At 70.3% G+C, this 113036-nt stretch carries 114 protein-coding genes and 1 riboswitch (1 of these 115 running past the window's edge); of the genes, 48 read left to right on the forward strand and 66 right to left on the reverse strand.

Translation table 11 applies throughout. From position 1 onward, the window contains the following. Nucleotides 1-113 precede the first annotated feature (113 nt). Entirely contained in the window at nt 114-1379 is a 1266-nt protein-coding gene (gene purD, locus J4030_RS01920) for a phosphoribosylamine--glycine ligase (protein WP_208047516.1), read from the reverse strand. A 355-nt stretch (nt 1380-1734) separates the two neighbouring features. Between purD and J4030_RS18420 the strand changes: the two genes are divergently transcribed. From J4030_RS18420 to J4030_RS01935, 3 genes are all read left to right on the forward strand, one after another. Further along, entirely contained in the window at nt 1735-2775 is a 1041-nt protein-coding gene (locus J4030_RS18420) for a LuxR C-terminal-related transcriptional regulator (protein WP_208047517.1), read from the forward strand. A gap of 91 nt (nt 2776-2866) precedes the next feature. Continuing rightward, nucleotides 2867-5074 (forward strand): AAA family ATPase, encoded by a 2208-nt coding sequence (locus tag J4030_RS01930; protein ID WP_208047688.1) that lies wholly within the window; start codon nt 2867-2869, stop codon nt 5072-5074. Then, complete coding sequence (locus J4030_RS01935; protein WP_208047518.1) at nt 5067-5396, forward strand: chorismate mutase; 330 nt, start codon at nt 5067-5069, stop codon at nt 5394-5396. Before J4030_RS01930 ends, J4030_RS01935 begins: the two co-directional genes overlap by 8 nt. Before the next feature lie 124 nt (nt 5397-5520). Here J4030_RS01935 and J4030_RS01940 read toward each other — a convergent pair whose 3' ends face one another. Next, nucleotides 5521-7263, reverse strand: coding sequence for a lysine--tRNA ligase (locus J4030_RS01940; protein WP_208047519.1), 1743 nt, complete (start codon nt 7261-7263; stop codon nt 5521-5523). A gap of 144 nt (nt 7264-7407) precedes the next feature. On the opposite strand from J4030_RS01940, the gene J4030_RS01945 reads away from it, so the two are divergent. Then, on the forward strand, nt 7408-8268 hold the full coding sequence (locus J4030_RS01945; RefSeq protein WP_208047520.1) for an NAD(P)-dependent oxidoreductase: 861 nt from the start codon (nt 7408-7410) through the stop codon (nt 8266-8268). Nucleotides 8269-8322: 54 nt separating this feature from the next. Here the strand turns inward: J4030_RS01945 and J4030_RS01950 are convergent, their stop codons facing one another. From J4030_RS01950 to J4030_RS01980, 7 genes are all read right to left on the reverse strand, one after another. Continuing rightward, a complete protein-coding gene (locus J4030_RS01950; protein WP_208047521.1) occupies nt 8323-9474 on the reverse strand; it encodes an MFS transporter in 1152 nt (383 codons plus the stop codon). Between the two features lie 9 nt (nt 9475-9483). After that, nucleotides 9484-9729 (reverse strand): hypothetical protein, encoded by a 246-nt coding sequence (locus J4030_RS01955; protein ID WP_208047522.1) that lies wholly within the window; start codon nt 9727-9729, stop codon nt 9484-9486. Then, nucleotides 9726-11033 carry an adenylosuccinate synthase gene (locus J4030_RS01960; RefSeq protein ID WP_208047523.1) on the reverse strand — a complete coding sequence of 436 codons (1308 nt, stop codon included), beginning with the start codon at nt 11031-11033 and terminating at the stop codon, nt 9726-9728. The genes J4030_RS01955 and J4030_RS01960 overlap by 4 nt, the downstream gene beginning before the upstream one ends. Nucleotides 11034-11193: 160 nt before the next feature. Beyond that, a complete protein-coding gene (locus J4030_RS01965; RefSeq protein WP_208047524.1) occupies nt 11194-12150 on the reverse strand; it encodes a helix-turn-helix domain-containing protein in 957 nt (318 codons plus the stop codon). An 81-nt stretch (nt 12151-12231) separates the two neighbouring features. Then, complete coding sequence (locus J4030_RS01970) at nt 12232-12636, reverse strand: DUF3151 domain-containing protein (RefSeq protein ID WP_208047525.1); 405 nt, start codon at nt 12634-12636, stop codon at nt 12232-12234. 37 nt (nt 12637-12673) lie between these two features. Beyond that, nucleotides 12674-13699, reverse strand: coding sequence for a class II fructose-bisphosphate aldolase (fbaA, locus tag J4030_RS01975; RefSeq protein WP_208047526.1), 1026 nt, complete (start codon nt 13697-13699; stop codon nt 12674-12676). A gap of 123 nt (nt 13700-13822) precedes the next feature. Beyond that, the gene (locus J4030_RS01980; RefSeq protein ID WP_307864520.1) at nt 13823-14476 is read right to left on the reverse strand and encodes a TrmH family RNA methyltransferase; all 654 of its coding nucleotides are present in this window, start codon (nt 14474-14476) and stop codon (nt 13823-13825) included. A 101-nt stretch (nt 14477-14577) separates the two neighbouring features. Here J4030_RS01980 and J4030_RS01985 point away from each other — a divergent pair, with 101 nt between their 5' ends. From J4030_RS01985 to J4030_RS01995, 3 genes are all read left to right on the forward strand, one after another. Continuing rightward, nucleotides 14578-15174, forward strand: a complete 597-nt coding sequence (locus tag J4030_RS01985) for an NINE protein (protein ID WP_208047528.1) — start codon at nt 14578-14580, stop codon at nt 15172-15174. A 55-nt stretch (nt 15175-15229) separates the two neighbouring features. Then, a complete protein-coding gene (locus tag J4030_RS01990) occupies nt 15230-16510 on the forward strand; it encodes a GNAT family N-acetyltransferase (protein WP_208047529.1) in 1281 nt (426 codons plus the stop codon). Between the two features lie 215 nt (nt 16511-16725). Next, the gene (locus J4030_RS01995) at nt 16726-17409 is read left to right on the forward strand and encodes a DedA family protein (RefSeq protein ID WP_208047689.1); all 684 of its coding nucleotides are present in this window, start codon (nt 16726-16728) and stop codon (nt 17407-17409) included. Between the two features lie 46 nt (nt 17410-17455). On the opposite strand, the gene J4030_RS02000 is transcribed toward J4030_RS01995, so the two are convergent. The 7 genes from J4030_RS02000 to J4030_RS02030 form a co-directional block, all read right to left on the reverse strand. Further along, entirely contained in the window at nt 17456-18184 is a 729-nt protein-coding gene (locus J4030_RS02000; protein WP_208047530.1) for a (2Fe-2S)-binding protein, read from the reverse strand. Continuing rightward, nucleotides 18181-19047, reverse strand: a complete 867-nt coding sequence (locus J4030_RS02005) for a CbtA family protein (RefSeq protein WP_208047531.1) — start codon at nt 19045-19047, stop codon at nt 18181-18183. Before J4030_RS02005 ends, J4030_RS02000 begins: the two co-directional genes overlap by 4 nt. A gap of 24 nt (nt 19048-19071) precedes the next feature. Next, entirely contained in the window at nt 19072-19299 is a 228-nt protein-coding gene (locus J4030_RS02010; RefSeq protein ID WP_208047532.1) for a CbtB-domain containing protein, read from the reverse strand. A 39-nt stretch (nt 19300-19338) separates the two neighbouring features. Next, nucleotides 19339-19478: riboswitch (cobalamin riboswitch) on the reverse strand. A gap of 99 nt (nt 19479-19577) precedes the next feature. After that, complete coding sequence (locus J4030_RS02015; protein ID WP_208047533.1) at nt 19578-21440, reverse strand: DUF2339 domain-containing protein; 1863 nt, start codon at nt 21438-21440, stop codon at nt 19578-19580. Nucleotides 21441-21527: 87 nt separating this feature from the next. Beyond that, on the reverse strand, nt 21528-22187 hold the full coding sequence (locus J4030_RS02020; RefSeq protein WP_208047534.1) for a response regulator transcription factor: 660 nt from the start codon (nt 22185-22187) through the stop codon (nt 21528-21530). Continuing rightward, nucleotides 22184-23341 (reverse strand): MacS family sensor histidine kinase, encoded by a 1158-nt coding sequence (macS, locus tag J4030_RS02025; RefSeq protein ID WP_307864521.1) that lies wholly within the window; start codon nt 23339-23341, stop codon nt 22184-22186. The genes J4030_RS02020 and macS overlap by 4 nt, the downstream gene beginning before the upstream one ends. 27 nt (nt 23342-23368) lie before the next feature. Next, the gene (locus J4030_RS02030; RefSeq protein WP_208047535.1) at nt 23369-24625 is read right to left on the reverse strand and encodes an MFS transporter; all 1257 of its coding nucleotides are present in this window, start codon (nt 24623-24625) and stop codon (nt 23369-23371) included. A gap of 46 nt (nt 24626-24671) precedes the next feature. Here J4030_RS02030 and J4030_RS02035 point away from each other — a divergent pair, with 46 nt between their 5' ends. Together J4030_RS02035 and J4030_RS02040 are read left to right on the forward strand one after the other, a co-directional pair. Next, entirely contained in the window at nt 24672-25601 is a 930-nt protein-coding gene (locus J4030_RS02035; RefSeq protein ID WP_208047536.1) for an LLM class F420-dependent oxidoreductase, read from the forward strand. Between the two features lie 3 nt (nt 25602-25604). Next, nucleotides 25605-26165, forward strand: coding sequence for a helix-turn-helix domain-containing protein (locus J4030_RS02040; protein ID WP_208047537.1), 561 nt, complete (start codon nt 25605-25607; stop codon nt 26163-26165). A 48-nt stretch (nt 26166-26213) separates the two neighbouring features. On the opposite strand, the gene J4030_RS02045 is transcribed toward J4030_RS02040, so the two are convergent. The 3 genes from J4030_RS02045 to J4030_RS02055 are packed head-to-tail and all read right to left on the reverse strand — an operon-like array spanning nt 26214 to nt 28321. After that, nucleotides 26214-26939 (reverse strand): sirohydrochlorin chelatase, encoded by a 726-nt coding sequence (locus tag J4030_RS02045; protein ID WP_208047538.1) that lies wholly within the window; start codon nt 26937-26939, stop codon nt 26214-26216. A gap of 17 nt (nt 26940-26956) precedes the next feature. Further along, a complete protein-coding gene (gene pyrE / locus J4030_RS02050; RefSeq protein WP_208047539.1) occupies nt 26957-27517 on the reverse strand; it encodes an orotate phosphoribosyltransferase in 561 nt (186 codons plus the stop codon). 21 nt (nt 27518-27538) lie between these two features. Beyond that, nucleotides 27539-28321, reverse strand: coding sequence for an SDR family oxidoreductase (locus tag J4030_RS02055; protein ID WP_208047540.1), 783 nt, complete (start codon nt 28319-28321; stop codon nt 27539-27541). Between the two features lie 153 nt (nt 28322-28474). Here J4030_RS02055 and J4030_RS02060 point away from each other — a divergent pair, with 153 nt between their 5' ends. Together J4030_RS02060 and J4030_RS02065 are read left to right on the forward strand one after the other, a co-directional pair. Then, nucleotides 28475-30586: a hypothetical protein gene (locus J4030_RS02060; protein WP_208047541.1), complete on the forward strand. Its 2112-nt coding sequence runs from the start codon at nt 28475-28477 to the stop codon at nt 30584-30586. Continuing rightward, the gene (locus J4030_RS02065; protein WP_208047542.1) at nt 30583-31203 is read left to right on the forward strand and encodes a hypothetical protein; all 621 of its coding nucleotides are present in this window, start codon (nt 30583-30585) and stop codon (nt 31201-31203) included. Before J4030_RS02060 ends, J4030_RS02065 begins: the two co-directional genes overlap by 4 nt. Before the next feature lie 86 nt (nt 31204-31289). Here the strand turns inward: J4030_RS02065 and J4030_RS02070 are convergent, their stop codons facing one another. The 3 genes from J4030_RS02070 to J4030_RS02080 form a co-directional block, all read right to left on the reverse strand. Next, nucleotides 31290-31712 carry a hypothetical protein gene (locus tag J4030_RS02070; protein WP_208047543.1) on the reverse strand — a complete coding sequence of 141 codons (423 nt, stop codon included), beginning with the start codon at nt 31710-31712 and terminating at the stop codon, nt 31290-31292. After that, entirely contained in the window at nt 31709-31942 is a 234-nt protein-coding gene (locus tag J4030_RS02075) for a hypothetical protein (protein WP_179483110.1), read from the reverse strand. Before J4030_RS02075 ends, J4030_RS02070 begins: the two co-directional genes overlap by 4 nt. Before the next feature lie 279 nt (nt 31943-32221). Then, nucleotides 32222-33070, reverse strand: a complete 849-nt coding sequence (locus J4030_RS02080; RefSeq protein WP_208047544.1) for an SDR family NAD(P)-dependent oxidoreductase — start codon at nt 33068-33070, stop codon at nt 32222-32224. A gap of 111 nt (nt 33071-33181) precedes the next feature. Between J4030_RS02080 and J4030_RS02085 the strand changes: the two genes are divergently transcribed. The 3 genes from J4030_RS02085 (at nt 33182) to J4030_RS18425 (ending at nt 35574) form a co-directional block, all read left to right on the forward strand. Continuing rightward, entirely contained in the window at nt 33182-34096 is a 915-nt protein-coding gene (locus tag J4030_RS02085; RefSeq protein ID WP_208047545.1) for a LysR family transcriptional regulator, read from the forward strand. Between the two features lie 77 nt (nt 34097-34173). Then, a complete protein-coding gene (locus tag J4030_RS02090) occupies nt 34174-34962 on the forward strand; it encodes an exodeoxyribonuclease III (protein ID WP_208047546.1) in 789 nt (262 codons plus the stop codon). A 75-nt stretch (nt 34963-35037) separates the two neighbouring features. Beyond that, complete coding sequence (locus J4030_RS18425) at nt 35038-35574, forward strand: superinfection immunity protein (RefSeq protein WP_307864522.1); 537 nt, start codon at nt 35038-35040, stop codon at nt 35572-35574. Here the strand turns inward: J4030_RS18425 and J4030_RS02100 are convergent. Further along, the gene (locus J4030_RS02100) at nt 35568-36614 is read right to left on the reverse strand and encodes a DUF2891 family protein (protein WP_208047547.1); all 1047 of its coding nucleotides are present in this window, start codon (nt 36612-36614) and stop codon (nt 35568-35570) included. The two genes, J4030_RS18425 and J4030_RS02100, sit on opposite strands and share 7 nt — an antisense overlap. Nucleotides 36615-36916: 302 nt before the next feature. Here J4030_RS02100 and J4030_RS02105 point away from each other — a divergent pair, with 302 nt between their 5' ends. Next, nucleotides 36917-37360 carry a hypothetical protein gene (locus tag J4030_RS02105; protein WP_208047548.1) on the forward strand — a complete coding sequence of 148 codons (444 nt, stop codon included), beginning with the start codon at nt 36917-36919 and terminating at the stop codon, nt 37358-37360. Nucleotides 37361-37407: 47 nt separating this feature from the next. On the opposite strand, the gene J4030_RS02110 is transcribed toward J4030_RS02105, so the two are convergent. Then, entirely contained in the window at nt 37408-38595 is a 1188-nt protein-coding gene (locus tag J4030_RS02110) for an esterase family protein (protein WP_208047549.1), read from the reverse strand. 125 nt (nt 38596-38720) lie between these two features. On the opposite strand from J4030_RS02110, the gene J4030_RS02115 reads away from it, so the two are divergent. Continuing rightward, nucleotides 38721-40232, forward strand: a complete 1512-nt coding sequence (locus J4030_RS02115) for an NAD(P)/FAD-dependent oxidoreductase (RefSeq protein WP_243762749.1) — start codon at nt 38721-38723, stop codon at nt 40230-40232. On the opposite strand, the gene J4030_RS02120 is transcribed toward J4030_RS02115, so the two are convergent. Together J4030_RS02120 and J4030_RS02125 are read right to left on the reverse strand one after the other, a co-directional pair. Then, nucleotides 40187-41917 (reverse strand): MFS transporter, encoded by a 1731-nt coding sequence (locus tag J4030_RS02120; protein ID WP_208047550.1) that lies wholly within the window; start codon nt 41915-41917, stop codon nt 40187-40189. The two genes, J4030_RS02115 and J4030_RS02120, sit on opposite strands and share 46 nt — an antisense overlap. Beyond that, nucleotides 41898-42626, reverse strand: coding sequence for an LppX_LprAFG lipoprotein (locus J4030_RS02125; RefSeq protein WP_208047551.1), 729 nt, complete (start codon nt 42624-42626; stop codon nt 41898-41900). Before J4030_RS02125 ends, J4030_RS02120 begins: the two co-directional genes overlap by 20 nt. A 154-nt stretch (nt 42627-42780) precedes the next feature. On the opposite strand from J4030_RS02125, the gene J4030_RS02130 reads away from it, so the two are divergent. Further along, nucleotides 42781-43605, forward strand: a complete 825-nt coding sequence (locus J4030_RS02130) for an alpha/beta fold hydrolase (protein ID WP_208047552.1) — start codon at nt 42781-42783, stop codon at nt 43603-43605. 69 nt (nt 43606-43674) lie between these two features. Here the strand turns inward: J4030_RS02130 and clpB are convergent, their stop codons facing one another. Beyond that, a complete protein-coding gene (gene clpB / locus J4030_RS02135) occupies nt 43675-46248 on the reverse strand; it encodes an ATP-dependent chaperone ClpB (RefSeq protein ID WP_208047553.1) in 2574 nt (857 codons plus the stop codon). Nucleotides 46249-46607: 359 nt separating this feature from the next. On the opposite strand from clpB, the gene J4030_RS02140 reads away from it, so the two are divergent. Both J4030_RS02140 and J4030_RS02145 read left to right on the forward strand, forming a co-directional pair. Continuing rightward, nucleotides 46608-48578, forward strand: coding sequence for a primary-amine oxidase (locus J4030_RS02140; protein ID WP_307864523.1), 1971 nt, complete (start codon nt 46608-46610; stop codon nt 48576-48578). Between the two features lie 20 nt (nt 48579-48598). Then, complete coding sequence (locus J4030_RS02145; protein WP_208047555.1) at nt 48599-49729, forward strand: SGNH/GDSL hydrolase family protein; 1131 nt, start codon at nt 48599-48601, stop codon at nt 49727-49729. Between the two features lie 25 nt (nt 49730-49754). Here J4030_RS02145 and J4030_RS02150 read toward each other — a convergent pair whose 3' ends face one another. Both J4030_RS02150 and mraY read right to left on the reverse strand, forming a co-directional pair. After that, a complete protein-coding gene (locus J4030_RS02150; protein ID WP_208047556.1) occupies nt 49755-50183 on the reverse strand; it encodes a nuclear transport factor 2 family protein in 429 nt (142 codons plus the stop codon). 116 nt (nt 50184-50299) lie between these two features. Next, on the reverse strand, nt 50300-51394 hold the full coding sequence (mraY, locus tag J4030_RS02155; RefSeq protein WP_208047557.1) for a phospho-N-acetylmuramoyl-pentapeptide-transferase: 1095 nt from the start codon (nt 51392-51394) through the stop codon (nt 50300-50302). 272 nt (nt 51395-51666) lie between these two features. On the opposite strand from mraY, the gene J4030_RS02160 reads away from it, so the two are divergent. Genes J4030_RS02160 through J4030_RS02170 form a run of 3 tightly spaced genes read left to right on the forward strand, consistent with a single transcriptional unit; the run spans nt 51667 to nt 55045 of the window. Further along, nucleotides 51667-52848: an iron-containing alcohol dehydrogenase gene (locus J4030_RS02160; protein WP_208047558.1), complete on the forward strand. Its 1182-nt coding sequence runs from the start codon at nt 51667-51669 to the stop codon at nt 52846-52848. Continuing rightward, nucleotides 52845-54341 (forward strand): histidine kinase, encoded by a 1497-nt coding sequence (locus J4030_RS02165; protein ID WP_307864524.1) that lies wholly within the window; start codon nt 52845-52847, stop codon nt 54339-54341. Before J4030_RS02160 ends, J4030_RS02165 begins: the two co-directional genes overlap by 4 nt. Next, the gene (locus J4030_RS02170; RefSeq protein WP_208047559.1) at nt 54338-55045 is read left to right on the forward strand and encodes a response regulator transcription factor; all 708 of its coding nucleotides are present in this window, start codon (nt 54338-54340) and stop codon (nt 55043-55045) included. The genes J4030_RS02165 and J4030_RS02170 overlap by 4 nt, the downstream gene beginning before the upstream one ends. 20 nt (nt 55046-55065) lie before the next feature. Here J4030_RS02170 and J4030_RS02175 read toward each other — a convergent pair whose 3' ends face one another. Further along, complete coding sequence (locus J4030_RS02175) at nt 55066-55662, reverse strand: TMEM165/GDT1 family protein (RefSeq protein WP_208047560.1); 597 nt, start codon at nt 55660-55662, stop codon at nt 55066-55068. Between the two features lie 223 nt (nt 55663-55885). After that, complete coding sequence (locus tag J4030_RS02180; protein WP_208047561.1) at nt 55886-56758, reverse strand: ZIP family metal transporter; 873 nt, start codon at nt 56756-56758, stop codon at nt 55886-55888. A 454-nt stretch (nt 56759-57212) separates the two neighbouring features. On the opposite strand from J4030_RS02180, the gene J4030_RS02185 reads away from it, so the two are divergent. Then, nucleotides 57213-57914, forward strand: coding sequence for a TetR/AcrR family transcriptional regulator (locus J4030_RS02185; protein WP_208047562.1), 702 nt, complete (start codon nt 57213-57215; stop codon nt 57912-57914). Continuing rightward, nucleotides 57911-58879: an aldo/keto reductase gene (locus J4030_RS02190; RefSeq protein WP_208047563.1), complete on the forward strand. Its 969-nt coding sequence runs from the start codon at nt 57911-57913 to the stop codon at nt 58877-58879. Before J4030_RS02185 ends, J4030_RS02190 begins: the two co-directional genes overlap by 4 nt. Nucleotides 58880-59220: 341 nt before the next feature. Here the strand turns inward: J4030_RS02190 and mftM are convergent, their stop codons facing one another. The 4 genes from mftM to mdo all read right to left on the reverse strand — a co-directional run bounded on the left by mftM (nt 59221) and on the right by mdo (nt 64280). Then, nucleotides 59221-60138 (reverse strand): mycofactocin oligosaccharide methyltransferase MftM, encoded by a 918-nt coding sequence (mftM, locus tag J4030_RS02195; protein WP_208047564.1) that lies wholly within the window; start codon nt 60136-60138, stop codon nt 59221-59223. Next, nucleotides 60135-61664 (reverse strand): VWA domain-containing protein, encoded by a 1530-nt coding sequence (locus J4030_RS02200; RefSeq protein ID WP_208047565.1) that lies wholly within the window; start codon nt 61662-61664, stop codon nt 60135-60137. The genes mftM and J4030_RS02200 overlap by 4 nt, the downstream gene beginning before the upstream one ends. Before the next feature lie 6 nt (nt 61665-61670). Next, nucleotides 61671-62894, reverse strand: coding sequence for a MoxR family ATPase (locus J4030_RS02205; RefSeq protein WP_208047566.1), 1224 nt, complete (start codon nt 62892-62894; stop codon nt 61671-61673). A 93-nt stretch (nt 62895-62987) separates the two neighbouring features. Then, nucleotides 62988-64280 carry an NDMA-dependent methanol dehydrogenase gene (gene mdo / locus J4030_RS02210; RefSeq protein ID WP_208047567.1) on the reverse strand — a complete coding sequence of 431 codons (1293 nt, stop codon included), beginning with the start codon at nt 64278-64280 and terminating at the stop codon, nt 62988-62990. 325 nt (nt 64281-64605) lie between these two features. Here mdo and mftA point away from each other — a divergent pair, with 325 nt between their 5' ends. The 10 genes from mftA (at nt 64606) to J4030_RS02260 (ending at nt 73097) form a co-directional block, all read left to right on the forward strand. Next, on the forward strand, nt 64606-64734 hold the full coding sequence (mftA, locus tag J4030_RS02215) for a mycofactocin precursor MftA (RefSeq protein ID WP_208047568.1): 129 nt from the start codon (nt 64606-64608) through the stop codon (nt 64732-64734). Beyond that, nucleotides 64734-65003, forward strand: a complete 270-nt coding sequence (gene mftB, locus J4030_RS02220; protein ID WP_208047569.1) for a mycofactocin biosynthesis chaperone MftB — start codon at nt 64734-64736, stop codon at nt 65001-65003. The genes mftA and mftB overlap by 1 nt, the downstream gene beginning before the upstream one ends. Beyond that, nucleotides 65000-66175 carry a mycofactocin radical SAM maturase gene (gene mftC / locus J4030_RS02225; RefSeq protein ID WP_208047570.1) on the forward strand — a complete coding sequence of 392 codons (1176 nt, stop codon included), beginning with the start codon at nt 65000-65002 and terminating at the stop codon, nt 66173-66175. The genes mftB and mftC overlap by 4 nt, the downstream gene beginning before the upstream one ends. Next, the gene (gene mftE, locus J4030_RS02230) at nt 66172-67014 is read left to right on the forward strand and encodes a mycofactocin biosynthesis peptidyl-dipeptidase MftE (protein ID WP_208047571.1); all 843 of its coding nucleotides are present in this window, start codon (nt 66172-66174) and stop codon (nt 67012-67014) included. Before mftC ends, mftE begins: the two co-directional genes overlap by 4 nt. Further along, nucleotides 67011-67796 carry a mycofactocin-coupled SDR family oxidoreductase gene (locus J4030_RS02235; protein WP_208047572.1) on the forward strand — a complete coding sequence of 262 codons (786 nt, stop codon included), beginning with the start codon at nt 67011-67013 and terminating at the stop codon, nt 67794-67796. Before mftE ends, J4030_RS02235 begins: the two co-directional genes overlap by 4 nt. Beyond that, nucleotides 67793-69286 (forward strand): mycofactocin biosynthesis glycosyltransferase MftF, encoded by a 1494-nt coding sequence (mftF, locus tag J4030_RS02240; protein ID WP_208047573.1) that lies wholly within the window; start codon nt 67793-67795, stop codon nt 69284-69286. The genes J4030_RS02235 and mftF overlap by 4 nt, the downstream gene beginning before the upstream one ends. Then, nucleotides 69279-70478, forward strand: coding sequence for a pre-mycofactocin synthase MftD (mftD, locus tag J4030_RS02245; protein ID WP_208047574.1), 1200 nt, complete (start codon nt 69279-69281; stop codon nt 70476-70478). The genes mftF and mftD overlap by 8 nt, the downstream gene beginning before the upstream one ends. 138 nt (nt 70479-70616) lie before the next feature. Further along, the gene (locus J4030_RS02250; RefSeq protein ID WP_208047575.1) at nt 70617-71687 is read left to right on the forward strand and encodes an SGNH/GDSL hydrolase family protein; all 1071 of its coding nucleotides are present in this window, start codon (nt 70617-70619) and stop codon (nt 71685-71687) included. A gap of 55 nt (nt 71688-71742) precedes the next feature. Next, nucleotides 71743-72219, forward strand: coding sequence for an SRPBCC family protein (locus J4030_RS02255; protein ID WP_208047576.1), 477 nt, complete (start codon nt 71743-71745; stop codon nt 72217-72219). 68 nt (nt 72220-72287) lie between these two features. Next, complete coding sequence (locus J4030_RS02260) at nt 72288-73097, forward strand: serine protease (protein ID WP_243762779.1); 810 nt, start codon at nt 72288-72290, stop codon at nt 73095-73097. 9 nt (nt 73098-73106) lie between these two features. On the opposite strand, the gene J4030_RS02265 is transcribed toward J4030_RS02260, so the two are convergent. The 4 genes from J4030_RS02265 to J4030_RS02280 all read right to left on the reverse strand — a co-directional run bounded on the left by J4030_RS02265 (nt 73107) and on the right by J4030_RS02280 (nt 75729). After that, nucleotides 73107-73370, reverse strand: coding sequence for a ribonuclease E inhibitor RraB (locus J4030_RS02265; RefSeq protein ID WP_208047578.1), 264 nt, complete (start codon nt 73368-73370; stop codon nt 73107-73109). A gap of 70 nt (nt 73371-73440) precedes the next feature. Then, complete coding sequence (locus J4030_RS02270; protein WP_208047579.1) at nt 73441-74256, reverse strand: PfkB family carbohydrate kinase; 816 nt, start codon at nt 74254-74256, stop codon at nt 73441-73443. Nucleotides 74257-74305: 49 nt separating this feature from the next. Continuing rightward, nucleotides 74306-75013 (reverse strand): SDR family NAD(P)-dependent oxidoreductase, encoded by a 708-nt coding sequence (locus tag J4030_RS02275; RefSeq protein ID WP_208047580.1) that lies wholly within the window; start codon nt 75011-75013, stop codon nt 74306-74308. Beyond that, nucleotides 75010-75729 (reverse strand): hypothetical protein, encoded by a 720-nt coding sequence (locus J4030_RS02280; protein ID WP_208047581.1) that lies wholly within the window; start codon nt 75727-75729, stop codon nt 75010-75012. Before J4030_RS02280 ends, J4030_RS02275 begins: the two co-directional genes overlap by 4 nt. Before the next feature lie 54 nt (nt 75730-75783). On the opposite strand from J4030_RS02280, the gene J4030_RS02285 reads away from it, so the two are divergent. Beyond that, complete coding sequence (locus J4030_RS02285) at nt 75784-76242, forward strand: MarR family winged helix-turn-helix transcriptional regulator (RefSeq protein ID WP_208047582.1); 459 nt, start codon at nt 75784-75786, stop codon at nt 76240-76242. 4 nt (nt 76243-76246) lie between these two features. Here the strand turns inward: J4030_RS02285 and J4030_RS02290 are convergent, their stop codons facing one another. Beyond that, a complete protein-coding gene (locus J4030_RS02290; RefSeq protein ID WP_208047583.1) occupies nt 76247-76840 on the reverse strand; it encodes a TetR/AcrR family transcriptional regulator in 594 nt (197 codons plus the stop codon). A gap of 92 nt (nt 76841-76932) precedes the next feature. Between J4030_RS02290 and J4030_RS02295 the strand changes: the two genes are divergently transcribed. Next, complete coding sequence (locus tag J4030_RS02295; RefSeq protein WP_208047584.1) at nt 76933-78207, forward strand: MFS transporter; 1275 nt, start codon at nt 76933-76935, stop codon at nt 78205-78207. A 22-nt stretch (nt 78208-78229) separates the two neighbouring features. Here the strand turns inward: J4030_RS02295 and J4030_RS02300 are convergent, their stop codons facing one another. The 7 genes from J4030_RS02300 to J4030_RS02330 form a co-directional block, all read right to left on the reverse strand. Then, on the reverse strand, nt 78230-79081 hold the full coding sequence (locus J4030_RS02300; RefSeq protein WP_208047585.1) for an alpha/beta hydrolase family protein: 852 nt from the start codon (nt 79079-79081) through the stop codon (nt 78230-78232). A gap of 78 nt (nt 79082-79159) precedes the next feature. Then, nucleotides 79160-79594, reverse strand: a complete 435-nt coding sequence (locus J4030_RS02305; RefSeq protein ID WP_208047586.1) for a heat shock protein transcriptional repressor HspR — start codon at nt 79592-79594, stop codon at nt 79160-79162. Between the two features lie 4 nt (nt 79595-79598). After that, the gene (locus J4030_RS02310) at nt 79599-80618 is read right to left on the reverse strand and encodes a DnaJ C-terminal domain-containing protein (protein ID WP_208047587.1); all 1020 of its coding nucleotides are present in this window, start codon (nt 80616-80618) and stop codon (nt 79599-79601) included. Between the two features lie 118 nt (nt 80619-80736). After that, entirely contained in the window at nt 80737-81474 is a 738-nt protein-coding gene (locus J4030_RS18430) for a nucleotide exchange factor GrpE (protein ID WP_307864525.1), read from the reverse strand. Next, nucleotides 81471-83360 carry a molecular chaperone DnaK gene (gene dnaK / locus J4030_RS02320; protein ID WP_208047588.1) on the reverse strand — a complete coding sequence of 630 codons (1890 nt, stop codon included), beginning with the start codon at nt 83358-83360 and terminating at the stop codon, nt 81471-81473. Before dnaK ends, J4030_RS18430 begins: the two co-directional genes overlap by 4 nt. Nucleotides 83361-83601: 241 nt before the next feature. Continuing rightward, nucleotides 83602-84837, reverse strand: a complete 1236-nt coding sequence (locus J4030_RS02325) for a cysteine desulfurase-like protein (RefSeq protein WP_208047589.1) — start codon at nt 84835-84837, stop codon at nt 83602-83604. Nucleotides 84838-84960: 123 nt separating this feature from the next. Then, a complete protein-coding gene (locus J4030_RS02330) occupies nt 84961-85434 on the reverse strand; it encodes an iron chaperone (protein ID WP_208047590.1) in 474 nt (157 codons plus the stop codon). Between the two features lie 230 nt (nt 85435-85664). Here J4030_RS02330 and J4030_RS02335 point away from each other — a divergent pair, with 230 nt between their 5' ends. The 3 genes from J4030_RS02335 to J4030_RS02345 all read left to right on the forward strand — a co-directional run bounded on the left by J4030_RS02335 (nt 85665) and on the right by J4030_RS02345 (nt 87820). After that, nucleotides 85665-86120 (forward strand): DUF4440 domain-containing protein, encoded by a 456-nt coding sequence (locus tag J4030_RS02335; RefSeq protein ID WP_208047591.1) that lies wholly within the window; start codon nt 85665-85667, stop codon nt 86118-86120. Continuing rightward, nucleotides 86117-87307: an epoxide hydrolase family protein gene (locus tag J4030_RS02340; RefSeq protein ID WP_208047592.1), complete on the forward strand. Its 1191-nt coding sequence runs from the start codon at nt 86117-86119 to the stop codon at nt 87305-87307. Before J4030_RS02335 ends, J4030_RS02340 begins: the two co-directional genes overlap by 4 nt. Nucleotides 87308-87385: 78 nt before the next feature. Continuing rightward, on the forward strand, nt 87386-87820 hold the full coding sequence (locus J4030_RS02345) for a VOC family protein (protein WP_208047593.1): 435 nt from the start codon (nt 87386-87388) through the stop codon (nt 87818-87820). A 19-nt stretch (nt 87821-87839) separates the two neighbouring features. Here J4030_RS02345 and J4030_RS02350 read toward each other — a convergent pair whose 3' ends face one another. Both J4030_RS02350 and J4030_RS02355 read right to left on the reverse strand, forming a co-directional pair. Beyond that, nucleotides 87840-89195, reverse strand: a complete 1356-nt coding sequence (locus tag J4030_RS02350) for a hypothetical protein (protein WP_208047594.1) — start codon at nt 89193-89195, stop codon at nt 87840-87842. 84 nt (nt 89196-89279) lie between these two features. Further along, entirely contained in the window at nt 89280-90197 is a 918-nt protein-coding gene (locus J4030_RS02355; RefSeq protein ID WP_208047595.1) for a YsnF/AvaK domain-containing protein, read from the reverse strand. Nucleotides 90198-90358: 161 nt separating this feature from the next. Between J4030_RS02355 and J4030_RS02360 the strand changes: the two genes are divergently transcribed. Further along, nucleotides 90359-91456 carry a hypothetical protein gene (locus J4030_RS02360; protein WP_208047596.1) on the forward strand — a complete coding sequence of 366 codons (1098 nt, stop codon included), beginning with the start codon at nt 90359-90361 and terminating at the stop codon, nt 91454-91456. 15 nt (nt 91457-91471) lie between these two features. Here the strand turns inward: J4030_RS02360 and J4030_RS02365 are convergent, their stop codons facing one another. Further along, nucleotides 91472-92044 (reverse strand): hypothetical protein, encoded by a 573-nt coding sequence (locus tag J4030_RS02365; RefSeq protein WP_208047597.1) that lies wholly within the window; start codon nt 92042-92044, stop codon nt 91472-91474. A gap of 133 nt (nt 92045-92177) precedes the next feature. Here J4030_RS02365 and J4030_RS02370 point away from each other — a divergent pair, with 133 nt between their 5' ends. Then, nucleotides 92178-93743 (forward strand): nucleobase:cation symporter-2 family protein, encoded by a 1566-nt coding sequence (locus J4030_RS02370; protein ID WP_208047598.1) that lies wholly within the window; start codon nt 92178-92180, stop codon nt 93741-93743. Between the two features lie 36 nt (nt 93744-93779). Here the strand turns inward: J4030_RS02370 and J4030_RS02375 are convergent, their stop codons facing one another. The 9 genes from J4030_RS02375 to idi form a co-directional block, all read right to left on the reverse strand. Beyond that, a complete protein-coding gene (locus J4030_RS02375; RefSeq protein WP_208047599.1) occupies nt 93780-94106 on the reverse strand; it encodes a lycopene cyclase domain-containing protein in 327 nt (108 codons plus the stop codon). Further along, nucleotides 94099-94461: a lycopene cyclase domain-containing protein gene (locus J4030_RS02380; RefSeq protein WP_208047600.1), complete on the reverse strand. Its 363-nt coding sequence runs from the start codon at nt 94459-94461 to the stop codon at nt 94099-94101. Before J4030_RS02380 ends, J4030_RS02375 begins: the two co-directional genes overlap by 8 nt. Nucleotides 94462-94552: 91 nt before the next feature. Beyond that, a complete protein-coding gene (locus J4030_RS02385) occupies nt 94553-95431 on the reverse strand; it encodes a phytoene/squalene synthase family protein (protein WP_208047601.1) in 879 nt (292 codons plus the stop codon). Then, nucleotides 95428-96909: a phytoene desaturase family protein gene (gene crtI, locus J4030_RS02390; protein WP_208047602.1), complete on the reverse strand. Its 1482-nt coding sequence runs from the start codon at nt 96907-96909 to the stop codon at nt 95428-95430. The genes J4030_RS02385 and crtI overlap by 4 nt, the downstream gene beginning before the upstream one ends. After that, nucleotides 96906-97595, reverse strand: a complete 690-nt coding sequence (locus tag J4030_RS02395; RefSeq protein ID WP_208047603.1) for a DUF998 domain-containing protein — start codon at nt 97593-97595, stop codon at nt 96906-96908. The genes crtI and J4030_RS02395 overlap by 4 nt, the downstream gene beginning before the upstream one ends. Continuing rightward, nucleotides 97592-98713, reverse strand: coding sequence for a cytochrome P450 (locus tag J4030_RS18435; RefSeq protein ID WP_208047604.1), 1122 nt, complete (start codon nt 98711-98713; stop codon nt 97592-97594). The genes J4030_RS02395 and J4030_RS18435 overlap by 4 nt, the downstream gene beginning before the upstream one ends. Further along, entirely contained in the window at nt 98710-99789 is a 1080-nt protein-coding gene (locus J4030_RS02405; RefSeq protein ID WP_208047605.1) for a glycosyltransferase family 2 protein, read from the reverse strand. Before J4030_RS02405 ends, J4030_RS18435 begins: the two co-directional genes overlap by 4 nt. Next, nucleotides 99786-100448: a 1-acyl-sn-glycerol-3-phosphate acyltransferase gene (locus J4030_RS02410; RefSeq protein ID WP_208047606.1), complete on the reverse strand. Its 663-nt coding sequence runs from the start codon at nt 100446-100448 to the stop codon at nt 99786-99788. The genes J4030_RS02405 and J4030_RS02410 overlap by 4 nt, the downstream gene beginning before the upstream one ends. Continuing rightward, nucleotides 100445-101071, reverse strand: a complete 627-nt coding sequence (idi, locus tag J4030_RS02415) for an isopentenyl-diphosphate Delta-isomerase (RefSeq protein ID WP_208047607.1) — start codon at nt 101069-101071, stop codon at nt 100445-100447. Before idi ends, J4030_RS02410 begins: the two co-directional genes overlap by 4 nt. A 207-nt stretch (nt 101072-101278) precedes the next feature. On the opposite strand from idi, the gene J4030_RS02420 reads away from it, so the two are divergent. Together J4030_RS02420 and J4030_RS02425 are read left to right on the forward strand one after the other, a co-directional pair. Continuing rightward, nucleotides 101279-101758, forward strand: coding sequence for a tetratricopeptide repeat protein (locus J4030_RS02420; RefSeq protein WP_208047608.1), 480 nt, complete (start codon nt 101279-101281; stop codon nt 101756-101758). 176 nt (nt 101759-101934) lie between these two features. After that, nucleotides 101935-102342, forward strand: coding sequence for a hypothetical protein (locus tag J4030_RS02425; protein WP_208047609.1), 408 nt, complete (start codon nt 101935-101937; stop codon nt 102340-102342). Nucleotides 102343-102446: 104 nt separating this feature from the next. On the opposite strand, the gene J4030_RS02430 is transcribed toward J4030_RS02425, so the two are convergent. Then, on the reverse strand, nt 102447-103034 hold the full coding sequence (locus J4030_RS02430; protein WP_208047610.1) for a GNAT family N-acetyltransferase: 588 nt from the start codon (nt 103032-103034) through the stop codon (nt 102447-102449). A gap of 82 nt (nt 103035-103116) precedes the next feature. On the opposite strand from J4030_RS02430, the gene J4030_RS02435 reads away from it, so the two are divergent. Continuing rightward, nucleotides 103117-104271: a DUF3533 domain-containing protein gene (locus tag J4030_RS02435; RefSeq protein WP_208047611.1), complete on the forward strand. Its 1155-nt coding sequence runs from the start codon at nt 103117-103119 to the stop codon at nt 104269-104271. Between the two features lie 4 nt (nt 104272-104275). On the opposite strand, the gene J4030_RS02440 is transcribed toward J4030_RS02435, so the two are convergent. Then, nucleotides 104276-104800 carry a MarR family winged helix-turn-helix transcriptional regulator gene (locus J4030_RS02440; protein WP_208047612.1) on the reverse strand — a complete coding sequence of 175 codons (525 nt, stop codon included), beginning with the start codon at nt 104798-104800 and terminating at the stop codon, nt 104276-104278. A gap of 99 nt (nt 104801-104899) precedes the next feature. On the opposite strand from J4030_RS02440, the gene J4030_RS02445 reads away from it, so the two are divergent. Continuing rightward, complete coding sequence (locus J4030_RS02445) at nt 104900-105448, forward strand: YceI family protein (protein ID WP_208047613.1); 549 nt, start codon at nt 104900-104902, stop codon at nt 105446-105448. Nucleotides 105449-105600: 152 nt separating this feature from the next. Here J4030_RS02445 and J4030_RS02450 read toward each other — a convergent pair whose 3' ends face one another. The 3 genes from J4030_RS02450 to J4030_RS02460 all read right to left on the reverse strand — a co-directional run bounded on the left by J4030_RS02450 (nt 105601) and on the right by J4030_RS02460 (nt 107082). Next, nucleotides 105601-105939: a tetratricopeptide repeat protein gene (locus tag J4030_RS02450; RefSeq protein ID WP_243762751.1), complete on the reverse strand. Its 339-nt coding sequence runs from the start codon at nt 105937-105939 to the stop codon at nt 105601-105603. 46 nt (nt 105940-105985) lie between these two features. After that, nucleotides 105986-106507, reverse strand: a complete 522-nt coding sequence (locus J4030_RS02455; RefSeq protein ID WP_243762752.1) for an OsmC family protein — start codon at nt 106505-106507, stop codon at nt 105986-105988. 62 nt (nt 106508-106569) lie between these two features. Further along, a complete protein-coding gene (locus J4030_RS02460) occupies nt 106570-107082 on the reverse strand; it encodes a MarR family winged helix-turn-helix transcriptional regulator (RefSeq protein WP_208047614.1) in 513 nt (170 codons plus the stop codon). Nucleotides 107083-107133: 51 nt separating this feature from the next. Between J4030_RS02460 and J4030_RS02465 the strand changes: the two genes are divergently transcribed. Beyond that, a complete protein-coding gene (locus tag J4030_RS02465; RefSeq protein ID WP_208047615.1) occupies nt 107134-108006 on the forward strand; it encodes a dioxygenase in 873 nt (290 codons plus the stop codon). A 19-nt stretch (nt 108007-108025) separates the two neighbouring features. Here J4030_RS02465 and J4030_RS02470 read toward each other — a convergent pair whose 3' ends face one another. Continuing rightward, nucleotides 108026-109564 (reverse strand): protease pro-enzyme activation domain-containing protein, encoded by a 1539-nt coding sequence (locus tag J4030_RS02470; protein ID WP_208047616.1) that lies wholly within the window; start codon nt 109562-109564, stop codon nt 108026-108028. A gap of 108 nt (nt 109565-109672) precedes the next feature. After that, on the reverse strand, nt 109673-110476 hold the full coding sequence (locus J4030_RS02475; RefSeq protein ID WP_208047617.1) for a DeoR/GlpR family DNA-binding transcription regulator: 804 nt from the start codon (nt 110474-110476) through the stop codon (nt 109673-109675). A gap of 316 nt (nt 110477-110792) precedes the next feature. Here J4030_RS02475 and J4030_RS02480 point away from each other — a divergent pair, with 316 nt between their 5' ends. Both J4030_RS02480 and J4030_RS02485 read left to right on the forward strand, forming a co-directional pair. After that, nucleotides 110793-111878: an ABC transporter substrate-binding protein gene (locus tag J4030_RS02480; protein WP_208047618.1), complete on the forward strand. Its 1086-nt coding sequence runs from the start codon at nt 110793-110795 to the stop codon at nt 111876-111878. A 70-nt stretch (nt 111879-111948) separates the two neighbouring features. Then, a protein-coding gene (locus J4030_RS02485; RefSeq protein ID WP_208047619.1) for a sugar ABC transporter ATP-binding protein crosses the window boundary here: on the forward strand, nt 111949-113036 show its 5' portion. Its footprint extends 469 nt past the window's final position; 1088 of the gene's 1557 nt are visible here — the first part of the coding sequence; the start codon lies at nt 111949-111951; its stop codon lies beyond the right edge, outside the window.

The following is a 113036-nucleotide window of genomic DNA, read 5'->3' on the forward strand; positions in this document are numbered from 1 at the left end:
CCCCCGACCGCATGCGGTCGGGGGCCTTCGCATGTCCGCCCCCGTGGTGCGACGAGGTCGAGATCCCGATTCGGGAGGGTGACCCGACCCCCACACCCTCCTCGATCGGGATCTCAGGGAGCGTGGACCTCGCCCCGCTCCGCGGCCAGCGCGATGTCGGTGCGGTGCTGGCTGCCGCGCAGGTGGATGCCGTCGACGCATCGGTACGCCGCCGCGCGCGCCTGGGCCAGGGTGTCGGCGAGTGCGACGACCGACAGGACCCGTCCGCCGGAGGACACCAGCGACCCGCCGCGCCGCGACGTCCCCGCATGCAGCACCGCCACCCCGTCGGAGACCTCGATGCCGGTGATCTCGTCGCCGGTGACAGGGCTCGCGGGGTAGCTCTGCGCGGCGATCACGACCGTGACCGCGCTCTGCTCACGCCAGACGAGCGGGAGCTGGTCGGCCAGACTGCTGGTGGCGGCCGCGTACAGCAGCGCTCCGAGCGGGGTGCGCAACCGCGCGAGGACCACCTGGGTCTCGGGGTCGCCGAAGCGCGCGTTGAACTCGATGACCCGCGGTCCTGCGGCCGTGAGCGCCAATCCGACGTAGAGCACGCCGACGAACGGGGTGCCACGACGGCGCATCTCGTCGACGGTGGGCTGTGCGACGCGGCGTACGACGTCCTCGACCAGACCCTCCGGCGTCCAGTCCAGCGGCGAATAGGCCCCCATCCCACCGGTGTTGGGGCCCTGATCACCGTCGAGCGCGCGTTTGAAGTCCTGCGCGGGCGCAAGGGGGCGGACGGTTTCGCCGTCGGTGAGGCAGAAGAGCGACACCTCGGGGCCGGCGAGGAACTCCTCGACCACCACCTCGCTGCCGGCGGCCAGGCAGGCCCGGGCGTGATCGACCGCCGCGGACAGGTCGTCGGTCACCACGACGCCCTTCCCGGCCGCGAGCCCGTCGTCCTTCACGACGTACGGCGCGCCGGTGGCGTCGAGCGCGTCGCGCACCTGCTCCTCGGTGCGGCAGACGTGGCATCGCGCCGTCGGAACGTCGGCCGCGGCCATCACATCCTTGGCGAAGGCCTTGCTGCCCTCGAGTCGGGCAGCCTCGCCCGACGGGCCGAAGACGGCGAACCCGGCGTCCCGCAGGACGTCGGCCACCCCGGCGACGAGCGGCACCTCGGGCCCGATGACGACCAGATCCACGGCACCGTCGTCGGCGATGGCCCGGATCGCCTCGGCGTCGCGGACGTCGGGCAGATCACGGCATGGGGCGAGTTCGGCGATCCCGGGATTGCCCGGCGCGGCCAGCACCTGGGTCACGTCCGGATCGGCGACCAGCCCCCGGACGAGCGCGTGTTCACGGGCACCGGCACCGACCACGAGGACCTTCACGAGCACAGAGCCTAAGGCGACCGGGGCGGATGAGGATCATCGCGACCGATCGAGGGCGAGGGCGCCGCACGGGGGCCTGCTGCGAAGGGGGAAAGGTGGTGGGACCCTCCCGAAAGTCAGGGGGGAGGTCTTTCGGGAGGTTCCCACCGCGAGGAACGGTGGTCTGCCGAGGGGGGTCGGCGACGCTTCCGTGGCTCGCACAGCCCGAGGGCTGCAGGGATAACTATGCGGTCAGAGTCGCAACGATTCAAGTCGGCGGTTGTCGGATATCGTCATTGGCGAAGATCCGCCAACCGGCCGATCCGTTACCGCGCGGTACCCGACCGCGGGACGTCCGTGGAGGAACATTGCTGTCGTGACACCCGACGAGGAGCCCGGCGACACCTTCACCCCCACCGAGGCCGCCGGGGACGGCGCGCTGGAGGATCTGCTGGGCGATACGGACCTGACCGACATCTATCTCGCCGCGCTGGCGAAGCCACTGCTGCGGCGCGAGGACCTGCTGGCCGGCGGCTTCAACGAAGCCGACATCAACGACACCATCCCCCTGCTCGAGGCCCGCGGGATGATCCGTCGCCTCGACCGGTCCAGCTGGCGGGTGCTGCCACCCGACGTGGTGCTTCCGGCGTTTGCCGCCCGCCTGGAGGACCAGGCCCGGGCGGTCCGAGCCTCCGCCGCGGCGATGACGCGTGTCTTCCAGCAGAACCAGGAGCGGTCCCAGGACCGTGACCCGTTCGAAGGCGTGCAGATCATGACGTCGTTCGCGGAGATCTCGCAGGCGCTGACCCGACTGGTCGGCACGGCGCGCCACGAGGTGATGATGGTGTACGCCGACTCGCCGATGTCCCGGATGCTGCTCGCCCAGCCGATGGAGGGCCATCAACGCGACCTGGTGAACAGCGCGGGAGCGCCGATCCACGTGCAGGCCAACTACTCCGACACCCTGCTCGACCACCCGAACTTCCCCGAGATGCTGCGGCTGCGCGCCGCGAAGGGCGACGAGCAACGGATCACCCCGGGCATGCGACTGACCACCCTGGTCAACGACGAGGGGTTCGCGCTGGTCGACCTCGAGGACGACCAGGGCCAACCGCACGGCCTGGTCGTCACCGACAGCGCCTTCTCCACCGCGATCAAGGAGGTCTGCCGTTGGGGGTGGCAGATCGGGGTGCCCTGGCGGATGGGCGCCGACGGCACGAACGCGATGGGCGCCGCCGACCAGGAGCGCACGATCCTGCAGATGATGGCCGCGGGCGCCTCGGACGCCGCCATCGCCCGGCACATGAAACTGTCCCAGCGCACCGTCGAGCGGCGGGTGCGCGCGCTGATGGACCGCCTCAACGCCACCACGCGCTTCCAGGCGGGGGTGCTCGCCGTACGCCGCGACCTGCTCTGACCATCCGCAGCCCCGGTGGCGACGAACCGCTCACCTGGGATGACTAGAGTTGTCCGTCTTTGGCGTCGACGTCTACTGGAGCAACGTGAGCGTGACCCACCGTCCGGCCACCCCGCCGATCCCGCCGCAGGTGGCGGCCGAGATCGCGCACGAACAGGACCATGTCGACCGGGTGTACGTCGAGCTCGGCAAGGCCGGTGAGCGCGCCCGGCTCGTGGAGCTCGAGGGCCTCGGCCGCGGGTTCAGCGACCGCGGAGGAGCGATCCGGGACGACGAGGTGACCGGCCTCTTCCAGCGGGACGCACTGGTCTTCAACGCCGGTCGTCGGCGCCAGGCCCTGGAGACCCAGTACGAAGGTCTGGTCTTCGGCCGTCTGGACCTCGCGGACGAGGTGCGGTACGTCGGCCGGCTGGGCGTGCGCGACGACGAGTACGAGCCGTTGGTCATCGACTGGCGGGCGCCCGCGGCGTCCCCGTTCTACCGCGCCACCCCGGTGGAGCCGCACGGCGTCGTACGCCGCCGGGTGCTGCGGTGCCGCGACGCCCTGGTGCTCGGCGTCGAGGACGACCTGATGGTGCCCGAGGCGCCGGACGGCATGGTCGTGGTCGGCGACGGCGCGCTCATGGCGGCCCTCAGCCGCTCGCGGGGCGGCCGGATGCGCGACATCGTGGCGACCATCCAGCAGCACCAGGACGAGGCCATCCGGGCGAGCGCGCGTGGCGTCACCGAGATCACGGGTGGTCCCGGCACGGGCAAGACGGTCGTGGCCCTGCACCGCGCGGCATACCTGCTCTACTCCAACCGCCGGCGCTTCGAGAGCGGCGGGATCCTGGTCGTCGGCCCCTCCAGCTCCTACACGGCGTACATCGAGCGCGTGCTGCCCTCGCTCGGCGAGGACAGCGTCTCCCTGCGATCGCTCGGCGACGTCGTCGGTGGCGTCACGGCGTCCCGGCTCGACGACCCCGAGGCCGCCCGGGTCAAGGGTTCGCTCGCGATCCGTCAGGTGCTCGCGCGTGCGGCGCGCGACCTGGCGCCCGGCAGTCCCGATCAGCTGCGCACGATGGTCGCGGGGTCGCCCGTGCGCATCGAACGGGCGGCGCTGGACCGGATCCGACGCCAGGTGCTGCGCGGCCACCGGCACAACGCCGGACGCAAGGCGGCGCTGGAGGCGCTGACCGAGGCCGCGTGGGCGCAGGTGCGCACCGGGGAGCGGCCCGAGTTCGTCGAACAGTTCCAGGAGCACCGCGAGGTCGAGCTCTTCCTCGAGCGCTGGTGGGCGCCACTCGACCCGCGCGAGGTGCTGCTGTGGCTGGCCGAGCCCGAACGCCTGCGTCGGTACGCCGGCGACCTGCTGCCGACGTCCGACGTCGAGGTGCTCGGCGCCTCGATGGCCCGCGCCCTCGAGACCGGGCAGTGGTCGGTGGCCGACATCGCGCTGATCGACGACCTGGTGACCCGGCTGGACAGCCCGCCCGAGGCACCACAGGAGGAGCGCGGCTTCTACGAGGTCGAGGAGCTGGACGACGTACGCGGTCACGGCGTCGCCGAGCTCGGCACCGTCGGTGGGCCGGCCGGTGCCCAGCGGACGAGCCGGTCCGAACGGATCGCCGGCGACCCACGAGAGCGCCTGATGCGGGGGCGGATCGGCGAGGCCGACGAGTACGCCCACGTGCTGATCGACGAGGCGCAGGACCTCTCACCGATGCAGTGGCGGATGGTCGGGCGGCGCGGACGCTACGCGTCGTGGACCGTCGTGGGCGACGCGGCGCAGAGCTCCTGGCCGGTGCCGGAGGAGGCCGAGCGCGCCCGTGAGGACGCCTTCGGGACCGCGCCTCGACAGCGCTTCCACATGGACACCAACTACCGCAACGCGCGGGAGATCTTCGACTACGCAGCGTGCGTGGTCCGCGCCCAGGTCCCGGATGCCGACATCCCCGACGCCGTCCGCGAGACCGGCGTGGATCCGCTGGTCCTGCAGTCGGATCCGGCCGGGGTCGCCCCCTTGGTGGTCGACGCCGCGCGCACGTTGCTCAGCGAGGTCGACGGGTTGGTGGCCGTGGTGAGCCCCGCGGCGCACCACGCCGCTCTCTCGGCGGCGCTCACGCCGGACCCCCGCGTCGTCCTGGTCGACCCGATGTCGACGAAGGGTCTGGAGTACGACGCCACGGTGATCGTGGACCCCGCGGAGATCACCCGCGAGTCCCCCGGGGGCGTCCGCGTGCTCTACGTGGCGCTCACCCGTGCCGCGCACCGGATGACCATCGTCGACGTACCCGTGGATGGAGCGACCGATGACTGACGACGACGCCCTGCACGCCTCCACCGAGACGGCGGACGTGGCCTCGGACGGGGTCCTCACGTCGTACCGGCAGTCGATCGACAACATCGACGCGGCGCTGATCCACCTGCTCGCCGAGCGCTTCAAGATCACCCAGGCGGTCGGCCTCTACAAGGCCGAGCACGACCTGCCGCCGGCGGATCCCGCCCGGGAGCAGCGGCAGGTCGCGCGGCTGCGTGGCCTCGCCAGCGCATCGCAGCTCGACCCGGAGTTCAGCGAGAAGTTCCTGCGCTTCGTCATCGACGAGGTCATCCACCACCACGAGCGCCTGCGCGACGAGTAACCCGTACGCCGCATCGCGCCGTCTTCCATCGAGCTGAGGGGTCCCGCGTCGAGTGGACGGGATATAACCCCTCCGCTCCCTCGCGGACCCCTCCGCTCGATGCGAAGAACACGCTCCCTGCCTGTCAGGGGGCGAGCAGTGCGCGGACCCGCTCCGGGCCGATCGCGAGCAGCAGCGTGGGCAGCCGAGGACCGGTGTCCTTGCCGATGAGCAGGTTGTAGAGCAGCGTGAAGAACGCCCGCTGGGCCGCGCCGAGCTCCTTGTCGCCCTTGACGATCTGGTCGGCCGCGAGCCCGCGTTGCACCTTCGGTACGCCGTAGACCTGGTGGGTGAGGGTGTCCAACGACCACCCGTCCTCGAGGCGCCCGAGGTCGGCGCCGTTGCCGTCGAGCAGGATTCGCACCGCGTCGCGTTCCTGGTCGGTCAGGGTGGCGAGGTGGTCCAGGTCCGGTTCGCCGCGTACGACGGTGCGATCGGCCGCCGGCATCTGAGTGGCGACCCAGTGCTCCACGCAGTCGAGCCGCGGGCGCAGATCGTCCAGCGACGTGACCGACTGCGACGGGTCGAGCTGCGCGACGATCCGCAGGGTCTGCTCCTCGTCACCGGTCGTGATGTCCACGATCGAGGCGAGCGTCCGATAGGCGACCGGCACGGGGGTCTGCCTCAGCGTGCCCTCGGCAGTCGAGGTCGCCCGCGTCCACGCCGCCACGTCACCAGGCTGCCCCTTGCCGTCGGCGACCTTGCGGCACAACGCGTCCCACTCGTCGTACATCCGCTGCACATCGGCATCGAAGGCCACACTGAAGGACTGGTTCGGGCGACGCCGGGCATACAGCCAGCGCAGCAGCGCCGGCTCCATGATCTGCATGGCGTCCGAGGGAGTGGGCACGCCGCCACGCGAGGACGACATCTTGGCCATCCCCTTCATCCCGACGAAGGCGTACATCGGGCCGATCGGGCGCTCCCAGCCGAAGACGGGCGCGAGGTCCTTGCCGACGACGTACGACGACCCGGGCGACTGGTGGTCGACACCCGACGGCTCGAAGACGACCTTCTCGTAGGCCCAGCGCATCGGCCAGTCGACCTTCCACACCAGCTTGCCGTGGTGCTCGGTGTGCAGGTCGACGGTGTGCTCGTCGTCGCCGCTCCGGTAGGTCAGGGCGCCGGACGCCTCGTCATACGCGGTGACCGTGGTCTCGTCCGTGCCCGTGGTGGCGCTGTACGGGCGGTAGGGGAAGTACCCGGACCCGCTGGACCCGTCGTCCTCGGCGGCGGCACCGGAACCCGCTTCGGCCTCGGCCACCGCGGCGGCGTCGTCCTCGGAGATCTTCTGCTGGGACGGCTTCGGGTCGTCCTTGGCGGCCAGGGTGCGGTACTGCTCCAGCACCTTGTCGATCTGGTCACGGTGACTCATCGCGAAGAGCACCTGATCGGCGTACGCCCCGCTGGTGTACTGCGCGGTCTGGCTGATGCCCCGGTAGACGATCCCCAGTTGGGCCAGTCCCTCCTCGCACTGGGCGCGGAAGTGCTCGGCCCAGGAGGTGTACGGCGATCCGCTGGGCGGCGGGACCGAGGTCAGGGGCTTGCCGATGTGCTGAGCCCACGAGTCGTCGACACCGGGATAGTTCGGCACCTTGCGGAAGCGGTCGTAGTCGTCCCAGCTGATGATGTGCTCGCACTCGACGCCGCGCCGCTTCACCTCGTCTGCGACCAGGTGAGGGGTCATCACCTCGCGCAGGTTGCCCAGATGGATGGGGCCGGACGGCGACAGACCGGAGGCGCAGACGACCTTGGTGTCGCGTCGTCGTGCCTCCTCGATCACCTCATCGGCGAGGCGGGAGACCCAGTCGTCCAAACGTTCCGTCACGGGAGGCGAGTCTACGGGCGAGCGCCGCACCGGCCCTCCGCGAGTGTCCGCAATTGCGGGCCGACGCCTGCACGATTCTGCGGACACTCATGATGCGGCACCGCGGAAGGGAAGAGCGGCGCCGCCGAGTCGGTTACCCCTGACATGACTCAGGAGACGACACAGCGAGTGGCACTGATCGGTACAGGCGTGATGGGCACGGGGATGGCACACTCCCTGCGGCGCGCAGGGCACGACGTGGTGGTGTGGAACCGCACCCGTTCGAAGGCCGAGGCCGTCGCGACGGACGGCATCTCGGTGGCGGACACGGTCACCGACGCCGTCCGGGACGCCGACGTGGTGGTGACGATCCTCTTCGACGCCGAGGCGGTGATCGAGGTCGCACGCGAGCTGGTGCCCGCGCTGGGGGCTGACGCGGTCTGGCTGCAGAGCACGACGGTCGGCCCGGCGGGCATCGCACGGATCGCGACCGAGAGTGCCAGCGACCGGATCGTCGACGCACCGATGCTCGGCACCAAGGCGCCCGCGGAGCAGGGCAAGCTCGTGGCGCTCCTGTCCGGACCGGAAGCTCTGATCGACGCCGCGCGACCCGCCCTCGACGCGCTGACCGCCCGCACGGTCCTCGCGGGCGACACGCTCGGCAAGGCCAGCGCCCTGAAGCTGGTGTGCAACGCATGGATCGTGTCGATCACCTCGGCCACCGCCCAGTCGGTCGCCCTCGCCGAGAGCCTCGGGGTGGACCCGGCCCTGTTCCTCGCCTCGATCGAGGGAGGCCCGACCGACTCGGCGTACGCGCAGATGAAGGGCACGTCGATGATCGACGCCGACTACAGCCCGTCGTTCGCGCTCGACGGCGCACTGAAGGACGCCGGGCTGATCCGGGACGCCGTCGCCGGAGCGGGGCTGCGCACCGACCTGGTCGATGCGGTCCACGCCCTCTTCACGGAGGCGTCCGACGCCGGGCACGGGGACGACGACATGTCGGCGGTGCGCAAGGCGTTCTGACGTCGCCGGTGACCTGAGGGTTCGGCGGTGTGGCGTCTGCCTAGTGGCGTCGGCCTAGGTGCGCAGCCGGCGAACGCCGACGGTGTAGACGACGAGCGACACCGCCACCAGGATGGCTCCGATCCACCCGAGTGAGGGCACGGCGACCACGCCGAGCAGCCGGGATCCGATGAGTGCTCCGCCCGCGATCCCCAGGTTCGTCGTCGCGTTCACCAGCGAGGATGCGGCATCCGTCGCGTCTCCCGCAGCCCGCAACATGACCGTCTGGGTGAGGGTGGGGAAGGCTCCGAACGCCACCCCCCACACGGCGACGACCACGATGATGCCGCCCGTCGAGCCCACCACGGCCGCAAGCACCAGGCTGAGGCACATCAGCACGATGTCGGCGACCAGTGCCAGGCCAGGACGGCGACTGACCGCCCATCCCGCGGCGACCAACCCGACGACGCCGCCGCACCCGTAACCGAACAGGACGGCACCGACGTCGGGGCGGGTGATCCCGTCGTGCAGCAGCAGCGGGCTCACGTAGGTGTAGAGCGTGAAGTGTCCGAGCGCGAGCAGCGTGATGACCACGGCCATCACCATCACGGCCGGGCGCCGTACGCCGGTCATGACCGGCGTGCGCGCCGTCGCCCGCACGGGGTCGTACGCCGGGAGCACCCGCAGCACGGCGGCGGCGAGCCCAGCCAGCGCGACGGCGATGACCACGAACGCCCACCGCCAGCCGAGCGCCGTACCGAGCACCGTGCCGAGGGGCACTCCGAACACGAGGGCCAGCGCGTTGCCGGCCAACACCACTGCGATGGCCCGGCCAGAGGACGCGCCATCGACGAGGGACACCGCCGCGGCGATCGCCACCGCGAAGAACCCTGCGTGAGCCACACCGCCGATGACCCGAGCCACCATGGCGACGGCATCGCCGGGTGCGGCGGCGAAGATCAGGTTGCTCACCGCGTAGGTGCCGAGGAGGACCGCCAGCACGCGCCGGCGCGGCCACCGCTCCGCGAGCGCGGCGATCGGCACCGACATGATGGCGACGATGACGGCGTACGACGACACCAGGATCCCGGCGGCCGACGCCGAGATCCCGAGGCCCGACGCGATCTGAGGCAGCAGGCCGACCGGCAGCATCTCGGTGCAGATCGCGAAGAACACGCACGTCGCGAGCAGGGCGAGCGGCGCTTTCGGCAGGTCCCTCAATGGCATGAGGACGTCTCAGGTCACCTGGACGGCCCAGTAGAGCAGGAAGAGTCCGAACAGACCGGCGGGCACCCCGCCCACCAGAAGGCAGCCGGCCTGCGCGGCCCGACCCTGCTCGCGCTGCTCCTGCGACAGCGACCGCAGCTTCCAGCTGGCCACCAGGGCTGCCACCGCGATGACCAGGAAGACGACGGTCAGCACCCACAGCGTGATCAGGAAGCCCGTCGGTGGACGGTTGCCACTGACGGTCCTGGTGATCACCTGTTCTCCAGCAGGTCGTGCCGGACGACGACCTCGTCGCGCCCCGGTCCGACCCCGATCACGCTGATGCGGGCGCCGATCCGCGACTCCACGAACTCGACGTACTCCCGGCACGCCTCCGGCAGGTCCTCGTAGCGGCGGGCGTGCGAGATGTCCTCGAACCACCCGGTGAGCTCTTCGTAGATCGGCGTCGCGTGGTGGAAGTCGGACTGGGACACCGGCATCTCGTCGTGGCGAACGCCGTCCACGTCGTACGCCACGCACACCGGCACCCGCTCCAGGCCGGTCAGCACATCGAGCTTGGTCAGCACGAAATCGGTCACGCCGTTGACGCGGGCCGCGTAGCGCCCGATGACGGTGTCGATCCAGCCGCAACGTCGCGGTCGCCCCGTGGTCGTGCCGTACTCGGCACCGGTCTTGCGCAGGAACTCCCCACTGTCGTCGAGCAACTCGGTCGGGAAGGGACCTTCACCCACCCGCGTGGTGTACGCCTTGAGGACCGCGATGACCGAGTCGATCCGGGTCGGCGGGATGCCGGCGCCCGTGCAGGCGCCGGCGGAGATCGCGTTGGACGACGTCACGTAGGGGTAGGTGCCGTGGTCGACGTCGAGCAGCGTCGCCTGACCGGCCTCGCAGAGCACGGTGTCGCCGCGGTCGAGCGCCTGCGCGAGCTCCAGGGAGGTGTCGCGCACCATCGGACGCAGCCGCTCGACGTACTGCAGCAGCTCCTGCACGGTCTCGTCGACCTCGATCGCGCGCCGGTTGTACATCTTGACCAGCAGCTCGTTCTTCACATCGAGCGCGGCCTCGACCTTCTGCCGCAGGATCGACTCGTCGAACAGGTCCTGCACCCGGATGCCGATGCGGCTCATCTTGTCGGCGTACGTCGGTCCGATGCCCCGGCCGGTCGTGCCGATCCGTCGGGAGCCGAGGAAGCGCTCGGTGACCTTGTCGAGAGTCTTGTTGTAGCCCGCGATCACGTGCGCGTTGCTGCTCACGAGGAGGCGGGAGGTGTCGATCCCCCGCGCGTTGAGGCCGTCGATCTCCTCGAAGAGCACCGCCAGGTCGATGACCACGCCGTTGGCGATCACGGGCACCACACCGGGGGTGAGGATCCCGCTGGGGAGCAGATGCAGCGCGTACTTCTCGCGGCTGCCGTCGGGCTGCTCGATGACCACGGTGTGCCCGGCGTTGTTGCCGCCGTTGAACTTCACGACGTAGTCGATCCGGTTGCCCAGCAGGTCGGTGGCCTTGCCCTTGCCCTCGTCGCCCCACTGGGCGCCGACAAGCACGATCGCTGGCATCGCAGATTTCCCGTCCGTGGTCGGTCCTGGCCCTGGCGCCGCCAGGTGGCTGACGCGAGTGTGCGTGCGCCACACCGCAGGATGGCGGCGTGACCCACGCGACACCCGAGCCTAACGGAGCGGTACGACGGGTCCCGAACCGTGCGGGGCACGCACCCGATCAGTCGGCACGACCGCGGCGCTCCGCCAGCCGCAGCGCCAGCTGGAACCTGGTCTCCACGCCGTGTTCGGCCATCAGCGCTGCCACCCGTCGCCGCACGGTCCGCAGGGAGATGCCGAGCACTCGCGCGATCGCCTCGTCCTTCAACCCCTGCCGCATCAACTCGAGCAGCCCCTCGGGTTCATCCGCCCCCTGCTCCATCGCGGCCGAGGCCGACCACAGCCGGTCGAAGAGCTCGACGAACGCCGCGACCACCATCGGGTCGCGCAGCACCACGAAATCCCCGTCGGAGCGGCCCCACTCGGTGCTGCCGAGAGCGACGTCCGTGCCGAACACGGTGAAGTCCGAGGGCAGCGTCCGCGACACCCGCGCAGCCTCGCCGGCCTGCGCCCAGGCGGCACGCCAGGTCGCGCAGCGTTCCACCACGTCCGCGGCGTAGAGGGACCGCAGCTCGCGCCCCTCCACCACCTGATGGCGCAGCGTCGGGTACGCCGCGACGTCCTGACCCGGCGGCGTGCGGGCCGCCTGTCGCACGGTGCCGACGGTCGACGCGGCCAGGTGCTCGGAGACCGCGACCAGCTCGGCACGGTCCACCCGTTCGCGATCGGGCGCGGACGTCGACGACAGCTCGCGGCCGATGCGATGGTCGGCGGCGAACTGGTCGATCGAGTCGCGCACCCGCGCCAGATCCTGCCGCCGGGTGGCGAGCCGTGCCTCCTCGGCGCTCACCAGCCGCTCGAGAGCGGCACGCGGATGGTCGGTGACGAGTTCGCCGCCGGTGCCCACGCGTACGAGGCGCTGGGTCCGCAACTCCAGCAGCGCGGCCTCCCCTTCGGCGTCGGTCCAGCCGAGCCGGCTGCGGTGCGCCGCGAGTTCGAGCCGCGGCATCCGCAGGATGTTGCGGTAGAGCGCCTCGGCCTGATCCCCCACCCCGAGCACGGCCAGTCGCGCAGTCACCCGGCCACCGTATGCCGATCGCCGCGGAGCGTGCCGGGAGAGGTCGCGCGCAGCGGCCTGCCACCACGCGGGTGGCGCGGCCTACAGACCGAGGGCCCGCGCGCCCGTGGCGCTGGAGTCGTGCAGGAAGTCGGCGCACCGGCGCTGCTCGTCGGTCTCACCGATCACGCCGGCCGCTCGGGACAGCGCCGCGAGCGCCCGGAGGAATCCGCGGTTCGGCTCGTGCTCCCAGGGCACCGGACCCTGCCCGCGCCACCCCGACTTGCGCAGCGCGTCCAGTCCGCGGTGGTAGCCGGTGCGGGCGTACGCGTAGGCCTGCACCGGCTCGCCAGCTTCCAGCGCGGCCTCGGCGAGCTCGGCCCACGCCAGCGAAGACGTGGGGTGCTCCCTCGCGACCTGGGTGGGGTCGGCACCGCCGTCGAGCAGGGCGGCGGCGGGGTCGACGGGCAGACGGGTCTCGGGGATGCCGAGCAGGTTGTCACTCACCGGCCCATCATCGCTCAGCCCCGCTCCCGCGGCCCGGTCAGGCGTGCTTGCCCGCGGACCCGAGGCTCTCGCAGGCCTCGACGACCCGGGCGGTCATGCCCGCCTCGCCGGCCTTGCCCCAGGCGCGCGGGTCGTACTTCTTCTTGTCGCCGACCTCGCCGTCGACCTTCAGGACGCCCTCGTAGTTGCCGATCATCCAGCCCGCGACCGGCCGGGTGAACGCGTACTGGGTGTCGGTGTCGACGTTCATCTTCACCACGCCGTACGAGACCGCTTCCTTGATCTCGTCCGCACTCGAACCCGAACCCCCGTGGAAGACCAGGTGGAACGGCTTGTCGGTGTCGGTGTGGAACGCCTCGTGGACGGCGTCCTGGGCCTTCTTCAGCACCTCGGGGCGCAGCTTGACGTTGCCCGGCTTGTAGACGCCGTGCACGTTGCCGAAGGTCAGGGCGGTCATGAAGTAGCCGTTCTCGCCGGTGCCGAGCGCCTTCGCGGTCTCGATCGCGTCGTCGGTGGTGGAGTACAGCTGCTCACCGCCGCCGCCCTCGACGCCGTCCTCCTCGCCGCCCACGACACCCACCTCGATCTCGAGGATGATCTTCGCGGCCTTGCACTTCTCCAACAGGTCCTCGGCGATCTGCAGGTTCTCCTCCAGCGGCACGGCGGACCCGTCCCACATGTGCGACTGGAAGTACGGCAGGCCGCCGCCCTTCACCCGCTCCAGCGACGCCTGCAGGAGGGGCCGGACGAAACCGTCGAGCTTGTCCTTGGGGCAGTGGTCGGTGTGCAGGGCGATGTTCACGTCGTACTTCTTGGCGATCTCGTGCGCGAACGCCGACATCGCCAGGGACCCGGTGACCATCTCCTTGACGCCCTGCCCGGAGAAGTACTCCGCCCCGCCGGTGGACACCTGGATGATGCCGTCGCTGCCCGCGTCGGCGAAGCCCTTGATCGCGGCGTTCAGGGTCTGGCTGCTGGAGACGTTGATCGCCGGGAAGGCGTAGCCGTTCTTCTTCGCACGGTCCAGCATGTCGGCGTAGACCTCGGGCGTTGCGATGGGCATCTGCTCACTCCTTCGTGGGGAACGACGGCGCGTGGTGCGGGCCGCCGCGGTGGGTCCGTTCGTCGAGGGGGACCCGCTGCTGGCACTGTCCGGATTCGAGTGCAGTCTCGCACGCTCGAACGCTCAGGGGGACTGGTCGAAAACGTGCCTGCGGGTCCACGCGTGCATCGAGATCGCGGCCGCGGCACCCGCGTTGATCGACCGGGTCGAGCCGAACTGCTCGATGTGCAGCACCACCTCGCACTCCGTGCGCATCGCGTCACTGAGCCCCGGACCCTCCTGCCCGAAGACGAGCACGCAGGACCGCGGCAGGTCGAAGGTCTCCAGCGGGCGCGAGCCCGGCAGGTTGTCGATGCCGACGAGGGGTATGCCGCCCGTCTCCTGCCGCGCCCAGGTCGCGAGCGCCGCGGCGTCGACGTGGTGGTGCTCGTGCTGGTAGCGGTCGGTGACCATCGCGCCACGCCGGTTCCACCGTCGACGGCCCACGATGTGGAAGGCAGCGGCGTTGAACGCGTTCGCCGTCCGCACCACCGACCCGATGTTGAAGTCGTGGCCCCAGTTCTCGATGGCGACGTGAAAGTCGTGCCGACGGGTGTCCAGGTCGGCGACGATCGCGGCCATCGTCCAGTAGCGGTAGCGGTCCTGCACGTTGCGACGGTCGCCCTCGCGCAGCAGCTCGGCGTCGTACCGCGGATCGACGCCGCCGCCCGGCGCGACCGGCCACGGCCCGGGCCACGGTCCGACGCCGATCTCGTTCGCGGGAATCGGGTCGCTCACGGCACGAAGCGTGCCATGCTTCCCCGCGAAAACCGATGGAATCGTCCGGCCGCGGGATGCATCGGAGCACCGCGTACACGCCATCTCGAGAGGGACACGACATGAGCACGGACGACCCGTACGGCAGCGGCCGATCCCAGCCCGGCGACGGTCCCGACCTCGGCAAGCCCGGCCCCGACTCCGGCCAGGGACCCCAGCAAGGCGGGTGGGCCGGGCCGCGCCCGTCCGGCGGGTACGGCCAAGCTCCGCAGCAGGGTGGGTACGCCGGGCCGGCCGGGCCAGGGCAGTACGGCCAGGCACCCCAGCAGGGTGGTTACGGTTTCGCGCAGCCCGGCCTCGGTGACCAGTTCTTCGCGTTCGTGAACGGCGCGGAGCGGGGCCCGCTGACCCTCGCCGACTGCCAGCGGCTCGCGGCGGACGGCGCGCTGCACGGCGATACCCCGGTGCGCACCACGAGTGGACAGCACATCCTGGCCCGGCAGATCCCCGGTGCCTTCTCCCACCGCGAGTGGCTCACCACGCTGCTGCTGTCGATCTTCATCGGCAGCCTGGGCATCGATCGCTTCTACCTGGGCCAGACCGGTCTCGGCGTGGCCAAGCTGCTCACCTGCGGTGGCTGCGGGATCTGGCACATCATCGACATCATCCTCATCGCCACGCGCAAGCTGCCCGACGTCGACGGCAAGGCCCTCGCCTGACCCTCCCCGCGAATTTCGGTGGCGCTGGCGGGCGTTCGTCCGATGGGATGAGGCGGTGCCCACCCCGCGAACCGCCCGCCCGAAACGTCTGCCCGAACCGCCCCACCTCGCGCAGCCGCGGCTGACGCAGGTCACCGACCGCACCTGGCCCTCCTGGTACGACGCCGTCATGGCCGGGTTCCAGGAGACCGCGGACCCCGAGACCACCGCGCTCAGCCGCGACCTGTTCGGGCCGGCGGGCAGCTTCGGCCTGCGGGTGGGTCGTGACTGGGTGGCGACCGCGTCGAGCACCACGCGTTCCCTGTCGGTGCCCGGTGGCGGCGAGTTGCCGTGCGCGGCGGTCTCGGACGTGACGGTCGCGTCGGCGTACCGGCGCCGCGGTCTGCTGAGCCTGATGATGCGACACCAACTGGAGGACTTGACGAGCCAGGGCCTGCCGATGGCGGCGCTCTGGGCGAGCGAGTCGGGCATCTACGGCCGGTTCGGGTATGGCGTCGCCACCTGGTCGGCGTTGCTCGCCGGCTCGACGCGGGCGACCGCGTTCCTGCCCGAGATCGTCCCGCAGGGCTCGGTGGTCGAGGTCGCCGCCGACCAATGGCTCGCGGCGGCCCGACCGGTGCACGACGCCGTACGCGCCGAGCAGCCGGGGATGTTCGACCGCGCGGGCCGATGGTGGGAGCTGGAGACGATGGACCCGGAACGGTGGCGCGAGGGCCGCTCGGCGCGGCGCTATCTGGTGCACTTCGACACCGGCGGCGCGGTCGACGGCGTCGGCACCTACCGCTTCAAGGACGAGTGGGACCGCAAGGGTCCCGCCGGTCAGGTCAGCGTCGGCCCGATCCTCGCGCGCACGCCCTCGGCGTACGCCGGCCTGTGGCGCTACCTGCTCGACCTCGACCTGGCGCGCACCTTCGCCGCGTCCGGTGCCGCGGTGCAGGAGACCCTGCTGCACCTGCTCGCCGACCCGCGGGCCCTCGACATCCGCCCTGCCGACGGGCTCTACCTGCGGATCCTGGACGTCGTCGAGGCCCTGCGCTCCCGGCGCTACCTGACGGACGCCGAGCTGGTGCTCGACGTCGTCGACCCGGTGCTGGCGAGCGTCGCCGGGTGCTATTCGCTGCAGATCTCCGGTGGCCATGCCGAGGTCGCCCGCACCCGCGCGGCGCCCGACCTGACGCTCGCCGCGCGTGATCTGGCGGCGGTCTACCTGGGCGGCGTCTCGGTCGGCGATCTGCACCGTGCGGGACGGGTGCGTGAACACTCGGCGGGCGCGGTGTCGGCGATGTCCGGCGCGTTCGGATGGACTCGGTCACCGCACTGCGCCGACCACTTCTGAGCGCAACCGCCGACGACACTCGCGGTTTGCGTCGGTGGCCAGTGCTGCAGCCCTGGCCAGCGACGCAAACCGTCACCCAACCCAGCCCCGGCGCCCTTCGCGCACATCCGCGCACCGTCGTACGCGCGTCGCGGGTTGTCGCGGGTGGTCGCATTGGCCGCCCCGGCGGTTGGCACAGCATGCACTCAGCGGCTTCCCCGTAACCTGGGAGGGTGATGCACTCCCTCGGCCCGAGCTTCATGGACCCCAACTACCTGCTCGGACAGTTCGGTGGTGCGTTCTTCTGGTTCTCGATCCTGATCGTCTTCATCGAGTGCGGGGTGCTCTTCCCGTTCCTGCCCGGTGACTCGCTGCTGTTCTCGATCGGCCTCTTCACCGCGACGTCGAGCACCAGCGGCTTCCACATGCCGCTGTGGCAGACCATGCCGCTGCTGATGATCGCAGCGTTCGCGGGCAACGTCGCAGGGTACGAGATCGGCCGGCTCGCCGGTGGCCGGCTGTACGAGCGTGACGGCCGGGTCGTCAAGCGCAGCTACTTCGACAAGACCAGCGCTTTCTTCGACCATCACGGCAACAAGGCCCTGGTCATCGGCCGCTTCGTCCCGGTCGTGCGCACGTTCATCACCCTGGTGGCCGGTGCATCGCGGATGGACCGCAAGCGGTTCTTCACCTGGAGCGCCGTCGGTGCGGTGCTGTGGGTCGCGATCGTGATGCTCGCCGGGCTTGCGCTCGGCAAGACCTTCCCGGGCCTGGGCAAGAACATCGACGTGGTGATCCTGGCCGTCGTTCTGGTCTCGCTGCTGCCGGCCGTCTTCGAGTGGTGGCGTCACCGCAGGGCTACCGCGGACCTGATCGACGAGTCCACCGACGCCGCCAAAGAGGTCGCCCACCGCGACTGAGCACCCGCTCGACCGCAGGTTCCGACCCGACCCGACTCGCCGGTGGTCAGGACGCGGTGAGGACGCAGTCGCCGCACAGTGCCCGCGGCCGTGCCGCGCCCCCGACGCGGTAGATCAGGCAGCAACTGCGCCGCCGGAAATCCGGGGTGCCCGCCTGACCGGTATGTACGTCGGGCACGGGCAGCGCCGCCAGCAGCCCGTCGGCGACGATACGCAGCCGCGAAGCCGACTCCGGGTGCGCGGCCGAACCCGCGACGGCCGCGCCGTTCACCGCCGAGGCGGTGTTGCCCCACAGGACGGTCGGCGAACCGTGCACGGCATCCACCAGCGGCCGCAGCAGGTCGTGCACCAGCGCGTCCGCCCACACGGTGAGACTCACAGGGCGTTCTCGCGCGAACGCCTGCGGTGCGACCGCGAGCTCGAAACCCCCTCCCAGCGACGGGATCCACCACAGGTCGTCGACCTCCACCGGCAAGTGGACGCCGTCCCGGGCGGCCAGCCCCACCCACGGCGAGACCAGCCGCGCGACCAGCCCGAGGTGCATCACCGACGCGGCCACCCGCGGCTCGACCGCCGAAGGCGCGACGCCGACCCCCGCCGCGAGGTACGCGCGTACCTGCTCCACCCGCGCTGCCGGGTCGGCCAGCAGCTCGGCGACCGGTCTCCACGGCGCCGGCGGCTCCCCCTCCTGGTCGAGCACGGTCACGGCGAAGAACGGCCCCAGCTCCCCCAGTGTGCGCAGGGTTCCGGGGCCGATCGGTCGTGCGTCGGTCACCTCAGCGATGCCGGCGCCGCGTCTCGCCGGGCAGCCTCCGGACTGCTCAGGGGCGCCAGGACGCGCTCGGCCAGCGGTGCGAACACCAGCCCGATCGCGCCCCACAGGATGACCTGCGCGAGGAGGGAGTAGATCCGGAACGTCGCCAGCGTGTCCGCCGGGAAGCCGGGGTAGACGATGCGCCCCTGCGGGTCCCTGAGCGGCAGCGGTGTCTCGGTGGCGTGCCGTCCGAAGGTGTGCACGTTGGCCGCCAGCTCACCCAACGACGGCAGGAGAGCCATCACGATGCCGACCGCGACGACGTACGCCGCACCGGCCGCCAGGGCCGCGTTCCAGGTGCCGAGCCGCGCCTGCAACCACCGGCCGAGCAGCACCGCCCCGATCAGCAGCAGCACCGCAGCCAGAGTCATCGTCAGGTAGAGCACCGACCGGCTGCGGATGGTGTCCTCGTGCCCGATGGCCGGCGGGTTGGCGGGGTACTTGAGGAACGGGACGACGTACATCGACAGCAGTCCGCCCCCGGCGACGAGCAACGCCAGGGTGCGTGCCCGCACCCCGCCGGCGCGGCCGAGGCAGATCGTGTAGGTGACCGCGAAGAGCAGACCCATGGCGACGCCGAAGAAGACCATGCCGACGCCGATGCCGACGTTGGCCTGGATGGTCCGGCTGAAGATGTCCGGGCCCATCGCCGGGACAGCCTGTCCGGCCGCCTTGTCCAGCGCGTTCTGGGCCGCGTCGCGACCGCTCTCGTAGTTGATGGCCGCGGAGATCTGCGGCTCAGCGAAGATTCGTGCGAAGACGAAAGCCAGGAACCCGCCGACGGCGCCCGCGAGGGCACCGCGCAGGATCAGTGCGCGTTCCATATCGAGTTGTCCGTCCGGGCGGGATCAGTGGCAGGGGAACCCGAGGAAGTGACGCGAGTCGTGGACGAACTCGTGGATGTGGGTGTCGCTGCCGAAGACGGAGAACGCGCCCTGGTCGACGCCGATGAAGTAGTAGAGGGCCAGCGCGACGATGGCGGCGCCGAAGATCCACGCGAAGGCGCGCGCCTCGGAGGTGACGATCGGCGTGGCGGACGCGCGCGTCGTGGGTGCGGCGTTGGGAATGGTGCTCATGGTGATACCTCTCAGCAACGGGATCGTGCGTCCCTTGGCAGAAACAGAACAGCGACGGGTGAGTTCCTGACTGCGGGGACCGGGATCCCCTCTCACAGTGGCGCGACCGTGCCGGACTCACACCGGCTTCCTCGGTCCCGTCGCGGGGTCAGTCAACCACCCGCGCACCCCGGCGTCGAGATGCCCTCGCCGCACGCACCGCCGCGGCATCCGCGCGGCACGCGAACAGGGCCGGTGACGATGACGTCACCGGCCCTGCGCCCCCTCCCAGGGGCTGGTCAGCCGATCGGTCGCAGGTGCTCCTGCCCCGTCGGCTCGTCGGGGGTACGCCGGGCGACGGCCTGCGCGTACCGGGTGCCCGCGGCCAGCAGAAGCAGACCGACGGCCATGAACGATCCGGCCCGGACCAGGCCGTCGAGCGCGGCCAGGTCGTAGAGGAACAGCTTGGCGAGCGCGGCCGCCACCAGCCCCAGACCGGCGACCGTGAGGCCCGCGGTGTGGGTCGCGGACTTCAGACCCAGTGCCAAGGCCGCCATCGCCCCCGCCATCAGCGCGGCGGACACGATGAGTTGCGCCGCGTGGTATCCGTCCTTGCCGCCCACGCCGGCCCCGAAGGTGAGGACGGCGACCAGCAGGCTCCAGAACGCCGGAACCGGTGCGATCAGCAGCAGGGGCACCTGCGCCGCGCCACTCGTCACGCGCCGGGCCGACCACAGCGTGCCGAGGACGGCGGCCAGCACCACGAGGCCGGCCAGCGCGTCGGTCGTGCCGGTGGTGCGAGCCGCGTACGCCGCGTCCCACGCGACCGCGGGTTGCACCAGGTCGACCTGCACGCCGACCGCGAGGATCGCGAAGAAGGTGCCGATGGTCCAGACGGGCAGCGATCGCTGCTGGTGGGCGACGGCGAGCAGCCCGAGAGCGACGACGGCGATCAGGGCGGGGAGCAGGTGCCCACGAGTGGTGGTGACGCACACCTCCAGGCCCGCGATGCTCGCGACCACCGCGGCCGCCGACAAGGTGAAGGCGCCGACCGGCCGGGCGACGACCAGGGCGACCACGGTGACGGCTGCAAGGACCGCTGCCGCCAGGATGCTCCACGGTCGCTCGATCGCTGGGATCGCGACGAGGAGCGGCAGGGACGCCACGGCGTACACCAGCGCGCCGACCGGCTCGGCGCCCTTGCCCCGGGGCAGCAGCGCGGCCACCAGGCCGAGTGCGGCACAGGTCGCGGCGGCGCCGATCCGCAGCGTGACGTGGTCGCCGACGGGGAAGATCTCCGCGCCGAGCAACGCCAGGACGACGGGGATGGTGCGCACAGGGGCGACCGTCACCCAGCCGCGCAGCTTCTCCGGAAGGATGCCGGCGGCCTGCAGCAGCAGCAGGAAGCCGACGAGTTCGAGATTCACGTCGCGGGTGATAAAGGGGGCGAGGCCGGCGATCGCGAGGAACGCCAGGACGGTCATCGGCTGCGAGCGCCAGTACGTCGACAGGGCCACTGCCGCAGCCGCGACCGCCCCGGCGAGCGCGAGTCCGGCGACCGGGGCGAGCCAGCGGTAGTAGTCGGTCATCGTGACGACCACCATGAAGATGCCAGCGAAACCGGTGGTGGCGAGGGCGACAGCGCCGGTGCGCCCGCCGGTGCGCCCGAACAACCAGACACCCGCACCGATGAGGACCGCGGACAGGGCGCTGCCCGCACCGACCCGGGCCGCGGGGCCGAAGTAGCCGGCCTGGGCGGCCAGCACCAGCATCATCACGACGCCGATCAGGGTGATCAGGACTCCGAGTCCGGCGAGCAGCCGGCTGATGACGCCGTCCCGCTGCCACCACGGAGTGCGCGGCGGGCGCGGCACGTACGGCGGTGGCGGCGGGTAGCCGCCGCCCGGTTGCTCGGGGGCGGCGGCATACGGCTGCTGCGGCCCGGCGGCGTACGGCTGCTGCGGGCCGGCGTACGGCTCACCCGAGCTCGGCTCACCGACGTACGACTGAGCCCAGATCCCTCCCCCGGTGTTCAGGGGGAACGGTGCTCGCTGCTGGGTCGGGCCGGCGGTGGCGGCATGGAAAGCCGCCGGTGGGTGGTGGCCTGCCGGCGGTGTGGGATAGGCGTCTCGGGACGGGGAGGGGAACTGTGGCGTGGTCATGCGTCCAGCCTGCTGACCTGCGGCGATGCGCGGATCCGGGCGACTACGCAGGCCGGGTGGGTACTTCTACTCAGGCGACACCCCGGGTCAGTCGAGCCCCTGCTCCAGGGCGTAGCGCGCCAGCTCGACCCGATTGCCGAGGTGCAGCTTGCGCAGGGTCGCCTGCACGTGGTTCTCCACGGTGCGGTGACTGATCCCCAGGCGGGTCGCGACCTGTCGGGCGGACAGACCCTTGGCCACCAGCCGGAGCACCTCCGTCTCCCGGTCGGTGAGGGCGGGCAGACCGGGCGCCGCGTCGGTCGGTGCGGCGTTCGCCGTACGGCGGTATTCGCCGAGCACCAGCCCGGCCAGGCCGGCCGTGAAGACCGCCTGACCGTGGGCGGTGCGGGTCACGGCGTCGATCAGTTCCTCCGCGGACGCGCTCTTGACCAGATAGCCGCTGGCGCCGGCCTTCACGGCGTCGAGCACGTCGTCGCGTTCAGACGACGCCGACAGCACCAGCACGTGGGTCCGCGGTGACACCTCGCGCACCGCGGCGGTGGCCTCGACGCCGGTGCCGTCGGGCAGATGCATGTCCATCAGAACGACGTCAGGGACGGTCGCCGCCGCGCGGCGCCCCGCCGCGGCGACCGAGTCGGCGGTCGCCACGACCTCGAACCCGGCGTCGGCGAGATCGCGGCTCACGCCGTCACGCCACATCGGGTGGTCGTCGACCACCATCACCGTGATTGCGGCGGCCTCGCTCATCGCATCCCCTTGGCCAGGTGGATCTCCCACTCGGTGCCCGTGCCGGGGCCAGTCTCCAGCACGGCGGTGCCGCCGAGAGCGCGGACGCGGCCCTGGATGGAGTCGGCCACGCCCATCCGGCCCTGGGCGCGCGCCTGGTCCAGCCGGCCCGGCGGGATGCCCGGGCCGTCGTCGCGCACCGTCAGCACCACCTCGTCGCCGAGGTCCTCGAGCAGGACGTAGGAGGCCGCGCCCGGTCCGGCGTGCCGCTCGGTGTTGTGCAACGCGGCGCGCACGACGGCCACCAGCTCATCCGCCTGCTGCCGGGGCAGCTCGATCGGGTCCGCGGGGGCGGCGAACGTGGCGGTCGGCGGCAGCGCCGCGCGTACGGCCTCGCGCAGGTCGGTGCCGACGGCGGAGCGGTCGTCGGGCTGTGCGCGGGCCCGGCTCAGCAGCGCCCGCAGGGCATCCTCCTGCTCGCCCGCCAGCTCCGCGAGCCGGGCGCCCTCCCCGCCGACCTCGCGCCCGCGGCGACGTACGAGGGCGAGCACCTGCAGCACTCCGTCGTGCACCTCTCGCGCCAGTCGGTCGCGCTCGTCGGTCGCGGCCTGCATGCGGACCGCGGTCTGCAGCTCGGTGTGCGCCCGACGGGCGATCTGGGCGCTCGCGCCGATCGCCAGACCGACCGTGCCGAGGATCGGGAGGGTCGCGTCGAAGAACCACCGGCCGAGCTGGTCCAGCGCGCTCAGGCAGACCAGGCCGACGCCCAGCCCGGCGACCATTCCCGCGATCCGGCCGCGCAAGATCGCTACGGAGACAACGGCGTTCGCCACCCAGAAGGTGGTGGGCAGCGGCTGCTGGTGCACGTAGAAGTGGTGCGGCACGACGGTGAGCGTGCTGAGCACCAGAAGGAGCGTCACGACGACCTCGGCGACCACGAGCGGCGTACGCCGGGTGCGCGGGAACAGGTAGGCGACGCCGAGGTAGGTCGTCCAGGCCGACTGCACGGCGATGAGCACCCAGCTGAGGGCGACCCGGTCGTAGTGGCCGTGCTGCACGATCTGCACGCCGACGGCGTACCCCATGGTCGCCAGGCGGAATACCTGCGCGGCGCGCCAGATGGGCAGCGTGCCGTCGGCATCCGCGGTGCTGTCGATCCGGGGCGTGGAGCTCACGCACACGGTGTAGCACCTCGCGGTCGATCAGGGCGCCGGGACGGTCAGCGGCACGTCGACGGGTTGGTCGGGCAGCGTCTCGGTCGACGTACGCGCCAGGACCACGGCGCCGGTCGCCAGGACCACGAGGCCCGCGAGGCCGGACACCACGAAAGCGGGACGGATGCCCAGCAGGACCCCGAGCAGACCTCCCAGCGCGATGGCGGCGGTGGACGCGGCCTGCATGAGCCCGTTGACCGCGGCGGACACCCGGCCGCGCCGCTCCGACGGCGTGCGGGTGATGAAGAGCGCTCCGAAACTGGTGTTGGAGACGCCCACTCCGGCACCGACGACGACGAGCAGGCCGAAGTACGCCGGCACCGTGGTGGCCACGCCGAGGATTCCGAGCGCGGCGGCCGCGGCCGTCAACCCGAGGAGCATCGCCCACCCCCGGGTGCGCGCGCCCTCGATCCGTCCGGCGAGCGCCGCGCCGACGACCGTGCCCACGCCGGCGGCGATCTCCGAGCAGCCGAACTGCGCGGCGCTCACCCCGATGTCGTGTCGGGCCAGCGAGACCTCCAGCACATTGAGGCCTTGCAGCACAACGACCAGCGGCACCATGCACGACAGCAGGCACCAGATCAACCGGTCACCTTGCAGCGCGCCGAGATCGGGCGCAAGCAGCTGTCGCAGGCCGGATCGGTCGGCGCCGGCCGCGGCCACAACGGCTCGGCGGCGGACCTTCAGCCGCAGCGCGACCACGGCCAGGTAGAGGTAACAACCCGCGGCGCACAGCATCGCGCCGCCACCGCCGACGGAGCTGTAGAGGACTCCTCCGGCACCGGCTCCCAGGGGTGCCAGCGCCGCGGTGAGCGACTGTTGCCCACCGACGGCCGCGCCGACCCGGTCCTCCCCCACCACCATCGGGACCAGCACGCTCCACACCGGCGCGACCAGCGAGGTCCCGGCGCTGAGCAGGGCGATCGCCGCGCAGGTGACGGCGAAGTCGGGCGCCGTGGCCAGCACCAGGCAGGCTGCGACCTCCGCGGCGATGCCGAGCGTGAGCACCCCCCGCGAGTCGCGATGATCGGCGGCGCGCCCGATCAGACCGGCGCCGAGGATGACCGGGACGACCTCGGCGAAGAGCAGCATCATGATCCGGTCCGAGCCGGCGCCCTGCGCGCTCAGCCGGAGCAGCTGCACGATGAGCACCATCCCCGCCCCCGCGGCTGCGACAGAACGTCCGACGGCGAGCCGACGAAAGTCGCGCATCCGCCATACGGAGTCGTGAAAGGCTTGTTTCATATTGTGAAGCTACTGCTTCACACCGGGATCTGCAAGAGTTGCAGCCATGGACCTGCGCATCTTCACCGAACCCCAGCAAGGCGCGTCGTACGACGACGTGCTGCGCGTCGCCCGAGCCACCGAGGATCTGGGCTTCGACGCCTTCTTCCGCAGCGACCACTACCTGCGGATGGGCGACGGCAGCGGTGCGCCCGGCCCGACCGACGCCTGGATCACGCTGGCGGGGCTGGCACGCGAGACGTCTCGCATCCGCCTCGGCACACTGGTCACCTCGGCGACGTTCCGACACCCGGGCCCGCTCGCGATCTCGGTCGCCCAAGTGGACCAAATGAGCGGCGGAAGGGTCGAATTCGGCTATGGCGCAGGGTGGTTCGACGCCGAGCACAGGGCGTACGGGATCCCCTTCCCGCCGGTGAAGGAGCGGTTCGACTGGCTCGAGGAGCACCTGGCCGTCATCACCGGGCTGTGGTCGACGCCCGTGGGCGAGACGTTCTCCTACGACGGTGCGCACCTGCAGCTGCGCGACTCCCCCGCCCTGCCCAAGCCGGTGCAGGAGCGGGTGCCGGTCATCATCGGCGGCCACGGCAAGCGGCGTACGCCGGCGCTGGCAGCCCAGTACGCGACCGAGTTCAACGTGCCCTTCTCCAGCCTGGCGGACACCTCCACCATCTTCGAACGGGTGCGCGCCGCCTGCGTCGAGCGCGGTCGCGACGCGGACGAGCTCACCTGGTCGGCCGCTCAGGTGGTGTGTTGTGGCAGAAGTGAAGGCGACCTTTCACGCCGCGCCGCCGCCATCGGCCGCCCGGTGGCCGACCTGCGCGAGAACGGTCTGGCCGGTACGCCGGCCGAGGTGGTCGACACGCTCGGTCGGTTCGCCGACGCGGGGGTGCAGCGGGTCTACCTGCAGGTCCTCGACCTCGCCGACCTCGACCACCTGGAGCTCATCGCCTCCGACGTCCTGTCGCAGGTCGGCTGAGCGATGGCTCCCCGGGCGCGCACCGAGCGCACGCTCACCGATATCGGTGCGCTGCGCGCGCTCGCGCATCCGGTGCGCCAGCGCCTCCTCGAGGACGTGCTGAGCACCGACGAGCCGTTGACCGCGACCGAGGCCGCCGCCCGCTGCGGGATCACCCCGTCGGCGATGAGTTATCACCTGCGCGCGTTGCAGAAATGGGGGATGGTCGAGCGGGTCGACTCCGGCGACGGTCGCGAACGGCCCTGGCGCAAGACCGCGGACGGGTTCAAGATCGACAACTCCGATGGCACCCCGATGCCGCTCGCCGAACAGGAGACGGTCGTCACGGAGTTCCTGCGCTCCGCCACCCAGAACCTGGTGGCCGGGATGCGCGAGGACGACGACTCGCTGACCCTCTGGCGCTCGAGCCTGCTGCTCACCGAGCAGGAGACCAACGAGTTGGACGCCGACATCTCCCGGCTCCTCGACAGGTACCGGGACCTCCACGAGCCGGGCGATCCTGACGTGAAGCGGCGTCGTACGTTCTGGCTCAATTCCTCTGCGGAGCCACGCCCGACCGACTGACCGCTTCTCTTTCCATCGAGCGGAGGGGTCCGCCGTCGAGTGGAGGGGTCATTCCCCCGCCGCTCGAGCGCGGACCCCTCCGCTCGATGAAGAAGAAAGGGCGGAGCGGTAGCGGGCGATGGCCTGCTGCACCAGTCGCTCGTCGGCGCCGAGCGGCGCCGTCACGAGGTCGGCGCCCGCTTGCTGCAGCTTGTCGTGGAAGTGCCCGGGGCCGAGCAGGTACGCCGCGATGGCAACACGCTGCGCGCCACCGGCGCGCAGTCGCGCAACTGCCTCCGGGATGGTCGGCGAGCTCGCAGATCCGTAGCCCAGCAGCACGTCACCGGACCCTGCCCACCGTTCGATGAAGAGGGCGGCGGCCTGCTCGGCATCCCGCGCGGCCTGCGGACGACTCGAGCCCGCCGCCGCGAAGACCACCGCATCCCACGGCTCGACGCCCGCCTGTGTGCACCGGGCGACCATCGTGTCGGCAAGGAGCGGGGACGGGCCGAGCGCGGTCGTCGCCCGGGTGCCCGGGTACGCGCGGACGACCCGGTCGATGTCGACCTCGACGTGATAGCCGGTCGAGAGCAGCAGCGGCACGATCACTGGCGGGTCGGACGCTTCGTAGAGCTCGGCCACGACTTCGCCCGGACCGGGCTGCTGCACGTCGACGTACGCCGCCTCGACGCGTACGCCGGGCAGCTCTCGCCGCGTCGCGGCCAGCAGGTCCAGCACGACCTGCTGACCCGCCGGGTTGGCGGTGCCATGCGCGCAGAGGACGAGCGGCGGCATCCGGATCGGCTTGTCGCTCAGGAGATTCCGAGGTCGCCGGGGCCGTAGGCCCACAGGTAGGGCACGCCGCCGTCGGCTTGGATGCGCTCAGCCGCACCGGTCGCCCGGTCGGCGATCACCGCGACGGCGACGACCTCGGCGCCGGCCTCACGCGCGGCAGTGACCGCGTCGAGCGCGGACCCGCCGGTGGTCGAGGTGTCCTCGACGATCAGCACTCGGCGGCCCTGGATCGAGGGGCCCTCGACCCGCTGCTGCAACCCATGGGACTTGCCCTGTTTGCGCACGACGAACGCGTCCAGCGCTCGGCCGTCCGCGGCCGCCGCGTGCAGCATCGAGGTCGCGACGGGGTCGGCGCCCATCGTGAGCCCGCCGACGGCGTCGTACGCCAGGTCGCGGGTGAGGTCGAGCATGACCCGGCCGACCATGGGGGCGGCGAGCCCGGAGAGGGTGATCCGGCGCAGGTCGAGGTACCAGTCGGCCTCCTTGCCGGAGGAAAGCGTCACCCGGCCGTGCACGATCGCCCGCTCCTGGATCTGCTGGAGGAGGTTGCGGCGGTCGACTTCCACGGAGTGCGTCACGGCCGATGAGCCTAGCCGCGGTTACTTCTGCGGGCGGTGGGTGCTCGCCAGCCGGCCGCGGCGTACGAACGGGCGGGGCACGGTGCGCAGCGCGGTGGTGATGACCTTGTACTGCAGTCCGGGCACCGAGATGACCTTGCCCTTGTCGACGTCGGCCAGGCAGTCGCGCACCAGCCGGTCGGCCTGCAGCCAGAGGAACTCCGGCGAGCCCTTGTGGTTGATGCCGGCCCGCTCGTGGAACTCGGTGTGCGTGAAGCCCGGGCAGAGCGCCGTCACGGTCACGCCGGTGCCGGCCAATTCACCGGCAAGCGACTCGGAGAAGACGGTGACGTAGGACTTGGCCGCCGAATAGGTGCCCGAGGCCATGAAGCCCGCTACCGAGGACACGTTGACGATGGCGCCGTGGCCGCGTTCCTTCATCGCGAGCGCCGCGGCGTGCGAGAGCACCATGACGGTGCGCACGAGGATGTCGAGCGAGGCGATCTCGTCCTGCACGTCGTTCTGCAGGAAACGCTTCTTCAGTCCGTACCCGGCGTTGTTGACCAGCAGGTCGACGGGCCGCTGCGGTTCGCTGAGCCGCCACGCGACCTTCTGTACGTCGAGGGGGTCGGTGAGATCGGCGGTGAGCACCTCGACGGTGATGCCGTGCTTGGCCTCGAGATCGACCTTGAGCGCCTCCAGCCGATCGGTGGAGCGCGCGACGACCACCAGGTCGTAACCGCGTTCGGCGAGCTGAGCGCAGAACGTGGCACCGATGCCCGCGCTGGCTCCGGTGACGAGGGCGGTCTTCGCGGAGTTACTCATGGGTTCGGAGTGTAGGCAGCCCACCCGGGCGGCGGGTGGGCACCGGCCGTCACGAGCCGCGCGCCGATGTACGGATGGGTTCATGCATCGTTCACGCCGGGTTCAGCAACCGAGCCTGGCGGGCAGGAACTCACAGTCAGTACAAAGACCACTATGCGAATCCTCACGACAACAAGCCGGTGGAAGCGACGGGGCGTCACCGCGCTCGCCGCCACCGCGCTGGTCACCGGCGGGCTTGCCGCCACGTCCGCAGCATCCACCCCCACGGTCCGAAAGGGCCTCACGATCTCCAGCACGGGCCTGCGCCCCGGACAGATCAAGCACGTCTGGCTGATCATCCTGGAGAACAAGTCGTACGACGCGACGTTCACCGGCCTCAACCAGAACAGCTACCTGTGGAAGACCCTGCCGAGCCAGGGTGTGCTGCTCAAGAACTACTACGGCACCGGCCACTACAGCCAGGACAACTACATCTCGATGGTGTCCGGCCAGGCGCCCGAGCAGGACACCCAGTCCGACTGCAGTGTCAAGGACTTCGACTTCGGCACCAACAAGGACATCGTCAAGACCGGCGTGAACCGCGGCCAGGTGGCCTCACCGGCGAAGGCGAACGCCGCCAACGGTCTGAACGGATGCACCTACCCCCGCGACACCCCCACGCTCTTCAACCAGCTGGACGCGGCGCACGAGAGTTGGAAGGGCTACGCGCAGGACCTCGGCAACCAGGCCGGTCGTGAGGACTCTGCCTGCGGCGGCCCGGGCACGGCGGCGAACAACCCCACGACCAATCCTCGCTACATGAGCGCCGATCCGGCTCACCCGTTGCCTCCGGGAGTCACCAGCCTGACGGGAGCCCAGGCGAACGACCAGTACGTCGCCAAGCACTTCCCGTTCCCGTGGTTCCACGGCGTGACCGGCACCAAGAACGCCGACGGCAGCACCACCCCCGCGCTGACCACCCCGGCCGGCGGCGGATCGGACTGCGACGCCAAGCACATCGCGAACCTGGACAACTCCGGCACCGGGCTCTTCCACGACCTGCAGAAGTCCTCGACCACCCCGGCGTTCTCCTGGATCACCCCGAACAACTGCAGCGACGCGCACGACGCGATCTGCAAGGGCAACAACCTGTCCGGGTCGTTCTCCTCGACGGGCCAGCCGATCTACCAGTCGCCCACCCCGAACCCGGAGTCGACGACGCCGAAGAACTACACCGGCGGCCTCTACGCCTCGGACCTCTTCCTCAAGTACTACGTGTCGATGATCGAGAAGTCCCCGGCGTTCAAGGACGGCGGACTGATCGACGTCACGTTCGACGAGGCCAACCCGCCGTTCACCTATACCGGGAACAGCTTCAACAACGCCAACTCCTACGGCCCGACCCAGGGCGACCAGCCGAACGCGACGTCCGGCATCGCGGCGGACGCGGCCGGGCAGAACATCAACGGGCGCAACGTGAACACCGAGCCGACCGGCCCGAACTCCACGCTGAAGGCCGACGCCTCGGGCAACCAGCTCTTCCCCGGCCCCGGCGACAACGGCTTCATCGACCGGCCGCCGGCCTGCACCCAGACCGGTCCGACCCGGGTGCCGGCGAACTGCGTGCCGGGGATCGTGCGCGGCGGTTCGGGTGACACGCCCGGAGCGCGCACCGACAACGCGGCGGCGGGTGGCAACTCGTCGTACGTGCTGGACAGCTCGATCGTCGCCGACGACACCGGGCGCGAGGTCACCGACACGACCGACAAGACCGGTCCCGGTGGTACGAGTCCGATTCCGGCCGGCAGCTTCGTCGGCACGGTGAGCGACACCGGTCCGCAAGCGGCCGCCTCGCCCAAGGGTTCGGTCATCGACGGCTCCTTCCAGTTGGTGGACCAGAACGGCAAGCCGGTGACCCCCACCGGCGCGGTCAGCTCAGTCTCCCTCAGCGCCGAAGGGGCGCCTGGGCAGCTGGCCGCCGGCCAGACCGCCGACCCGTTGTACGACGCGAAGGACGCGACGCCGGGTGGCGGTGACACGGGCAGCGTGCTCATCAGCCCGTACATCAAGCCGGGCAGCTCGAGCACGACGTACTACAACCACTACAGCTGGCTGCGCACCATGGAGGACATCTTCGGAGTGGGCCAGGGCAAGGACCGTACGCCGCTGACTGCCGGCACCGTGTCCGGCGGGCTGGACGGCAAGGGCCACCTCGGCTTCGCCGCCCAGAGCGGTCTGACGCCGTTCGGTCGCGACGTCTTCAACAACGGCCGTCGCCCTTGGTGAACGACGCACCGGCCCGCCGGTACGACGCCTACGTGCGTCGTACCGGCGGGCCGCGCGTGGCCCTCGTGGTCGCGGGTGTCGCCCTCGTGGGGGCCGCGCTCGCCGGCTGCGGGGGCTCAGGCCATGCGGCGGCGTCCCGCTCGGCGGCGGCCCAGACCTACGGCAGCCTCCCGTCGTGGCTTCCGCCCGATCCCGTGCGGGCCGGCGACGTCGCGGTCGGAACGCCGGCGCGACCGGCGCTGGCCGCGCAGGGGCAGGCGGTCGACGTACGCCCCTCGACCGGTGGCACGGTGCGCGCCACCATCATCGGACCGGCCGTCCCGGCCGAGGGTCTGCCCTACAAGACGCCCTCCACGACCTGCACCTTTACGGTGACGCTGCGGGCCGGCACGAAACCGGTGCCGGTGCGGGTCACGGACTTCGGGACCAGCGACCACCTCGGAGCGACGTACGCCGTGCGCATGGTCGGCGCCACGCCGCCCGCGGTGCTGGCACCCGGCCGGTCCACGACGTTCCAGCTGCGCACCTCGATGCCCACGGGCGAGGGCATCGCGAAGTGGGCGCCCGACGGACACCGTGCCGCAGCGTCCTGGGATTTCGTGGTCGAGACCGACTGAGATCCCTCCCATCGGGGGGTGGAGGCATGAGCGAGGGGTGGGGATATATCCCCACCCCTCGCTCATTTGCCTACCCCCGACGAGGGTCATTTCCGGCGCCGTGCGATCCGTCGCGCGGCTACGCCCACGAACGGCAGGAGCGAACGTGCCGACCGGGGCCGGACGGCCGTGCTGCCGGTGACGACGCGGCCGATCACCGATCGCTCCCCGTCCCCGAGGCTGACGACCACGCCGCGCGGACCCTCGACATCGAGATGCACCCCGGCGTCCGCCATGGCGCGAGCCACCCGACCGATCGCCCGCGGACCCCTCACGTCTCCGATCGAGTCCGGCAGCGACGCCTGGGTCAGGGCCGACCACGTCGATTGAGGGTGTTCGCTGTGCAGGACGAGCCGCCGACCATCACCCGCGAGATGGGAGAAGACGCCATCGATCTCCACATCCAGATCGGCGGTCACCGAGAGCGCCTCCGAGGACGGCCGTTCGCGACTGCCCTCGGCGTCGGTCACTTCGCGGTGGCCTTCTCCGAGGTGGTGATGCGCAGGGTGCCGTTGAGCTTCCAGGACGCGCGGGCAGCGTCCGCGCCCGTGGTCTTCGGCACCTCGACGGTCATGTCGACGAACTGGTAGTCGATGGCTGCGCCGCGACCGGTGAGGTAGGACCACAGGTCCTTGCCCAGATCGGCGAAGCTGGTGACGTCCGTCGGCTGACCGGACGGCGGGGTCGTGTGCTGGCTCATGGGGATGCTCCGAACGCTGAAGGCTGGCGACAGCTGGGCTGTCGCACCGGCACTCGAACGGTGCCAGACAATTTGTACACTAACAGTCATTTCGTCCACTATTTAGTCATTCAAGTCATTAGCCCCTCCGAGAAGTAGTGCGAGCCCAGCCCGGCGGGCGGCGTAGACCTCACAGCGCCGGACTCACGGGGAGTGCCACGGGCGCAGCGTCGTTCGCAGGGCGCACGCGACGTGGTGCTGGCGGCTGCGAGCGCACCCCTCATCGGGCAGGTGCACCGATCAGATGCCGGACGTGGCGGGCGCGTGGGGGTCCCCGAATGCGGCCAATGACGTCGGCTGCCACTCGCGCCAGGTGCGCAGACGATCGGCGTAGTCCTGCTCGATTCCCTCGAGGGCGCGGCCGAACACGACTCGCTGCGGTGGTTCCTCGGCGTCGACGACGGCGAGCATCGCCTGCCGCGTCGCCGTCGGATCGCCCAGTGCCCAGCCACTGCGGTCGATGCCGTCGCGGACGGCGTCGTACTCGGCCATCGACGCGCTACGGCGCAGGCCGCTGCTTCCGAATCCGGTGGCGTACGGCCCGGGTTCGACGCAGGTCACGTGAATGCCGAACGCCGTCACCTCCAGTCGCAGCGACTGCGACAAGCCCTCGACCGCCCATTTGCTGGCGTGATAGGCGCCGAACTGCGCGAAGGCCGTGACACCACCTTCGCTGGTCACCTGCACGATGTGGCCGCTGCCCTGCGCGCGCAGGGCGGGCAAGACTGCCTGCGTCACCCACAGCGTGCCCAACAGATTGGCGTCGAGTATCGCCCGGATCTCCTCGGGACTGATCTCCTCGACCATTCCGAGCTGACCGAAGCCGGCGTTGTTGACGACGATGTCGAGATGTCCGAAGTGGCGCAATGCCTCGGCGACGGCGGCGGTCACTTCCTCTCGATCGGTGACGTCGAGCTTCAGCGCGAGCACCGAGTCGCCGTACAGCCGCGTCAGGTCGGCGAGTCGATCGACGGTCCGTGCCGTTGCGGCCACGCGATCACCGCGTTCGAGTGCTGCTTCGGTCCACTCCCGTCCGAATCCACCCGATGCTCCGGTGATGAACCAGGTCTTGGGACTTGGGTCGGTCATTGCGTCTCCTTGATCGGTTGGTCTCTCCACCATGCGTCATCAGTGCTCTGACCTGTAGCGATGGTTCAGCACGTCTGCTCTGCGTTGTGCGCATGGCAGGATCGACCGGTGATGGAGAACGTGACGTTGTTGGGCCTACGGGTCCTGCGGCAGGTGGCCGTGACCGGATCCTTCGCCGCCGCAGCCGCTGAGCTGGGCTACACCCAGTCGGCGGTGTCGCGGCAGATGGCAGCTCTGGAAAGCGCCGTGGGCGAGCAGTTGTTCGAGCGCGGGCGACGCGGGGTGACCCTGACACCGGCTGCAGAGATCGTGCTCTCGGGTGCCGGCCGCGCGCTGGTCGAACTCGAGACCGCTGGCCAGCAACTGGCCGGGCTTCGCGACCGGGTCGGGGGGCGGTTGGTGATCGGGGCATTTCCAACGGCTTGTTCCGTACTGGTACCTCGAGCGGTGGCAGCCCTGCTCGACGAGCATCCCGCCCTGACCGTGACCATCGACGAGGCGTCCACGCCGGTGTTGCTTCGCCGGATGTCAGCTGGACGGCTCGACGTGGCTCTCGTCGCGCTGAGCGCAGAATCGGCCGATCGCGACGTCAAGGACCTTGCGCGGTTCCCCCTGCCGATCGTGGGCATGCAGGTCGCCGTTCCGGCGGAACACCCTCTGGCGACGCGCCGGACGGTGCGTCCGGGCGATCTCGTCGACGAACCCTGGATAGTCGGGGTCGGCGGTTCGGGTGATCCTCAGTTCGGTCCATGGCCAGGTATCGCGAGTCCCCGTATCGCGTTCTCCGTCCGGCAGTGGACCACCCGACTGGGTCTCGTGGCGGCCGGCTTGGGCATCACTGTGTTGCCCGGAACGATGACAGTCGCCGTCCCGCCGGGCGTGCGTGCCATCCACGTGGAGGACCCGTCCTACGCCGACCGCAGCAGTGTGCTGCTCACACGCGCCGATGCCGGGCCCAGGACCCGCCTGGCTGTGGGGGCCCTGCTCGCCCAAGCCACCGCGTTGCGAGCCGAACTCGTTCACTGAGCCACCCGCGCCGACGCTGACGAGAGCGCTGCGATGTGCCCCGGCGGTTGTCGGAGCAGGTCATTAGGGTGGCTCGCGTGCGTATCGCGACCTGGAACGTCAACTCCGTCCGCTCCCGCATCGACCGTGTGATGGGGGTGCTGGAGCGTCACGACCTGGACGTGCTGATGCTCCAGGAGACCAAGTGCCGCGACGACCAGTTCCCGGCGATGCCGGTGCACGCGGCGGGCTACGAACTCGCGCACGTCGGCTACAACCAGTGGAACGGCGTGGCGGTCATCTCGCGCGTCGGCATCGAGGACGTGCAGGTCGGGTTCGAGGGGATGCCGATGTTCGGCGACCCCGCCGTGAGTGAAGCCCGCGCGCTCGGGGTGACCTGCGGCGGCGTACGCGTCTGGTCGCTCTATGTGCCGAACGGACGCGAGATCGGCAATCCGCACCTCGACTACAAACTCGACTGGCTGGAGCACCTGAGACTGGACGCGGTGAAATGGCTCGCCGACGACCCGCAGGCGCAGATCGCGCTGGCCGGCGACTGGAACATCGCACCCACCGATGCCGACGTCTGGGACACCGAGTTCTTCGAGGGACGCACGCATGTGACCCCACCCGAACGGGCCGCGTTCCAGGGCATCGTCGACGCCGGGTACGCCGACGTGGTGCGCCCGCACACCTCCGAGCCGCGCACCTTCACGTACTGGGACTACACGCAGCTGCGCTTCCCCAAGAAGCAGGGCATGCGGATCGACTTCGCGCTGTGCTCCCCCGCGCTCGCCGCCCGGGTGACCGGCGCCTCGATCGACCGTGAGGAGCGCAAGGGCAAGGGCGCGTCGGACCACGCGCCGGTGCTGGTCGACCTGGACTGAGCGCGGATCGCCGGGCGCGGTGGGCGCGGTGGGCGCCTAGGCTGGCCACATCCATCGGGCTCCAGGGGGAACGCAGTGACCGACGACGACCGCACACGGGGCATCCCGCTGACACCGCACACCGACCCGATCCCGCTGCGGAAACCGCAGCAGCAGCCGACCGATGGCACCTCCGGCGCCGTGGTCTTCGCGACCGGGACGGCTCAACCGCCGCAGGGATCGGCGCAGCAGGGCCACCAGGGGTACCCGGTGCAGGGGGCGCCGCCCGGTCACCAGTACCTGGCCCCGGGTTACGGCCCCGTCCAGGGGTACGCGCCGCCGCAGCCGTACCCGTACGGGGCGACCGCGATGGTGACCCGGCCCGCACCCAACGCCGCCCTCATCGTCGTCGCCTGGGTCATCGCGGTGATCACGTTCTTCTACATGCTGCCGTGGGCCGTGGCGGCGACGCGGGGCAAGTCCAACCAGCTGGCGATCGGCCTGGTGAACCTCCTGCTCGGGTGGTCCTTCATCGGCTGGGTCGTCGCGCTGGTGATGGCGTGCGGCGCCGAGCCGACCCCGACGGTCGTGATCCAGCAGAATCACTACGGGAGCGGTCCCTACCGCTACTGACGCGCCGCGCCCGGTCCGGAGGTCGCCGCCAGCACGGCGAACGACACCAGCCAGTGGGTCGACATGAAGTCGCCCGCCACGATCTCGCGTTCCACGTGTGCGACCTGCTGCGCGGTCGCCTCGGCAACCCGCCGCGACCGGTCCGGCGACAGCAGGCCCCGCACGCGACGAAGCTGCCAGGCACGCGAGAGGGCGAGCCCGAACAGATGCACCGCGTGCCCGTCGGAGCGGTCCCGCACCTCGGGCAGCTCCAGCAAGGGATCGTCCGCAGCGCCCAGCCCGGGCAGGAACGCCGCCAACCACCCGGCGTACTGCTGCGTCGTGAGCACCCGGCCCATCAGATCGGCTTCGCAGAGGGCGGGCGACAGGAAGTCGCTGCCGCTCGGCTCCCACGCGACCGGGTAGTCGGTGTCCTGCCCGAACCAGTCGCGCGCACGCTCGGCGATGGCATCGACCACGTCGGGACGCCCCAGCCGGGACGCGGCCTCGTGCACCAGCGCGAGGGCGAACGCCGTGTTGGCGTGCGTACCGTGCCGCACCGGATAGGCGAGTCGTGGCAGCCACGTCAACGCGAGGTCCGCGACCGTGTCGAAGAGGGGGCGGGTCGCGGCCGCCCAGGCGTCGGCACCGGGCGCCGACGACTCCTTGGCCGCGAGCGCGAGCGCGGCGGCCCAGCCCCACCCGTACGGCCGCTCGAAGCCGGGGCGGTCGCGCAGGTACGCCGCCTCCCGCTCGAGGTGCTCGCGGGTCAATCGAGCATCGAGGACGGCTCGCAGCCGATCACGACGCAGTAGACTCAGCTGGCCGGGCGCCAGAGTGAGCAGCCGCACCGCCGACCACTGCATGTGCACCGAGGAGTGCCAGTCGAGGCACCCGTGGAACGCCGGGTGCAGCAGGTCCGGCGTCACGTCGACGTCGTCCGGGGCGAGGGCCTGGTGCGCGGCGCCGTAGGGGAACGCCGTCGCCAGGACGGTCGGGATCGTGTCGGCCCAGTCGGAGGCGCAGCGCTCGCGCCAATCGGTGAGGTGGTCATCGGTCACGGGGATCGCACTCCTGGTGGGCGGGACCCGAACGTACCTCCGCGGCGTGCCGAAGGGCGCGGATGCCAACGACCAGGACGATCGGCGGGCGTGGGCTGTTAAGCCGGCAACCGCCCTTGCGGGCAACTAGATTCACGCCGTGCCCGACACGAACGCCCCGACACCGATCCCTGCCATGTCTGACAGCACATCGCGGTCGACGCGGCGCCGGTCGAAGAAGGCGATTGCCGCCGTGATCGCCTTCACCCTCGTCGTCTGCGCCGCCGCGACGATCGGTCTGGCGGTGGGTCTCGACCGGCGGTATGGGCGGATCCTTCAGCGGTCCGCTGTCGGAGCGAGGTCTGATCATCAGCAAGGACGGTTTCTCGTACCGCCTTGCCACGACGGCGGGCAGCACCGCGAAGATGGTCGCCGCCCTGGAGAATTCCGGGTCGCACGCGGTCCGGATCTCCTCCGTCGGCGCCGGGCCCGGGACGTCCGAGGTGCAGTGGTCGACCTACCGCACGGTGCCCGAGGGATCCACCTTCGGCGTCGATGCGCCCTGGCGTTCGTTCCCCGCGACCATCCCGCCGCACGGGACCATCCGGCTGCTGCTGACCGTGCGACGACCGGCCGACTGCCGCCAGTTCATCGCTCACTACGGCAACCCCACGGACGACGGTTCATTGGCAGTGCATTGGCGGTCGCTCCTGCACACCAACACGTCCTATCTCCAGGTCCTCCTCGTTCCCCTCACGATCTGCTGAGGGCGACCCTGTCGCGACGACGATGCGGACGGCCGATGGTGTCGGTGTCAGTCCAGATGCGGATGACCCGCACGGTCATTGTGCGCCTGGACGTCGGGTGACCCCGATCCCGCGGCGCCCAGGTGGTCCGACAACCAGGCGAGGGCGACCGCGCGTACGGACACATAGTCGTGGAAGTTGTGGCCACCGTTCTTGACCACGACCAGCCGCGCCGTCATCGGGGGCCGCACCAGGCCGATGAACCGTTGAGTGCCGGGCAGCCCCTCGATACCCGGCTCCAGGGAGCCGATCGTCGCGAGAATGGAGATCGCCGGGATGGGTAGGTGGGCCAGTCGCCAGTCCAGATCGTTGAGATCCTGCTGCCTCGTGCTCCCGCCCCACAGGTCTCCCGTCGTGGAGTCGTGACGAGCGTTGTAATAGCCGGACAGCGATACGGCCGTGCCGAATCGACGTGGCGCCAACATGGCCAGCTTCGCTGCGCAGTACCCGCCGGTCGACTGCCCCATGAGGCCCCAGCCGCTCGACGTGACGCGCAGATTGGCCTCGAGGTCGGCCGGCACGTCCTGGCTCAGGAACGTGACGACCTGCGGGCCGCCGGGGATGTTCGTGCACTCGGTGTCGCGGGGTAGCACCAACGACGGGTTCACCATCACCAGGATCATCGGACGCAGGCGATGCGCGCGGATCCCGTCGAGCACCGCGCCCGGGATGCCGAGGCGCGTGACCAACTGCCGCACGTCTCCCGGGTATCCCGGGAAGACCTCCACCACCGGGAATCGGGTGTGCGCATCCTGGAAGTACTGCGGCGGCAGATACACCAATGCGCGGGTCCGCTGACCGGAACGCCGCCCGGTCAGTTCCACGGACCCCAGCTCACCTCGTTGCGAGTACTGATTCGCCGCAGACCAATCGGTCGGCTGCAGAGACGGCGCGGACCCGACCGCACTCGCGGACTCGTGCGAACCCCAGCCGAAGCGTCCACCCGCGGTCGTCATGACCACCCCGTTGGATCCGCCGAACAGGTCGGACCACGACCCGTAGAAGGAACCCCAGTCGTTGAGCACGAGCGCCGCCATCACGAGGGCGACCAGCTGTGCTCCGCAGACCAGGACGAGGCGCTGCGCGACGCGGACCCATGGTGGTCCCCACCGGGGACCACCTACGACCGCCCCGGCTGTCGCGAAGACCAGGACGGTGCCGACGATGACCAGTAGGGGTCCCCCGACCAATGACACAGCCGAACCATAGATACCCAGCCTGGCAATACGTTCAGGTTCGGCTGAGAAATGCCGGCGCCCGATAGACGAGGGGGTCGCGCCGTCCCCGCGGCGCGGCGTACGCGTGGGTAGCCTGATCGGTCATGGACCCCATGCAGACCCCTGTCGATCACGACGTCGTCATCATCGGCAGCGGTTTCTCCGGCATCGGGATGGCGATCGCCCTCAAGAAAACGGGCCGCACGTTCACCGTGCTGGAGAAGGCGCACGACATCGGCGGCACCTGGCGGGACAACCTCTACCCCGGCTGCGCGTGCGATGTGCCGAGCCACCTCTACTCCTTCTCCTTCGAGCCGAACCCCTACTGGTCGCGCGCGTACGCCACCGCCGATGAGATCCAGGACTACCTGCTGTACGTCGTGGAGAAGTACGACGTGCGGGGGGATGTGCAGTTCGACGCCCAGGTGACCCGCGGCGTGTACGACGAGAGCCTGCGGGTGTGGCACCTGACCGTGCTCGGCTCCGACGGCGCGGAACGGCACCTCGTCGCCGGCGCCGTGGTGCTTGGGGTCGGTGCGCTGCACGAGCCGTCGCTGCCCGACATCCCCGGCCTGGAGACCTTCGCCGGCGAGGTGATGCACACGGCGTCGTGGGACCCGGGCGCCAGCATGTTCGGGCGTACGGTCGGCATCATCGGCACGGGCGCCAGTGCCGTGCAGGCGATCCCGTTGCTCGCGGAGGACGCCGACCACCTGACCGTCTTCCAGCGGACCCCCGCCTGGGTGCTGCCCAAGGTCGACCCGGAGTACCCGGACGGGCTGCAGGACGCCTACGACAAGCGGCCGTGGTTGATGAAGCTGCACCGCACCAAGATCAAGGCCGCCAACGAGCTCCGCGCGATCGCCTTCACCCGCGCGCCCGCGCTGCTGAAGGCCGCCTCACTCGGTGCGGCGGCCAACATCCGCCGGTCGGTGAAGGACCCCGAACTGCGTCGCAAGTTGATCCCCGACTACACCATGGGCTGCAAGCGGATCACCTTCTCCAACGCCTACTACCCGGCCCTCGCGCGTGAGGACGTACACGTGGAGACCGAGCACATCACCGGCGCGGACGCCCGCGGACTGACCACGGCCGACGGCGCGCGCCACGACCTGGACGTCCTCGTGCTCGCCACCGGTTTCGATGTCGCCGGCTCCTACCGGCACCTGAATTTCACCGGTACCCGCGGCCACGATCTGGGCGAGGACTGGGACGCCGGGATCACGTCGTACTACGGGGTGACGGTGCCGCACTTCCCCAACCTCTTCTTCCTGCTCGGCCCCAACACCGCCCTCGGGCACACCTCGGTCCTGATGATGATCGAGGCGCAGATCGCGCTGACGCTGCGACTGCTGGACGAGCGCGACCGGCGCAGGGCCGGCGCGGTGCAGGTGCGCGAAGCGGTGGCGCAGGCGCATATGGCGACCCTCGACCGGCGTACCCGCCGCACCGTGTGGATCGCGGGAGGGTGCGACAGCTGGTACCTGGACCAGTTCGGCCGCAACCGGGTGCTCTGGCCCGGCAGCGTGCCGGAGTACGAGCGCGCGACCCGGCGCACCGAGATGGTCGACTACGAATTCACCGGTTCCCGGGCGTCGGTGTCCTCGAGCAGGTGATGCACGGGGATCCGCCGGATCCCCAACGCAATCGCGATCAGGGCCGCCACGAAACCGGCGATGGCCGCGCCCAGGAAGATGGTCTGCACCTGGACCACGGCCGCGGCCGCGATCTGCCTGTCGGTGGCGTTCGGGATCTGCGCGACCCGGCCGTAGAACGCGTGCAGGCCGAGGGCTGTCAGCAGGCCGAGCCCCACGACCATGCCGATCATCCGGCTCACCACGACCAGCGCCGAGACGACGCCCTGCTGGTCGGGGGCGGCATCGTGCAGGGCGGCGTCGTTGATCGGCGCGATCGACAACCCGATGCCGAAGCCCACCGCGATGAGCACGAACCACGCGGGCAGACTCTCCAGCGACCCGTTGCCCCAGGTGGACATCACCAGCAGCCCGGCCGCCGCGACCGCGAGGCCGACGGGGGCGATCAGCCCGGGCCCGAACCGGCGTAGCAGCAGACCGCCCACGAGTGCGCCGACCGGCACGGCGACGAGAAAACGCAACAGGATGAGCGCGCCGTCGCGCTCGGTGCTGTGGGCAACTGTGAGCTGCGCGAGCAGCGGGACGTCGACGACGATCGACACGAGCGCGGTGCCCGCGAAGAGCGAGCACGCGAGCGCAGGCGTGAGCCGGCGGCGTACGACGCCGGGCGCGATGAGGGGGTCGGAGATGGTCCGCTGCCGCCAGACGAAGAGTCCGGCCGCGACGGCGGCGACGGGCAGCAGCCACAGGCCGAGCGGCCCGATCACCTGCTTGGACGGATCGGACGTGGCGAAGGTCAGGATGAGCGCGCCCAGGGCGAGGCCGATCAGTGCGGCGCCGGGCAGGTCGACCCGGGCGAACGTGCGCCACACGAGCGCCACGGTCAGCGCCAGCGTGACGGCGAGGGCGATCATGGCCCAGACCCCGATGGGCGTGATCATCCGCGAGGTATGTGTGCCGTACGGCACGAACGGCCCGCCCCAGCGGATCGAGGAGGTGAGCGCCGAGGGCGCGGTCAGGGCGAGCGTGAGCAGGACAGCGCCGACCACACCGGCGAGGGCGGTGAGCGCCGCGACGGGCCGCCACCACCGGGGGCTCGTCCCGAACGTCGGACGCACGGGGCCTCCGATGATGCGGACGGCAACGGCGAGCAGCAGCCCGGCGACGGCGTTCACCCAGAAGATCGCGCGCCAGTCCCAGATCGTCAGGATGAGCGCGCCGAGCAAGGGGCCCACCACGCTGCCGATCTCCTGGACGGCGCCGACCACCCCGAGCGGAGTTCCTCGCTTGCCGGGCGGCCACAGCTGCGCGACCAGGGCCAGCGTGGCGGGTACGAGGCCTCCGCCGCCGAGACCCTGCAGCACCCGGCCCACGACCAGCACGGACAGCTCCGGCGCCATGGCGGTGATCGCGGAGCCGACCACGAAGATCGCCAGGCAGCCGAGCAGGATGCGCTGGCGGTCGAGCAGGTCGGCGAGCCGCCCGATCAGCGGCAGAACCGCGACGTACCCCAGCAGGAAGCCGGAGATGATCGGCGTCGCCTTCTGCAATGAGTCGATGCCCACCCCGACGCCGGTCATCATGTCGGTGAGGGCGAGGACGACCACGTAGGTGTCGGCGGCGGCGAGCGCTACGGCGACCGACGCCACCCCGAGGAGCGCCTTCGGGCTCCGCGCGACGCTGGACCTACGAGGGCTTGCTGACATCGACTTTCTCGCCGTACTCGGTGAACCGGGTCAGGTACGACGTCGTGTCCCCGGCCGAGAAGAACGGGCCGGTCACACGTACCTGGCGCAGCTGGTTCGCGGTGGTGATCTCGTATTCGACGTTGTAGTTGAGACCCGTGGAGCTCTTGCCGAAACCGAGCGTCTTGCGCACCGCGGTGGACGGCAGGGTGCCGGTGATGGTCTGCACGGTCTCACTGCCGTCGCGCTTCTGCGCGCCGTACTTGGCACCCTGGGTGACCGGCAGGAGCGAGGACAGCCCGCCTGGGCCGGAGGAGAAGAGCACGTTGGGATTGGGCGCGCCGTACGTGCCGGGGTCGATCTTGGAGTAGCCGGTCTTGAAGGGCAGCTTGGCGTAGACGTCGTTCTTGACGGCGACGACGGGGACGTTCGCGCTGACCCCGGCGATCTGCACCTTGAGGCTGCCCTTGAACGCCGGGGCGTGCGAGCCGTCGCCGCTACCGGACAGCAGTCCGCTGGCCGACGAGGGGACGTTCGCCGAGGAGAGCTCGATGTGGAAGCCCGTCGCGGCGTCCACCACCTTCTTGACCGCCTGCAGACGCTGCACCGGGGTCTCGCCCGCGGTGGTCTTCGCCGCCGTCTTGCCGCCTGTGCTGCTGCAGCCGGTCAGGGTCAACGCACCGACCAGCAGCGTGGAGCCGGCGGCGGACAGCAGGGAGCGTCGTTGCATGCGGTCAACCTATACGCGCGAGTAGGAATTGCGGACGCTCGCTCCGGCGTACGGAAGGGTCGAACAGTCGGGCGCACCGTGGCGGCGCATGCCGTCCGCGAGCGCGCATGGTTGGCTGCCCCACGTGCCGACAACGACTTTCGCCCATCGCACCGTGACCACAGCGGACGGGGCACGCCTCGCGGCGTACGTCCGCGAACCCTCCGACCCCACCTCGGCCGCCACCGTGGTCCTCTCCCACGGGTGGACCCTCGCGCACGAGTCCTGGGATCTGGTGGCCGAGCGGCTGCCGCGGAGCGTGCGGGTCGTGACGTACGACCAGCGCGGCCACGGGCACTCGACGTTCGGGCGGGGCCGCAAGCGCCCGAAGGACGAGTCCGTGCGGCGCCTCGGATCCGACCTCGACGCCATCATCGACCGGTGTGTGCCCGACGGGTCGCCGCTGATCCTCGGCGGGCACTCGATGGGTGGGATGAGCGTGATGGCGTACGCCGGGGCGCACCCGCGCGCGTTCGACGGCCGGGTGCAGCGGGTGCTGCTGACCTCTACCGCCATCAGCGGCCTGACGGGTGCGGGCGTTCGCGGGGAGGCCGCGGCCATGCAGCTGCTCGCCCGCACGCCGGGCCGGATGGGCAAACTGGTGACGCTGAAGGGACAGCGCACGCTGTACGGCGCGAACCCGGACCCGCTGCTGCTGGAGGCCTCCCGGGCACTCACCGCGAAGACCTCGCTGCGCGCGTTCGGCGCGTTCCACGGTGCGCTAATGCTGCACGACGAGACCGCCGCGGCGGCGACGTTGGCGAAGGTGCCGGTGACCGTGGTGGTCGGCACCCGCGACCGCCTCACCTCCAAGCGGCTCGGCACCGCGCTGGCGAAGGAGATCCCCGGCGCGCGCCTGGAGGTGCTCGACGGCATCGGCCACATGACGCCGTACGAGGTGCCCGATCTGCTGACCGGCGTCCTGCTCGGCACCGCCTGACCCAACGCCACGCGGCGGTTGTCCGCAGTTCCGTGCCGACGGGTGCACGAAACTGCGGACAACCGACCGTCAGACCAGGGTGAGGCTCGACTCGCCCTCCGGCTTGTCGACCGTCACCGTGGCGCCGTCGAGCACGTCCCCGGCCAGGATTGCCTTCGCCAGCCGGTCGCCGATCTCCTTCTGCACCAGTCGTCGCAGCGGGCGCGCGCCGTACGCCGGGTCGTAGCCCTCGTCGGCCAGCCACTGCCGGGCCGCGTCGGTCACCTCCAGCCAGATGCGCCGATCCGACAGGCGCCGTCCGAGGGCGGCCACCTGCAGGTCGACGATCCGCGCCAGCTCGGCCCTGGACAGCGGGTCGAAGATGACGACCTCGTCGAGCCGGTTGAGGAACTCCGGCTTGAACGACGTGCGGACGGCGGTCATCACCGACTCCCGCTTGGCCTCCTGCGACAGCATCGGGTCGATCAGGAACTGCGAACCCAGGTTGCTGGTCATGATGAGGATGACGTTGCGGAAGTCGACCGTGCGGCCCTGCCCGTCGGTCAACCGACCGTCGTCGAGCACCTGCAGCAGGATGTCGAACGTCTCCGGGTGCGCCTTCTCGACCTCGTCCAGCAGCACCACGCAGTACGGCCGACGCCGCACCGCCTCGGTGAGCTGGCCGCCCTCCTCGTACCCGACGTATCCGGGCGGCGAACCGATCAGCCGCGCGACGGCGTGCCGCTCGGAGTACTCCGACATGTCCAGGCGCACCATCGCGCGTTCATCGTCGAAGAGGAAGTCGGCCAGCGACTTGGCCAGCTCGGTCTTGCCGACGCCGGTCGGCCCCAGGAAGAGGAACGACCCGGTCGGCCGGTCGGGGTCGGCGACGCCCGCACGCGACCGGCGTACGGCGTCCGACACCGACTGCACGGCCGCGGTCTGGCCGATCAGTCGCCGGCCGAGGAACTCCTCCATCCGCAACAGCTTCTCGGTCTCGCCCTCCAGCAGTCGCCCGGCGGGGATGCCGGTCCACGCGGAGATCACCTCGGCGATGTCGTCGGCACCGACCTCGTCCTTGACCATCAGCCCTTCGCCGGTCGCACCGGCCGTGGACGACGTCGCCTCCGCTGCCTGAGCGTGCTCGAGCTGATCCTCCAACGCCGGCAGGTCGCCGAAGCGGATCTTGGACGCCTCCCCGAGGTCGCCGTCGCGCTCCAATCGGTCTGCCTGCGTGCGCAACTCGTCGATCTGCGCCTTGAGGTCGCCGACCCGGTTGAGGCCCGCCTTCTCCGATTCCCAGCGGGCGTTGAGCGCCGCCAGCTGCTCCTGGCGGTCGGCCAGGTCGGCGCGCAATCGCTCGAGCCGGTCCTTGGAGGCGGCGTCGGTCTCGTTCTGCAGGTGCAACTCCTCCATCCGCAGCCGGTCGACCGTGCGCCGCAGCTCGTCGATCTCGACAGGTGAGGAGTCGATCTCCATCCGCAGCCGCGACGCCGCCTCGTCGATGAGGTCGATGGCCTTGTCCGGCAGCTGCCGCGCCGTGATGTACCGGTCCGAGAGGGACGCCGCCGCGACGAGCGCCGCATCCGCGATCGCCACCTTGTGGTGCGCCTCGTAACGCTCCTTCAGCCCGCGCAGGATCGCAATCGTGTCCTCGACGCTCGGCTCGCCGACGTAGACCTGCTGGAACCGGCGCTCCAGCGCGGGGTCCTTCTCGATGTGCTCGCGGAACTCGTCCAGCGTGGTCGCGCCGACGAGCCGGAGTTCCCCGCGTGCCAGCATCGGCTTGAGCATGTTGCTGGCGTCCATCGCGCCCTCGCCGGTCGCGCCCGCGCCGACGACGGTGTGCAGCTCGTCGATGAAGGTGACGACCTGGCCGCCGGCGTTCTTGATCTCCTCCAGCACGGCCTTCAGCCGCTCCTCGAACTCGCCACGGAACTTCGCCCCCGCGACCATCGCACCGAGGTCGAGGCTGACAAGACGCTTGTCGCGCAACGATTCCGGCACATCTCCGGCCACGATGCGCTGCGCCAGACCCTCGACGACGGCGGTCTTGCCGACGCCGGGCTCGCCGATGAGCACCGGGTTGTTCTTGGTGCGCCGGGACAGCACCTGCACGACGCGCCGGATCTCCGAGTCGCGCCCGATGACCGGGTCGAGCTTGCCCTCACGGGCGACGGCTGTCAGGTCGGTGCCGTACTTCTCCAGCGCGTCGAACATCCCCTCCGGCTGTGCGGACGTCACCTTGGCGCCGCGACGAGTCGCCGGTACGGCGGCCTGGATCGCGTCGGCGTCCAGGCCGAAGTCACCGGTGTGCGCGAGCGCGAGCAGCAGGTGGTCGGTGGAGGTGAAGGTGTCGGCCATCGCGGTCATGGCGGCGCGACCCTGCTCCAGCACGTTGACGAACGCTCGCGACATGCTCGGCTGCGCAACCGAGCTCCCGGTCGCGGCCGGGAGGCCGGCGATCGCCTTCCGCGCGGTGGCCGCCACCGCGGCGGCGGTCGTCCCGACGGCTTCCAGCAGTGGCGCGGTCGTCGTCTCGGTCTGCTCTGCGAGCGCGAGCAGCAGGTGCGCAGGCTCCACCTGCGGGTTGCCGGCGCTCGCCGCGCCCTGGACGGCGGTCGAGACCGCCTCCTGCGCCTTGGTAGTCAGTTGAAGGTCCACATGATCTCCCTGGTCGAACGGCTTGTGGAGGACGACCCGTTCCGAGCGTGCCACGCGCCCGCCGGCTCTGGGGTCGTCCTCTCTCATCTGCCGGGTACAACGCGGGACAAGTTGAGTCGATTCCACTCAACCTTCCCTTTCTCCTCCTCGTGCTGAGAGCAGATGCGGCGGCCGGTGGGGGTTTACGTCCGTGGCCAGTGCTGCAGCCCTGGCCACGGACGCAAACCGGCGGGGTCGGCGCACCACGCCCTCGGTGCATGGACGCCCGTCCTCGGTGCACGGCCCGGGGGCGGGGCGGGGGCGCGTGGACGGTGCGATGCTGGGTGGGAGCGCATCTCCCACCGTCCGCCAGGAGCACCGTGACCGACGTCGCCACCCCGAGCACCGCCCATCCGCTGGACCCCCTGTCGTCCGAGGAGTTCCGGGCCACGACCGCGATCCTGCGCCGCGACAAGGGATTCGGGCCGGGGTGGCGGGTCGCGTCCATCGAGCTGCGGGAGCCGGCCAAGGACCTCGTCCGCACGTTCGAGCAGGGGCAGGCGATCGCCCGCGAAGCGCGGGTCGTCGTCTGGGACAGGGCCGACGGCACGGCGTACAAGGGTGTCGTCTCGATCACCGGCGACCGGGTGCTCTCGTGGGAGGCCGTGCCCGGTCACCAGCCGAACGCCACCACCGACGAGTGGCACGACTGCGACCATGCGATGCGCGAAAACCCTTCTGTGGCAGCGGCACTCGCCGGGCGCGGCGTGACCGACATGTCGTTGGTGCTCATCGACCTGTGGACGTACGGCGGCTTCCTGATCCCCGAGCAGTACCGCGGCCGGCGGATCGGCTGGTGCGACGTGTGGGTGCGTGACGCGCCCACCTCCAACCCGTACGCGCACCCGGTCAGCGGCCTGAAGCTCATCGTGGACATGAACACGATGGAGCTGCTGGAGATCGAGGACACCGGCGCGCCCGCGTCGCTGCCCAGCGGGTTCGCACCGGTCGACGGCGAGTACGCACCCGAGCACATCCCCGACTACCGGGCTCGTAGCGACCGCGCACCGTTGGAGATCACCCAGCCCGACGGAGTCTGCTTCGAGCTGCGCGGCAACGAACTGCGTTGGCAACGCTGGAGATTGCGCCTCGGTTTCAACTACCGCGAGGGCCTGGTGCTGCACCGCGTGGGGTACGAGGACGGGGTCGACGAGGCCGGCCAGCCGCGGGTGCGGTCGATCGCCGACCGGTTGTCGTTCGCCGAGATGGTGGTGCCCTACCGCGACCCCACGCCGAATCACGTGCGCCGCACGGCGTACGACATCGGCGAGTGGGGACTGGGCTTCATGACCCGATCGTTGGAGCTCGGCTGCGACTGCCTGGGCGAGATCGTCTACGTCGACGCCACCCTGCACGACACCGCCGGCCAGCCGCGCGAGATCCCGCAGGCGATCTGTCTGCACGAGGAGGACGCCGCCGTGCTCTGGAAGCACGTCGACGAGCGGGCCGGCGCCGAGGTACGGCGGATGCGCCGCCTGGTCGTGTCGTTCCACGTCACCGTCGCCAACTACGAATACCTCGTCTACTGGCGCTTCTACGAGGACGGCAACATCGAGTGCGAGGTGCGCGCCACCGGGATCATGGTGACCACGCCGTACGACGGTGACACCCCGCCGCCGTACGGCACCGTCGTGGATCACCAGACGTACGCCCCGATCCACCAGCACTTCATCGTGGCGCGCCTCGATCTGGCCGTCGACGCCGACGGCGACCCGGGCACGGCGGGCAACACCGTGGTGATGTCCGAGACGCAGCGGCTGCCGACGGGTCCGGACAACCCGTACGGGCTCGCACTCACCCAACGCAGCGTGCCGCTGCGCACCGAGTCCGAAGGCCGACAGGACTACGAGTGGTCCACCCAGCGGTCCTGGAAGGTCACCAACCCCGGCCGCACCAACAAGGTCGGCGGACCGGTCGCGTACAAACTCGTGCCGGGCGCGGCGGTGCCGCCGATGTTCGACCCCCACTGCCCCGTGCTCGCACGGGCCGGCGTGCTCGAGCACACTCTGTGGGTGACGCCGTACACCGCCGAGGAGCGTTGGCCCTGCGGCGAATTCGTCAACCAGAGCACCAGCGACGAGGGGCTGCCCGCGTGGACGAGCGCGGACCGGTCGATCGAGGACACCGATGTCGTGCTCTGGTACACCTTCGGCATCCACCACGTGCCACGGATGGAGGAGTGGCCGGTGATGCCGGCCGACACGATCTCCTTCTGGCTGAAGCCCACCGGGTTCTTCGACCAGAACCCGGCGCTGGACGTCGCGCCGACGCCCGGAAAGGCCTGCCACTGAGACCGCACCGACGACGGCCGGTGCGCGCCCGGATCGCCGCCGCCGCATTGGTCCCGGCGTTGCTCGCCGGCTGCTCCGGCGGATCGCCGGCACCGTCGTCCTCCGCCGCCACGTCGACGTCACCGACGACCTCGACCGCACCGACCCCGACGTCCGGGACCCCCACGGTGCCTCCGGGCACGGGCACCGCGACGGGCACGAACTCCTACGTCGCACTGGGCGATTCGTACGCCGCGGGCGTGGGCTCCGGAGGGTCGACCGGCGTCTGTTACCGCTCGGCGCGGGGCTGGGCCCCGCTGGTGGCCGAGCGGTACGGCCTGGCCCTTAGCTACCAGGCGTGCAGCGGCGCGACCACGGCGACGACGAGCGAGCAGCAGCTCGGCACCCTGGGAGCGGGCACCTCACGGGTGTCGATCACGATCGGCGGCAACGACGTCGGGTTCGCGCTCGTGCTCTTCACCTGCGCCAGCCCGTCGTGGCTCAGCGACTGCACGGGCGCGATCGGCGCGGGACGCAGCATCCTGCGCACCCGACTGCCGGGGCGGCTGCGCGCGCTGTTCTCCCAGGTCCGCGGCCGGGCACCGCACGCGCAGGTGACGGTGGTCGGATACCCGCACGTGCTGGGCACCAGGGACTGCGACGCGCTCACCTTCTTCAGTGCCCAGGACCGCTCAGGTCTCGACGCGGGCACCGACGAACTGGACGCGCTCCTGCGCACGACGGCGGCGTCGTACGGCTTCTCCTTCGTCGATCCGCGCGCCCGCTTCAGCGGCCACGCCCCCTGCAGCTCGGCCCCGTGGATCAACGGTCTGAGCCTGCCGATCGGCGATTCCTTCCACCCGGACCGTTCCGGTCAGCAGGCGTACGCCGGTCTCGTGGGCCCCGTGCTCGACGCGGCCTCCGGCGCCTCCGCGCCCCGGGTCACCACGGCCGCGGCGACACCGGACCCGCGGGCGGCGGCGCGTGCCGTGCTCTCCATGCAGCTGGACCAGCCCGAGAACCTGCGCCAGGCGCAGGCCGCGGGCGTGTCCACGACCCTGATCAAGAGGTACGTCCAGGACCTGCGCTCGAGCGACACCGCCACCATCTCCGCCGGACTGGCGGGCCTGCGGTCGCTCGACCAGTCGCGGGCCGACCGCGTCTCTCGTTGATCCGCGCGCCGGAGCAGCCGCCTCGTCAGTCCCGTTGTGAGCCCGGGTTGGTGGTGAGATCGAGCCCGAACTCCGCATTGGGGAGTCCGATCGAGGTATGGACCTGCACGAGCCGCCACCGGCCGTTCTCGTACCGCACCACGCCCGTGACCCTCACCGGCGCCGACTCACCGTCGCTGAAAGTGACCAACGCCCGGTCCTCGAACCACCCGAACGAGCCGTCGCTGTACCCACGAGGCGCCCCGGCCTGGATCCTGAGGGGACCGGCCTCCTGGGTCTGCGTGACGAACCCGGCGACGGCGACGGCCCGATCGGTGTCCCATTCGTCCTCGTCGGTGCCGATCGCCACGGTCATATCCGTCGACAGGAGTTCCTCGGCGGACTGCAGGTCCGCGGACCGCATCACGTCGTAGAGCTTCTCGACCATGGCGCGTACTCCGGCGCTCTGTCTCATCCTCAGTCCTCACGTCGAACGGTGGTCCGGCCGGTGCGGATGGCCACCGAACGGGATGTGCAGGAGCGTCCGGTGCCAGGGAGCCTCGGTCGCGTCGATCAGGGTGCGGGATCTCGTCAGACGACGACCCATTCGGCGTAGAACAATCCGAGGCCCGCCGCCACACACAGCCCGCAGATGATCCAGAAGCGGATCGTGACGGTGACCTGCTCCCATCCGACCATCTCGAAGCTGTGGTGGATCGGTGTCATCTTGAACAGCCGCTTGCCGACGCCGCCGTTGGTCCGCTTGGTCGCCTTGAAGTACCCCACCTGCAGGATGACGGTCACCGTCTCGAAGACGAAGAGTCCGCCGAGGACGATCATCAGCAGTTCCGTGCGGGTCATGATCGCCAGTCCGGCGAGCGCCGCGCCCAGGCCGAGTGAGCCGGTGTCGCCCATGAAGATCTGCGCCGGTGAGGCGTTCCACCAGAGGAATCCGAAGCAGGCGCCCATCACGCAGGCGGCGACCACGGCCAGGTCGAGCGGGTCGCGTACGTCGTAGCACTTGGTCGAACTGACGAACCGGCAGTTCTGGTTGAACTGCCACACGCTGATCAGCACATAGGCACCGAACACCATGGCGCAGGCACCGGAGGCCTGACCGTCCAGGCCGTCGGTGAGGTTCACGCCGTTGCTCGTGCCGGCGATCATCAGGTTCGCCCAGAGCACGAAGAGGACGACCCCGATGACGGTGCCGTGCACGGCGAGGTCGAACCACGTGTCGCGCACGAACGAGATGCGGTAGCTCGCCGGGGTGATGCCGCCGCGGGCGAACCTGGTCGCCAGGATGGCGAAGACGACCGCGACGACGGTCTGACCGGCGAGCTTCTCGACCGACCGCAGGCCGAGCGATCGTTCGCGGGAGATCTTGGTCCAGTCGTCGAGGAAGCCGACGAACCCGATCCCGACCATCAGGAAGAGCACGAGCAGCCCGGACACGGTGGGCGCGGCCCAGGTGAGGAGGTGCGCCAGCGCGTACCCGCCTACCGAACCGGTGATGATCACGATGCCGCCCATCTGGGGCGTGCCGCGCTTGGTGTGGTGACTCGTCGGACCGTCGTCACGGACGAACTGCCCCCAGCCGTGGCGCCTGGCCAACGAGATGAAGTAGCGGGTGCCGACCAGGCTGGCGGCGAGCGCGACGAGCGCCCCGATGAGGATGAGTTTCATCGAGGGACCCCTCCCACGAGGGACCTACGCATGCCTCGGTCCATCGTCTTGAAATCCCACCCTGTTCGACAGTGACCGGCCCCCGCTGGTTCAGTCCTGACTCACGACGTACTCCGGAGGGTACGGCGTCCGCGGCGCCCCATGCCGCATGCGACCCGGCGTGCCCTGCGTGCGTCCGCCTCATGGCGTGCCGCTGAACCCCGCGCTCCCGGAGGGCGCACAGCTTGGCGACTCTGTGTCCTGACTCACATTCGGCGGTTACCGTGGTCTCGATGACCGCGACCGCGGTCGGACGAGGTGCGCCCATGACGCTGTTGAAGTTCCACGCCCCCGAAGTCGTCTTCGGGGCCGGATCGCTCGGCGAGGCCGGTTTCGCCGCCGGTCGGCTGGGTGCCAAGCGTCCGTTCGTGGTCACCGACGACGGCATCGTCGAGGCGGGATGGCTGGCCGAGCTGGAGGTCGTGCTGCGCGCCAGCGGCCTGGATCCGCAGGTCTACGAGAAGGTCAGCCCCAATCCCAAGGATCACGAGATCGCCGCTGCGCACGCGGCGTACGTCGCGTGCGACGCCGACGTGATCATCGGCCTCGGTGGCGGGTCCTGCATCGATGCAGCCAAGGGGGTCGCGGTGCTCGCGGGCAACGGCGGCGACATCCTCGACTATCGGGGGGTCGACCAGGTCGCGCTGCCGATCCCTCCCACGCTGATGATCCCCGCGACGTCGGGCACCGGCGCGGACGTGTCCCAGTTCTGCATCGTCACCGACACCCGGCGCTCGGTGAAGGTCACGATCATGGGCCGGGCCCTGGTCCCGGACATCTCCATCACCGACCCTCGCCTGCTGCACACCATGCCAGCCTGGCTCAACGCCGCCACCGGGCTCGACGCGCTCACCCACGGGGTCGAGGCGTTCGTCTCGCTGGCGCACAACCCCCTCGCGGACATGCACGCGCTGTGCGCCGTACGCCAGGTGGTCGGCCACCTGCGCACCACGATGGACCACCCTCACGACGGGGAGGCGCGTTCGGCGATGGCGGAGGCCAGCCTCAACGCCGGGCTGGCGTTCAGCAACGCGATCCTGGGCGCGACCCACGCCATGAGCCATCAGGTGGGCGGACTGCTGGACGCACCGCACGGCGTCATCAACGGGGTCCTGCTACCCCACGTGATCCGTTACAACGCCCAGTCGGCTCCCGAGCGTTTCATCGGGCTCGCCGACGCGGTCGGTCTAGACACCCACGGGTGGAGCGGCGAGCAGGCCGCGAACCAGCTCGCCGACCTCGCGCGACGGCTCGCGGACCAGGTCGGCGTCCCCAAGGGCCTCTCGGCGCTCGGCGTCACCGAGCAGGACTGCGACCGGCTCGCCGGCACCACCTTGGAGGACGCCTGCCTCACCACCAATCCCCGCAGCGCCTCCGTCGGCGACATCACGGCGCTCTTCAGGGCGGCCCTGTGACCGCCGATCCCCAGAGCACGGACGACGTCATCGACTCCCGTCGACCCGATCTGGCGTCGCTCACCGGTCTGCGTTCGGGCAAGCGGTCCTACTACCGCGAATACCGCGAGTCCGACGAACGATTGGCCCGCGCCGTGCGCGCCATGGACTCGATCTCCCGCGCGCTGGTGCGCACCGTGGAAGGACCGCGCGGGCTGCTCGAGGAGGTCGCGCGGACGGCGAGTGCCCACCTCAGCGCCCATTGGACCCTGCTCAGCCTCGCCGACGGTCAGCTGCCCGGCGCGCGACCGCGATTCGTCGTGGTCGACAGCGAGCGGCACGTCGTCGGCGACCGCGAACTGCCCCGCGCCGTACGTCGCGAGCTGGGCTCGTTGCGGGCCGGTCACCAGGCGCCCGTCGTCGACAGCCGCGGGTGGGTGCGGGTGCCGATGAATCTCGAGGGTGCGGCCGTCGGTGGGATCGCGCTGCTGCACGGACTCCCGAGCGACCCCGAGCCGGGTGACCTGTCGGTGCTACGCATCCTCGCCAATCAGGCGGCCGTGTCGCTGCACACCTCCGAGCAGTTCCAGGCCGGCACCGCCCTGCACCGGCGCGCCCAGCGGCTGCACGACGAGACCGCGGCCCAGGCCCGCGACCTCGCCGAGCGCACCGCCGCTCTGCAACGCGCCCGGGATCGATTGGTGGTCGCCGATCAGTGGCTGATCGTCGACGAGGAGCGGCACCGGATCGCCCGCGAACTGCACGACACCGTGGCCCAGCAGGTGCTGACCGTGGGCATGACCGTCGATCTCGCCGAACGGGACGCTGCGCAGTGGCAGGAGCAGCACGGCGCCAGCACCGCGCCCATCCGGCAGCAGCTGCGGGTGGCGCGGGACCTGTCGCGCGACGTGGTCGACCAGCTGCGGCAGGCGATCTACGCGCTGAGCCAGCACCGCGACGACACGGTGCGCAGCCTGCCGGAGCTGCTCTCAGAATTGGTGCGCCAGCACGACGGCAAGGTCAGCGTGCGGCTGCGGGTGCACGGCACGGAGATCGCGCTTCCCGAGAGCGTGCGGCACGAGCTGACTCGCGCCGTCGGCGAAGCGCTCTTCAACGTCAAGGTGCACTCGGGCGCCACCCGCGCGGTCGTGCGCGTGAACTATCGCCCCGAGCGCGTGATCGTGTCCGTCGCGGACGACGGCCACGGCGACCCCGCGCAGCTGCGTCGGGTGCTCAGAGTGACCATGGAGGCCACCGGCGACGGGCGCCACCGAGGCCTGGCCAACCTGCACGCCCGCATCACCTCCACCGGCGGAGACCTGCACTTCCGCCGGTCGCGGATGGGCGGCGTCGAGGTGCAGATGCGGCTGCCGCTCCCCCTGCCCGACGCACTCGATCCAGGCCTCATCGGGCACCTGCTGGATCCGCCGCACGTCGCGGGCGACACCCCCTCGACGATGCTCGTCACCGGGACGGTGCGAGCACTCCCGCACCGCGTACGGTCGCGATCATGAGCAGCACCACCGGACGCGACCAGGACACGCGGGCCTCGGATAACGACCCGAGATCGCCTTCGGCGGGCACGCCGTTGCGCGTGGTCCTGGTCGACGACCACGCGATCGTGCGACACGGCCTGCGGGCTGTGTTGTCCCGCGAGCCCGACCTGGAGGTCGTCGGCGAAGCAGCCACCCGCGACGAGGCGCGTGCCGTGATCGGGCACCTGAACCCGGACATCGTGCTGCTCGATCTCAAACTGTCGACGACGCACGAGGCCGAGGGGCTGGTGCTGTGCGAGCAGCTCACCGCGGCGTACCCCCGGATCGGGGTGCTGGTGCTCACCACGTTCATCGACGACGCGCTGGTGCTGCAGGCCGTCCGGGTCGGCGCGCGCGGCTACGTCGTCAAGGACGTCGACACCTCCGCCCTACTGCGGGCGATCCGCGACGTCGGGGCGGGCAAGAGCGCGTTCGACGCACACAGCGCCGCGGCGATGGTGCGGGGGCTGAATGCTCCCAGCCCGTCCTCGGACCAGCTGACCGACCGGGAGCGCGAGGTACTCGCTCTGCTGGCGCGGGGGCTGTCCAACCGGCAGATCGGCAGCCGCCTCTACGTCGCCGAGACCACCGCGAAGTTCCACGTCGGCAACATCCTGCGCAAGCTCGGGGTGTCCCGGCGTACCGAGGCGGTCTACGAGGCGAGCAAGCGCGGCGTCCTGTAATCGACCCTCACGGCGGGTGCCTAGCCGCTGAGGGCGGTGATGAGGCTGTAACCGGCGAGAGCGACCATCACGACCGCGGCGACGCGAGTGATCCACTTCAGGGGCAGGACGGTCAGCAGGGTCTTGCCGCCGAGGATGGCCAACAGTCCGACTGCCCAGAGGCCCAGGGTGGCGCCGATGGCGACCGAGATCGGGTCGTGGTACTTCGCGGCGAGGTTCGCGGTGAGGATCTGGGTCAGGTCACCCCATTCGGCCACGAAGATCACGCCGTACCCCAGCGACGCCACGCGCCAGAACCCGGCACCGTCGGGTGTCTGGGCGACCTCCTCCTCTTCCTCCTCTTCGGTGCCCTGACCTTCGCGCCACACCAGGACCGCACCGAGAAGGAAGAGGGCAGCGACCACGAATTCCACCGGCCTGCGCGGCAGCAGGGTCAAGAGCGAGCCCGCGGCGACAGCGATGACGACGTGGGTCAGGAAGGCCGCGGCCATCCCGACGAAGACCCACAACCAGGGAAAGCGGGTGCCGAGGACGAGACCCGCCACGGCGGTCTTGTCGGGCAGCTCGGCGACGAAGATGAGGCCGAAGACGATGGCGATGACGGATGCACTGAGCACTGAAAGTTCCTCGTGGATCGCGGCCGCGACCCAACCCTCCGGCGTAGAACAGGAGACGTCGGACCGGCAGCCAGGGGCTGATGGTGGTCCGAACGTCTCGTCCAGCCGGCATCACCGACCCTGGACACCGGGACGCGCGAGGCGGCCAGTATGTCGACATCCAGTCGAGGGACTACTCCCGTTCGTGGGCCAATCTAACGGCCCGGGCACATGGCTCCAACTCTCACGCGCCGCCGGCGCTGACGATGGCATCGGTGACGAAGCCGGCGAGCAGACCGACCAAGAGCCCGTAGGCCACCAGATCGGCGCGGCGGGCGCGAGCGGTCACGCCGAGGAGTTGGACGATGACGTAGACGATGGAGCCTGCGGCCAGGGTGAGGAACGCGACACTGACCGGCTCGGAGGTGAAGGTGTGCCCGACCGCGGTGCCGACGAAGGTGGGGCCCCCTCCGATGGCGGCCATAGCGAGGAGGAATCTCCAGCTGGGCCGGGTGGCGGGGTCCTCGAGACGGCGGTCGGCGGCCAGCGGCGCGACGATGCCGAATCCCTCGGTGGCGTTGTGCAGGGCGAAACCGATGACCAGCACGGTGGCCAGCGAGATGGCGTTGCTGGCGGCTGCCTGTCCGATGGCGAGACCCTCAGCGAAGTTGTGCAGGCCGATCCCGACGGCGATCAGCAGTGCCAGACGACGGCCCGCGGGCCACGTGCGGACACCCCGCGCCCGGGCGGAGCGATCGGTCGCAGCCATCGCGCCCGGCCCGCCGTGGCCGGTGGGATGGGCCGTGCGGGCCATGTAGCGGTCGTACGCGACCAGGCTGAGGAGTCCCGCGCTCAGGCCGGCGGCGAACAGCACGCCGTACCCGAACACCGGCCCCAGGCTGCCATTGCCGTCGTGCACCTTGCCGAGCGCTGAGTCGATGGGCTCCCACGCGGCCGCGAGCACGTCCCAGAACAGGAACAGCAGGACCCCCACCGCGGTCGCGTTCAGGAACACCCGCAGGCCCGGCGCGGGAGCGCGCATCCGCCCCAGGGGCAACCCGATAACGATGGTCACGCCGGCGATGAAGCCCAGCAGCAGGGTGCTTGTCAGGCTCATCGTGCGCCCTCCGAATTCCATCGAATCATTAGGTGAGGCTTGCCTAATACTTCGTCCGCGTCAACTCGCGGTCCCGGTCGGTGCGGGGGCCGGTCGGCTCATGCGGGAATCAGGGAGCGAGTGGGATGCTCGGGACATGGGGATTGATGAAGATGTCGAGCTCATCCTCGCCATTCTGCTGGTGGTGGGTTCCTTGCCGTTCGTGATGGCGTGGTTGGAGCGAACACTCGATCAGCCGGGCGAGTCCGACCACCGCCGGCGCCGCCGATTGCAGTGGCACCGAAGCCGATGAGCACCGCAGGCCCCAGACTCGGCCCACCCGGGCGTTCTCGGTGCGCGCTCGGTACCCGTCAGGTCAGGAAGCTGACGGGTTCTGCGGTCTCGCTTCCTCCGCGCTTCTGCAGGTAGAGAACCAGCGGTACACGTAGAGCATTGATTGATATACCATCGGTATATGCCGTCTGGACGGACCCGTCTTCTCGATGCCGCGACCGAACTGCTTGCCGCGCAGCCGTCGCACGAGCCGAGCACGCGCGAGTTGTATGAGGCGGCGGGCGTAGCAGCCCCGACGCTCTACCACCACTTCGGCACGAAAGAGGGCCTCCTCGACGCGGTCGTGGAGCGGGCGTTCGCCGACTACCTGCAGCGCAAGCACGGGATGCTCCGGACCGGCGATCTCGTCACCGACTTCTGCGCCGGATGGGACCTGCACGTCGAGTTCGGCGTCGCGAACCCGACCCTGTACGCCCTGATGTACTCGCCCGGCCGCGTGAGCGCCGCCGCCGCAACGGCGGACACGCATCTGCGCGCAGCCCTGGAGCGGATGCGTGACGCCGGCCTCTTGCGCGTCGACGTCGACACCGCGGCGGCGATGACGACCGGGATGGCGATCGGGTGCGTCACCCAGCTGAACCGGCAGCACCGACCGGTCGACAACCCTGCGGCGCTGGCGACCCGCGCCGCGTTGATCGAACAACTCACCGGGCAGTCCTCGGCGTCGACCTCGCCGGACCAGGCCGCGCGGGCGCTGCTTCGCGAACTGCCAGAGGTCGCAGCACGATTCACCTCCGCCGAATCGGCGCTCTTGACCCAGTGGCTGCGCGCCATTGCCGAGGAAGAGCGCGCAGCCGCACCCCCGAAAGGATCCCGACCATGACGAGCACAACACACGAGAGCCGCTTCGACCCGAGCCTGCAGATCGGCGACCTGATCGTTCCTCGCGTGGGGTACGGGGCCATGCAACTCGCCGGTGCGGGCGTCATCGGGCTACCCCAAGATCCGAACAACGCCATCGCGCTCCTCCAACATGCCGTCGAACAGGGCGTCCGATTCTTCGACACCGCGAACGCGTACGGCCCGCGGACGGTGAATCAGCTCATCGGCCGCGCCTTGGCGCCCTTCGGCGACGACATCATCATCGGCAACAAGGTCGGCGCGACCCGAGGGCCCCGAGGCGAGTGGGTCACTGACAGCAGACCGGACACGATCCGTTCCCAGGTCGAGGACGCTCTGTTCGACCTGCGCACCGAGCGCAGCAGCCTGACCTACCTGCGACTCTGGGGCGACAGCGAAGGTCGCGCCGGATCCATCGCGGAGGACGTGCCGCTGGAGGACTCTCTCGGCGCCCTGGTGGACATGCAGCGTGAAGGCAAGATCGACCGCATCGGGATCTCGGGAGCGAACTCCGAACTCCTCGCCCGCGCGCAGCAGGTCACCAAGATCGCTGCAGTGCAGAACCGGTACAACCTCATCGACCGATCAGGCGTCGAAGTTCTCGCCGCCTGCGAACGAGACAGCATCGCGTTCGTGCCGTACTTCCCGCTCGCCACCGGCGGCATCGCCGGCCTCGACGCCCTCACCGCGCCCGCCCGTCGGCTCCGCGTCTCCGAGCCGACCATCGCCCTCGCGTGGCTGCTGCGACGTTCCGCGGTCATCGTCCCGATCCCTGGAACCCAGAGGATCACGCACCTCGATGACAACCTTCACGCCGCCGAGATCGCCACGGACCTGACCAACGCGGAAGTCCAGGCCCTCACCGACACCGAGGACGAGAGCACTGCCGCGCTCACGCGGATGCCCACGCGCATGCTCGATGCGTTGCGGCGACCACGCAGCACCTGAATCCGGCCTGTCGCCAAAACTGATCCCTGTCGCCCGGCCGCAGCGCGCCCACTTGGATTGCCCGACTGCGTTCGGAGAGTGAGCGCGTCCAGCCAGCGGCTCTGGAGTCCGGCGGATGAACTACCTCGTGTGCCCGGACGACGGGGAGCAAGTGAAAGTCGTCCCAGGCCATCGGGACCCTGAGGCCGGGCTGGTTGTGTGCTGCCCCCGATGCGCCAGAGCGTTCAGGTTCGCCGTGGGCGCGCTCATTTCGATCGGGGATCCAGAGGCTCCGGAGACCCAATAATGCAGCGGGGCGGTCGGATCCGTACCTGATCAGCACCTGGATCTGGCGCCGGCGCTCAGACAGAGCAGTCGATGGTCAGCCAGCCGCCGTGGTGCTCGGCGACTTCGTACGGCCGGCCGCTGCGCCGGCCCCAGTCGTCCAGATCGGCCAGGTCGATGGTGCGCACGTGACCGAACGTCTCGTTGGCATCCTCCTCCAGCGGTACGGCGATCACGGCGCGGCGCCGGGCCAACCGCAACGCCTCGGCGATGGCGCGCTCACCCTGTTCGTCGTCCAGGTGCTCCAGCAGGTGCAGCATCAGGACGGTGTCGGCGCACCCGCTTGCGGCCGGCACGTGCGTCGCATCGGCCACCAGGGTGCGGATGCCGAGACCGAGGCGCGCCGCGACCGCGGACAGCAGCCCGACGGTGCCCGCCGAGACGTCCGAGGCCGTGGCGGCGATGCCGTCCCGGGCCAGCAGCAACGACAGGAATCCGAAGCAGCACCCCAGCTCCAGCACGCTGTCCCCGCACAACGCGCGCGCACGGGTGTAGACCGGGGCATAACCCTCGATGCCCTGAGGGCATCCGGAGCCGGTGAAGGTGTCGCCGACGCACTCGTCGAGCCGGCGGATGGTGTTGCGATAGAACGCCGTCCACGCATCGAGTGGGTCAGCGCACGTGGTCCGCACGACCCCGGTGACGATGCGCTCGAAGGAGTCGGCGCCGCGCACCCAGCCCGGCTCGAACAGTTCACTCCAGAGCAGCCCGGTGAGGTCTTCATCGATCGTGTCGGCGGTCAGCACGTGCCGCACGATCAGTTCAGGACCGCGCCCGGACAGGTCGAAGTGCTCGGTGCGCACGATGTGCCGGGCCCCCGGCGCCGGGCGCAGGGACTCCGGCGCGATGTCGACCGTGCCGTCGGCGTACCGGCCCTCTCGCAGCGGGCGGAACGGGTCGAGCGCCTCGGCGCCGCCCACCGCACTGACGCTCATCGCACCTCCTGGCCCAGCTCCAGGGAGACCGACTCGAGGGACTCCAGCCCGCGCACGACGTGGACCGCGTCGCAGTACTCGGCGTAAAGCGGCACGTCGCAGCGGCCGAGCCCCCAGGAGTAGCGCGGTTCCGGCGTCAGCCAGATGGTGTGGCGGGCACGCCGGGTCAACTCCTCGAAGGCTCGCATCCCGGGATCGTGACCGTTGCCCCGGCCGTCGCTCAGCACCACGAACGTCGTCCGGGAGTGCACGGCCGAGCCGTACTCCTCCAGGAACGTCGAGAACGCGCTTCCGCAGTCGGTGTCCGCGTCGACGTCGATCGGACCCCCGCCGACCGGGCCCGCCATGATCCGGGTGAGCGCCTCCTGCGGGCGCAGCTGATCGAACATGTCGGTGACCTCGGCGACCTGGTCGACGAAAACGAAACTGCGCACCGAGGACACCAGCGACGCCAGTCCCTGCACGAGGTGCAGGGTGAACTGGGCGGTCGAGCGGACCGACAGAGACACGTCGGCAAGCACCACGAGCCGGGGCCGGTCCGGCGTCTTGCGCACCGTCACCGGGCGGAACGGGATCGCGTCGTAGCGCATGTTGGCGCGCATCGTGCGTGCCCCGTCGACCGTGCCCGTCGAGGCGATCTGGCGCCGTGGACGCGGCGCGCCGTGCAGTCCGCGCACGATCCGGCGCAGCGACTGCTCCATGGTGAAGCGCTCCCACTGGTCGATCTGCTCGGCCTGGGCGATCTCGTGCTCACGCTGCTCCATGTCGACCTGCAGGTCGAGCATCTTCTGCAGATGGCGGCGCAGGCTGTCGGACAGCCCGTCGAGCAGGGGCGCGAGCTTCTGGCGCATCGCCTCCAGGTCGGCGTTCTCCTCGTCGTCGTCACCGTCGGGCAGGTCGGAGTCGGCGAGCCAGCCGAGCAGCGCCATCTCCTGCGCCACGGACAGGTCGGCGTCCACCTCGACACCGGGGGCTTTGGCGATGGTGCCGGGCAGTCCGGGGTTGTGCAGTCTGCGCACCGACAGCCGTACGCGGGCAGCCTCCACCAGGGCGTCGACCTTGTCCTTGGACAGCACCACCTCGTCGGTGCTGGAGGACATGTCGAGCTTGTTGGCCTCCTGGTGCAGGTTGAACTGCTGCACCAGGTCCTCGGGGCGGAAGTAGTCGCGGATGTCGTCCGGCTCGCCGTGGCTGTGTCCCTGCGACGGGGTGTCACCGGGCTCCTGGGACAGCGTGAACTGCTGCAGATCCCCCTCGTCGGACAGGTCGTCGTGCGCGTGGGAGTGCTCGTCCTCCTTGGCCAGCACGGGCAACAGGAAGAAGAACGCGTCGAAGACGGTCTCGAAGGTGGGCAGGTCGCGGCGATCCTTGATCAAGGTCACCGACAGAGCGGCGCGCAGCGACTCCCGGTCGCGCAGCAGACCCGGCGTGGCGGCGGCATGCATGGCGTCGAGGACCTCGCTCACGCTCACGCGTACGCCGTACAGCCGCAGCAGACGTACGAACCGGTGCAGTGCGGCTTCCATGGCCGGCTACAGCGGACGCTTGCGGGCGGCCGCGACGGGGTTGCGTCGGCCGGGCATCGGGGTGCGCACCCCTGCCGCACCGGCCTTGGCCGGCCCGGTGGACCCGTAGTACCCCTCGTCATGGCGCCCGGGCCGATCCTTCGCCGCGCGGCGCGCCACCCCCTCGGGATCCTTGGCGCCGACGGTCGGCTCCGGTGCGGGGTGGGTGTGGCCGTCATCCGGGTGATCGTGGGGGTGGTCGTGCCCGTGACCGTGGCTGTGGCCATGGCCGGGCAGCGCGTCCGGGACCTCGGCGTTCGGGTCGATCAACCGGGGCAGCGCGTTACGCGCGGTCTGCAGGTCCCGCTCGTACTTCACGACCACCGAGAGCGTCTCGGACAGCAGGGAGGCCGACAGCTCCTCGGCTCCCAGGACTGCCAGGGTGCGTGCCCAGTCGATGGTCTCGCTGACGCTCGGCGCCTTGCGCAGGTCCAGCTCACGCAGCCCGCGCACCACCTGCACCAGACCCTCCGCCAGGGCCGGCTCCAGACCGGTGTCCTTGGAGGCGATGATGTCCAGCTCGCGATCGGCCTCCGGATAGTCGAGGAACAGGTGCAGGCAGCGTCGTTTCAGTGCCGCGGACAGGTCACGGGAGTTGTTGCTGGTGAGGACGACGTACGGCTGATGCTTCGCCGACACGGTGCCGACCTCCGGGATGGAGATCTGGAACTCCGCGAGCGTCTCGAGCAGGACGGCCTCCAACGCCTCATCGGCCCGGTCCACCTCGTCGATCAGCAGCACCACCGGCTCCGGTGAGGTGAGCGCCTCGAGCAAGGGCCGCTGGGCGAGGAACCGTTCGGAGAAGAAGACGCTGTCCTGCTCGGAGATGCGATCGACGGCCTCACCGATGGTGCTGGTGTCCGCGACGATCTGCCCGATCTTCTCCCGCAGGATCTGGGTGTAGAGCAGCTGCTTGCCGTAGTCCCACTCGTAGAGGGCCTTGGACTCGTCCTGTCCCTCGTAGCACTGCAACCGCAGCAGCCGGCGGCCCGTGGCGGTCGCCAGACTCTGCGCTAGCTGCGTCTTGCCGACACCGGCCGGCCCCTCGATCAGCAGCGGCTTGTCCAGCCGGGTCTGCAGGAACACGGTGGTGGCGAGGCGGTCGTCGCTCAGATACCCGACCTCGCGCAACCTGGCCTTGGTGTCCTCGACGTCTGCGAAAGCGGGTACCTCGGGGGTCGTGTCGTCCACGTCGTCCTCTCTGACGATCCACTGCGTATTCGGTGGTGCGAGCTCGACGTGGCACACCCCTGACCTATGGGCGTGCCACGTCGAGTGTCCTGGTCAGCCGATCAGGTCGTCCAGGTCGCCGTTCATGCAGTGGTCGACGACCGGTGAGACCAGATCGAACGTGCACTCCCGGGCGTTGCCCGGGGTGCAGGCGTCGCCGAGGACGTGGTTGGTGATCCGCGCGACGTCTTCCTTGTCGCCGGAGATCACCTTGGCGTTCTCGTAGAACTTCGTCGGGCCCTGACCCAGCCGGTTCTTGGAGTAGCTGTCCTGAGTCACATCGGTGAACTTCTCCGGGATGCCCACGTCGCGCAGCAACCGGATGGACGCCGCCAGCGCGGCATCGGCCGCCTGTACGTCGGTCATCCCGTGGGTGTCCACGCCGAGCGCCACGGCCATCTCGGCGAAGCGCTTGTAGTTGGCCGGCATGTTGAACGCCCACACCCGCGGCAGTGCGATCGCGTTGTTCAACCCGTGGTGGGTGTCGTAGAACGCACTGATCGCGTGCGAGATGGAGTGGATGATGCCGAGACCACCGGAGTTGAACGCCTGGGCGGCGATGTACTGGGCGTACATCATGCCCTGGCGGCCGGCGAGGTCGTCACCGTTCCAGACCGCCTGGCGCAGGTTGTCGCTGGTCAGCTTGACGGCGTACAACGCACTCCCGAGCGACGGCGGGAAGTCCAGCCGCGAGACGTACGGCTCGCTGGCGTGCGCGAGCACGTCGAAGCCGCACTGCGCGGTGTAGTCCGTCGGACAGGTGTAGTAGAGCACCGGGTCGTCGATCGCGAGCGTCGTCACGGCGGCGTCGTCGAACGCGACGTACTTGTGCGGCTGGTCGGGGTCGGTCGTGGTGTCGGTGATGACGTAGGCCCACGAGGTCTCCGAGCCGGTGCCCGCCGTGGTGGACACCGCGATGTGCGGCGGGTTCTTCGGGTTCTCGGACTTGTTGAAGCCCTCGAACTCGTTGACGTTGCGTCCGTCGTGCGCCACGGAGATCCGAGCGCCCTTGCACGCGTCGTGCGCGGACCCACCACCGATCGACACGAAGGAGTCGCAGTCGTTCTCCTGGTACATCGCGACCGCGTCCATCGTGTTGTAGTCCTTGGGGTTGGACTCGACCTTGTCGTAGACCACCACCTCCAGACCGTGGTACTTCATCGACTCCACGATCTTGTGCACCGTGTCGGTGCCCCGCAGACCGGTGGTCATCACCAAGGTCTTCTTGAAGCCGAGCTTGAGTGCCTCCGGTCCGATCAGCTCGTGGGATCCGGGGCCCAGCAGCCCTCGGGGGAACGGGTGGAACTCTTTGATCGGAAACGGCTTGAGCAGCTCATCGACCTGCATCACGACCTCCTTGTCGAAGCGTTATTCGCCAGACAGTAGGAGCCGGGAGCACCGCGGCGACAGGCTCCGCGGCAAAGACTGATCCGAGCACGGGGGCATGCTGACCCAACGGTCACCGGTGCCCTGTCCGTTCGGACAGGGCCGGAAAGCACGGGCCCTGCGGTGGCACGGGGCGCGCGCGGAGAATCAGTGAAATCACCTGTTATACCTACCTGTTCGGGCAGGTTGCCCTCGACCAGCGAGCAGTGCGCCGGGCAGCGAGGCGGGCATAACGTGGTCGTCACAAGTGCATCCATCAGGGTGCGCGAGCCGGGAGGAGTTCGTGATGCCAGTTGACCTTGACCAGCAGGAGCAGGTCGCCGACACGCAGGTCGAGGACCGGGTGGACGAGGCTCCCGTCGAGGAGAGCCTGGTCGAGGACGTGTCGATCGACGGCATGTGCGGCGTCTACTGATGCTGCACGAACGCTGGGAGCTGAGCGGCTCGGTGGCCCTGCGCCCCGAGCCGTTCGGCGCCCTGGCCTACGACTTCGACAGTCGGCGCCTGACCTTCCTGAAGTCGCCCGGCCTCGTACGGGTGGTCCGCGCGCTGGGGGACGGCGGCGACGTACACGACGCACTGATCGCGGGCGGCGTACCGCAGGAGCAGTGGCCTCGCTACCTCGAGGCGCTCACCCGACTCGCGGAGCACCACATGCTGCGCCCGGCGGGGGTGGCGGCATGACGATGGTCGAACCACGCCTGGTCGAGCGATTCGAGCAGGGACTGGACGCACCGATCTGCCTCACGTGGGAGCTGACGTACGCCTGCAACCTGGCGTGCGTGCACTGCCTGTCCTCCTCCGGCCGCCGCGACCCGCGGGAGCTCAGCACCCAGGAGTGCATGGCGCTGATCGACGAGTTCAAGCGCATGCAGATCTTCTACGTGAACATCGGCGGCGGCGAGCCGACCGTGCGCCCGGACTTCTGGGAGCTGGTCGACTACGCGGTCGACAACTACGTGGGGGTCAAGTTCTCGACGAACGGTTTCCGGATCACCAAGGAGCGCGCGGAGCGTCTGGCGTCCACCGACTACCTCGACGTGCAGATCTCCCTCGATGGCGCGACGGCGGAGGTGAACGACGCCGTACGCGGCGCCGGCACCTACGACCGGGCGTTGCGTGCGCTCGGCTACCTGGCCGACGCCGGCATGAAGGACACCAAGATCTCGGTGGTCTGCACCCGAGAGAACATCCCCCAGCTGGACGAGTTCAAGGCCATCGCCGACCGGTACAACGCGCAGCTGCGACTGACCCGGTTGCGTCCGGCCGGCCGCGGCGCTGACACGTGGGGCGAACTGCACCCACTGCCCGACCAGCAGCGGCAGCTCTACGACTGGCTGGTCGCGCACGGCGAGGGGGTGCTGACCGGCGACTCGTTCTTCCACTTGTCGGCGTACGGCGAGGCCCTGCCCGGGCTCAACCTGTGCGGTGCCGGGCGGGTGGTGTGCCTGATCGACCCCGTCGGTGACGTCTACGCCTGCCCGTTCGCGATCCACGACCGCTTCCGTGCGGGCAACGTGCGGGAGGCCGGGTTCGCACCGGTCTGGCGGGAGTCGGAGCTGTTCACCGAGCTGCGGTCACCGCAGTCGGGCGGCGCGTGCACGCACTGCAGCGCGTACGACTCCTGCCGCGGGGGGTGCATGGCCGCGAAGTTCTTCACCGGTCTGCCCCTGGACGGCCCGGACCCGGAGTGCGTGAAGGGCAACGGAGCCGTGCCCGCGTCGGTGCGTCCGCAGCCGTCGCAGGACCACTCGCACCGCGGCCCCGTCCGCAACCAGCCCGTGCCGCTGACGTTGCAGACCCGTCGACCGGAGCGTGCCTGCGACGAGAACCCGCTCGCAGGTCTGCGGGGATGACCACGGGGCCGGGCGGACCGGGCGAGCGCGGTGCGCGTCGTACGACGCCCGGCCCGCCCGCGCCCGCCGACCAGCACCTGCCACTCGCGCAGTGGACGTCGCCGCAGGCCTGCGGGGGGCCGCTGCTGATCGTGCCGGTCGGCTCCCTGGAGCAGCACGGCCCGCACCTGCCGCTCGACACCGACAGCGCGGTCGCCACGGCGGTCGCGACCGCAGCCGCCGCACTCCTCACGACCGGTGGGGAGTCCGTCGCCGTGGCGCCGGTCGTCGCGTACGGCGCGTCGGGCGAGCACCAGGACTTCGCCGGGACCGTGTCGATCGGACGTGCAGCGCTCACCGCGCTGCTGGTCGAGATCGGTCGCAGCGCCGGCACCTGGGCCGCGCGCATGGTGTTCGTCAACGGACACGGCGGGAACGCCGCGGCCCTGCGCGATGCGGTGCGGCTCCTTCGCGCGGAGTCGCGGGACGCCTCGTGGGTCCCGGCCGGCGTACCGGGCGCCGACGCGCACGCGGGCCACGTCGAGACCAGCATCATGCTGCACCTGCGACCCGGTTCGGTGGACATGACGCGGGCGGTCTGCGGCACGACCACCGCCATCGAGCAGCTGCTGCCTGCCCTGCGCGAGAGCGGCGTACGGGCAGTGTCGCCGACAGGCATCCTCGGCGACCCCCGCGGCGCCGACGCCGCCCAGGGCGCGCGGCTGTGCGACCGGATCGCCGACGACGTGACCGACCGCATCCGGCGGGGCACCATCGACGACGACGGGCTGCTCGTCATCCAGACCCGCACCCTCGCGGCCCTCCCGCAGGCGCGCCGCGTACCGTCAGGGTCGCTGTGACGGCCCCGGCTGCCTTGGTCACCGGCGCCGCGCGGGGGATCGGTGCCGCCACCTGCCGCCGACTCGCGCAGCGCGGCCTGCACGTGATCGCGGTCGACGCCTGCCTCGGTGAGGAGCAGGGCCGGTTCGCCGGCGCCGAGCCCGCCGACCTGGACGCACTGCGCGCGGAGCTGGGAGACCGCGTCACGACGGTGCGCGCCGACGTACGCGACGCCACGGCTCTCGCGACCGGGATCGCCGACGCGCTGGCCGCCGCCGACGGGCTGCGCACCGTGGTGGCCGCCGCGGCCCTGATCGACGGCGGGGACGACCTGTGGAGTACCGATCCCGCTGTGCTGGAGGCGATGTGGCGCACCGACGTCGTCGGCGTGTGGAACACCGCGGCCGCGTGCGTGCCCGCGTTGCTTGCCACCGCCGACAGCGGGAACGGCGCCTCCTTCGTCGCGATCGCATCGGCGGCCGGCGACCGTGGCCTGTGGCACCTGGGGGCGTACTGCACGGTGAAGCACGCCGTGGTCGGGCTGGTGCGCGGACTGGCCGCCGATCTGCAGGGACGCGGCGTCGCGGTCAGCGGCGTCTCACCCGGGTCGACGGCGACGCCCATGCTCACGGCGACCGCGGCGATCTACGGCCTGCAGGACACCTCGGAGTTGGCCCGCGACATGACCGCTCGCGCACCGCTGGACCCCGACGACATCGCGCGAGTCATCGAGACTGCTTGTCTCGCCGGGGCGGTCACCCACGGCTCGATCTTCGATGCGACCGGAGGTCTGGGCGCATGACGACGGCCGAGGCCCTTGTGCCGGCGGGTGTGCGGGTGCGCCTCAGCGACGACGTCGTGCGCTGCGACGGCGGCAACACCCTCTTCGGCACCCGCAGCGGGCGGATCCTGCGGCTGGCGCCGGTCGCCGTACGGATGCTGCAGGACGGCGACTTCACCGTCGCCGACCGCACCGGCGCCGTGCTGTCGCGGGCGCTCTTCGACCGCGGGATGGCCGACCCGCTGTGGCCCGTGCGCGCCTCGGAGGCGGACCCTGCTGACGCACTGCGCGACGTCACGGTGGTGGTGCCGGTCCGCGATCGTCCCCGACCGCTGGCGACGCTCCTGGCGTCGCTCCCGCCGGTCGGTGACGTGCTGGTCGTCGACGACGGCTCACTCGATGCCGATGCCGTCACGGCGGTCTGCGCGGCGGCGGGAGCACGCGTCGTCCGCCACCCTGCCTCCCTGGGGCCGGCCGCCGCGCGCAACACCGGGATCGCCCGCTGCACAACGGAGTTCGTGGCCGTGATCGACTCCGACGTCGTCCCCGACGAGCACGCGCTGACGCACCTGCGCCGACACTTCGACGACCCGCTGGTCGGGGTGGTCGGCCCGCGCATCCTCGGCGTAGAGGGCGACGCCCCCGGATGGATCGCGCGGTACGAGGCGGCGTCCTCCTCCTTGGACCTCGGACCGGTCGCCGGTCCCGTTGCGCCGCTGACCCGGTTGTCCTACCTTCCGTCGGCCACCCTGATGCTGCGGGTCCGAGCGCTCGGGTCCGGTTTCGACGCGGACCTGCAGGTGGCGGAGGACGTCGACCTCGTATGGCGGATGGTCGCCGACGGCTGGCGGGCGCGCTACGCCCCCGAGGCGCAGGTGCGCCACGACCACCGCACCAGCGCGGGCGCCTGGATGTCGCGCAAGTCCTACTACGGCACCGGTGCCGCCCTGCTGGCGCAGCGCCACGGCGCGCTCGTCGCCCCGATGCGTCTGCATCCACTGAGCGCCGCCGTGGTCGCGCTGACCGCGACGCAACGTCGCTCGACCATGGCCGCGGCAGCCGGTCTGGCCACGGTGCAGGTACTGCTGACCGCTCAGCGGGTGCGCACCCAGCACCGGGACCATCCGCTCCGGCTCGGAGCCACCCTGACCGTGATGTCCCTGACTGCCGCCGCCGCACAGACCGGGGCCGCACTCACCCGTCACCACTGGCCGGTGGCGCTACTGCTCGCGACCCGCTCGCGGCGTACCCGCCGGATGCTCGTCGTCGCCGCCCTGACCTGCGGGGCTCGCGGTCACCGGTCGAGCGAGCTGGACCCGGTGCGCTACCTGCTCGCGCGACGCATCGACGACCTGGCATACGGGTTCGGACTCTGGCGCGGGGCCGTCACCGCCCGCTCGCCGCGGTGCCTCATGCCCACCTTCACCTCCCTGCGGCCCGCCCGGGCCGCCGCGCCGCCGGCCCACGGCGTACCCCTCACCCCTACGAGAGAAGGAACGCGCCATGGCTGAACATCGGTGGTTCGAGACGGTCGCGGTCGCGCAGGAACGCGCGAAGAAGCGACTCCCCCCGTCGGTCTACAAGGCGTTGCTCGCCGGCAGCGAGAAGGGGGTCACGTACGCCGACAACATGGCCGCCTTCGCCGAGTTGGGCTTCGCGCCGCACGTCGCGGGGCAGCCGGCGGACCGGTCGCTGGCGACCCGGGCGTTGCACCAGGACATGTCGATGCCGGTGATGATCTCGCCGACCGGTGTGCAGGCGGTGCACCCCGAGGGAGAGGTCGCGGTCGCCCGTGCGGCGGCGGCCCGCGGGGTGGCGATGGGACTCAGCTCCTTCGCCAGCAAACCCGTCGAGGAGGTCGTCGCCGCGAACCCGCAGACCTTCTTCCAGATGTACTGGATGGGCGGTCGGGACGCGATGGCCGCCCGGATGGAGCGGGCCCGTGCGGCCGGCGTGGTCGGCGTGATCGCCACGACCGACTGGTCGTTCTCCAACGGCCGGGACTGGGGCAGCCCGATCATCCCGGCCCGGATGGACCTGCGCACCATGCTGACCCGCGCCCCCGAGGCCCTGCGCCGCCCCGGTTGGTTCCTCGACTTCGCCAAGACCGGGCGACCGCCGGCGCTGACCGCCCCGAACCTCGGGCCGGAAGGCGGCGAGGCACCCGGGTTCTTCGAGGCGTACGGCGAGTGGATGCAGACCCCGCCGCCCAGCTGGGACGACATCGCCTGGATGGTGAAGGAGTGGGGCGGCACCTTCGTCCTCAAGGGAGTGTGTCGGGTCGACGACGCGCGGCGCGCCGTCGATGCCGGGGTGAGTGCCATCTCGGTCTCCAACCACGGCGGCAACAACCTGGACAGCACCCCGGCGAGCATCCGGTGCCTGCCTGCGGTCGCCGAAGCGGTCGGCGAGCAGATCGACGTAGTCCTGGACGGTGGGGTGCGGCGCGGGAGCGACGTCGTGAAGGCCGTCGCGCTCGGCGCGAAGGCGGCCCTCATCGGGCGTGCCTATCTGTGGGGTCTCGCGGCCGGTGGCCAACCGGGCGTCGAGAACGTGCTCGACGTGCTGCGCGGCGGGATCGACTCGGCGCTGCGTGGGATCGGCAAGGCCGACGTGCACGACCTCACTCCGGACGACGTCCTGATCCCGGACGGCTTCCTCCGCGCGTTGGGTGCGTCGGACCCGTCATATGCGGTGCACTGAGACATAATTTGTCATCATGTCCCGCGTGCCGGCGACATCTGGGACATGCCGTGAGGCGAGAAAGAGGGGCCGTCTCTTGACCTGATCTATAGCTGCTCCTTGTTGCCCACCCGAGGGACCGTGGGCAGGGTGAGTGCCATGAGAACCCCCGCCCGCCTGTCGACCCTCGCGGGCGCACTGGCCACCACCCTGACCCTCGCCGCGCTCGGCGCCACCTCCGCTCAAGCGGTCACGAAAACATACGTAGCACTGGGCGATTCGTATTCCGCGGGAGTCGGAAGCGGTGGTTCGACCGACAGCACCTGCTATCGCTCGCCGTACGGTTACGCGCCTCTGATCGCCAAGCAGCGCGGCCTGACGCTCAGCTACCGGGCGTGCAGCGGCGCCACCACCGCAGACGTCACGACGAAACAACTGGGCGCGCTCACGAGCGGTACGTCCTACGTCTCGATGACCATCGGCGGCAACGACGTCGGGTTCGCGAACACCATCACCGAATGCGCGAAGCCGGCGTGGGCGAGCGACTGCGCGGGCTCCATCAGCGCCGGGCGCACCATCCTCACCACTTCGATGCCGGGACGGTACGCCGCGCTCTTCTCCGCGATCGCCGGCCGCGCCACCACCGCGAGGGTCGCCATCGGCGGATATCCGCACATCTTCCAGGGCGAGGACTGTAACCTCGCGACCTTCTTCTCCCCGCAGGACGAACAGGGCATCAACTCCGCGACCGATGACCTGGACACCCTGATCAGCACCAAGGCCCGCGCCGCCGGCTTCACCTACGTCGATCCGCGCGCTGCGTTCACCGGTCACGCCGTCTGCGACACCCCCGAATGGATCAACGGGTTGTCCTACCCGATCGTCGATTCCTACCACCCGAACAAGGCCGGGAATGTCGGCTACGCAACGCTGTTCAGCCCCGCGCTCACCGGATCGACGTACACCGCGGTGCGCGCGGCCGCGACCGCATCCTCCGGGTCGTACGCGTCCGGTCCGACCCTGCGCGCGCAGGCCGACAGGGTGCTCGCCATGGGTCTCACCGCACCAGCCACCCAGCGCCGTGCGCGTGCCGCCGGCGTCGACCCGGCCGAGGTGACCCGGCTGATGGCGGCGCTGCACTCCAGCGACACCCGCACGGTCGGCGACGCGCTGGTCCGGCTGCACGCCCTCGACCGGCACGCCACCGCCGTGCTCGCCGCGCGCTCCTAGCCCTCGACGATGGACACGCGTTGCGCTCGGCAGATCGGCGAGTAATGGTGGGGTCATGAGCGATGACAAGAAAATCGTGGTCCAACGACAGATCGACGAGCCCGCGCAGGTGATCTTCGACGTGCTCACCGATCCACGCCGCCACAAGGAACTGGACGGATCCGGTTTCGTGCGGGGCGTCGACAATCCGCAGCGCCTCACCAAGGTCGGCGACGTCTTCACCGTCGACATGGAAGGCGACCACATGGGCGGTGAGTACCAGACCGACAACCACGTGACCGGCTTCGTCGACGACAAGCTGATCGCCTGGAAGACCGCTCCGGCCGGCACCGAGCCGCCCGGGTGGGAGTGGATGTGGGAGCTCGAGCCGCAGGGCCCGGACTCCACCAACGTCACCCTCACCTACGACTGGAGCAAGGTGACCGACAAGGACCTGCTCTCCAAGATCACCTTCCCGCTGGTCCCGGAGAAGGACCTGGAGGCCTCGCTCGGCAACCTCGCCTCCGCGGTCTCGGACGTCAAACGCGCCTGACGGCTCTTTCACAGGAAATGGTGCCCGCGCCTCCCAGGCGCGGGCACTAGCGTGCCCGGGTGCCGTCGATGCAACTCGCGATCGCCACTGTGATCGGCGTGATCGTCCCCGCCCTCCCACCGGGCGCGCTCTTCGCGCCGCCTGCCCAGTCCGACCAGCCGCACTCGATCAGCGTGCGCGCCTCACCCACCGTCGCGGCCGTCTTCACCGGTGGCGACCTCGGCGAGAATCACACCTGCACGGCCAGCGTCGTCGCCAGCAGTACCGGTGACCTCCTGGTCACCGCGGCCCATTGCCTGTCCGGGGACGGCAAGGGCATGAAGGTCGTGCCCGGTTACGACGCCGGCCATACGCCTTACGGTGTCTGGCCCGTGACCGCGGTCTTCGTCGACAGCGCCTGGCGTGCGAACACGACCGAAGCCGACGATGTCGCCTTCCTGCGGGTGGCCCCCACGGAGGTGGACGGCAAGACCCAAAGACTGCAGGACGTGACGGGCGCGAACACGTTGGGCGACACCCCCGCACCGTCGACGAGCGTCACCGTGGAGGGGTTCAACGTCGGGCGCACCGATCACGCGGTGTCGTGCACGGTGGGTCTGGACATGACCGTCACCGACCCGACGTTCCGCTGCGGCGGCTACGTGTCCGGGTCCAGCGGGAGTCCATGGCTGGTCACCGGGTCCGACGGCATCACCCGGGTCACCGGCGTCATCGGCGGCCCGGACGAGGGGGGCTGCACCGACGCCACGTCGTACAGCGCGGTCTTCGCCGCACCGACGGCCGCCCTGCTTGCGCGGGCGGAACGCTCGGGCAACGACGGTGACACGGCACCGGCGGCCGGACCGGCGCCCGGCTGCAGCTCGTCGGACGACGGCTGAGACGCCTGCTCAGACGCGCTCGTCCAGCCACCCGTCGTGCTCTTCGGCCAGGGCGGTGAACCGTTCGACCAGCGCACGCGCCGGGGCCGAGGCCGGATCGTCGATGGTGTCGAGACCGACGTAGACGGCCCACTCATGCGACTCCGCGTCGTCCTCCCCCGCGAGGGCTTCGCGGGTGACTCGCACCTGACTGAAGGTCTCCTCGGCGCGCAGCTCCTCCGCCACGTCCTCGGCGTCCTCGCGCTCGGGAAAGATCAGCAGGTACTCGATCACGAGACCACCTTGCCAAACCACAGCGCCGCCGGTGGCGCGACACCCTGACGTCGCCGTACAGACCGGCCGGTCAGAAGCGCCAGTCCTGTGCGCCGACGTGCTGCACGGCCGTGGCCCCGGCTCGCACCCCTGCAGCGAGCGCCGTACGCCGGTCCGCTCCCCCGGCGAGCGCCGCGGCCAGGGCGCCCGCGAACGCGTCGCCGGCACCCGTCGTGTCGACGGGGTCGACCCGGTCCGCCGGCACCACGACGTCACCCCAGCGCACGTCCCCGGATCCGGCGGTGATGACGGCACGCGACATGTCGAAGCCGGTGCCACGCAGCTGGTCCGCCTCGACGGCGTTGACGATCAGCGCGTCGCACGCATCGAGAAGTTCGTCCTCCAGGTGGCGGTACGGGGAGGGATTGAGCAGGACAGCGCTCCCGACCGATCGGGCCCGGCGTACCGCGTCCAGCACGGTATCGAGGGGCACCTCCAGCTGGAGGAGCAGGACGTCGACGGCGCTCAGCCGAAGGGCGTCGACGTCCCTCCGACCGACGTGGTCGTTGGCCCCCGGGACGACCACGATCGTGTTCTCACCGGCGTCGTCGACCGTCACGAACGCGTGCCCTGAGGCGACGTCCACGGCCACGCGGACACCGCTCACGTCCACCCCGCGCTGAGCGAGCGCGGTGAGGTAGGAACGGCCTTCGTCGCCCTCCCCGACGCAGCCGACCAGTCGGGTGTGCGCTCCGGCACGTGCCGCGGCGGCGGCCTGATTGGCGCCTTTGCCACCGGGCCGGCGTTCGACGTGGGCGCCGACGACGGTCTGCCCGGGTGTCGGAAGCCGCGGCGCCCGCACGACCACATCGACGTTGAGCGACCCCAGCACGACCACGTCTCCCATGCCGTCGATCCCACCACAGCAGGCTGCCGTCCGCGAGACGCCCTGCGGCCTACGCGGTCTTGCCCCCGTCGACCGACAGGGTGGTGCCCGTGACGTATCCGGCCTCGGGGGACGCGAGCCAGGTGACGGCGTTCGCGACCTCCTGGGCGGATCCCATCCGACCCAGCGGTGTGTACCCGCCGACGCGTTCGCGCACGGCGGGGCTCTGGGCCATGATCGGCCCGGATTCGATGGGACCCGGAGCGACCGCGTTGACGCGGATCCCGCGCTCGCCGTAGTCGATGGCGGCGGTGTGGGTCAGGCCGATGACGCCGTACTTGGCCGCGGCGTAGGCCGACATCCCCGGCGTTCCGGACAGGCCTGCGCTCGAGGCGACGTTGACGATCGCCGCGCCGGACCCCATATGACCCAGTTCGAACTTCATCGCCGCGGCGACCGCGCGCAGCGTCGTGGCGATGACCCGGTCGAACTCGTCGAGGCCGAGCTCGCCGAGGGGCGTCGGCCGGTGACTGAGCCCGATGTTGTTCACCGCCACCTGGAGTCCGCCGTCGGCAGCGGCTTGCCCGATGGCGTCCTGCAATGCCGCGTCGTCGGTCGCGTCCAGGGGTACGGCGGTGATCCGGCCCGAGGTGGAGGTCGCGAGTCGCTGCAGCGCGGAGGCGTCACGGCCCACCACCCACACCGCGTGGTGCCGGGCCAAAGAGCGCGTGACGGCATTACCGATCAGGCCGTTCGCGCCCACGACGATGGCGCTCATGCGGTCGCTCCCGCCTCGGTCGTGGGGCGCGACGCGGGGAGCATGTAACCGGCCACGACGAGCCACAGCAATCCGCCGAACCGGCCGATCGGGAAGAGGAACTGGACCGGCTGCACGACCATCGCCACGAAGCTGAGCTCGCAGCACACGGCGACGACCAGGCCGATCCAGGTCAGCCACCTCGGAAGTAGCCGCAGCAGATGCGCGGGGACCGCGACTCCGGCGACGAGCAGCCCCATGCCGAGGACGAACCCGACGCTGCCGGTGATGAAGGACAGGAAAGTCAGCGCGTGCAGCACCGACGGATCCGCCGCCAGTTCGTGACGGCTCGCGACCCAGCCGATCAGACCCGACACCATGAGCATCGTGGAGGCGAGGAAGCCGCCGTACACACCGATCACCGGCCCGGGCACCTGCACGCGCAGCCGAAGTTGGCGCACATAGAGCGTCGCGGTGAGGATCCCGAGCGGCACCGCCGAGCCGACCTGTATCCATGCCATGACCCGGGTCGCTGACCGGTAGTGGTCGATCCGATCGGCGATCCTGGCCGATGAGGTGAACGGCGACTCGAGCGCGTGACCCTTCGACATCGCGGCGCCCACGATCAGTCCCAGCAGCGTGAGCAGCAGTGCGACGAGCGCCACCACCCCTGGGTGGGGACCGCCCGGACGCCGGCTGCCCGGCGAGGGGGTCGCCGGCGCGAGAGTTTGAGTCATATTCAGAATCATTCATTGGCAGAATGATTCTGTCAATGTCGATATACTCGTGAGGTGCCCGGCCCTTCACGAACCGCCCTCCATCTGTCCCAGCTGGGGAACCTTGCCGCCGCCCGGTTCGCCGAGCTCACCCGATCCGTCGGCCTGACGCCGAGCGATGCGGGGGTGCTGCGGCTATTGGGACGCCAGCCGGGCATCAGTCAGCGCGTCCTCGCGGACCGCCTCGGCGCCGTCCCCAGCCGCGTGGTGGTGCTGCTCGACTCGATGGAGCAGCGCGGTCTGGTGACGCGCACCCGGAGCCGCACCGACCGGCGTACCCAGGAACTCACCCTCACCGAGGAGGGACAGCGAGCGCTCGGCGAGCTGCGGGGACTCGCAGAGCGACATGACGCGGACGTCCTCGCCCCGCTCACGCAGGACGAGCGGAATCAGCTCGGCGCGCTGCTCGCCAAACTGTCCGAGGGCCACCGCCTGGACCCGGACGTGCACCCCGGATACCGCGACAGCGCCTGAGAACTCAGCGGTCGTTCGGCCCGGAGCAGCCTTCGCCGGCGAGAGCGAGTACGTCGGCCGCCAGCCGGTCGGCATCCGCCTGGTCGGTGGGGTGCCCCATCAGCACGCGGCCGTAGAGCGGCATCACGAGGTGGTCGATGATCTGTGCCACGCTCGGCGCCCGCTCGCCGCGGGCTTCGCTGCGCTCGATGAGCTCGGCCGCCATCACCCGGCGCTGGGCCAGGCACGGACAGTCCGGGGCCAGACCGTCCCGCGCGGCGACCATCGCGCGCAGATAGCGGGTGCGCTTCGGGGTGCCGATGTCCTCCAGCACGATGCGGGCCCACGCCTGCAGATCTCCGCCGAGCGAACCGGTGTCCGGCGCGCGGTCGCCGTCCTGGGTGAGCGCCGCGACGGCGACCTCCTCCAGCAACTCGTCGATGTCGCCCCACCGGCGATAGATGCTCGTGGGGTTGACGCCGGCCCGTTCGGCGACGACGGGGATGGTCAGCTTGTCGGGCTTGCCCTCGCCCATCAGCTGCCCGACCGCTGTGTAGATGGCATCGAGCACGCGGGCGCTGCGGCCACCAGTGCGACGGATTGGTGCGACGGACGTCATACGGGCATTATTGCAAAGATCTTTTGCTTAAGCCGCCGCCCCTGCTATCGTCGGCTAAAGCCAATACCGTTGCGTTAGCACTCGAGGTCTCGATGTTCTCTCCCCTGCACCGTCCCGCGGCCTTCGTCGTCGCCGGCGCGGCCGCCACCGCGATCTTCGCCGGTTCCGGCGCACCGTCGCCGATCTATCCGCTCTACCAACAGCTCTGGCACTTCACGCCCTCCACCTTGACCTTCATCTTCGCGGTGTACGTCTTCGCCCTGCTCGCAGCGCTTCTCACGGTGGGGTCGTTGTCCGATCACATCGGACGGCGCCCCGTCGCCGTCGCCGGCCTCCTGGTGTTGGCCGTGAGCATGGGGCTCTTCATCGACGCCCATGGCACTGGCGGGCTGATCGCCGCGCGCATCGTCCAGGGCCTGGCGACCGGGGCGACGATGGGCGCGATCAGCGCACTCATCGTCGACCAGCAGGCCACTGCCCGCCACGGCTCGGTCGTCACGTCGTCCGCACCGGTGGCCGGTATCGCCCTCGGGTCAGCGTTCGCCGGAGCGCTGGTGCAGTGGGCCCCCGCGCCCCGGCTGCTCGTCTACTGGGTGCTGCTCGTGTTCTATCTCGCGCTGGCGTTGCTGCTGCTGCGGATCCCGGATGCGCCGCGCACCCCCGACTCCGCGCGCCCGTCGGTATGGCGCACGCTCCGACCGAGCGTCGGCGTCCCCGGCGCGCTGCGATCGACCTTCCTGGCCGCGGTGCCGATGCTCTGCGCCACGTGGGCGCTCGGGGGCCTCTATCTCTCGCTCGGCTCGTCCGTCGTGGCGCGCATCCTCGGGGTGCAGAACCACTTCGTCGCCGGACTGGTCGTCGCCACCAACTTCGCCGCCGGTGCGATCGGCGCGGCACTCGTCTCGAAGCTGCCACAGCATCGGCGGGAGCTCGTCGGGTTCCTCACGCTCAGTGGTGGACTCGTGCTCACCATCGTCGCGATCCTGCTGGAGTCGCTACCCCTCTACGTGGTCGGCGCCGCGATCGGCGGCCTCGGTTTCGGCAGCTCGTTCCTGCTGATCCTGTCGGGGTTCGCTGCCCGGACGGAGCCGGAGCACCGTAGCCAGGTCTTCTCGGCGACGTACATCGTGAGCTATGTGGCGTTCAGCATCCCGGCCGTCGTGGCAGGTTTCGCGAGCCAGTCGTTCGGGTTGCGCCCGACGGTGCTCGTCTACGCCGCCGTGGTGCTGGGCCTCGTGCTGCTCGCGGCGGTGCTGGCGCGGCGGACCCACCTCGTGGGAGTGGCCGCCGAGCGCGCGGCGGCTGTCGAAGCCCGGCCGGTGCAGGTGGCCGCCTGTTCGCGCGACGCTGCGCGACCAGCCGACTGACCCACTCACCGCCACCCGCGGGTCAGTGCTGCGCCAGGAAGGTGAGCGCAGCGGGCAAGTGAGCCGCCCAGAACGAGTTGTCATGCGCGCCTGGCGCGAATCCTCCTGCGGGAGAGGGCTTCAGGCGGTTCCTGAGCGTGTGGGTGGCGGCCACGAAGGGGTCGGAGTCGCCGCAGTCGATGCGCAGCGGGACCCGCTCCAGGGCGGGGATGCGGCGGAAGATCGTGTTCCGGTCGAAGTCGGCGGCATCGTCGAACGCTCCCGCCGGTGTCTGCCCCGCGGACAGCCAGATCGCCGGTGACGCCGCGGCGACGGCATGCACCTGCGTGGGGAATCGCGTGGCGAGCAGCATCGCGCCGTACCCGCCCATCGACAGGCCGTAGAGGCCTACCCGGCCTGTCGACATCCCGCGCTTCGCGAGATGCGGCAGCAGCTCCTGCATGACCATGGCACCGGCGTCGGTGCCATCCGCGCGGCGGTGGAAGTAGTTGCTCTCGCCGCAGTCGACGGTGACCAGCGCCAATGGCCGTCCGCTCGCGACGGATGCGGAGTCGACGGCTCCTTGAGCCTGCAGGCCGATGATGGCCCTGTGGCTGCCGCCACGGCCGTGCAGACCGATGGCCACGCTCGCCGAAGCGATGGAGGTCAGGGTCGAGGGGAGGACGATCTGATAGGTCGGGGTCGCCTTGAGGTAGGTCGAGGTGAATCGGCCCTGCAGCGCGAACGACGTCCGGCCCGCGCCACTGCCGACCACTCGCGAAGTCGGCGCAGGCCCGGTCGCTGCGGACGAGCACCCGGCGAGCGCCGCCACCGCGGCGCCACCCAGCAGACCGCGTCGAGTGAAGCGGGACGATAGGTGTGCGGGCGCCGGCATGCCCGCATTCTGCGCCAGGAGAACCGCGTGGACACGACTTGTGGCGTGCCGACGTCGCCGCGATGCGACGGCGACCCGTCAGGTGCGCTGGCCCCACACGACAAGTGAGGTGCCCGCGCGTGGCCGGTCGGCCCGCTGCCCTGGCCGCAGGGCGACGATCTGACCGTCCGGACCGACTGCGAAGGTGCGTGCCTGCGCCACGATCCGCGCTTCGTCCAGACGCGCGGTGAGTTGCTCGACCTGCGCCTGCAACGTCTCGACCTGCTCTTCCAGCTCCAGGATCCGGGCGATGCCCGCGAGGCTGATGCCCTCCTCCTGTGAGAGCCGCTGCACCTCGCGCAGCAGCGCCACGTCGCGGCTGGAGTAGCGACGGCCGCCCCCACCGGTGCGCGAGGGCGTCACCAGACCGAGCCGGTCGTACTGGCGCAGCGTCTGCGCATGCATCCCGGCCAGCTCGGCGGCGACCGAGATGACGTAGACCGGGGTGTCCTCACCCGGGCGGGCGGATGCCATGCGGTTAGCCGCGGGCCTTCGCGAACAACTCCGCGCGCGGGTCACCCTCGGCGTCCGCGGCCAGCGTCTCGATGGCCGAGCGGGTCTCGTCCGTCAGTGTCGTCGGTACGACGACCGACACCGTCGCGATCAGATCGCCGGTCGCGGAGGAGGTCTTGACGCCGCGGCCCTTGACCCGCAGCTTGCGTCCGGACGGCGTGCCCGCGGCGACCTTGACCTTCACCGGCGCCCCCTCCAGCGTCGGGACGGAGACCGTGGCGCCCAGGGCGGCCTCGGCGAAGGTGACCGGCAGCTCCACGGTCAGGTTGTTGCCGTCACGGCCGAAGACGGGATGCGGCTCGACGGTGACCCGTAGCAGCAGGTCACCGGCACCGGCCTCCCCCGGCTGCCCCTTGCCGCGCACCCGGATGGTCTGGCCGTCCTTGACCCCGGCGGGGATCCGCGTCTTGATGGTGGTCCCGTCAGCGGCCTGCAGCGAGACGGTCTGGCCCTCGGCCGCGGACCGGAAGCTGAGCGTCGTACGCGCCTCGAGGTCCGCGCCGCGGCTGGGCGCACCGAATCCGCCGTACCCGCCGGAGCCCGTGCCGCCGCCGAAGGGCGATCCGCCGCCCCCGCCGAACCGACCCAGGATGTCGTCGAGGTTGATCTGCTGGCCCCCGGCGCCGCCGGTGGAGTAGCGGGCGCCGCCCGAGCGTGCGCCGCCGAACTGGGAGAAGAGGTCCTCGAAGCCGCCCGCGCCGCCGCCGGGCATCCCGCCCGGGCCGCCGGCCGTGAAGCGCGCACCGCCGCCGACCATCTGGCGCAGCTGGTCGTACTCCTTGCGACGCTCGGCGTCGGACAGCACCGAGTTGGCCTCGCCGATGTCCTTGAACTTCTGCTCCGCGGCGACGTCGCCGGGGTTCTGGTCCGGGTGCCACGTGCGCGCCAGCTTGCGGTACGCCTTCTTGATCTCTGCGTCCGACGCGTCCTGCGAGACGCCGAGAATCGCGTAGAAGTCCTTCTCCAGCCAGTCCTGACTTGCCATCCTCAGCGCTCTCCTTCCGTTGCTTGCTTCATCGAGCGGAGGGGTCCGGTCCCGAGTGGAGGGGTCGTTACCCCTCCGCCCGAGTGTGGACCCCTCCGCTCGACGGGGTGGGTGGTACCTACTGCGGGTCGGCGACGGCGACCCGGGCCGGCCGGACGACGCGGTCGCCGATCCGGTAGCCGGGCTGCATCACCTGGACGACGGTGGTGGCCGTGGTGCCGTCCGGAAGGTCGGCCTCCACGTTCATCAACGCCTCGTGCTGCGCCGGGTCGAACGCCTCGCCGGGCTCTCCGAAGCGCTCCAGGCCGTGCCGGCCCAGGGTCGTCTCCAGCTTGTCGGCGATCTTCTCGAACGGCGTACCGGCCAGGTCACCGTGCTCGCGCGCCAGGTGGAAGTCGTCGAGCACCGGCAGCAGGGACTCCACGATCCGGGCGGTCTGCGCGTCCCGTTGGGTCTCGCGGTCCCGGTCGACCCGTCGCTTGTAGTTGACGTACTCCGCCTGGACCCGCCGGACGTCCTCCAACCGCTCCCGCGCGAGCACCGTGTCCGGGTGCTCGTCGGTCAGGGACGAGGCGTCGTCCGGCACCACGATCGAGGGCTCCGACGGCACGTCCGCCTCCTGCGGGGACGACGGCTGCTTGCCCCCGGGCAGGTCGCCGCCGACCGCGCCGCCGAAGGCACTGTCGCCGCCAGCAGTCTCTTCCGGGTCGTTACTCACTGAATCTCCTTGCGATTGCTGAACGTTGCGCACCTCCCCCGTCTGCGGGTCGAAGCGACGCTTGTCGCGGATGACGACCGGCTCGTCCGGTCCGTCCTCCTTGTCGGAGGACGAACCGGGACGATGCTGGTCGGTCACTTGGTCTCCTCGTCGTCGACGACCTCGGCGTCCACGACGTCGTCGTCGGCGCTGCTCGCACCACCGGCGGCACCCGTGGCACCGGCACCCTCGGCACCGGTCGCGCCCTCGGCGCCCTCGGCCTGCGACGCGGCGTACATCGCCGCACCCATCTTCTGGGAGACCTCGGAGACCTTGGCGCTCTTGGCCGAGATGTCCTCAGCCGAGGCGTACTCGTCCTTCAGCGCGGCCTTGAGCTCGTCGTTGGCCTCGGTGACCTCGGTCTTGGTCTCGGCCGGGATCTTGTCGTCGTTGTCGGCGAGGAACTTCTCGGTGGAGTAGACCAGCTGCTCCGCGGTGTTGCGGGCCTCGGTCTCCTCACGCCGCTTCTTGTCCTCGGCGGCGTGCTCCTCGGCCTCCTTGACCATCCGCTCGATGTCCTCCTTCGGCAGGGCGGACCCGCCGGAGATGGTCATCGACTGCTCCTTGTTCGTGCCGCGGTCCTTGGCGGACACGTGCACGATGCCGTTGGCGTCGATGTCGAAGGTGACCTCGATCTGCGGCACGCCGCGGGGCGCCGGAGCGATGCCGGACAGCTCGAAGTTGCCGAGCGGCTTGTTGGCCTTCGCGATCTCGCGCTCGCCCTGGTAGACCTGGATCTCCACCGACGGCTGGTTGTCCTCAGCCGTGCTGAAGACCTCCGAGCGCTTGGTCGGGATCGCGGTGTTGCGCTCGATCAGCTTGGTGAACAGCCCGCCCTTGGTCTCGATGCCGAGGGACAGCGGCGTCACGTCGATGAGCAGGACGTCCTTGCGGTCGCCCTTCAGCACACCGGCCTGCAGCGCCGCGCCGACCGCGACGACCTCGTCGGGGTTGACGGTCTTGTTCGGCTCTTTGCCACCGGTCAGGTCCTTCACGACGCCGGCCACGGCCGGCATACGGGTCGAACCACCGACGAGCACCACGTGGTCGATGTCGGAGATGGAGACCCCGGCGTCCTTGATCACGTTGTTGAACGGCGCCTTGGTGCGCTCCAGCAGGTCCTTGGTCATCTGCTCGAACTGCGCGCGGGTGATGGTCTCGTCCAGGTGGATCGGACCGTTCTCGCCCATGCTCAGGTACTGCAGGGAGACGTTGGTGCTGGTCGAGGAGGAGAGCTCCTTCTTGGCCTGCTCCGCCGCGTCACGCAGCCGCTGCATGGCGATCTTGTCCTTGGCCAGGTCGACACCGGTGGTGTTCTTCACCGTGGTCAGCAGGTGCTCGACGATGCGCTGGTCCCAGTCGTCACCACCGAGCTTGTTGTCACCGCTGGTCGCGCGGACCTGGATGGTGGAGAAGCCGTCCTCGGGGTCCTTGCCGACCTCGAGCAGGGAGACGTCGAACGTGCCACCACCGAGGTCAAAGACCAGGATGAGCTCGTCCTCCTTGCCCTTGTCCAGGCCGTACGCAAGCGCCGCGGCGGTCGGCTCGTTGACGATGCGCAGCACGTTGAGGCCCGCGATCTCGCCGGCCTCCTTGGTGGCCTGACGCTCGGCGTCGTCGAAGTACGCCGGCACGGTGATGACCGCGTCGGTGACGTCCTCACCGAGGTAGGACTCCGCGTCCCGCTTCAGCTTCTGCAGGATGCGCGCAGAGATCTCCTGCGGCGTGTAGGTCTTGCCGTCGATCTCGGTGGACCAGTCGGTGCCCATGTGGCGCTTGACCGAACGGATGGTCCGGTCGACGTTGGTGACGGCCTGGCGCTTGGCGATCTCGCCGACCAGCACGTCGCCGTTCTTGGCGAACGCGACGACCGACGGCGTCGTACGCCCGCCCTCTGCGTTCGCGATGATCTCCGGGTCGTTGCCCTCCAGGACGGCGACCGCGGAGTTGGTGGTGCCCAGGTCGATACCTACCGCACGTGCCATGTTTGGGTGCTCCTCGTTGCTCGGTGCGACCGGTTCTTCCAGCGGTCGCGGGTTGTCTCATGCGCCGGGTGCCCGGCTAACGCTCAGCCCACCGGACCCGGTGAGTTGACTGCCTCAGACTCAACTCCGAGGCATGGCCTCTTGTCAATTCGAGGCTGCGCTAAGTTGCGTCTACATGGCTCAACTCTCGGGCGTCGCTCGATGTTCCCGTCAGCGACCGCGTTCTGGCGCGCGGTCGAGCTCAGCCGGCGGTCGGGGACTCCGACGCGAGATAGCCGGTGATGCCGTCGACGAGCCGATCCACGTCGTTCTCGTCGGTGTACGGCGCCAGCCCGATCCGCAGGCCACCGGCGGAGCCGAGCCCGAGATGGTGCGAGGCCTCCCACGCATAGAACGAGCCGGCCGGCGCACTCACGCCGAGCCCCGCCAGATGGGTGCTGATCCGTGTGCAGTCGTGGCCGGCGAAGGTGACGAGCAGCGTCGGTGTACGCCGCGCGGCCCTGGAGTGGATCGTGACCCCCGGCAACTCGCTCAACGCGGCTTCGAGCACGCCTCGCAGGCGGTCCTCGTGCCCCTCCATGGCGTGGGCGCTGCGGGCCAGCGCTTCGCGCCGGGTGCCCTCACCAGGCACCACACCGGCGATGAAGTCGAGCGCGGCCGTCGTGCCCGCCATCAGCTCGTAGGGCAGCGTGCCCAGCTCGAAGCGCTCGGGGACCTGATCGGCCGACGGCAGGAGCTTGTCCGGGTGCAGGCCTGCCAGCAGATCGGCCCGCCCGGTCAGCGCGCCGCAGTGCGGCCCGAAGAACTTGTACGGCGAGCACGCGAAGAAATCCGCACCGAGGGCCTGCACGTCCACGAAGGAGTGCGCGGCGTAGTGGACCCCGTCGACGTAGAGCAGGGCACCGGCCGCGTGCACCAGCGCTGCGATCGCGGGCACGTCGGGCATCGTCCCGATCAGGTTGGACGCCGCGGTCACCGCCACCAGCCGCGTACGGGAGCTGAGCAGTGCACCGACCGCATCAGGGTCGAGCTCCCCTGTGGCCGGGTCGAATTCAACCCATCGGACGGTCACGCCGGCAGCTGCGGCCGCGAGCACCCACGGCCGGATGTTGGCGTCGTGATCGAGCCGGCTGACGATGATCTCGTCCCCCGGCGACCACGTGGCGGCCAGCGTCCGGGCCATCTCGAAGGTCAGTGCCGTCATGCTGCGCCCGAAGATCACAGTGTCGGCGGCGACCCCCATCAGGTCGCCGAGCGCGCTCCGGCACTCCTGCACCACCCGATCGGCGTTCCGCTCGGCGTCGGTGTTGACGCCGCGGTTGGAGATGTCGCTGAGCATGGTGCTCGCGACGGCACGACCGACGGCCTCCGGCGTCTGGGACCCGCCGGGGCCGTCGAAGTGCGCCGTGCCCGCCCGTAGGGACGGGAAGTGCGCGCGCAGCGCGGATACGTCGAGGTCTGTCGCGGTGGTCGTCACCGTCGCCACGCTAGCGAGCCACCCGGCGTACGGGTGGCGCACCGCCCGAGATCCGGGTTCGGGAGGGTGTCACGCTTCGGACACCGTCCCGAACCCGGATCTCACGGCGCGCCGCCGCACGAGTCAGTGACGCGTGGCGCGCTCGATGAGCTTCGTGAACTCCACGATGTCGGCGTCGGTCAGCCGGGTCACCGCGTACTCGGTCGGCCAGACGTGGCCGTCGTCGAGGGTGGCGACGTCGCTGAAGCCGAACGTCGCGTAGCGCGCGCCGAACTTCTCGGCCGGTTTGAAGAAGCAGATGACCTTGCCGTCGCGCGCGTACGCCGGCATGCCGTACCAGGTCTTCGAGTCCAGGTCGGGGGCCACCTCGGCGACGATCGCGTGGATGCGCTCGGCCAGCGACCGGTCGTCCGGGCCCATCTCGGCGATCTTGTCCAGGCAGGCCTGCGCCTCGTCGGCCTTCTTCTCGCCCTTGCGGCCGCTCGACCGTAGCTCCGCAGAGCGTTCCTTCATGGCGGCGCGCTCGGCCGCGGTGAAGCCTGACGTGCTCCTCTTGGTCGAGTCGGCCTTCTTCGTAGCTGCGGTCCCGTCGGCCATGCCGGCTCTCCTCGAATCTCGTTGTGATGGTGAGGATCACGCTACTCAGCCGCGCGCCGCATGCTTCTCGATTCCTGACCACTTCCCGAGAAGCCCTGGGCGGTCGTCCGGCGGTCGTCCACGGCGCGGAGGTGCCCTGCGCGAGGAGCCGGTGCCTCACGGCGGTCGAAATAGGGCCGATTCGAGCCTTCGCTCCTCCGGCAGGCGACGAGCATGGCTACCTTCGACCTATGCCCCATGCCGCCGACGCCCGAGCAGCCGACCTCACCGAGATCGATGGGCTCGCCGGGGCCTTCTTCGAGGCGTTCACCTCGGGGCCCGACGTCGCGGAGCGGCTGGACAGGATGCGCGCTTCGTTCCTCTCCGGGGCGGTCATCGTGCGGACCTGCGGAGGGTCACCGACGGTGTACGACGTCGACGGGTTCATCGCCCCTCGCCAGGAGCTGCTGACGGGCGGTTCGCTGGTGGACTTCCGCGAGTGGGAGCTGTCCGCCCGCACCGAGATCTTCGGCGACGTCGCCCAACGATGGAGCACCTACGCCAAGTCGGGGGTGCAGGACGGCAAACCGTTCGCCGGGCGTGGAGCCAAGACGACGCAGTACGTCCGGACACCGCAGGGTTGGCGGATCAGCGCACTCGCGTGGGACGACGAACGGGACGGGCTTTCGTTCGAGGACCAGGAATGACCGTGGACGCGCAGGTGACCCTCACCTCGACGTCCCCGACCTTCGACCCTCAGGTCCTGGCCGACCTGCGCGACCGCCTGGACCGCACGCGGCGCCCGACCGGACCGGACGAGGACTGGGCGCGCGGCGTACCGGGCGCGTGGCTGGACGACCTGCTGGCCGACTGGCGCGACTTCGATGTGCCCGCGCTGCAGGAGCGCCTGTCGCGGGCGCGACACCTGCGTGCCGACATCGACGGTCGTGGCGTGCACGTGGTGATAGCCGAGGGTCGCGGACCGGATCCGCTACCGCTGCTGCTGTGCAACGGGTGGCCCAGCTCGTTCCTGGAATACCTCGACGCCCTCCCCCTGCTCACCGACCCCGGTGCGCACGGTGGCGATCCGAGCGACGCGTTCACCGTCATCGCGCCGGCGCTGCCCGGCTTCGGCCTCTCCGACGCGCCTCCCCCCGGCGGCTTGGGTCAGGCGCAGGTCGCGCGGCTCTGGCACGACCTGATGAGCGTGGGTTTCGGCCATCAGCGGTACGTCGCGCACGGCAGCGACCTGGGTGCCGGCATCGTCATGCAACTCGCGCGCGCCCAACCGGATGCCGTCGCCGGCATCCACCTGGCGACGCCCGGGCTGCCGCTGCCACCGCGACCGTGGACGGACGCCGAGGCGGCGTACGCGCGCGCCGTCGACTCGTGGACCGCCGCGGAGGGCAGTTACGCCCACCAGCACGCCACCAAGCCCAACACCGCTGCGGCCGCACTGCAGGACTCACCTGCCGGCTTGGCTGCCTGGGTCGCGGAGAAGGTCGTGGCCTGGAGTCCGCAGACGGACACCGGCGACACGACGTTCCCCAGAGACGTTCTGCTGGCGACCCTGACGCTCTACTGGGCCACCGGCACCATCGGCACCTCGATGCTGCCGTACTGGAACTTCGGCCACGGCGGCCGCGAGCTGCCCGATCCACGGCAACGCCCCGCGGTCCCGACGGCCATCACCAACTTCGGTGGCGAACGCATTCCGTTGCCCCCGGCCCCGAGAGATCTCGCGGAGCGATACGTGCAGGTCTCCGACTGGCACGAGTACGACCGGGGTGGGCACTTCCCCGCCGCCTGCGAGCCGCAACTGTTCGCCGAGACTCTGCGCGCGGTGTTCCGCCCGGCGCGCGGAAACATCTCGTCGGCCGATGCCCCGCCCTGACGCTCGATCCGTCATTTGTTTGCGAACCATCCGACTCGGATACCTCTCACACACACCCCCGAGCTTCAAGGAGCACCCATGGCCATCGTCTCGTCCACCGGTTTCGCCCACGTCCGTCTCACCGTCACCGATATCGCGCGCTCGAAGGCTTTCTACGACAGCGTTTTCGGGTGGCCGGTCGCGGCGGACCAGTCGGACAAGGTGGACGAGCCGGGTGTCCGAGACTCCCAGGAGCAGATCTACGGGGGCACCGTCTACCAGACCCCGTCGGGCGCCCTCCTCGGACTTCGCCCGGTCGCGGCGGCCGGTGACACCTTCGATTCCGAGCGGACCGGGCTGGACCACGTCAGCTTCGCGGTCGGTTCGCGCGCGGAGCTCGTCGCGGCGCGGGACGCGCTCGAGGAGATGGGCGCCCCGCACGGCGAGGTCACCGATCTGTCCGACTTCGGCCTGGCGATCCTGTCCTTCTCCGACCCGGACGGCGTGCATCTGGAACTGACCGCCGAACTCTGAGCGGACCTCCGCTCGCCGCTCAGTCGGTCTGGATCCACGGGTGCGGATCGTCCCGCATCCGGCGAGCGAACCGTCCCCGCGTGCCGGGCGGATCCGGCAGCTCGGCCCAGCCGTTCATCTCCGGTTCGCCACCATCCATGCTCACGGTCCCGAAGTGGGCGCCCTGGGGCGGGCGCAGCTCGGGTGGCACCCGCAGCAGCCAGTTCTCGTCGATCTGCGCCGGTACGTCGGTCGGTGCGTGGCCGGTCGCGCGCCAGAGCCGTGCCCGCTGCGGTGACAGGCCCGCGGCGGTCCACGCGATCGCGTCGTCTGCCGAGAACCCGTGGTAGATCCAGTCGCACCGGTCCGCGCGGACCGTGGCGTCGTCGAAAGCACGGGCCTGCGCGACGGTCAGGTCGGGATCGCAGCGCAGCAGTTCGTAGGTGTCCTGGGCGGAGAACCCGGCGCCCCGCCACGCGTCCGCCCGCCCGACCCCGACGTACTCGAGCATGCCGGCGTCGTACAGATCGAAACCGGCGTCGAGGAAACGGCGCACCTCCGCCAGATCGCGGTCGACGAAGGCCGCTGCGTCGGAGGGTGGGTCGCCCGGCAACGCGTGGCGATGCCAGTCGCGCACGAAGTCGACGATGTCCTCGTCGAACAGCTCCGCCGATGACATCCACGCGACGAGCGCCCGCGACGACAGCCCGGTCTGCTCACACCACCGATCGAGCTCGGCAGGCTCGATCTCCCATTCGTCCAACAGCCGAGCGGCCCGGTCTGCACCGACGGATCGGACCGGATCGACCGGCAATTCGCGACGGATCGCGTCGGCGACCTGCTCCTGCGACATCGCCATGACGTCGCAGCCCGTCCGGTAGTAGTCCGGCGGACTCATCCGCCTGCGACCGTCGGCACGGCGGGTGATCAGGCGCAGCACGTCCCCGGTGTGGATGCCGTGCCACGGCGATCGCACCAGCCATACGCGTCCACCTGGCGGCGGTGGCAGGCCGGCACTGCGCGCCTCGGCAGCAACGTCCTCGTCCCGGGACCACGCCCGCGGGCCGCTCGTCTCGCGCGGGCGGATCCAGCGGTAGTACTCCGATGTCGACCGGCCCGGATCCCAGGTGGGCGGCGTACGGTCCGCCACCCAGCACCGGTGTTCGGCGGGCCACAGCGCGGGCACCAGGTATTCGCTCGGCGCATCCGACAGGCGGGTCCACCCCTGATCGATCAGTGCCTCGACCTCGGGCAACTCTTCCGGTTCGACGTAGTCGGCGTCGACCCGCAGGGGGACACCGGTGCGCACCACCTCGGCGTGCGCGGCGAGTCCGCTCGGCAGCGGCGGCTGCCGAGTCGTTGCGGCCGGTTGGTCGACACCCCAGGGATCCTCCACGCCCACATCCTGGCGCGTAGGCGTCGACGAGGCGGTCGATTCGACCCGAGCAGGTGCGATCCCCGATGTACGCCGCTGCGGGCCTCAGGCGGGTGGGTGGCCCTCCAGATACTCGCGCCGCACGTTGTCGGTGACCTGCTCCTCGACCGTGACCGTCCCGACCCCGATGCGGACGGTCTCGACCGGCCGGGTCTGCATGGTCACCACGGGCACCTCCTCGTGCAGCACGATCTCGTGCGGGGTGCTCGCGAGCGGGTGGGCCTCCAGTTTTCCCTGCTGGCCGCCGCGGGTCTGGTCGGTTGCGCGCTCGGGCGCGGGCTGGTGCTCCACGACGAGCTCCTCCCGACGAACGGTGACCGTGATCGTCCGCTCTTCGGTCACAACCCTTTTGGTGAACCGGGTCGTGCCGGACACCCGCACCCGCGTGCCGGCGACGAGGCGTTCCTCGTACAACGTCACGGGCTCGGGCTCTGGCTCGGGCTCGGCAGGGGGCGTGGCGACGTCGTCGGTCGCAGGGGCGGCGGCTGTCTTGGGCAGTCGTGCGCGCATGGATGCTTCCGATGGGCCGCCCGCCGCCACCGCAGCGGAGGAATCGTCCGCGTTCTCGCCCCGCGCATCAGATTCCCTGAGCGAATCCGCTTGTCCGCTGGGCCCTTCGGGCGCTTCGGTGCCTCCGGGGGGAGGCCCGTCGTCGTACTCGACCCCGTAGTGGTCGTAGAGCCGACGCTCCTGCTCGACGTCGAGATGCTCACCGGGGGCCAGTTTGGGCGCGCGGGCGATCTGGTCACGGGTGTAGGGGAAGGTGACCTCGCCGGCCGCCATCCATGCCTCATGGAGGGGCAGGAATTGCGCGCCCGAGGCCAGCCCGGTCAACACCGCCACCCACGTCGGCGTCCCGGTCCGGTCGTCGAGATAGACCTGGTCGACCTCGCCCACGAGGCGCCCGTCGCGGTCGACGGCGTCGCTGCCGTCCAGTGCCTGCACGTCGTCGTCAGTGATCATGGCCGTCGATTCTCCGAAGGTGCCGCGAGCGCCGCCCGATCGGCGACCTGCGTCCACCCTCACCTGCGCTTGTCACACCGTCAACTAGTTCGCGTCATCGTCTGCAAAATACGATGCGCGCAACCGGCCGTGCGGACCCTTCGCGTCCTTATGTTCTGGACATGCCCGCCTTCGAAGACGCCGTGACCCGCCGCAGCGCCCTGGCATTGGCCGGTGCCGGTGCGCTCACCGCCGCCGGGACGCCGGCCGCCCTCGCTGCCAGTACGTCGCTGCGTGGCCGCGAGGCCCCTCCCGTCACCGACCCGGGCATCTGGCACGGCGACCTCTGGTACCCCTACGTCGGCAACGGCACCGTCTTCACGCGCAGCGTGGCTTCGATGCCCCTGGCGACCAACTCGGCGGCAATGGCCACCCGGATGCCGACCCTGCCCAACAACCCCTACGGCGTGATCACGTCGCTCAACACCACGTCGTACAACATCCCCACCTACGTCGTGGACTCCACGGTGGCCGGATGTCCCTTCACCACGATGACGGCCAGCAATGCCGCAGCCGGTAGCACCCTGGCAGCTCATGTGAATGGCCGGATTCCGTTGCCTCCGTACGCAACTCCGGCAGGTGGCGGTGACAGCTCGATGGCCGTCTACGACCGTGGCAGCGGCATCATGCGCGAGTACTTCCTGTGCCGCAAGCAGTCCGACGGTACGTGGACCGCGGCGACGGGCGGTTACTACGTGGCCGCGCCGCGCTTCACCAACCTGCCCACCGCCAACTACTCGATGGAGCTCACCGAGGGGTCGTCGGCGGTCGTGGCCATGCTCAACCCGCTGCTGCAGGTCGGGATCAGCGAGGCCCGCCGCGGCGAGATCGGCCACGCACTGGACTTCACCATCAGCAACGCGCGCAGCGGCGTCGTCTCCTGGCCCGCCAAGCAGTCCGACGGGACCGACTCCAACGTCAACACGCCGGCCGAGGGTCAGTGGTTCCGCTTCCCGCCCACGCTCAACCTCGACACCCTCGGGTTGCGCCCGTTCACCCTGTTGTTGGCCCGCGCCGTGCAGAAGTACGGCGGGATGGCCGGTGACAAGAACCTCTTCTGCCACGCCTTCAACGTCGAGCACCCGGCCACCGAGATCCAGCGAACGGGCAGCAACCCGTGGGAGACCGACATCAAAGCCAAGTACGGCTCTCTCGACGTCGGCGACTTCCCCTGGGCGCGCACCCAGTGGGCACCGGTCAGCTGGGGCAAGCCCGCCTGACCCTCGGTCCACAGGTCAGTCGTCGGTCCGCCACCCGGGGTGCTCACGCCCCAGCACCACGCGCAGGTCGCGCCAGCCGGCCGCGTCCGCCGTACGCAGTGGGAGCAGTCCTGCGGGTCGCCCACCCACGAGTCGGTACCCCCACTGGAAGCCGCCGAGCGGTTGCAGACGCCGGGTGCGGCTGACGTCCGGTAGCTGCACCAGGAAGGTGTCGGCGCTCCAGGTCACGTCCCGGTCGCCGGGGTTCGCGGGGGCGTCCAGGAACGTCGGGAGGTAGCCGAACGCGCACAGCGGCGCCATCCAGTCGACGGCGTCGATCGCCCGGTGGATCTCGCCGCGCTCGAGCCGCTGGGTCACCAGCTGCACCCATCCGAAGACCCCTGCGGGCCCCACCACGTCCAGGTGCACCGATGCAGTGACGACCGGGAACCCCTGGAGCGCAACGGGTTCCACGTCGGGCAGAAGGCGTGCGTGACCGGAGGCCACGGGATCCTGGTTCGGGTGGACGCCGACCTCGATCGAACCGTCCCGGCCGTGCGAGGTGAACGGCACGGTGAGTCGGGAACCGGTGACCTCGTAGTCGTTCACGACCCCAGCGTAGGCAGCGACGTTGCCGGCCCGTTATCGGAAAGGAACGCCGCCGAAACACGCCGCCGCCATAGTCTCGTAGGTCTGACTTCAGGCCCGACCGAGCAGGTTGTCGCAGCGGAAAGAGGAACCGATGTCGATACGGACGACGCAGAAGACGGTGGACCCGGTCGACGAGGTGCTGCCCGCGCCGCGCCTGATCGTGCTGGGGCTGCAGCACCTCTTCATCATGTACGCCGGTGCGGTGGCCGTGCCGATCATCGTCGGTGCGGCCCTGGGGCTCAGCAAGACCGACATCGCCATCCTCATCAACGCCGACCTGCTGGTCTCGGGCATCGCGACCATCATCCAGTCGGTCGGCATCTCCAAGATCCTCGGCGTGCGGCTGCCGGTGGTGGCCGGCGCGACGTTCACCGTGCTCAACCCGATGATCATCATCGCGACCCAGTACGGCACCAAGCCCGGCGCGGACGGCCACATCAAGGGCCTGCAGGTCGTGTACGGCGCGCTGCTGGCCGCCGGCGTCTTCGCACTGATCATCGCGAAACCGTTCTCGATGCTGGTGCGGTTCTTCCCGCCTCTGGTCACCGGCACCGTGATCACGGTGATCGGGTTGTCGCTGATCGGCGCGGACGCGTCCCTCATCACCGGCAAGAGCCCGACGACGCTGCCGTTCGGCGGCGACGGGGCGGGCATCACCGTCACCGACAAGGCCGAGGGGTTCACCGCCACGACGAAGGCCGGCTCGCAGGTCGTCGTACAGAACGGTGACTACGGCAAGGTCTCGCACATCCTGCTGGCCGGCCTGGTCGTGCTGGTGATCGTGTTGGTATCCCGCTTCTTCAAGGGTTTCGTCGGCCAGATCGCGGTGCTGCTGGGCGTGGTCGCCGGCACGCTCGTCGCGTGGCCGATGGGACTGCTGGACTTCTCCGGCGTGGGCTCCGCCGACTGGGCCGGGGTGTCCGAGCCGTTCCACTTCGGGCCGCCGCAGTTCGCTGCAGCCGCGATCGTGTCGATGTGCATCGTGATGCTCGTGACCTACACCGAGTCCACCGCCGACATGCTCGCCGTGTCGGAGATGGTCGACCGCCCGCTGTCCTCCAACGACGTGGCGCGCGGCCTCGCCACCGACGGCCTCTCAGCGGTGCTGGCCGGCTTCATGAACTCCTTCCCGGACACGGCGTACGCCGAGAACGTCGGCCTTGTGGAGATCACCAAGATCAAGAGCCGCTGGGTGGTCGCGGTCTGCGGCGGGTTCCTCGTGCTGCTCGGGCTGATCCCCAAGATGGGGCAGCTCGTCGCGGCGCTGCCCGGCCCGGTCATCGGCGGCGCCGGCACGGTGATGTTCGCGATGGTGACCGCGGTCGGCATCCGCACGCTGGCGAAGGTGTCGTTCGTGGACAACCAGAACCTCCTGATCATCGCGGTGTCGCTGTCGATCGGGCTGCTGCCGGTCATCGCGCCGGACTTCTACCGCAACTTCCCCGACTCGTTCCAGACCATCTTCGGGTCGGCCATCACCTCGACGGTGATCGTGGTCTTCGCGCTCAACCTGATCTTCAACGAGTTCGGCGCGGGCGGCAAAGGCCGGCAGCACGACCTGACCGGTGCGGCGGTGGACGCGGGTGCCGTCAGCAACCAGCCGTCCGACGGCGAGCCGCTGCGGGCCTCGAGCGAGGACGAGGACATACGCCGCTGAGACCCCGCGGTTGTCAGCGGATCCGTGGCGCCAGCGTCAGGAATCCGCTGACAACCGAGCGACGCGACGCTGCCACTGCACCCAGCCGAGCAGCACCGCCGTGCACAGCACGAAACCGAAACCGAAGTCCTCGATCGGGATGCCGGGCGGGCAGCGGATGCCGAGGTTCTGCGAATCGTCGTACGCCACAACGGGTCTCGACCCTCTGGTGAGCAGTCCGTCGACGAGCACCTGGAAGCCCAGCACGATCGCCATGCTCACCCAGTAGCGCGCCGACCGGAAGATCCCTGTGCGCAGCCACGCCAGCTCCAGCACCACCACGACGACCAGCCCGACCACGACGGACACGGTGTACTCAGGCATCGCGACCAGCGCCCACCCGGTCGGCCGACCTTGCGCCGCGGTCGCGCAGCAGTCGCCCGCAGATGCCCACCGCCTCGAAGGTCAGCAGCGCGCACAGCGGCACCACGAGGAAGAAGAGCACCTCCTCCAACGGCAAGGACCCGAGGCGTACGCCGATCAGGTACCGCCCGCCGTACGTCCACCACCCGCGCGCCACGCCGATCAGGTCCCAGACGATGAAGACCAGCGCCGGCGGCACGATGGCGAGCGCCGCGAGCCGGGGCCGACGCCACACCCGGGCGCCGATCACGAACTCCAGCGGCAGGGTCAGCACGACGCATCCCAGCAGGATCAGCAGATAGGTGAGGTGCCGCACCGGCTCACCCTCTCAGGATCACCGCGAGTGTCCGCAATATCGTGCACACGCCCATACGAATCTGCGGACATTCGCGCTCCGACTCGGCGGGTCAGCGGAGCAACGCGGCCGGCGTCACCAGCAACCGTGCCGCGAGGCCCGCCTTACGCCAGGTGGGCAGCCGCACGCGGGCCGAGAACACGTCGTAGTCGGCGTCCTCGATCAGATCGAGGATCCGTGCGTAGAGCCGCCGCGCGATGACCACGCAGCGGGCGGATGCCGGTGGCAGATACCGCATCCCGGTGTCGGCGTGCGCGTAGAGCTCACGGGTGCGCTGGATCTCGAAGCGCATCAACGCTTTCCACTCATCCGTGGCGCGCCGCTGGTCGGGATCGACCCCGAAACGCTCCAGGTCCTCCAGCGGGAGGTAGTGCCGATCGCGGTCGAGGTCCTCGTCGACGTCGCGCAGGAAGTTGGTGAGCTGGAAGGCGAGCCCGAGGTCACGCGCCGGCGAGTACGCGCGGGGGTCGGTGGGTTCGAGCACCGGCAGCATCATCTCGCCGATCACCGCGGCGGAGCCTTCCATGTAACCCAGCAGATCGTCGTACGTCGGGTACGACGTGACCGTCAGGTCGCTCGCCATCGCCGAGAAGAAGCGTTCGAAGCACTCCTGGGGGATGCCGCGGCGTTCCGCGGTGTCGGCCACCGCGGTGAGCACCGGATCCTCGACGGCGCCGGCCCGATGCGCGCGGAAGGACGCGGCGAAATCGGCCAGGTGCCTGCCGGTCTTCGCACGGTGCGCTCCGTCGGTGGCGTGCGGCGCGTCGACGATGTCGTCGGCGAGACGGCACAGCGCGTAGACGGAGTACACATCGCGGCGCTGGTCGGCCGGCAGCGTGCGGGCACCCCAGTAGTAGGTCGTGCCGTAGTCGCGGGTCAGCACGGCGCTGCGCGCGTATCCCTCCCGAAGGACGGCCGGGTCGGCACTCATCTCGACTCCTTGCTCAGGTATGCCAGGGCGCGTTGCGCGGCGAGCTTGCCGCTGACCAGGACCATCGGCACGCCCACACCTGGCGTCGTACCCGCACCAGCGAAGACCAAACCGGGCGCGTCCCGCGCGACGTTGACCGGGCGGAACGGCCCGGACTGGAAGAAGGTGTGCGCGAGCGCGAACGGCGTGCCGGCCGTCAGCCCCTGGTCGGCCCAGTCGCCGGGGGTGACCAGGTGCTCGCTCACGATGTCCGTCGGATACCCGCTGGCCGCAAGGAAACCCGTCAGGCGTTCCTTCATGGGCTCCCGCATCGTCGCCCAATCCAGCGGGCCACCCAGGTGCGGCGCGGGCTCGAGCACGTACATGGCGGCGCCGCCCGGCCGGGCACGGGACGGGTCGGTCACCGACGGCACCGACACCAGCCGGGACGGATCGCGCATGAGCACCCGCTCGTCGAGCAGCTCGTCGAAAGAGCTGGCCCACTCCCGTCCGAAGTGGATGTTGTGGTGCCGCACGTCGTCCGGTGCGGGGTCGGCCGTACCGACGTGCCACACGACCGCCGAGGGCGAGTAACGCGGACGGCGCAGCGGCAGCGGGCGACGGGCCCCGGGCAGCAGTACGTCGTACATCGTGGGCAGATCACCCGTTGCGATCACCACGTCGGCGGCCACCACCTCGTCACCGGCAACGACCCCGCTGACGGCACCGGTCGACGTACGCCGCAGCCCTGTGACGTCCTGCCGCAACCGGATCTGCACCCCGGCGGCTTCGGCGGAGCGGGCCAGTGCACGGGGTACGTCGTGGATCCCGCCCTCGGGGAAGAAGACTCCACGCACGCTGTCCATGTAGGTGATGACCGCGAAGATGCCCATCGCCTGCTGCGGCGAGACCCCGGCGTAGAGCGCCTGGAAGGTGAAGAGCCGGTGCAGCCGCTCGTCGTCGAACCGACTGCGGATCAACGGATCGAGGCGGCGTAGACCGCCCATCCGCAAAAGCCGCGCGGCGGGGCCCGGCGGGCGGGCGATCTGCCAGGGTCGGTCGAAGTTGCGGTCGATGAAGCGGGGCATCTCCAGCTCGTAGAGCGCGCGCAACCACACGACGAAGGTCTCGTACGCCGCCGCGTCGTGCGCGCCGCACGCCTCCCGGATCTGTGCGGTCATCGCCTCGTGATCCGCGAGCACATCGAGAGTCGAACCGTCCGCGAACCGGGCGCGGTACGCCGGGTCGAGCTGTCGCAGCGTGAGCTCGTCCTGCAGGCTGGTGCCGGCCGCCTGCAGCGCCTCGTCGATGAGATCCGGCATGGTCAGCACGGTCGGCCCGAGGTCGAAGGTGTAGCCGGTGTCGTGTCTGGTGGCAGCCAGACCCCCGACCTGCTCACCGCGCTCGAGCACCACCACCTCGTGGCCGCTGCGCGCCAGGTGGCAGGCCGCGGACAGCCCCGCCAGACCGGCTCCGACGATCACGATTCTGCGCGTCATGAGCGCACCGCACCCGCGCGTGCTGCAGGGGCGGGCCGGGTGTGCGCGTCACGCCGCACCGCGCGGATGGTCCACGGAATGCTTGCGATCCACGTCGAGACGAGCACGATCCGCACGCGTTCGACGAGTCCGATGTCAGTGTTCGCGAGCAGCAGCGCAACATCGGCCAGCCCGCACATCCCGATCCCCGCGGCGAGGACGATGTGCACGCGCAGCCAGCCCGTGTGCGCCGGCCAACTGGCGCGCGCGCAGCATGCGGCGCCGAGGCCCGCCGCGGCGAAACCCACCAGGCCGCTCAGCGTGTGCCCGACGACCAGCTGGTGCAGCAGGCCGAGGACGCTGTGGTCGCCGAGGTCGCAGGTCCCTCGGGCGCCTGCGGCACAGTCCATCGACGTGCTTCCGTCCAGCAGGGATCCGGCGCCGACCAGCGCTGCCATGACGCACGCCCACCGCACCGCGACCCGTCCCCCGCCTGCCGGTCGGCACAACCACGCGAGCGTCAGCAGGGCCAGGCCCGCGAGCACGTCCGAGGCGCGGTACCACCCGGCGTACGGCGCTCCGGGGAGCTCCAGCTGGCTGACGAAGTCGGCCCGTTGTCCGCTCCCCACGGCGTAGGAGAACAGGAACGAGCTGTAGAGCACGGCGGCGCCCAGGGCGAGCACGGCCTCGGACGCCCGCCGGGTCATGCCGCTACCAGCTCGAGACGCTGCGGGCCGGCCGGACTCAACGTGACGCCGGCGCGCATCGTGTCGTCGCCGTCGTGGAAGAGCAGCCGGCGATCGGCGAGCACCCGCAGCACGACGTGCAACAGCAGGGTGGCGTAATGGCGACCCAGGCAGGTGCGCGGGCCCGCGGCGAACGGGAGGTAGCCCCAGGCCGGCACCTTGTCGGCGAACCGCTCGGGGCAGAACTCCTGCGGCCGCTCCCACAGGGACGGGTCGCGGTGGGTCAGGAACGGGCTGTACATCACCAGGCTGCGGGCCGGGATGGTGCGCCCCTCGAACTCGGCCGCGCGACGGGTCACCCGGCTGCCCAGCCAGCCCGCGGGATAGAGCCGCAGCACCTCGCGGACGACGTGGTCGTGCCGCTCGGGCGCGAGGAGGATGGGATCGAGCGCCACGTGCCGCAGCAGCCAGGCCAGCGTGTGCGCCGTCGTGTCGTAACCGGCGCCGAGCGCGACCCGCATCTCCGGCACACCGCCGTGCGCTGCGAAGACCGCTGCGAGGGAGTCGCTCTCGGCATCGCGCAGTCGTTCGGCCAGCACGGCGTCCATCCGCCGGAAGCGCCTCGGTCGCGGCAGGAACGGCTGTGGCAGCGGCCGGCTCATCGGGTCCAGGAAGTCGTCCAGCACCGGGTGGGTGCCGCCCGTGCCGAGGAAGGTGCGTGAGAGCACGGCACGCACCAGCCGCGAGGACCACGCGACGGCGTCGAACCGACCGGCCGGCAGCAGGGTGCGGACGACCTGCTCCATCTGTTCGGCGAGCAGCGCCACCGCCGCCCGCGAGAACCCCGGGTTGAGTGCGGCGCGACGGTCGGCGTGATCGGGGAAATCGGTCTGCACGATGCCGTCGCTGAGGTACGGCGACAGGCGGCTCATCCCACCGCGGCTGCGGAACGTGTCCAGGTCACTCAGCACCAGCCGATTCCACCCGGGGCTGAACCCGACGTACGCCGTGCGCCACAACCGCAGCCGGAAGACCGGCCCGAGCGCGGCGCCCTCCTGCATCAGAGCCAGCGGGTCCGTGCCCCACCGGCCGAGATGCCCGGCGACCGGCTCGGTGCGTGGCTGCGGGAAGGCACTCACGGGTAGACCCGGCCCTTCCAGTGCTTGGTACGACGCACGGCCACGGCGGCGACAGGAATCGCGTAGAGCGGGGTGAGCGGCATGGTGAGCGACTGCCACCACTTCCGACGACCGGTGGTGGCTTCCACGACCAGACGTTCCGCGACGGCCAGCGCCCACGGGATCAGCCACGCGGGCCGACGGCGGATCAGGAGCGGCGGCGCGGTGTAGGCGATCAGGTGCCACGCCGTGAAGACGACGAGGAGGGGCCGGTTGCCCATCACCGCGAGCAGTCCCTTGCCGAGGCCGGCGACGAGCTCGTCGTAGCCCTCGTACATCCGGGTGCTGATCAGATCGCCGCCGAGTGCGAGACCCAGCCGGTGCCCGGTGCGGCGGGTGTGCCGGGCCATCGCCAGGTCCTCCACGATCTCGGTGCGGACGGCGGCGAAGCCTCCGAGCGCGTCGTACGACGCCCGAGGGAAGGCCATGATCGAGCCGTTGGCGGCGGCCGCACCCTTCGCCCGTGGTTGCTCCAGCAGTTGGAAGGGCAGTCCGGTCAGCAGCAGGTCGTCGATCAGCGGCATGGTGACGTGCTCGGCGAAGGTCTCGGTCACCTGGCGCGGGAAGACCGACATCAGGTCCGCGCGCTGCGCGCGCAGCTGGGTGAGAACGGCACCGATCGCCCCGTCACCCAGCGCGATGTCCGCGTCGCAGAACACCAGGACGTCACCGTGTGCGGCGTCGGCGCCTTGGGCGCACGCCCAGGTCTTGCCGACCCAGCCCTTCGGCATGGGTCGTCCGCTGACGACGCGCACGTGCGGGTGCTCGGCGGCGACCTGATGCAGCATCTGCGTGGTGCCGTCGGTCGAGCAGTCGTCGAGGAAGATCAGCTCCTGCACCTGCTGCGCGAGCATCCCCGGCAGACGCGGGGGCAGCCTGTGCAGCTCGTTGCGCACCGGGACGATGAGCGACACATCGTCACCGGCGTCCGCCGGCGACGGGTCGTGGCCGAGGACCGGGAAGGACCGCGAGTTCGACAGAGCCACAGCGGTCTTCACCGTGATGTACGCCGTCACCACCGCGAGCAGTGCCTTCAACGCTGCACCTTCTCGGCGAGCTGGCCGATCCGTTCGTCGAACGACCTGCGGCCGGAGAGCACCTGGCGGAAGCCCGGCAGCGGCTCGCGCGGGTCGGCGGTGGCGATGAGGGCGTCTAGACCGGTGAGCTGCGCGGCCATCGCCGGCGCGAGGTCGGCCCCCTGCACCGGCTCTCCCAGGTCGACCAGTGCCTCGGGGTGCTGGTGACCGCGGATGACGACGCGTAGGGAGACGGGCACCAACGGCGCCGTCGTCTGCTCGGCGTACCAGCCGGCGCCACGGTGCAGCGGACGCATTGGGCCGGGCCCGAGCAGTTCGCCCTCGGGGAGGATGACCAGGGTGCGCCCCTCCCGCAACGCGGTGAGACCGGCGCGCGGGCGGTCGCTCGGCACCAGCCCGAGCGGTTTCAGGAAACCGAAGGACGCGAGGTTCTCCGCGTCCATCACCAGGGTCGCGGCATGGTGCTCGTGCCGCAGCACCGCAGAGGCCACGAACGCGTCCCACCACGAGTGGTGGTTGCCGGCCCAGATCACCGGCGCGGGCGGCAGGCTGCCACGGACGCTGACCGAGCGCAGGTTGGAGCGGACGAGCTGGTCGAAGCCGGCCAGCAGCATCCGCGCCGACAGCGGGGACACATCCGCGCGCGACGGGATCCTCACCAGCGAACCGCTGCGGGCAGGAGCGCCGGTGGGGCGTCGGGCCAGCGCTCAGGGCTGTCGCCGAGAGCGCCCAGAGCATCCACCTGTGCACGGCACCACGGTGAGACGGTGCGTTCGCCGTCGGCCACCTGTGTCGCGAACCGGCTCCACGGGGCCCACTCCATGTCGGCGACCTCGTCCGGGTCGGGGCTCAGCGTGCTGCCCAGAGCATGGGCAACCAGGACAGGGCACAGTTCGTTCTCGGCCACCGAGTTCATCGAGGCGTAATAGGAGAAGTCCGCCAACACCAGGCGCGGCAGCCCGATCGCCAGCCCGAGCTCACGGCGTACGCGCCGCATCACCGCCGCGCGCAGGGGCTCGCCGGGCGCCGGGTGGCCGCAGACCGAGTTGGTCCAGACCCCGCCGAAGGTGCGCTTGTGCAGGGCCCGCCGGGTCACCAGCAGCCGGCCCCGGTCATCGAAGATGTAGCAGGAGAAGCCGAGGTGCAACGGAGTGTCCGCGCCGTGCACCGTGCGTTTGTCCTGGGCGCCGATCGCCCGCCCCGCCGGGTCGAGCAGCACCACCTGCTCATTCGGCGGGCTCGCCACCGCACCGCGTCCGCCATCGTGCTCTCGGACATCCATGAATGCATCGCGCACTGCTCACGCCGCTCTCCGGAGAGTGATCCGCCTGGTCTCATCGACGTTACCAACGGGCAGGTGCCCACGCCCGGCGGCCCGTCGCCCACCCGGGCTCGTCGCTTCCTGAACGAGCCCGCCCCTCGATGCTTACCCGTTGGGGCGCAATCCATTCAGAGGCCTCAGCGTCCGCCGCTGCGGCATCATGCGCGGGTGGTCATCGACATCGGACAGGGTCTGGGAATCGACGAGGAGACGTTGACGACGGTCGTGATCGACGCCCACGTCGTACGCCGGGAACTGATCGAGTCGAGCGACCCGGCGGACCGGATCGTGGCGGCACTCGCAATGGGTCAGGCGTCATTGGCTGCGTCGATGCTGGACTCCCTGGAGGACCGAGGCTTCCGTGCCACTGCCTTGCGCGCCGAACTCGCTCAAGTGCAGGGGCGGTACGTCGACGCGACCCGGATCTACACGGAGCTCCTGCGCGACAGTGAGTTGAGCGACGGCAGGCGCGCGATGGCGTTGCAACACCTGGGCAAGGCCCAACTGCGTTCGGGACACACGCAGGGAGCGGCGGCATCGCTGAGCGCAGCACTCGACCTGCGGCGAGCAATCGGCGCTCCGCCCGACCAGATCAGGTCCTCGGAAGTGGCGTTGGCACACGTTCTCGAACGTCGCCGTCCGAGATGACCTGATGCGCTCAGGCCGATCCGCATCGATTTCTCAGTATCGTCTCAGGTTGAGGCCGCGACCGTTGGGGTACCTGCTTCGGTAACGGCCATCGCCAGCACCCCAGGGTGACGGTAGGCCGACATTGCGTCCGCTCGTGGCGTCCCCTGATCCACTCATCCTTCCGGAGGTCTTCGATGTCCGCTCCCACACGTTCGGCTACACCCGACTCCGTCACCCACCACCGCGTCTTCGCCGCCCTCGTCGGGGTGGTGGCGGTGATCGTGCTCTTCCAGGGCGTGTGGGCCGGGATCTTCATCCGCGAGGCCAAGGAGAACAACAGCACCTGGGTGCAGGTGCATGCCCGGGGCGCCGACCTCGCGATCCTGCTCGCGATCATCGCGGTGGTCTGGGCGGTCCTGCGGCTGCGCGCACGCAAGGATCTGCTGTTCGGCAGCATCGCACTGGCCGTGATCCTGGTCGTCGAGGCCTACATCGGCGGGATCATCGGCGACAGCCCCGGCGCTCAGGCCGTGCACTTCCCGCTGGCCATGGCCCTGATGGGTCTGTGCGTCTGGCTTCCGTTCCGCGCCTCGCAGCGCTGACCATCGGGCGCGCGCCCGGCTCGCCGAGCCGGGCGCGTCCGTCTCACTCGAACCGCCTCTGCCGTCCATCGGCGGGAATCTCCCGAGACCGATGGGCGTGAAACTCAGCCCCGGCCCGCCTGCGCGGCGTGACGCCACTGCTCGGCGGTGATCTCGTAGACGACTTCGCCCTCCTCGGCACCCGGCAGCGGGTCGTCCCACACGCGTACGTCGGTCCGGACGTGCCGCATGCCCAGGCGCCGCATCACGCCCCGTGAACCGGCGTTGACCGCCATCGTCTCGGCCCACACCCGCTCCAATCCCACTGCTTCGAAGGCGTGCCGGAGCAATTCCGCGGCGCCTTCACTCGCCAGCCCCTGACGCCAGTGGCGTCGCTCCAGGCGCCATCCGATCTCGGCGTCGGCGAGACCCCCCCCCGGCGAGCCCGGCGCCGAGTCGCTGCGCCCGAGGTCCCACCACCCGAGGAACTCCTCGTTGCGGAACCCCACCCACCAGCCGAGTCCCACCTGGTCGGCCACCGTGTCAGCGCAGCGCGGTGCCCAGAATGCATCGATCTCCGCCGGCGTGCGGGCCCGCCCGAGCAGGTGGCGCATCACTTCCGGGTCCGCGTCCAGCCGGTGCAGCAGGGGCAGGTGATCGATGGTCATGGGGCGCAGTTCGATCCGTGGGGTGTGCAGTACCGGGCGGGTCATGGCCGCGATCCTGCCTCCCCAGGGCCGGTTCCGGTATCTTCGCGAGCGCGGGCCCATCCCCGGACCGGCGGTGGGAGGGGCCATGAGCACCGACGAACCCGGACCCGGCGCCACCCGTCAGCCGCCGCCGACCGGTCCCCGGGCGGGGTACGAACGCAGCGTCGACGAATCGGTCCGAGGGCGGCTGCGCGAGGTGCTGGGGCCGCGCAGCGTCGGGGTCATCGTCGCCGTGCTGATGGTCCAGCTGCTCTTCATCGCCTCGTACGTCGGCGCATTCCACAAACCGCAACCCCACGCGATCACCGTCGACGTCGTCTCGAACAACGGCTGGCAGGGTTACGTCGCCAACAAGCTGAACGCCATCGACGGAAAACCGGTCGCGGCCTTCGCCTCGAGCGACCGCGCGGAGTCCACGAAGGAGCTGCGCGAGGGGCGTCGCCAGGCCGTCTACCTCTTCAACCCCAAGGGCACCCAGGACACTCTGCTGGTCAACTCGGCCGAGGGGTCCTCGATCACCGCGGCCGTCGACGCGATCTTCTCCCAGGTCGCCTCGAGCCAGAAGCGCACTCTCAAGACCCAGGACGTCGTGCCGGTGCAGGCCGGGGACAGCCGCGGCCTCACCAGCTTCTATCTGGTCGTCGGTTGGCTGGTGGGCGGCTATCTGCTCGCGTCGCTCCTCGGCGTCCGGGGTGGCATGCGGGCGCGCAACTTCCGCCGGATGCTGTGGCGGCTGGCGGGCTGCGCGGCGTACGCCGTCGTCTCCGGCATCGGCGGCGCGCTCGTCGTGGGACCGCTGATCGGCGCCCTGAACGGACACTTCTGGGCGGTGGCCGGTGTCGGCATGCTGGTCTCGCTGACCGCATCGGTCTTCACGATGGGGATGGAGGCACTCTTCGGCATCGTCGGGATCGGTGTGTCGATCCTGCTCTTCGTGGTGCTCGGCAACCCCAGCGCGGGCGGTGCGTACGGGTACGAGCTGCTGCCCACCCTCTGGCGCGTCGTCGGGCGCTGGCTGCCGAACGGCGCCGGCGTGGACTCCATCCGCAGCATCGTCTACCTGGGCGGCGACTCCCTCGGGCTGCACCTCGGGGTGCTCGCGTGGTGGTTGCTGCTGGGACTGCTGAGCTTCTTCCTGGTCAGCAACAACACCTACTGGGGGTTCCGGCGCGACGACGCATCACCGACGGCCGGGCAGGACACCCTTCCCGAGGCAGGACGACATGGTGCGCAGCGCTGAGAGGTCAGGCCCCGCAGGGCATCGAGGCCGCCGCGTCGTCGCCGCCCGTGCATGCTGTGCCCTCACTGCCTTCACCGCCCAGTCGACCGAGCAGGGTGGCGGTGATGTGGTCCAGTTGAGCGATCTCCTCGGGGGTGAGCGCGTCGAACATCGCAGCTCGCACCTCACGGACATGACCGGGCGCAGCGCCCTCGAGAGCGGTCAGCCCGGCCGGCGTCAGTGCCACGAACGCGCCGCGCCGATCCTGCGGGCACTCCTCACGCGTGACCAGGTCGCGTTTCTCCATCCGGGTCAGGTGATGCGACAGGCGGCTGCGCTCCCATCGGATGCTGTCGGCCAGCGCGACCACGCGCATCCGTCGTTCGGGGGTCTCGCTCAACGTCACCAGCACCTCGAAGTCCGGGAGGGACAGTCCCGATTCGTCCAGCATCTGGCGTGCGAGGTGGGCGGTGAGCCGTGAGTTCGTGTGCAACCACTGACGCCACACGCGCTGTTCTTCGTCGTCGAGCCATCGCACTCCGGTTGTCATGCAGCACACTTTACCCGAATAGTTGACACATCACCCAATCTTGAGCAAAGTAGTCACCAGCACGTCGTCCACACGTGAACATCTCGCTGAGGAGCACTCATGAGCACGACCCTGAAAGAACTGAACGGCACCTACACCCTGGACCCGGCGCACTCCGAGGTCGGCTTCGTCGCCCGGCACGCCATGGTCACCAAGGTCCGCGGCTCGTTCAAGGACATCGAGGGCACCGCGTCGACCTCCACCGGACTGCAGGACGCCAAGATCAACCTCACGATCCAGGTCGCCAGCGTCGACACGCGTGACGAGAACCGCGACGGTCACCTGCGCACCAACGACTTCTTCGACGCCGAGAAGTTCCCGACCATCACCTTCAACTCCACCGAGGTCAGCGCAGCCGACGACGACACGCTGCGCGTGGTCGGCGACCTGACCATCAAGGAGACCACCAAGTCGGTCACCATCGACTTCGACTACAACGGCGCCGCCAAGGACCCGTTCGGCAACGAGCGGATCGGCTTCGAGGGCTCCACCACGCTCACCCGCTCCGAGTACGGCGTGAACTTCAACGCCGCGCTCGAGACCGGTGGCGTGCTCGTCTCCGACAAGATCACCCTGCAGATCGAGATCTCGGCCATCAAGCAGGCCTGAGTCCGACCCTGCCTCCAGTGAACGGAGGGGTACGCCGCGCGGCGTACCCCTCCGTTTCTGCGTGTCCGGACGCGACGCACACCGCAGGCTGACGGCGTTCACGCCGGTTGACGGCGTTCGAACGGCGTCAACGGTCGCGAACGCCGTCAACGTCAGGCGTCCACGCCCCAGATCTTCGCCATCTCCAGGAAGTTGCGGGCCTCGGCGTGCCGCGACTGGCGCTGCAGCGTGCGGCCGAGCAGCAGCGCGGCGTACCCCTCCGTAGGGGCGACGGCGAGTACGGCGCGCGCCTCGCGTTCGGCGTTGGCCAGCTGCGCGGAGTGGAAGTAGGAGCGGGCGAGCAGCAGGCGCGCATCGGTCGTCCCGTGCGCGACATCCGAGTTCGCCAGCAGCTTCTCCAGCACCAGGGCGGCCTCGGCATAGTCCTTCTGCTCGTAGAGGCTCTCGGCGTACTGCAGCTGGGAGTAGTCGGGACTGTGCATCTGGGACATCTGGGGCCTCCTGCCTCGATTGTGCAACGGGGACGTGGCGACCCGCTCACCCCCGCTGCGGCTCGACGCGCGGGGCGGCGGCATCGGCCACCTGCACCACGACCACGTCCTGACCCTCCACAACGACCGTGGCCTCGATCTTCATCCCGCTGCGTAGCGAGCGGGCGATGAAGCACTCCCGGTGCGCGATCTCGACCAGCCGTTGCATCCGGTCGGTACGACTACCCGGGGCGAGCTCGATGCGCGGACGCAACTCGATCGATTCCACCCACGCCGGCCCGTCCCCCTCGGTCATCAACCCGACCGCGTCGTCGTCGTACGCGACGACATCGAGTCGCGCTCGGGCGGCCACGGCCAGGAACGACAGCAGCTGGCAGCTGCTGGCCGCCATCACGAGCAGCTGCTCGGGGTTGCGCGACTCCGGGTCACCGCCGAAGTGCGGGTCGCTGCTCATCCGCAGCGGATCGCCGGCGACGACCACTTGGTGCTCGCGGGGGTAGTGGTCGTACCCGATCCCGGTCGACCCCGCCCAGCTCAGCCGCGCGGCGTACCGGTGCTCCGTCACCATCGACCCAGGCTAAGCGGCAGTCGACCCGTTGGAACGCGCGCGCCAGAGAGCGCGCGCCCTCCTTACAACGCCGGATCCACCTCGATGGGCAGGGGCTCGGTGGCGGCGTCGGGATCGATCTGCGCCAGGATCCGCCCGAGCGCCGCATGCAGGGCCTGCACGTCACCGGCCTCCAGGGGATCGAAGACGGCGGCCCGCACGGTCTGTACGTGCAGCGGCGCCGCAGTCATGGTCAGGTCGAGGCCGGCGTCGGTCAGCCGCACCAGGGTGCCCCGGCCGTCCTCCGGGTCGGGGAGTCGCAGCAGCAGCCCGCGGTGCTCCAGGCGGCGTACGACGTTGGACAGCCGGGTCGCCGAGGAGTTGACGACGCGGGCGAGGTCGCTGGCACGCAGGGTGCGGGACCGGCGTTCGGACAGCATCGCCAGGACCATGTACTCGAAGTAGCTCAGGCCGGCGTCGCGGCCGAGCTGCGCGTCGAGCACCGTCGGCAGCTTCACGACGGTGCGCACGATGTTCAGCCACGCGGCTCGCTCGTGCTCGTCGAGCCAGCGGATGTCGTCCTCTGCGGTCCCCATACCGTCTATGGTATTTTATTCAAGCTTGAACTTTCTTGAGATAGAGGACCCATGGACACGCCCACCCTCCCCGGCGCGGCATTCGACCGATTCCTGGCCACCACTGCCGCCCAGAGCACGTCCCGTCGGCCTTGGACGCCGGCGGACGGCGCCCTGCCCGGGCTCTACCTCAGCCACGGCGCACCGCCCCTCTTCGACAACGCGCGGTGGATCGACCAGCTCTTCACCTGGGCGCAGGCCCTGCCGACCCCTCGCGCCATCCTGATCGTGAGCGCGCACTGGGAGTCCGCGCCGCTCACCATCTCAGCCAGCGCCGCGAACACCCCGTTGGTCTACGACTTCGGCGGTTTCGCGCAGCGGTTCTTCGAGATGACGTATGCGACGCCGGACGCGAGTGCGCTCGCTACGCGAGTGGCCGCGCTCATGCCGGACTCTGAGCCGGTCCATCAGGACACCCGCCGCGGGCTGGACCACGGAGCCTGGGTGCCCCTCAAGGTGATGTACCCCGACGGCGACGTGCCGGTGCTGCAGATGTCGATGCCGACCCACGACCCGCAGCGGCTCATGGACCTGGGCAGGCGACTGCGCCCGTTGCGCGAAGAGGGCGTGCTCGTGATCGGGTCCGGGTTCATGACCCACGGGCTGCCCTACCTCACCCGCGAGGCCTTCTTCGACAACCAGGTGCCGAGTTGGTCCCGCGACTTCGACGAGTGGGCCGCCGACGCGTTGGCCCGTGGCGACGTCGATCTGCTGTCGGCGTACCGCGACCGCGCTCCGGGTCTGCGATTCGCGCACCCCACGGTGGAGCACTACACCCCGCTCTTCGTCACCCTCGGCGCGGCGACCGAAGCCGACGCACCCGTGCAGACCACCATCGAGGGCTACGAGTTCGGGCTCTCGAAGCGTTCGTTCCAGGTCGCCTGATACCTCCGGCGCGCCCGGCTCAGCCGTTCTCGAGCCGGGCGAGCAGCGCGTCGCCGACCGGCACCCCGAGACCGGTGCAGGCGTCCCAACCCTGCTTGGCCTTGTACGCACCGTTCTTGCCGCTCGTGATGTCACGGAAGCCCACCGGCACGACACCGGCGACCGCACCGGTGTAGAGCGTGGTGTGGACGTCGGTGAACCGGTGTCCGGTCGCCTGCACCAGGCGCGCGGTGAGCGCCGCCCACAGTGGAGCGACCGCGCTGGTGCCGCCGATGACCGTGTCGGTGCCGTCGATCCGCACCTGGTATCCGGTGGCGGGATCGGCCACGCCGGCGACATCCGGTACGCCGCGTCCGGTGCCCCCGCCCTTGCGGGACGGGACTCCGACGTTCGCCTGGTAGGCCGGCACCGGGAACGCGTCCGAGACACCGCCACCCGTGGCGCCGCCGCCGGTGCCGTTGTTCCACACCGTCTCGGAACTGACGGTGGTGTCGGTGGCCTGCAGGGAGGTGCCGCCGCAGGAGAGGGCGTGCGGGCTGGAGCTCGGGAAGTCGCAGTGCACCCCGACCCCGCTGTCGGAGGATCCGCTGTCACCCGCCGCGGTGGTGACCACGACACCGAGAGCGCCGGCGTCCGCGAAGGCGGCGTCCATCGCGGTCCTCGCCTGCGCGGTCCACTGGTCCTCGCTCTGACCCCAGCTGATGCTGACGGCTGCCGGCGCAGGCGTCGCGTGCACCGCTTCGGTCACCGCGTCGAGGAACCCGGCATCGGTGTTGGGCGCGAAGTAGACCTTGATCTGCGACTTGGGCGCCAGGGCACCCACCACCTCGATGTCGAGCAGGACCTCGCCGTCCGGCCCGTTGGCGTCGCCGGTCGGCGCGTTCGCTGCTCCGTCGACACCCACGGCGGAGACGGCGGGCGACCCCACTCCGAGCTTGGTGAAGTACGCGTCGAGGTCGGCCTGCTGGTACCCGCCGCCCAGTTCGATGATGGCGACCACCTGATCGGTGCCGTCGGTGCCCGCGGGGAAGTGGTAGATCTCGCCGAGCTGGACCGGAGTGTACGACGTCGCGGCAGCACTGGCGTGCACGAACCGCTCGCGCGCCTGGTCACGATCGTCCAACCCCAGCACCGCGGTCACCGCGCCCGCGAACCCTGGGGGGACGGTCACCTCGCCCGTTCGCATCCGGAACGATCCGTGCTCCCCGTGCGCCACACTCAGTTCGACGTCGAACAGCTTCTTGAGCACGGCGTACGTGCCCCGCACGACCACGAGGCGACCCGCGGGATTCTCCGAGACCACCTGCGCACCGGCGGCGGTCACGACCGAACGCACGGCCTCGAGGTCGGCCGGATCCGCGCCGTACCGCTCACCGAGCTCGGCGGTGTCGATCGGGTCGGAGGCATGGCCGGCCGCCGGCAGTTCCGCACGTCGACGCAGTACCAACGTCACGTCGATCTCCTGGTCATCGGGGACCGGGCCGGACGTGGTCACCCCCTCCACGGCATCTCGACCGCTGCCCTGCACCGTGGACCGGTCGCCAGATTGGTTCGCCATCGCGCCCTCCAGAGTCTTGAGATCGGGGTATCCATAGTGCCCCCGATCACCGACGGCCGGAGGCCGTTCCGTCAGCTCGGGCGGGCGTTCACGACCGATCAGTTCCGCTCACCCGGTGCCACCAGCCCCGGCGTCCGCGTCGGCGGGCACCTTCGTCGCGACGTGGACCACTACCCCGCGCTCCCGGAAGGCGGCCACGTCCGCACGATCCGCTCGCCAGTCCGTGACGAGATGGGTGATCCGATCGGTGTCCAGGGTTCGACACATCGTGTCGACCCCCAGCTTGGTGTGGTCGGCGAGGACGACGGCCTCGGACGCCGCGCGCACGATGGCCCGGTCCGAGCTCGCCACCTGCACGTTCGGGGTCGAGAGGCCATGATCGACGCTCAGACCGTTGCCCGAGAGGAACGCGCGGTGCAGGCGCAGGTCGGCGAGGCTGCGCTCGGTCTCGGCGCCGACCAGAGCGAACGTCGACCCTCGAAGGGTGCCTCCCGTCACGATCACCTCGACCGAACTTCCGGCCAGTTTCTCTGCGACCAGAAGGGAATTGGTGACCACCGTCAGGTCACGGAAGCCGGTCAGCTGCTGCGCGAGCGCCTGCGTCGTACTCCCGGCACCGAGCAGGATCGCGTCGCCCTCCTGGACCAGGCCTGCCGCCGCGACGGCGATGGCCACCTTCTCGTCGGCGGCGACGGAGAACTTCTGCAGATAGGACAGTTCGTGGGTGAGCCCCCCGGGCAGCACCGCGCCGCCGTGGCTGCGGTTCAGCAGGTTCTCCTGCTCCAGCGATCGCAGATCACGCCGGATGGTGACCTCGGAGGAGCCCGTCGTCTCGACCAGGGCGCGCAGCGAGACCACGCCCCGGGACCGCACGATCTCCAGGATGGCCGCACGCCGCTCCGCTGCAATCACTGCCCATCACCACCTCTCGGACGCCGGATGAGCCGCACGGTACCGGAACCCGTCCCTCAAGACGGTTCTTGATCGTATTCGATCGCAATGGAAAGCGCAGCCATCGTCGCCGTACGACACTCGTACAGCGACCTGGGCGAGGTCCGGTGCATCGCAAATCCGGAGTTTCGCATCGTTAGGTGATCGTTATTGACCGCTCTCGTTCGGGCGAGTTAGATGAAGGCCACGCCGCGACGTGACGGCGATCACATTGGAAGAGGTGTGCACGATGGTTCGACTGGTTGGACTCGGCCCACGGAATCTGAGGTCCGCAGGGGTGGCGGCAGTGGCGGCGGCGATGGTCCTCGGCACCGCCGGCTGCACCAAGAGCAGCAGTTCGGGGAATTCGTCGTCGGCCGGGAGCAGCAGCAGCGGTTCCTCGTCGTCGAGCAGCGGTGGCGGTCAGCAGCAGGTGCAGACCGCGGCAGGAGGTTCCGGGCCCGCCTGCACCTCGACCAAGTACGGCGCCCCCAAACTCGATCTCACCAAGGTCACGGTGGGCTTCTCCCAATCCGAGTCCACCAGCAACCCGTTCCGGGCGACCGAGACCAAGTCGATCACCGACGAGGCCAAGCGCCTCGGCATCAAGCTGATCCAGCGCAACGCCAACGCCAATGTGTCGCAACAGAACACCGACATCCAGGACATGATCTCCCAGGGTGCCAAGGTGCTGATCGTGGCTCCGGAGAACTCCGACGGCCTGACCCCGGCGCTGACGGCGGCCAAGGCCAAGCACATCCCCGTCCTCACCATCGACCGCACGGTCAAGGGCACCGCCTGCAGCGACTTCATCGGCTTCATCGGCTCCAACTTCTACAAGCAGGCGCAGATCTCGGCCGACGATCTCGCCGGCGGGATGGGCGGCAAGGGCGAGGTGGCGGTGCTGCAGGGCACCTCCGGCAACAACGTCGCGACCGACCGCACCAATGGATTCACGAGCCAGATCAAGGCCAAGTACCCGAACATCAAGGTCGTCGCGTCGCAGACCGCCAACTTCGACCAGGCCACCGGTCAGAAGGTGATGGAGCAGATCCTGCAGAGCCACCCGAAGCTGACCGGCGTCTACGCCGAGAACGACACGATGGCCCTCGGTGCGATCCAGGCCATCCGTGCCGCGGGCAAGACGCCCGGCAAGGACATCAAGGTCGTCGCGATCGACGGCACGCAGCAGTGCGTGCAGGACGTTGCGAACGGCGTGATGGTCGCCGACGTGGAGACCAACCCGCGCTTCGGGCCGCTGGCGTTCTCGTCGCTGCAGAAGTTCTACGGCTCGACCGGCACCTCGACGAAGGTCATCATCGCCGACCACCACTTCACCAAGGACAACGCCAAGGCCGCGCTCTCCAACGGCGACGTGTACTGATCCTCGACCACGGAGCGATGGGGCGCGGGATCCTGAGGTGCCCCGCCCCATCGCTGCGCGAAAGGTTCTGATGTCCGACTCATCCGGCGTCGTGCTCCGTCTGGACGGCGTCAGCAAGTCCTTCCCCGGCGTCCGCGCGCTGCGCGACGTCTCCCTCGAACTGCGGGCCGGCGAGGTGCACGCCCTCGTCGGCGAGAACGGCGCCGGCAAGTCCACGCTCATCAAGATCTCGACCGGCGTCTACACCGCGGACGAGGGCGAGGTGCGGCTGCTCGACGCACCCGTCAGCTTCACCGACCCGTTGCAGGCCCAGGCGGCCGGCATCTCGACCATCTATCAAGAGGTCAACCTCATCCCGCTGATGAGCGTGGCCCGCAACCTCTACCTCGGCCGCGAACCGCGCCGGTTCGGCCTGGTCGACACCGCGCGGATGAACCGTGACGCCCGGGCCCGGTTGCGCGAGTTCGGGATCGACGTCAACCCCGCGCGGCCGCTGCGGTCGTTAGCGCTCGGCGCGCAGCAGATGGTCTCGATCGCCCGAGCCGTCGAGATCGATGCCCGGGTCGTCATCATGGACGAGCCCACGTCGTCGCTGGAGAAGCGCGAGGTGGAGACGCTCTTCACCGTGATCGAGCGGCTGGCCGCCTCCGGGATCGCGATCCTCTACGTGAGCCACCGGATGGAGGAGCTCTACCGGATCTGCGACCGGGTCACCGTGATGCGCGACGGTCAGGTCGTCGGGTCGAGCGCGATGGCGGACATCGACCGGCTGCAGCTGGTGTCGATGATGCTGGGGCGCGACGCGAGCGATCTGCGTCAGCACGGCAGCACCGCGTTCGCCGAGGGCCGTGACGTCGAGGACGACGTCGTCCTGCGCACGCAGGGGCTCAACGTGCGCCACACGCTGGAGGACGTGTCGCTCGACATACGGCGCGGCGAGGTCGTCGGGCTGGGTGGCCTGCTGGGCGCGGGCCGCAGCGAGACCGCCCGGGCGATCGTGGGCGCTCTGCACGCGGAGTCCGGCGAGGTCGCCGTCAACGGCAAGCGGCTGCGGCGCCGTTCGCCGGCCGCTGCGATCCGCGCGGGCATCGCGATGCTGCCCGAGGACCGCAAACTCGATGGCATCGTGCCCGGCCTGTCGGTGCGGGAGAACATCGT

This window comes from Allobranchiibius sp. CTAmp26 (assembly GCF_017565405.1).
GTDB lineage: Bacteria > Actinomycetota > Actinomycetes > Actinomycetales > Dermatophilaceae > Allobranchiibius.

Excerpts from the sequence above, each read along its gene's own strand:
- J4030_RS01935 (WP_208047518.1), top strand. The coding sequence starts at position 5,067 with ATGACTGACGACGACGCCCTGCACGCCTCCACCGAGACGGCGGACGTG.
- J4030_RS01945 (WP_208047520.1), top strand. The coding sequence starts at position 7,408 with ATGACTCAGGAGACGACACAGCGAGTGGCACTGATCGGTACAGGCGTG.
- J4030_RS01950 (WP_208047521.1), bottom strand. The coding sequence starts at position 9,474 with ATGCCATTGAGGGACCTGCCGAAAGCGCCGCTCGCCCTGCTCGCGACG.
- J4030_RS01960 (WP_208047523.1), bottom strand. The coding sequence starts at position 11,033 with ATGCCAGCGATCGTGCTTGTCGGCGCCCAGTGGGGCGACGAGGGCAAG.
- fbaA (WP_208047526.1), bottom strand. The coding sequence starts at position 13,699 with ATGCCCATCGCAACGCCCGAGGTCTACGCCGACATGCTGGACCGTGCG.
- J4030_RS01985 (WP_208047528.1), top strand. The coding sequence starts at position 14,578 with ATGAGCACGGACGACCCGTACGGCAGCGGCCGATCCCAGCCCGGCGAC.
- J4030_RS01995 (WP_208047689.1), top strand. The coding sequence starts at position 16,726 with ATGCACTCCCTCGGCCCGAGCTTCATGGACCCCAACTACCTGCTCGGA.
- J4030_RS02005 (WP_208047531.1), bottom strand. The coding sequence starts at position 19,047 with ATGGAACGCGCACTGATCCTGCGCGGTGCCCTCGCGGGCGCCGTCGGC.
- J4030_RS02010 (WP_208047532.1), bottom strand. The coding sequence starts at position 19,299 with ATGAGCACCATTCCCAACGCCGCACCCACGACGCGCGCGTCCGCCACG.
- J4030_RS02015 (WP_208047533.1), bottom strand. The coding sequence starts at position 21,440 with ATGACCACGCCACAGTTCCCCTCCCCGTCCCGAGACGCCTATCCCACA.
- J4030_RS02020 (WP_208047534.1), bottom strand. The coding sequence starts at position 22,187 with ATGAGCGAGGCCGCCGCAATCACGGTGATGGTGGTCGACGACCACCCG.
- J4030_RS02030 (WP_208047535.1), bottom strand. The coding sequence starts at position 24,625 with ATGAAACAAGCCTTTCACGACTCCGTATGGCGGATGCGCGACTTTCGT.
- J4030_RS02035 (WP_208047536.1), top strand. The coding sequence starts at position 24,672 with ATGGACCTGCGCATCTTCACCGAACCCCAGCAAGGCGCGTCGTACGAC.
- J4030_RS02040 (WP_208047537.1), top strand. The coding sequence starts at position 25,605 with ATGGCTCCCCGGGCGCGCACCGAGCGCACGCTCACCGATATCGGTGCG.
- J4030_RS02045 (WP_208047538.1), bottom strand. The coding sequence starts at position 26,939 with ATGCCGCCGCTCGTCCTCTGCGCGCATGGCACCGCCAACCCGGCGGGT.
- J4030_RS02055 (WP_208047540.1), bottom strand. The coding sequence starts at position 28,321 with ATGAGTAACTCCGCGAAGACCGCCCTCGTCACCGGAGCCAGCGCGGGC.
- J4030_RS02060 (WP_208047541.1), top strand. The coding sequence starts at position 28,475 with ATGCGAATCCTCACGACAACAAGCCGGTGGAAGCGACGGGGCGTCACC.
- J4030_RS02075 (WP_179483110.1), bottom strand. The coding sequence starts at position 31,942 with ATGAGCCAGCACACGACCCCGCCGTCCGGTCAGCCGACGGACGTCACC.
- J4030_RS02080 (WP_208047544.1), bottom strand. The coding sequence starts at position 33,070 with ATGACCGACCCAAGTCCCAAGACCTGGTTCATCACCGGAGCATCGGGT.
- J4030_RS02085 (WP_208047545.1), top strand. The coding sequence starts at position 33,182 with ATGGAGAACGTGACGTTGTTGGGCCTACGGGTCCTGCGGCAGGTGGCC.
- J4030_RS02105 (WP_208047548.1), top strand. The coding sequence starts at position 36,917 with ATGGGCGGATCCTTCAGCGGTCCGCTGTCGGAGCGAGGTCTGATCATC.
- J4030_RS02115 (WP_243762749.1), top strand. The coding sequence starts at position 38,721 with ATGGACCCCATGCAGACCCCTGTCGATCACGACGTCGTCATCATCGGC.
- J4030_RS02120 (WP_208047550.1), bottom strand. The coding sequence starts at position 41,917 with ATGTCAGCAAGCCCTCGTAGGTCCAGCGTCGCGCGGAGCCCGAAGGCG.
- J4030_RS02125 (WP_208047551.1), bottom strand. The coding sequence starts at position 42,626 with ATGCAACGACGCTCCCTGCTGTCCGCCGCCGGCTCCACGCTGCTGGTC.
- J4030_RS02150 (WP_208047556.1), bottom strand. The coding sequence starts at position 50,183 with ATGAGACAGAGCGCCGGAGTACGCGCCATGGTCGAGAAGCTCTACGAC.
- mraY (WP_208047557.1), bottom strand. The coding sequence starts at position 51,394 with ATGAAACTCATCCTCATCGGGGCGCTCGTCGCGCTCGCCGCCAGCCTG.
- J4030_RS02160 (WP_208047558.1), top strand. The coding sequence starts at position 51,667 with ATGACCGCGACCGCGGTCGGACGAGGTGCGCCCATGACGCTGTTGAAG.
- J4030_RS02170 (WP_208047559.1), top strand. The coding sequence starts at position 54,338 with ATGAGCAGCACCACCGGACGCGACCAGGACACGCGGGCCTCGGATAAC.
- J4030_RS02180 (WP_208047561.1), bottom strand. The coding sequence starts at position 56,758 with ATGAGCCTGACAAGCACCCTGCTGCTGGGCTTCATCGCCGGCGTGACC.
- J4030_RS02185 (WP_208047562.1), top strand. The coding sequence starts at position 57,213 with ATGCCGTCTGGACGGACCCGTCTTCTCGATGCCGCGACCGAACTGCTT.
- J4030_RS02190 (WP_208047563.1), top strand. The coding sequence starts at position 57,911 with ATGACGAGCACAACACACGAGAGCCGCTTCGACCCGAGCCTGCAGATC.
- mftM (WP_208047564.1), bottom strand. The coding sequence starts at position 60,138 with ATGAGCGTCAGTGCGGTGGGCGGCGCCGAGGCGCTCGACCCGTTCCGC.
- J4030_RS02200 (WP_208047565.1), bottom strand. The coding sequence starts at position 61,664 with ATGGAAGCCGCACTGCACCGGTTCGTACGTCTGCTGCGGCTGTACGGC.
- mdo (WP_208047567.1), bottom strand. The coding sequence starts at position 64,280 with ATGCAGGTCGATGAGCTGCTCAAGCCGTTTCCGATCAAAGAGTTCCAC.
- mftA (WP_208047568.1), top strand. The coding sequence starts at position 64,606 with ATGCCAGTTGACCTTGACCAGCAGGAGCAGGTCGCCGACACGCAGGTC.
- mftB (WP_208047569.1), top strand. The coding sequence starts at position 64,734 with ATGCTGCACGAACGCTGGGAGCTGAGCGGCTCGGTGGCCCTGCGCCCC.
- mftC (WP_208047570.1), top strand. The coding sequence starts at position 65,000 with ATGACGATGGTCGAACCACGCCTGGTCGAGCGATTCGAGCAGGGACTG.
- mftE (WP_208047571.1), top strand. The coding sequence starts at position 66,172 with ATGACCACGGGGCCGGGCGGACCGGGCGAGCGCGGTGCGCGTCGTACG.
- mftF (WP_208047573.1), top strand. The coding sequence starts at position 67,793 with ATGACGACGGCCGAGGCCCTTGTGCCGGCGGGTGTGCGGGTGCGCCTC.
- mftD (WP_208047574.1), top strand. The coding sequence starts at position 69,279 with ATGGCTGAACATCGGTGGTTCGAGACGGTCGCGGTCGCGCAGGAACGC.
- J4030_RS02250 (WP_208047575.1), top strand. The coding sequence starts at position 70,617 with ATGAGAACCCCCGCCCGCCTGTCGACCCTCGCGGGCGCACTGGCCACC.
- J4030_RS02255 (WP_208047576.1), top strand. The coding sequence starts at position 71,743 with ATGAGCGATGACAAGAAAATCGTGGTCCAACGACAGATCGACGAGCCC.
- J4030_RS02260 (WP_243762779.1), top strand. The coding sequence starts at position 72,288 with ATGCAACTCGCGATCGCCACTGTGATCGGCGTGATCGTCCCCGCCCTC.
- J4030_RS02270 (WP_208047579.1), bottom strand. The coding sequence starts at position 74,256 with ATGGGAGACGTGGTCGTGCTGGGGTCGCTCAACGTCGATGTGGTCGTG.
- J4030_RS02275 (WP_208047580.1), bottom strand. The coding sequence starts at position 75,013 with ATGAGCGCCATCGTCGTGGGCGCGAACGGCCTGATCGGTAATGCCGTC.
- J4030_RS02280 (WP_208047581.1), bottom strand. The coding sequence starts at position 75,729 with ATGACTCAAACTCTCGCGCCGGCGACCCCCTCGCCGGGCAGCCGGCGT.
- J4030_RS02290 (WP_208047583.1), bottom strand. The coding sequence starts at position 76,840 with ATGACGTCCGTCGCACCAATCCGTCGCACTGGTGGCCGCAGCGCCCGC.
- J4030_RS02295 (WP_208047584.1), top strand. The coding sequence starts at position 76,933 with ATGTTCTCTCCCCTGCACCGTCCCGCGGCCTTCGTCGTCGCCGGCGCG.
- J4030_RS02300 (WP_208047585.1), bottom strand. The coding sequence starts at position 79,081 with ATGCCGGCGCCCGCACACCTATCGTCCCGCTTCACTCGACGCGGTCTG.
- J4030_RS02305 (WP_208047586.1), bottom strand. The coding sequence starts at position 79,594 with ATGGCATCCGCCCGCCCGGGTGAGGACACCCCGGTCTACGTCATCTCG.
- J4030_RS02310 (WP_208047587.1), bottom strand. The coding sequence starts at position 80,618 with ATGGCAAGTCAGGACTGGCTGGAGAAGGACTTCTACGCGATTCTCGGC.
- dnaK (WP_208047588.1), bottom strand. The coding sequence starts at position 83,360 with ATGGCACGTGCGGTAGGTATCGACCTGGGCACCACCAACTCCGCGGTC.
- J4030_RS02330 (WP_208047590.1), bottom strand. The coding sequence starts at position 85,434 with ATGGCCGACGGGACCGCAGCTACGAAGAAGGCCGACTCGACCAAGAGG.
- J4030_RS02335 (WP_208047591.1), top strand. The coding sequence starts at position 85,665 with ATGCCCCATGCCGCCGACGCCCGAGCAGCCGACCTCACCGAGATCGAT.
- J4030_RS02340 (WP_208047592.1), top strand. The coding sequence starts at position 86,117 with ATGACCGTGGACGCGCAGGTGACCCTCACCTCGACGTCCCCGACCTTC.
- J4030_RS02345 (WP_208047593.1), top strand. The coding sequence starts at position 87,386 with ATGGCCATCGTCTCGTCCACCGGTTTCGCCCACGTCCGTCTCACCGTC.
- J4030_RS02355 (WP_208047595.1), bottom strand. The coding sequence starts at position 90,197 with ATGATCACTGACGACGACGTGCAGGCACTGGACGGCAGCGACGCCGTC.
- J4030_RS02360 (WP_208047596.1), top strand. The coding sequence starts at position 90,359 with ATGCCCGCCTTCGAAGACGCCGTGACCCGCCGCAGCGCCCTGGCATTG.
- J4030_RS02370 (WP_208047598.1), top strand. The coding sequence starts at position 92,178 with ATGTCGATACGGACGACGCAGAAGACGGTGGACCCGGTCGACGAGGTG.
- J4030_RS02375 (WP_208047599.1), bottom strand. The coding sequence starts at position 94,106 with ATGCCTGAGTACACCGTGTCCGTCGTGGTCGGGCTGGTCGTCGTGGTG.
- J4030_RS02385 (WP_208047601.1), bottom strand. The coding sequence starts at position 95,431 with ATGAGTGCCGACCCGGCCGTCCTTCGGGAGGGATACGCGCGCAGCGCC.
- crtI (WP_208047602.1), bottom strand. The coding sequence starts at position 96,909 with ATGACGCGCAGAATCGTGATCGTCGGAGCCGGTCTGGCGGGGCTGTCC.
- J4030_RS02395 (WP_208047603.1), bottom strand. The coding sequence starts at position 97,595 with ATGACCCGGCGGGCGTCCGAGGCCGTGCTCGCCCTGGGCGCCGCCGTG.
- idi (WP_208047607.1), bottom strand. The coding sequence starts at position 101,071 with ATGGATGTCCGAGAGCACGATGGCGGACGCGGTGCGGTGGCGAGCCCG.
- J4030_RS02425 (WP_208047609.1), top strand. The coding sequence starts at position 101,935 with ATGTCCGCTCCCACACGTTCGGCTACACCCGACTCCGTCACCCACCAC.
- J4030_RS02430 (WP_208047610.1), bottom strand. The coding sequence starts at position 103,034 with ATGACCCGCCCGGTACTGCACACCCCACGGATCGAACTGCGCCCCATG.
- J4030_RS02435 (WP_208047611.1), top strand. The coding sequence starts at position 103,117 with ATGAGCACCGACGAACCCGGACCCGGCGCCACCCGTCAGCCGCCGCCG.
- J4030_RS02440 (WP_208047612.1), bottom strand. The coding sequence starts at position 104,800 with ATGACAACCGGAGTGCGATGGCTCGACGACGAAGAACAGCGCGTGTGG.
- J4030_RS02445 (WP_208047613.1), top strand. The coding sequence starts at position 104,900 with ATGAGCACGACCCTGAAAGAACTGAACGGCACCTACACCCTGGACCCG.
- J4030_RS02450 (WP_243762751.1), bottom strand. The coding sequence starts at position 105,939 with ATGTCCCAGATGCACAGTCCCGACTACTCCCAGCTGCAGTACGCCGAG.
- J4030_RS02455 (WP_243762752.1), bottom strand. The coding sequence starts at position 106,507 with ATGGTGACGGAGCACCGGTACGCCGCGCGGCTGAGCTGGGCGGGGTCG.
- J4030_RS02460 (WP_208047614.1), bottom strand. The coding sequence starts at position 107,082 with ATGGGGACCGCAGAGGACGACATCCGCTGGCTCGACGAGCACGAGCGA.
- J4030_RS02465 (WP_208047615.1), top strand. The coding sequence starts at position 107,134 with ATGGACACGCCCACCCTCCCCGGCGCGGCATTCGACCGATTCCTGGCC.
- J4030_RS02470 (WP_208047616.1), bottom strand. The coding sequence starts at position 109,564 with ATGGCGAACCAATCTGGCGACCGGTCCACGGTGCAGGGCAGCGGTCGA.